General features: G+C 61.6%; 86 protein-coding genes, 2 tRNA genes, 2 pseudogenes and 1 riboswitch (1 of these 91 running past the window's edge). Of the genes and pseudogenes, 60 read left to right on the forward strand and 30 right to left on the reverse strand.

Features of this window, described 5'->3' with window-relative positions; translation table 11 throughout:
* Nucleotides 1-1,005: 1,005 nt before the first annotated feature.
* The 3 genes from B0E42_RS08385 to B0E42_RS08395 all read left to right on the forward strand — a co-directional run bounded on the left by B0E42_RS08385 (nucleotide 1,006) and on the right by B0E42_RS08395 (nucleotide 2,144).
* The gene (locus B0E42_RS08385) at nucleotides 1,006-1,284 is read left to right on the forward strand and encodes a hypothetical protein (protein ID WP_018601315.1); all 279 of its coding nucleotides are present in this window, start codon (nucleotides 1,006-1,008) and stop codon (nucleotides 1,282-1,284) included.
* 165 nt (nucleotides 1,285-1,449) lie between these two features.
* On the forward strand, nucleotides 1,450-1,746 hold the full coding sequence (locus tag B0E42_RS08390) for a type II toxin-antitoxin system HigB family toxin (protein WP_024617966.1): 297 nt from the start codon (nucleotides 1,450-1,452) through the stop codon (nucleotides 1,744-1,746).
* Nucleotides 1,743-2,144 carry a type II toxin-antitoxin system HigA family antitoxin gene (locus B0E42_RS08395; RefSeq protein WP_018601310.1) on the forward strand — a complete coding sequence of 134 codons (402 nt, stop codon included), beginning with the start codon at nucleotides 1,743-1,745 and terminating at the stop codon, nucleotides 2,142-2,144. Before B0E42_RS08390 ends, B0E42_RS08395 begins: the two co-directional genes overlap by 4 nt.
* 62 nt (nucleotides 2,145-2,206) lie before the next feature.
* Here B0E42_RS08395 and B0E42_RS08400 read toward each other — a convergent pair whose 3' ends face one another.
* From B0E42_RS08400 to B0E42_RS08420, 5 genes are all read right to left on the reverse strand, one after another.
* Nucleotides 2,207-2,557: a DUF6124 family protein gene (locus B0E42_RS08400; protein WP_053185286.1), complete on the reverse strand. Its 351-nt coding sequence runs from the start codon at nucleotides 2,555-2,557 to the stop codon at nucleotides 2,207-2,209.
* Nucleotides 2,558-3,079: 522 nt separating this feature from the next.
* Entirely contained in the window at nucleotides 3,080-4,543 is a 1,464-nt protein-coding gene (selO, locus tag B0E42_RS08405) for a protein adenylyltransferase SelO (protein WP_077506211.1), read from the reverse strand.
* 36 nt (nucleotides 4,544-4,579) lie between these two features.
* A complete protein-coding gene (gene mscK, locus B0E42_RS08410) occupies nucleotides 4,580-7,942 on the reverse strand; it encodes a mechanosensitive channel MscK (RefSeq protein WP_018601304.1) in 3,363 nt (1,120 codons plus the stop codon).
* Nucleotides 7,943-7,976: 34 nt separating this feature from the next.
* Nucleotides 7,977-9,719, reverse strand: coding sequence for a potassium/proton antiporter (locus B0E42_RS08415; RefSeq protein ID WP_018601302.1), 1,743 nt, complete (start codon nucleotides 9,717-9,719; stop codon nucleotides 7,977-7,979).
* 282 nt (nucleotides 9,720-10,001) lie between these two features.
* Nucleotides 10,002-11,627: a methyl-accepting chemotaxis protein gene (locus B0E42_RS08420; RefSeq protein WP_077506212.1), complete on the reverse strand. Its 1,626-nt coding sequence runs from the start codon at nucleotides 11,625-11,627 to the stop codon at nucleotides 10,002-10,004.
* A gap of 258 nt (nucleotides 11,628-11,885) precedes the next feature.
* Between B0E42_RS08420 and B0E42_RS08425 the strand changes: the two genes are divergently transcribed.
* Together B0E42_RS08425 and B0E42_RS08430 are read left to right on the forward strand one after the other, a co-directional pair.
* Nucleotides 11,886-12,116: a hypothetical protein gene (locus B0E42_RS08425; RefSeq protein ID WP_018601297.1), complete on the forward strand. Its 231-nt coding sequence runs from the start codon at nucleotides 11,886-11,888 to the stop codon at nucleotides 12,114-12,116.
* Nucleotides 12,113-12,415 (forward strand): cell division protein ZapA, encoded by a 303-nt coding sequence (locus B0E42_RS08430; RefSeq protein WP_018601295.1) that lies wholly within the window; start codon nucleotides 12,113-12,115, stop codon nucleotides 12,413-12,415. Before B0E42_RS08425 ends, B0E42_RS08430 begins: the two co-directional genes overlap by 4 nt.
* Nucleotides 12,416-12,637: 222 nt before the next feature.
* On the opposite strand, the gene B0E42_RS08435 is transcribed toward B0E42_RS08430, so the two are convergent.
* Together B0E42_RS08435 and putA are read right to left on the reverse strand one after the other, a co-directional pair.
* The gene (locus B0E42_RS08435; RefSeq protein ID WP_077506213.1) at nucleotides 12,638-14,440 is read right to left on the reverse strand and encodes an acyl-CoA dehydrogenase; all 1,803 of its coding nucleotides are present in this window, start codon (nucleotides 14,438-14,440) and stop codon (nucleotides 12,638-12,640) included.
* A gap of 286 nt (nucleotides 14,441-14,726) precedes the next feature.
* Nucleotides 14,727-18,680 carry a trifunctional transcriptional regulator/proline dehydrogenase/L-glutamate gamma-semialdehyde dehydrogenase gene (putA, locus tag B0E42_RS08440; RefSeq protein WP_077506214.1) on the reverse strand — a complete coding sequence of 1,318 codons (3,954 nt, stop codon included), beginning with the start codon at nucleotides 18,678-18,680 and terminating at the stop codon, nucleotides 14,727-14,729.
* 463 nt (nucleotides 18,681-19,143) lie between these two features.
* Here putA and putP point away from each other — a divergent pair, with 463 nt between their 5' ends.
* Nucleotides 19,144-20,628 (forward strand): sodium/proline symporter PutP, encoded by a 1,485-nt coding sequence (gene putP / locus B0E42_RS08445; RefSeq protein ID WP_077506215.1) that lies wholly within the window; start codon nucleotides 19,144-19,146, stop codon nucleotides 20,626-20,628.
* An 89-nt stretch (nucleotides 20,629-20,717) separates the two neighbouring features.
* On the opposite strand, the gene B0E42_RS08450 is transcribed toward putP, so the two are convergent.
* Nucleotides 20,718-21,212 carry a DUF2165 family protein gene (locus B0E42_RS08450; RefSeq protein ID WP_077506216.1) on the reverse strand — a complete coding sequence of 165 codons (495 nt, stop codon included), beginning with the start codon at nucleotides 21,210-21,212 and terminating at the stop codon, nucleotides 20,718-20,720.
* Between the two features lie 268 nt (nucleotides 21,213-21,480).
* On the opposite strand from B0E42_RS08450, the gene B0E42_RS08455 reads away from it, so the two are divergent.
* The 3 genes from B0E42_RS08455 (at nucleotide 21,481) to B0E42_RS08465 (ending at nucleotide 25,184) form a co-directional block, all read left to right on the forward strand.
* On the forward strand, nucleotides 21,481-23,535 hold the full coding sequence (locus B0E42_RS08455) for a type VI secretion system tip protein VgrG (protein ID WP_077506217.1): 2,055 nt from the start codon (nucleotides 21,481-21,483) through the stop codon (nucleotides 23,533-23,535).
* The gene (locus tag B0E42_RS08460) at nucleotides 23,532-24,263 is read left to right on the forward strand and encodes a DUF4123 domain-containing protein (RefSeq protein ID WP_168188502.1); all 732 of its coding nucleotides are present in this window, start codon (nucleotides 23,532-23,534) and stop codon (nucleotides 24,261-24,263) included. Before B0E42_RS08455 ends, B0E42_RS08460 begins: the two co-directional genes overlap by 4 nt.
* Before the next feature lie 81 nt (nucleotides 24,264-24,344).
* Entirely contained in the window at nucleotides 24,345-25,184 is an 840-nt protein-coding gene (locus tag B0E42_RS08465; protein WP_077506219.1) for a 23S rRNA (adenine(2030)-N(6))-methyltransferase RlmJ, read from the forward strand.
* Between the two features lie 220 nt (nucleotides 25,185-25,404).
* Here B0E42_RS08465 and msrA read toward each other — a convergent pair whose 3' ends face one another.
* The 5 genes from msrA to aceE all read right to left on the reverse strand — a co-directional run bounded on the left by msrA (nucleotide 25,405) and on the right by aceE (nucleotide 35,126).
* A complete protein-coding gene (msrA, locus tag B0E42_RS08470; RefSeq protein ID WP_018601280.1) occupies nucleotides 25,405-26,052 on the reverse strand; it encodes a peptide-methionine (S)-S-oxide reductase MsrA in 648 nt (215 codons plus the stop codon).
* Nucleotides 26,053-26,137: 85 nt separating this feature from the next.
* Nucleotides 26,138-28,831, reverse strand: coding sequence for a bifunctional diguanylate cyclase/phosphodiesterase (locus B0E42_RS08475; RefSeq protein ID WP_018601278.1), 2,694 nt, complete (start codon nucleotides 28,829-28,831; stop codon nucleotides 26,138-26,140).
* A 182-nt stretch (nucleotides 28,832-29,013) separates the two neighbouring features.
* Entirely contained in the window at nucleotides 29,014-30,405 is a 1,392-nt protein-coding gene (locus B0E42_RS08480; protein ID WP_077506220.1) for an alkaline phosphatase D family protein, read from the reverse strand.
* Between the two features lie 426 nt (nucleotides 30,406-30,831).
* The gene (gene aceF / locus B0E42_RS08485; RefSeq protein ID WP_077506221.1) at nucleotides 30,832-32,469 is read right to left on the reverse strand and encodes a dihydrolipoyllysine-residue acetyltransferase; all 1,638 of its coding nucleotides are present in this window, start codon (nucleotides 32,467-32,469) and stop codon (nucleotides 30,832-30,834) included.
* A gap of 11 nt (nucleotides 32,470-32,480) precedes the next feature.
* Complete coding sequence (gene aceE / locus B0E42_RS08490; RefSeq protein ID WP_053177864.1) at nucleotides 32,481-35,126, reverse strand: pyruvate dehydrogenase (acetyl-transferring), homodimeric type; 2,646 nt, start codon at nucleotides 35,124-35,126, stop codon at nucleotides 32,481-32,483.
* 382 nt (nucleotides 35,127-35,508) lie between these two features.
* Between aceE and glnE the strand changes: the two genes are divergently transcribed.
* The 12 genes from glnE to B0E42_RS08550 all read left to right on the forward strand — a co-directional run bounded on the left by glnE (nucleotide 35,509) and on the right by B0E42_RS08550 (nucleotide 51,480).
* A complete protein-coding gene (glnE, locus tag B0E42_RS08495) occupies nucleotides 35,509-38,460 on the forward strand; it encodes a bifunctional [glutamate--ammonia ligase]-adenylyl-L-tyrosine phosphorylase/[glutamate--ammonia-ligase] adenylyltransferase (RefSeq protein ID WP_077506222.1) in 2,952 nt (983 codons plus the stop codon).
* A gap of 233 nt (nucleotides 38,461-38,693) precedes the next feature.
* The gene (gene waaF / locus B0E42_RS08500; RefSeq protein WP_053177865.1) at nucleotides 38,694-39,728 is read left to right on the forward strand and encodes a lipopolysaccharide heptosyltransferase II; all 1,035 of its coding nucleotides are present in this window, start codon (nucleotides 38,694-38,696) and stop codon (nucleotides 39,726-39,728) included.
* A 1-nt stretch (nucleotide 39,729) separates the two neighbouring features.
* Nucleotides 39,730-40,788, forward strand: coding sequence for a lipopolysaccharide heptosyltransferase I (gene waaC / locus B0E42_RS08505; RefSeq protein ID WP_018614087.1), 1,059 nt, complete (start codon nucleotides 39,730-39,732; stop codon nucleotides 40,786-40,788).
* Nucleotides 40,788-41,912 (forward strand): glycosyltransferase family 4 protein, encoded by a 1,125-nt coding sequence (locus B0E42_RS08510; protein WP_018614089.1) that lies wholly within the window; start codon nucleotides 40,788-40,790, stop codon nucleotides 41,910-41,912. Before waaC ends, B0E42_RS08510 begins: the two co-directional genes overlap by 1 nt.
* Nucleotides 41,909-42,715 carry a lipopolysaccharide core heptose(I) kinase RfaP gene (rfaP, locus tag B0E42_RS08515; protein WP_053177867.1) on the forward strand — a complete coding sequence of 269 codons (807 nt, stop codon included), beginning with the start codon at nucleotides 41,909-41,911 and terminating at the stop codon, nucleotides 42,713-42,715. The genes B0E42_RS08510 and rfaP overlap by 4 nt, the downstream gene beginning before the upstream one ends.
* Nucleotides 42,715-43,449: a lipopolysaccharide kinase InaA family protein gene (locus B0E42_RS08520; protein WP_018614092.1), complete on the forward strand. Its 735-nt coding sequence runs from the start codon at nucleotides 42,715-42,717 to the stop codon at nucleotides 43,447-43,449. The genes rfaP and B0E42_RS08520 overlap by 1 nt, the downstream gene beginning before the upstream one ends.
* Nucleotides 43,450-43,540: 91 nt before the next feature.
* Complete coding sequence (locus B0E42_RS08525) at nucleotides 43,541-44,980, forward strand: lipopolysaccharide kinase InaA family protein (RefSeq protein ID WP_077506223.1); 1,440 nt, start codon at nucleotides 43,541-43,543, stop codon at nucleotides 44,978-44,980.
* A 252-nt stretch (nucleotides 44,981-45,232) separates the two neighbouring features.
* Nucleotides 45,233-46,990 carry a carbamoyltransferase gene (locus tag B0E42_RS08530; RefSeq protein WP_018614096.1) on the forward strand — a complete coding sequence of 586 codons (1,758 nt, stop codon included), beginning with the start codon at nucleotides 45,233-45,235 and terminating at the stop codon, nucleotides 46,988-46,990.
* Nucleotides 46,974-48,104 (forward strand): glycosyltransferase, encoded by a 1,131-nt coding sequence (locus B0E42_RS08535; RefSeq protein WP_018614098.1) that lies wholly within the window; start codon nucleotides 46,974-46,976, stop codon nucleotides 48,102-48,104. The genes B0E42_RS08530 and B0E42_RS08535 overlap by 17 nt, the downstream gene beginning before the upstream one ends.
* 150 nt (nucleotides 48,105-48,254) lie before the next feature.
* Nucleotides 48,255-49,163 carry a DUF6625 family protein gene (locus B0E42_RS08540; RefSeq protein WP_024617991.1) on the forward strand — a complete coding sequence of 303 codons (909 nt, stop codon included), beginning with the start codon at nucleotides 48,255-48,257 and terminating at the stop codon, nucleotides 49,161-49,163.
* A 70-nt stretch (nucleotides 49,164-49,233) separates the two neighbouring features.
* Entirely contained in the window at nucleotides 49,234-50,190 is a 957-nt protein-coding gene (locus B0E42_RS08545) for a glycosyltransferase (RefSeq protein ID WP_018614102.1), read from the forward strand.
* Between the two features lie 186 nt (nucleotides 50,191-50,376).
* The gene (locus B0E42_RS08550; RefSeq protein ID WP_077506224.1) at nucleotides 50,377-51,480 is read left to right on the forward strand and encodes a glycosyltransferase; all 1,104 of its coding nucleotides are present in this window, start codon (nucleotides 50,377-50,379) and stop codon (nucleotides 51,478-51,480) included.
* Here B0E42_RS08550 and B0E42_RS08555 read toward each other — a convergent pair.
* A complete protein-coding gene (locus B0E42_RS08555) occupies nucleotides 51,460-52,071 on the reverse strand; it encodes a toluene tolerance protein (protein ID WP_018614107.1) in 612 nt (203 codons plus the stop codon). The genes B0E42_RS08550 and B0E42_RS08555 overlap by 21 nt on opposite strands.
* Before the next feature lie 107 nt (nucleotides 52,072-52,178).
* Between B0E42_RS08555 and B0E42_RS08560 the strand changes: the two genes are divergently transcribed.
* The 5 genes from B0E42_RS08560 (at nucleotide 52,179) to B0E42_RS08580 (ending at nucleotide 58,374) form a co-directional block, all read left to right on the forward strand.
* A complete protein-coding gene (locus tag B0E42_RS08560; RefSeq protein WP_053177871.1) occupies nucleotides 52,179-53,357 on the forward strand; it encodes an O-antigen ligase in 1,179 nt (392 codons plus the stop codon).
* Between the two features lie 8 nt (nucleotides 53,358-53,365).
* A complete protein-coding gene (msbA, locus tag B0E42_RS08565; RefSeq protein WP_018614111.1) occupies nucleotides 53,366-55,171 on the forward strand; it encodes a lipid A export permease/ATP-binding protein MsbA in 1,806 nt (601 codons plus the stop codon).
* Between the two features lie 50 nt (nucleotides 55,172-55,221).
* Entirely contained in the window at nucleotides 55,222-55,830 is a 609-nt protein-coding gene (cysC, locus tag B0E42_RS08570) for an adenylyl-sulfate kinase (RefSeq protein WP_018614113.1), read from the forward strand.
* Between the two features lie 103 nt (nucleotides 55,831-55,933).
* On the forward strand, nucleotides 55,934-57,355 hold the full coding sequence (gene hldE / locus B0E42_RS08575; RefSeq protein ID WP_077506225.1) for a bifunctional D-glycero-beta-D-manno-heptose-7-phosphate kinase/D-glycero-beta-D-manno-heptose 1-phosphate adenylyltransferase HldE: 1,422 nt from the start codon (nucleotides 55,934-55,936) through the stop codon (nucleotides 57,353-57,355).
* A gap of 212 nt (nucleotides 57,356-57,567) precedes the next feature.
* On the forward strand, nucleotides 57,568-58,374 hold the full coding sequence (locus B0E42_RS08580; RefSeq protein WP_053177874.1) for a hypothetical protein: 807 nt from the start codon (nucleotides 57,568-57,570) through the stop codon (nucleotides 58,372-58,374).
* Nucleotide 58,375: 1 nt separating this feature from the next.
* On the opposite strand, the gene B0E42_RS08585 is transcribed toward B0E42_RS08580, so the two are convergent.
* The 4 genes from B0E42_RS08585 to B0E42_RS08605 form a co-directional block, all read right to left on the reverse strand.
* Nucleotides 58,376-59,341 carry a hypothetical protein gene (locus B0E42_RS08585; protein WP_024617999.1) on the reverse strand — a complete coding sequence of 322 codons (966 nt, stop codon included), beginning with the start codon at nucleotides 59,339-59,341 and terminating at the stop codon, nucleotides 58,376-58,378.
* A 33-nt stretch (nucleotides 59,342-59,374) separates the two neighbouring features.
* Nucleotides 59,375-60,187 (reverse strand): aldo/keto reductase, encoded by an 813-nt coding sequence (locus tag B0E42_RS08590; protein WP_018614122.1) that lies wholly within the window; start codon nucleotides 60,185-60,187, stop codon nucleotides 59,375-59,377.
* On the reverse strand, nucleotides 60,184-61,359 hold the full coding sequence (locus B0E42_RS08595; RefSeq protein ID WP_018614124.1) for an FAD-binding oxidoreductase: 1,176 nt from the start codon (nucleotides 61,357-61,359) through the stop codon (nucleotides 60,184-60,186). The genes B0E42_RS08590 and B0E42_RS08595 overlap by 4 nt, the downstream gene beginning before the upstream one ends.
* Nucleotides 61,360-61,567: 208 nt before the next feature.
* A complete protein-coding gene (locus B0E42_RS08605; protein WP_014336267.1) occupies nucleotides 61,568-61,900 on the reverse strand; it encodes a multidrug efflux SMR transporter in 333 nt (110 codons plus the stop codon).
* Nucleotides 61,901-62,003: 103 nt separating this feature from the next.
* On the opposite strand from B0E42_RS08605, the gene B0E42_RS08610 reads away from it, so the two are divergent.
* Both B0E42_RS08610 and waaA read left to right on the forward strand, forming a co-directional pair.
* The gene (locus B0E42_RS08610) at nucleotides 62,004-62,894 is read left to right on the forward strand and encodes a LysR family transcriptional regulator (protein WP_018614128.1); all 891 of its coding nucleotides are present in this window, start codon (nucleotides 62,004-62,006) and stop codon (nucleotides 62,892-62,894) included.
* A 22-nt stretch (nucleotides 62,895-62,916) separates the two neighbouring features.
* Nucleotides 62,917-64,191 (forward strand): lipid IV(A) 3-deoxy-D-manno-octulosonic acid transferase, encoded by a 1,275-nt coding sequence (waaA, locus tag B0E42_RS08615; protein ID WP_053177875.1) that lies wholly within the window; start codon nucleotides 62,917-62,919, stop codon nucleotides 64,189-64,191.
* Nucleotides 64,192-64,365: 174 nt separating this feature from the next.
* Here the strand turns inward: waaA and B0E42_RS08620 are convergent, their stop codons facing one another.
* Nucleotides 64,366-65,805 (reverse strand): TolC family outer membrane protein, encoded by a 1,440-nt coding sequence (locus B0E42_RS08620; protein ID WP_018614131.1) that lies wholly within the window; start codon nucleotides 65,803-65,805, stop codon nucleotides 64,366-64,368.
* A 156-nt stretch (nucleotides 65,806-65,961) separates the two neighbouring features.
* A riboswitch (TPP riboswitch) is annotated at nucleotides 65,962-66,067 on the forward strand.
* 161 nt (nucleotides 66,068-66,228) lie between these two features.
* Here B0E42_RS08620 and thiC point away from each other — a divergent pair.
* Entirely contained in the window at nucleotides 66,229-68,118 is a 1,890-nt protein-coding gene (gene thiC, locus B0E42_RS08625) for a phosphomethylpyrimidine synthase ThiC (RefSeq protein ID WP_077506227.1), read from the forward strand.
* A gap of 176 nt (nucleotides 68,119-68,294) precedes the next feature.
* On the forward strand, nucleotides 68,295-69,587 hold the full coding sequence (gene cytX, locus B0E42_RS08630) for a putative hydroxymethylpyrimidine transporter CytX (protein WP_053177877.1): 1,293 nt from the start codon (nucleotides 68,295-68,297) through the stop codon (nucleotides 69,585-69,587).
* On the opposite strand, the gene B0E42_RS08635 is transcribed toward cytX, so the two are convergent.
* Nucleotides 69,556-70,302: a DUF3298 domain-containing protein gene (locus B0E42_RS08635; RefSeq protein WP_053177878.1), complete on the reverse strand. Its 747-nt coding sequence runs from the start codon at nucleotides 70,300-70,302 to the stop codon at nucleotides 69,556-69,558. The two genes, cytX and B0E42_RS08635, sit on opposite strands and share 32 nt — an antisense overlap.
* 214 nt (nucleotides 70,303-70,516) lie before the next feature.
* Here B0E42_RS08635 and B0E42_RS08640 point away from each other — a divergent pair, with 214 nt between their 5' ends.
* From B0E42_RS08640 to B0E42_RS08695, 11 genes are all read left to right on the forward strand, one after another.
* Entirely contained in the window at nucleotides 70,517-71,134 is a 618-nt protein-coding gene (locus tag B0E42_RS08640) for an NUDIX domain-containing protein (RefSeq protein ID WP_018614135.1), read from the forward strand.
* The gene (locus B0E42_RS08645; protein ID WP_003186471.1) at nucleotides 71,125-71,577 is read left to right on the forward strand and encodes a DUF1249 domain-containing protein; all 453 of its coding nucleotides are present in this window, start codon (nucleotides 71,125-71,127) and stop codon (nucleotides 71,575-71,577) included. The genes B0E42_RS08640 and B0E42_RS08645 overlap by 10 nt, the downstream gene beginning before the upstream one ends.
* A 98-nt stretch (nucleotides 71,578-71,675) precedes the next feature.
* Nucleotides 71,676-72,491 carry a 3',5'-cyclic-AMP phosphodiesterase gene (gene cpdA / locus B0E42_RS08650; RefSeq protein ID WP_018614137.1) on the forward strand — a complete coding sequence of 272 codons (816 nt, stop codon included), beginning with the start codon at nucleotides 71,676-71,678 and terminating at the stop codon, nucleotides 72,489-72,491.
* Nucleotides 72,492-73,351: 860 nt separating this feature from the next.
* Entirely contained in the window at nucleotides 73,352-73,711 is a 360-nt protein-coding gene (locus tag B0E42_RS08660) for a DUF6124 family protein (RefSeq protein ID WP_018614138.1), read from the forward strand.
* Nucleotides 73,712-74,061: 350 nt separating this feature from the next.
* Entirely contained in the window at nucleotides 74,062-74,670 is a 609-nt protein-coding gene (locus tag B0E42_RS08665) for a YqiA/YcfP family alpha/beta fold hydrolase (protein WP_018614139.1), read from the forward strand.
* 42 nt (nucleotides 74,671-74,712) lie between these two features.
* Nucleotides 74,713-76,617 (forward strand): DNA topoisomerase IV subunit B, encoded by a 1,905-nt coding sequence (gene parE / locus B0E42_RS08670; protein WP_018614140.1) that lies wholly within the window; start codon nucleotides 74,713-74,715, stop codon nucleotides 76,615-76,617.
* Entirely contained in the window at nucleotides 76,617-77,603 is a 987-nt protein-coding gene (locus B0E42_RS08675) for an esterase-like activity of phytase family protein (protein WP_018614141.1), read from the forward strand. The genes parE and B0E42_RS08675 overlap by 1 nt, the downstream gene beginning before the upstream one ends.
* Complete coding sequence (locus B0E42_RS08680) at nucleotides 77,600-78,121, forward strand: TIGR02281 family clan AA aspartic protease (RefSeq protein WP_018614144.1); 522 nt, start codon at nucleotides 77,600-77,602, stop codon at nucleotides 78,119-78,121. Before B0E42_RS08675 ends, B0E42_RS08680 begins: the two co-directional genes overlap by 4 nt.
* 10 nt (nucleotides 78,122-78,131) lie before the next feature.
* The gene (gene parC, locus B0E42_RS08685; protein ID WP_053177882.1) at nucleotides 78,132-80,396 is read left to right on the forward strand and encodes a DNA topoisomerase IV subunit A; all 2,265 of its coding nucleotides are present in this window, start codon (nucleotides 78,132-78,134) and stop codon (nucleotides 80,394-80,396) included.
* 179 nt (nucleotides 80,397-80,575) lie between these two features.
* Complete coding sequence (locus tag B0E42_RS08690) at nucleotides 80,576-81,283, forward strand: membrane integrity-associated transporter subunit PqiC (RefSeq protein WP_053177883.1); 708 nt, start codon at nucleotides 80,576-80,578, stop codon at nucleotides 81,281-81,283.
* A 147-nt stretch (nucleotides 81,284-81,430) separates the two neighbouring features.
* A complete protein-coding gene (locus B0E42_RS08695) occupies nucleotides 81,431-81,838 on the forward strand; it encodes a DUF3224 domain-containing protein (protein WP_053177884.1) in 408 nt (135 codons plus the stop codon).
* Between the two features lie 207 nt (nucleotides 81,839-82,045).
* Here the strand turns inward: B0E42_RS08695 and B0E42_RS08700 are convergent, their stop codons facing one another.
* Nucleotides 82,046-83,560, reverse strand: a complete 1,515-nt coding sequence (locus tag B0E42_RS08700; RefSeq protein WP_018614149.1) for an AhpA/YtjB family protein — start codon at nucleotides 83,558-83,560, stop codon at nucleotides 82,046-82,048.
* Nucleotides 83,561-83,693: 133 nt separating this feature from the next.
* Between B0E42_RS08700 and serB the strand changes: the two genes are divergently transcribed.
* Nucleotides 83,694-84,908, forward strand: coding sequence for a phosphoserine phosphatase SerB (serB, locus tag B0E42_RS08705; RefSeq protein ID WP_003197189.1), 1,215 nt, complete (start codon nucleotides 83,694-83,696; stop codon nucleotides 84,906-84,908).
* Between the two features lie 161 nt (nucleotides 84,909-85,069).
* Here serB and B0E42_RS08710 read toward each other — a convergent pair whose 3' ends face one another.
* The 4 genes from B0E42_RS08710 to B0E42_RS08725 form a co-directional block, all read right to left on the reverse strand.
* Nucleotides 85,070-86,830, reverse strand: a complete 1,761-nt coding sequence (locus B0E42_RS08710) for a molecular chaperone (protein WP_077506240.1) — start codon at nucleotides 86,828-86,830, stop codon at nucleotides 85,070-85,072.
* 239 nt (nucleotides 86,831-87,069) lie between these two features.
* Complete coding sequence (asd, locus tag B0E42_RS08715) at nucleotides 87,070-87,930, reverse strand: archaetidylserine decarboxylase (RefSeq protein ID WP_018614154.1); 861 nt, start codon at nucleotides 87,928-87,930, stop codon at nucleotides 87,070-87,072.
* Nucleotides 87,931-87,949: 19 nt separating this feature from the next.
* On the reverse strand, nucleotides 87,950-88,765 hold the full coding sequence (locus B0E42_RS08720; protein WP_024618865.1) for a rhodanese-like domain-containing protein: 816 nt from the start codon (nucleotides 88,763-88,765) through the stop codon (nucleotides 87,950-87,952).
* Nucleotides 88,766-88,807: 42 nt separating this feature from the next.
* The gene (locus tag B0E42_RS08725) at nucleotides 88,808-90,346 is read right to left on the reverse strand and encodes an HDOD domain-containing protein (RefSeq protein WP_077506228.1); all 1,539 of its coding nucleotides are present in this window, start codon (nucleotides 90,344-90,346) and stop codon (nucleotides 88,808-88,810) included.
* A gap of 165 nt (nucleotides 90,347-90,511) precedes the next feature.
* Between B0E42_RS08725 and motA the strand changes: the two genes are divergently transcribed.
* Together motA and motB are read left to right on the forward strand one after the other, a co-directional pair.
* Complete coding sequence (gene motA / locus B0E42_RS08730) at nucleotides 90,512-91,363, forward strand: flagellar motor stator protein MotA (protein ID WP_018614160.1); 852 nt, start codon at nucleotides 90,512-90,514, stop codon at nucleotides 91,361-91,363.
* A gap of 3 nt (nucleotides 91,364-91,366) precedes the next feature.
* Nucleotides 91,367-92,413, forward strand: coding sequence for a flagellar motor protein MotB (gene motB, locus B0E42_RS08735; RefSeq protein ID WP_018614161.1), 1,047 nt, complete (start codon nucleotides 91,367-91,369; stop codon nucleotides 92,411-92,413).
* A gap of 135 nt (nucleotides 92,414-92,548) precedes the next feature.
* On the opposite strand, the gene rsgA is transcribed toward motB, so the two are convergent.
* Entirely contained in the window at nucleotides 92,549-93,580 is a 1,032-nt protein-coding gene (rsgA, locus tag B0E42_RS08740) for a small ribosomal subunit biogenesis GTPase RsgA (RefSeq protein WP_014336294.1), read from the reverse strand.
* Nucleotides 93,581-93,689: 109 nt separating this feature from the next.
* Here rsgA and orn point away from each other — a divergent pair, with 109 nt between their 5' ends.
* Both orn and B0E42_RS08750 read left to right on the forward strand, forming a co-directional pair.
* Nucleotides 93,690-94,232 (forward strand): oligoribonuclease, encoded by a 543-nt coding sequence (orn, locus tag B0E42_RS08745; RefSeq protein ID WP_024618862.1) that lies wholly within the window; start codon nucleotides 93,690-93,692, stop codon nucleotides 94,230-94,232.
* Between the two features lie 238 nt (nucleotides 94,233-94,470).
* The gene (locus B0E42_RS08750) at nucleotides 94,471-95,085 is read left to right on the forward strand and encodes a trimeric intracellular cation channel family protein (RefSeq protein WP_172681127.1); all 615 of its coding nucleotides are present in this window, start codon (nucleotides 94,471-94,473) and stop codon (nucleotides 95,083-95,085) included.
* Here the strand turns inward: B0E42_RS08750 and queG are convergent.
* Nucleotides 95,067-96,146 (reverse strand): tRNA epoxyqueuosine(34) reductase QueG, encoded by a 1,080-nt coding sequence (queG, locus tag B0E42_RS08755; RefSeq protein ID WP_024618860.1) that lies wholly within the window; start codon nucleotides 96,144-96,146, stop codon nucleotides 95,067-95,069. The two genes, B0E42_RS08750 and queG, sit on opposite strands and share 19 nt — an antisense overlap.
* 63 nt (nucleotides 96,147-96,209) lie before the next feature.
* On the opposite strand from queG, the gene B0E42_RS08760 reads away from it, so the two are divergent.
* The 13 genes and pseudogenes from B0E42_RS08760 to B0E42_RS31715 all read left to right on the forward strand — a co-directional run bounded on the left by B0E42_RS08760 (nucleotide 96,210) and on the right by B0E42_RS31715 (nucleotide 111,218).
* On the forward strand, nucleotides 96,210-97,709 hold the full coding sequence (locus B0E42_RS08760; protein ID WP_077506229.1) for a bifunctional ADP-dependent NAD(P)H-hydrate dehydratase/NAD(P)H-hydrate epimerase: 1,500 nt from the start codon (nucleotides 96,210-96,212) through the stop codon (nucleotides 97,707-97,709).
* On the forward strand, nucleotides 97,697-98,164 hold the full coding sequence (gene tsaE, locus B0E42_RS08765) for a tRNA (adenosine(37)-N6)-threonylcarbamoyltransferase complex ATPase subunit type 1 TsaE (protein WP_014336299.1): 468 nt from the start codon (nucleotides 97,697-97,699) through the stop codon (nucleotides 98,162-98,164). The genes B0E42_RS08760 and tsaE overlap by 13 nt, the downstream gene beginning before the upstream one ends.
* Nucleotides 98,165-98,167: 3 nt before the next feature.
* Nucleotides 98,168-99,598, forward strand: a complete 1,431-nt coding sequence (locus B0E42_RS08770; protein WP_053177889.1) for an N-acetylmuramoyl-L-alanine amidase — start codon at nucleotides 98,168-98,170, stop codon at nucleotides 99,596-99,598.
* Complete coding sequence (gene mutL / locus B0E42_RS08775; protein WP_077506230.1) at nucleotides 99,595-101,508, forward strand: DNA mismatch repair endonuclease MutL; 1,914 nt, start codon at nucleotides 99,595-99,597, stop codon at nucleotides 101,506-101,508. Before B0E42_RS08770 ends, mutL begins: the two co-directional genes overlap by 4 nt.
* Nucleotides 101,508-102,479: a tRNA (adenosine(37)-N6)-dimethylallyltransferase MiaA gene (miaA, locus tag B0E42_RS08780; RefSeq protein WP_077506231.1), complete on the forward strand. Its 972-nt coding sequence runs from the start codon at nucleotides 101,508-101,510 to the stop codon at nucleotides 102,477-102,479. Before mutL ends, miaA begins: the two co-directional genes overlap by 1 nt.
* A gap of 91 nt (nucleotides 102,480-102,570) precedes the next feature.
* Complete coding sequence (gene hfq, locus B0E42_RS08785; RefSeq protein WP_003186419.1) at nucleotides 102,571-102,831, forward strand: RNA chaperone Hfq; 261 nt, start codon at nucleotides 102,571-102,573, stop codon at nucleotides 102,829-102,831.
* A gap of 12 nt (nucleotides 102,832-102,843) precedes the next feature.
* Nucleotides 102,844-104,145 (forward strand): ribosome rescue GTPase HflX, encoded by a 1,302-nt coding sequence (hflX, locus tag B0E42_RS08790; RefSeq protein WP_003197227.1) that lies wholly within the window; start codon nucleotides 102,844-102,846, stop codon nucleotides 104,143-104,145.
* An 85-nt stretch (nucleotides 104,146-104,230) separates the two neighbouring features.
* Nucleotides 104,231-105,403: an FtsH protease activity modulator HflK gene (gene hflK / locus B0E42_RS08795; RefSeq protein WP_018610077.1), complete on the forward strand. Its 1,173-nt coding sequence runs from the start codon at nucleotides 104,231-104,233 to the stop codon at nucleotides 105,401-105,403.
* Nucleotides 105,403-106,272 (forward strand): protease modulator HflC, encoded by an 870-nt coding sequence (gene hflC, locus B0E42_RS08800; RefSeq protein ID WP_018610083.1) that lies wholly within the window; start codon nucleotides 105,403-105,405, stop codon nucleotides 106,270-106,272. Before hflK ends, hflC begins: the two co-directional genes overlap by 1 nt.
* A gap of 325 nt (nucleotides 106,273-106,597) precedes the next feature.
* On the forward strand, nucleotides 106,598-107,785 hold the full coding sequence (locus tag B0E42_RS08805; RefSeq protein WP_018610085.1) for an ATP phosphoribosyltransferase regulatory subunit: 1,188 nt from the start codon (nucleotides 106,598-106,600) through the stop codon (nucleotides 107,783-107,785).
* Nucleotides 107,786-107,839: 54 nt separating this feature from the next.
* Nucleotides 107,840-109,132: an adenylosuccinate synthase gene (locus B0E42_RS08810; RefSeq protein WP_003186407.1), complete on the forward strand. Its 1,293-nt coding sequence runs from the start codon at nucleotides 107,840-107,842 to the stop codon at nucleotides 109,130-109,132.
* A 967-nt stretch (nucleotides 109,133-110,099) separates the two neighbouring features.
* Nucleotides 110,100-110,360 (forward strand): annotated as a pseudogene (locus B0E42_RS31710) (HAMP domain-containing protein); the annotation flags it as partial.
* Nucleotides 110,361-110,468: 108 nt separating this feature from the next.
* Nucleotides 110,469-111,218, forward strand: a complete 750-nt coding sequence (locus tag B0E42_RS31715) for a methyl-accepting chemotaxis protein (protein WP_371915891.1) — start codon at nucleotides 110,469-110,471, stop codon at nucleotides 111,216-111,218.
* 1,152 nt (nucleotides 111,219-112,370) lie between these two features.
* On the opposite strand, the pseudogene B0E42_RS31060 reads toward B0E42_RS31715, so the two are convergent.
* The 3 genes and pseudogenes from B0E42_RS31060 to B0E42_RS08830 form a co-directional block, all read right to left on the reverse strand.
* Nucleotides 112,371-112,588, reverse strand: a pseudogene (locus tag B0E42_RS31060) (iron ABC transporter permease); the annotation flags it as partial.
* 110 nt (nucleotides 112,589-112,698) lie between these two features.
* Nucleotides 112,699-112,785, reverse strand: a tRNA-Leu gene (locus B0E42_RS08825).
* A gap of 176 nt (nucleotides 112,786-112,961) precedes the next feature.
* Nucleotides 112,962-113,048 (reverse strand) — tRNA-Leu (locus B0E42_RS08830).
* Nucleotides 113,049-113,274: 226 nt separating this feature from the next.
* On the opposite strand from B0E42_RS08830, the gene rnr reads away from it, so the two are divergent.
* Nucleotides 113,275-115,343, forward strand: partial view of a ribonuclease R gene (gene rnr, locus B0E42_RS08835; protein ID WP_053177890.1) — the 5' portion only. 568 nt of this gene lie beyond the right edge of the window; only the first 2,069 of its 2,637 coding nucleotides appear in the window; the start codon lies at nucleotides 113,275-113,277; its stop codon lies beyond the right edge, outside the window.

A 115,343-nucleotide genomic window follows, 5' to 3' on the forward strand; every position in this document is an offset into this window, starting at 1 on the left:
ACTCCGGCATTGCTCCGTGGGCCCGCCGCGAAGGGCCATCCATGGCCCAGCGCGGCTATCCCGGCATCCATGCCGGGATGCCCACTCCACAATGCCTGCGTTCGGCCAGCGTGGTTAACGGGGCGCCCGAAATCAACGCCCACCGCGAGGCGGCCTAGTAGCCGACCTGGCTCTCCCGGTCGTACACCCGTCAGACTTGTTTGGGCTGGTCCTGTGGGAGCAAAGCTTGCTCGCGAGGCGGCCTAGTAGCCGACCTGGCTCTCCCGGTCGTACACCCGTCAGACTTGTTTGGGCAGGTCCTGTGGGAGCAAAGCTTGCTCGCGAGGCGGCCTAGTAGCCGACCTGGCTCTCCCGGTCGTACACCCATCAGACTTGTTTGGGCAGGTCCTGTGGGAGCAAAGCTTGCTCGCGAGGCGGCCTAGTAGCCGACCTGGCTCTCCCGGTCGTACACCCATCAGACTTGTTTGGGCTGGTCCTGTGGGAGCAAAGCTTGCTCGCGAGGCGGCCTAGTAGCCGACCTGGCTCTCCCGGTCGTACACCCGTCAGACTTGTTTGGGCTGGTCCTGTGGGAGCAAAGCTTGCTCGCGAGGCGGCCTAGTAGCCGACCTGGCTCTCCCGGTCGTACACCCGTCAGACTTGTTTGGGCAGGTCCTGTGGGAGCAAAGCTTGCTCGCGAGGCGGCCTAGTAGCCGACCTGGCTCTCCCGGTCGTACACCCATCAGACTTGTTTGGGCAGGTCCTGTGGGAGCAAAGCTTGCTCGCGAGGCGGCCTAGTAGCCGACCTGGCTCTCCCGGTCGTACACCCGTCAGACTTGTTTGAGCAGGTCCTGTGGGAGCAAAGCTTGCTCGCGAGGCGGCCTGATAGCCGGCTGGCTCTCCCTCTCGTACTCCAATCCCATTGTGGGGCTTGTACTCAAGGCTGCCATTCATCAGGTGCGCCGCACTGAAAAGGTGTCACGGCCTCAAAAAGACACCACGTACCTGTTTGCAATCCCAGGAGGTCCCATGAGCCATCCTCAAGACCCAGCCACTCCCCAAACAGTGGACAACCCCAACGATGACGGCTTCGTACTCGGCACCGCCGGCCGCGACGAGGACCCCAACGCCGCCCCGTCCTACGCCACCGACCGCCGCCACGACCGGGATGAACTGACCCCTGAAGACGCCCGCGGCATGCCCGGTTACCCGGAGAAAAAAACGCCGGCCAAACCGGTTGGCGAAGAGGGTGCCGAGACGGAACCGGGCATCGAGACGCCTGAGCAGGGGAACGATAAGGTTGGGTGAGCAGGACTCATATCTGCTCACATTTCTTACCGAGACCTAAAGCTTTTGGCGACTAGGCTGGAAACCAGCAAGAACTAACCATTTGTCTAACTGGCGCTATCGCAATTTGCGATGCGCCAGATTTGTGTTTAACTTCCCCATAGCAAAATGCGATAAGGACGTTGCATGCATGTGATCACTGAGAAACGCATTTGGGAGGCCAAGGAGAAATGGCCACATTCAGCGAATGCGTTGGATCAATGGTATCGGCTGATCAAGCGCAATAGCCCGGCTGATTTCGCAGCGATGAAATCCATATTTCCGGCAACCGACAAGGTCGGTCCGCTGCATGTGTTTGACATCGGTGGAAACAAGTTGCGGCTGATTGCGGTGATTCGATACCGAGCGCAGCGTCTGTATATCAAATGCGTGCTTGACCATCGGGAATACGACAGAGGCAGGTGGAAGGAGGAAAAGGGATGAGTGCACTGATCGAACAAGTCGCCGCCCATTGGGAGTTTGTGTCGCCCCTGCTGCGCAAACCCAGGAGCGAAGAGGATTACGACCGGTTGGTCGCAGCGCTCGATGAATTGTTGGAATTGATTGGCGAAGAAGAAGCCCATCCTCTGATGAGCCTGGTGGACATCATCGGTGAATGGATTGAGGCCTGGGATCACCAACATCGGCCAATGCCCAAGGCCAGTGGCGTCGAGACACTTCGCTATCTGATGCGCGAGCATGGGATGAGCCAGAGCGACTTGCCGGGTGTCGGCACCCAGTCGGTGGTGTCGGAGATATTGAGCGGCAAGCGCCAGCTCAATTTAAGGCAGATCCGCTGGCTGGCGGAGCGCTTCGGCGTATCGGTTGAGACCTTTATTTGATGGTTTGGCGCGGCGCACTAACTGTGGCGAGGGAGCAAGCTCCCTCGCCACAGGGGGATGCGCTATGTCGACTGGCGTGGGTCGACGTTGTCCAGTGCCCGGTTCGCCAATAAGCTGCTCAGTTCGATCAACTGCTGAATGCCCAGGGCAATGTGCCGCTTGGGGCCTTCCAAATCGAACGCCAGGTCACTGACCATGGCGTTGGCCGAGGCCAGGTTTTCGCTGAGGTTGGCGAGCAGGGTTTCGGTGTCGACGCCATTGACGACGGTGAACAGTTGGCCTGGATCGGCCTCGGGTTTGCTGGGTTTTGGGTTGAGGTAGTAGTCGAGGACGCGGTCAGCAGTTTCGTCGAATTCTTTTGAGTTTTTATTGGCTGGATCGGTATCGGGCGGATTGGGGGTTGCTTTGAACATGGTGAATCTCCGTGATTGGTTGAGCCACCACGACCTATCGCTAAACAAGTAAAGGTGGCGGCTGTACGCAGGTTAGCGATCCGGGTCACAGAAACCCCGGGTAGACCAGAAGGTCTCCCACGCACAGCCACCATTAAGCGAGTTGCAGACGTAAAAGACTGCAATCGAGACTGGGCATTGTTGCGTCTGTGTTGAGTCGGATCGCTAAACCCGATCGCTGATTTTCAGCGACGGGGAAAACGATAAAGCCCGACCCCAAGGCGCACAAGCCGGCGGATTCTGGCGTAGTTGTAGGCAATGGCGCAAGGCGGCGTAGCCTGCTCCTGAATGGTCCTACATCGAAATAAACGCGGTGATCGTCAAGGGGAGTGGATTGGCTTCATGTGGTGAATTGAAGATCGCCATCGCGAGCAAGCTCGCTCCCACAAGGGGGGCTGTGTGATCGCGATATTTGCGGCAACACCCAACCCCTGTGGGAGATTCTATGTTGCAGGGCAACCCCGAACCTGCGGCGAGGAAGGGTTACGACGAGCAACTGATCTCCAGATGCTTGCCCCACTCCGGCGGGCGTTGTGCGTAGCTGTCCATGCCCGGTTGTTCTTCGAACGGCTTGCTTAGCACCGTGTGCAGGCGGCGGACTTCTTCGTAGTCGCCGGATTCGGCGGCGTCGATGGCTTTCTGCGCCAGGTAGTTGCGCAGCACGTACAGCGGGTTGACGGCGTGCATGCGGGCGCGGCGTTGGTCTTGGTCGACGGGGCCTTCGCGGTTGACGCGGGCGACGTAGAGTTCGCCCCAGGCGTCGAAGCCTTTGAGGTCGACGAAGTCATCGCGCAGGGTGGCGACGGCTTGCTCGGGTGCCTGGTCGCCCAGGCGGCGGAAGAACAGGCTGTAGTCGACGCCGCTGTTCTGCATCAATTGCAGCAGGCGCTCCAGCAGCTTCTGGTCGTCTTCCTCGGCGCTGGTCAGGCCGAGGCGGCGGCGCATCAGGTCCAGGTAATGGGCCTGGTACAGCGGCAAGTACAAGCCAAGGGTTTCACGCAGGGCGTCGACGCTGATGAACGGCGTCAGGGCCTGGGCCAGGGCGCTGAGGTTCCACTGGCCGATGGGCACCTGGTTGCTGAATGAGTAGCGGCCCTGGTCATCGGAGTGGTTGCAGATGAAGTTGGCGTCGAAGTCGTCGAGGAAGGCGAACGGCCCGAAGTCGAAGGTGATGCCCAAGATCGACATGTTGTCGGTGTTCATCACGCCGTGACAGAAGCCGTAGGCCTGCCATTTCGCAATCAGCTCGGCGTTGCGCTCGACGATTTCGCGGAACATCGCCAGGTACGGCTCCGGCTGCTCACGGCACTCGGCAAAATGCAGGTTCAACACATGCTCGGCGAGGGCCGCATGCAGCTCGGGTTTCTTGGTGTAGTAGAAATATTCGAAATGCCCGAAGCGCACATGGCTGGGCGCCAGGCGCAGCACCATGGCGGCGCGCTCCTGCTTTTCGCGCCACACCGGGGTGTCGGAGCCGATCACGCACAAGGCACGGGTGGTGGGGATGCCCAGGGCGTGAAGGGCTTCGGAGGCGAGGAATTCGCGGATCGAGGAGCGCAGCACCGCGCGCCCGTCGCCCATCCGTGAGAATGGCGTCTGGCCGGCGCCCTTGAGGTGCAGGTCCCAGTGCTCGCCGGCCTCGTTGTACACCTCGCCCAGCAGCAACCCACGGCCATCGCCCAATTGCGGGTTGTAGTGACCGAACTGATGCCCGGAATACACCATCGCCCGGGGCTCGGTTTCGGCCCACAACTTGTGGCCGCCAAAGATCTCGGCAAACAGCGGTGCCTGGGCTTGCGCCGGGTCCAGGTCCAGCAGCGCCATGGCCGCCGGGCTGGCGACGACCAGTCGCGGATTGTCGATGGGCTCGGGCAGCACGTGGGTCGATAAGCCGTCGCCCAGTCGGGCGAAACGGTTATCGAAGGTCAAGGTTTCCAGCGTTTTCATGGCCGTCTCCGGCGCGCCGCCCTCAGGCAGCGCGCATCAGTCGAGTGTGTCTTGCGGCGGCTCTGGCACCGGTTTGATGCTGGCTACGGCCGAGGGCACGGGCCCGAGGGTTTTGTGCTCGGGCTCGGCGGGCACCAGCTTGTACTCCTGGCCCTGAAGGTTCTTCAGATAGATTTCCATCTGCCGGAAGGAGATGTTGATGTGCTCCTTCTTGAACTCACGGTTGATGAAGCGGTTGATCTCGTCCAGCACCGGGTTGCGGTCACCGAGGTCGCGTACGTGCATGCGCAGCTCATGGTCCAGGGTACTTTCACCGAAGTTCAGGAAGTACACGATCGGTTCCGGTTCCTTCAGCACGCGCGGGTTGTCACGAGCGGCCTTGAGCAGCAATTCGCGTACCCGGTCCAGGTCCGAGCCGTAGTCCACGCCCAGTTTCAGGGTCACCCGGGTGACGGTGTCGGTCAGCGACCAGTTGATCAGTTGCCCGGTGATGAAGGTCTTGTTCGGGACGATGATGTCCTTGCGGTCGAAGTCGGTGATGGTGGTCGCACGAATGCGGATCTTGCTGACCGTGCCCGACAGGTTGCCGATGGTGATGGTGTCGCCGATGCGCACCGGGCGTTCGAACAGGATCATGATCCCGGAGATGAAGTTGGCGAAGATCTCCTGCATGCCGAAGCCCAGGCCCACCGACAGCGCGGCCACCAGCCATTGCAGTTTGTCCCAGCTCACGCCCAGGGTGGACAGGGTGGTGACGAAACCGAAGCCGGCGATCACATAGGACAGCAGCGTGGTGGTGGCATAGGCACTGCCCTGGGCCAGGTTCAGCTTCGACAGCACGAACACTTCCAGCAGGCCCGGCAGGTTGCGCGCCAGGGCGAAGGTGATGCCGATGATGATCAGCGCGCCGAGCATGTCACCGATGCTGATGGGCACCATGCTCATGTTGACGCCGGTACCGCTGGTGTATTCGTAGAGGGTGATGTTGTCCAGGTAGGAGAACACGCTGATCAGGTCCGACCAGACCCAGTACAGCGCAGCCATGAAACCACCCAGCAGGGCCAGGCGGATCAGGCGCAGGGACTGCTCGTTGACCTTCTCGATGTCCAGGGTCGGTTCCTCGACCACCGCTTCGCCGTCGCCGGCTTCCTTGGCGGCCTGGCGCTTGGTCAGGGCACGCTGGTAGGCCAGGCGCCGCGCTGCCACCGACAGGCCACGGACGAAGGTGGCCTCGATCACCAGCCAGAACATCAGCAGGTACAGGGTGTTGATCAACCGGTCGCTGAGCTTCAGCGCGGTGTAGTAGTAGCCGAAGCACACCGCCACGAACAGCGCGATCGGCAGCGCGGTGAACAGCACCCCGACCGCCTTGCGGAACAGCGACGTGTTCTTGTGGGTCGGGCTGCTCAGCAGCAGACGGCTGAGCAACCACGCCATCAGCGCGTAGCAGGTCAGCACCACCGGCATGCCGAGCACGTCATCGGCCAGGGTCGAGGGTTGCAACTCGGCCACGGCCACCACTGCCACCAACGCCAACACCACCAGCCCGAGCCGGCGGATCCAGCCCTGGAGGAATTCGACCTGGGGTTTCTCCCAGCGGAAATGCAACTCGGCCACGCCGCCCGGCGCCAACACCCGATAGGCGGTGTAGAACACCAGCCAGGCCTGGCCGATCTGCAGCAGCGCCGCCCCGAGGTTGGCGTTCTGGCCGCGGGCGTCGATCTGCAAGGCGTAGCCGCAGAGGGTCAGCGCCAGGGCCACTGGCATCGCCAGGAGGATATTGATCAGGATCGCCTGGGGGGTGTGCCACTGGCTGTCGCGCTTGAAGTGACCGACGTCCTGGTGAACCTTGTTCAGGCGAGCATAGAGATTCTTGCGCCGCCACAGCAGCGCGCCGATCAGCAGCGCCAGGGGCAGGAACAGCAGTGGCCGCTGGGTCAGGCCATCGGCCAGCTCACTGAGGCTCGAAGCCCAGGGCAGCGAGTCGATCTGCTTTTCCAGGCGCACCGGCACCGCACGCATCCATTCGAAATCCAGCGGTTTGTTGCTGGGAATCCAGAACATCTGCTCTTCGAGGGTCGCCCGCAGGTTCTGGGCGGTGCTGAGCAGTTGCTTCTGGTTGAGCTGCAAGGTGATGGATTCGTTGAGTACCGCACTCAACTCGCGGTTCAGGCGTTCCAGCAGGTCGACGCGGGTCAGGGCCAGTTCCAGCAAGGTCTTGCGCAATTGCGGCGTGGCTTGTTCCGATGGCTGGGAGGCCAGCAGGCTGTCGACATAGGCGCTGGGATTGTTCAACAGCTCACGCTGTTGGCTGACTTCGAACTGGTACAGGCGGATGTCAGCGATCTGGTCGGCCAGGTTCTGGTCCAGCTTCAGGCGCGGCAAGGTCTGGCGCTGTTTGTAGAGGATCTTGGAGAGCAGCAGGCTGCCCTTGAGTACGCTGATCTGCTCGTCCAGGGCGGCGTCGGTCTGGGTGACGCTGTCCAGCAGTTGCTTGGTCCGCAAGTTCTGCTGGGTGACCTCGTTGAGGCGGTCGGTGCTTTTGAGCAGGTAGTCGGAGAGCTTCAGGTTGGCCGCGCTTTCGGTCGCCAACAGGCTGCTGCCACCGGCCTTCTGGGCTTCGATGGATTGCTGGGTCACCGTTTCCTGGGACTGGGCCAGGCGCTTCTGGTTGATCAGGTTTTGCAGGTCCTGGATTTCCTGCTCCGTGCGGGCGATTTTTTCCATCAGCAAATCGTGCTGACCGTTGCCCAGGTCCTGCAGTTGGCTGTTGCCGGCCAGCTCCTGGCGACGCAGCGGAATCAGCGCATTGAGCGCCGCCAGCTCGGCGTTGAGCTGGTCGCGCTGCTCGGCGCTCAAGGTCTTGCCGGCGTCTCGGCCGGCCTTGAGGATGGCGTTGATCTGCTGGATGCGGGTCTGGCTGCTGGAAATTTCCGCCTGGGCGCGCTCGGGGCGGGTCTGGGCGGTGATGATCAGGCTGTTGGCATCGGCCAGGGCTTTTTGCAGATCACCCTGCTGGGTGGAGCGATCCGAGAGCATTTGCTCGAGCTGGGGAATCGGCAGGTTGGCATAGCGTTGCGCCACCGGCACCACTGTGGTGCCCTTGAGCCGCGCCAGCTCGCGCTGGTTCTCGATGTTCTGCTTGGGCGCAGTGGCCAGTTGCTGCTTGAGCGTCTGCAGCTTCTGTTCGTAGTCGGCCTTGTTGTTGAGCTGGGTCAGCGTGCCCTGCAAGACGGCCTGCAGGGCTTTCTGGTCGGCTTCCGGCAGTTTGCGGTCGGCGATCTTGTCCAGGCTGGCCTGCACCGAGGTGCTGGCAGGAAGGTCTGCGGCTTGCAGTGTGCAGACGGAGAGACTCAGGCCCAGCAGGGCGATGGCGAAAAAGGAGCGCAGGGTAGGCATAGAGACCGGTCAAGCAAGTGAGAGTGGGAGCAGTTTAGAGGAACAAGCCGGGACCCGGGCGACTTCCTTCGGGGAATCTGACGCCCACTTTGCCGATCTTGTTCCCGTCCATGGCCGCGACGGTCCACAGGGTGTTGTTCCAATCCACCTGGTCGCCGACCACTGGCGCACCGCCGACTTTCTGGGCAATGAAGCGGCCCAGGGACATGTCCGGATCGATGCCTTCCAGCTTCAACCCGTACAGCGCCGCAACCGCGGCCAGCTGGGCGTCTCCTTCAAGTACGAAGTCGCCGAAGAAACGCAAATCCAGGCCCCGTTGCGGCGCTTGGCTGAACAGTTTTCCAAGGGCCGGCAAATCGTGTTCATGGCCGATAACACACAGCAAATCATCGACTTCCAGCACGGTACTACCCGACGGATGGAGCAGTTGCTGGCCCCGAAACAGGGCAGCGATGCGTGTGCCTTCGGGCATTTTCAGGTCCCGCAGGGGCGAGCCGATGCACCATTTTTCCTTGCCCAGGCGATAAATGAACAACTCCCACTCACTGGTGACGTGGACTTCCAGCGCCGCCCGGGAAATCGGCAGCGGCTCGGGCGGGACGGTCACATGCAGTAATTTGGCGACCCATGGCAGGCTCGTGCCCTGCACCAGCAGCGAGACCAGCACGATAAAGAACGCCAGGTTGAAATAGAGCTGGGCGTGGGGCAGCCCGGCCATCAACGGGAACACCGCGAGGATGATCGGCACCGCGCCGCGCAGGCCGACCCAGGAGATAAAAGCTTTTTCGCGACCGTGGAACGCCTTGAACGGCAACAGGCCGACCATGACCGACAGTGGGCGGGCAAACAGGATCATCCACAACGCCAGGCCCAGGGCGGGCAGGGCGATGGGCAGCAGGTCGTGGGGCGTGACCAGCAGCCCCAGCACCAGGAACATCCCGATCTGCGCCAGCCAGGCCATGCCATCGAGCATATGCAAGATACCGTGGCGGCTGCGCACCGGACGGTTGCCGATCACCAGGCCGCACAGGTACACCGCGAGGAAGCCACTGCCGTGCAGGGCGTTGGTCAGGGCGAACACGGCCAGGCCGCCGCTGATGACCAGGATCGGGTACAGGCCGTTGGCCAGATTGATGCGATTGACCAATTGCAGCATCAGCCAGCCACCGCCCAGGCCAATCACCGCGCCGATACCGAACTCGCGCATCAGATGCCCCAGCAGGCTCCAGTGCAGGCCAGTTTCGCCACTGGCGAGCATGCCGATCAGGGTGACGGTGAGGAATACCGCCATGGGGTCGTTGCTGCCGGATTCGATCTCGAGGGTGGCGCTGACCCGTTCGTTCAAGCCCTTGCCGCCCAGCAGCGAAAACACTGCCGCGGCATCGGTCGAGCCGACGATGGCACCGATCAGCAGGCCCTGGATCAGGTTCAGGTTGAACAGCCACGCCGCCGCCAGGCCGGTCAGCCCGGTGGTGATCAACACCCCGACCGTGGCCAGCGACAACGCCGGCCACAGCGCCACGCGAAAGCTCGACACCCGCGTGCGCAAGCCACCGTCCAACAGGATGACTGCCAATGCGAGGTTGCCGACCAGGTAGGCCGTGGCGTAATTGTCGAAAAGAATACCGGCGCCGTCGACACCGGCCACCATGCCCACGGCCAGGATGATCACCAGGATCGGGATGCCCAGGCGGGACGAAAGAGAACTCACCAGGATGCTCGCACCTACCAGCAACGCGCCGATCAAGAACAGGCTGTTGATGGTCGTTGCAGTCAAAGGCGTTACTCCGGGAATACTGAGGGGCGGGCGCAGACTGACCATGCAGTCTGCGTGCCAGCGATTCTAACCTGTTGAAATGTGATGCTGTCAAAAAAGGTTGGGAGGGAGGGAGCTGATCGTTCCCACGCTCCGCGTGGGGATGCCTCGACGGACGCTCCGCTCGTTCCCACGCTCTGCGTGGGAATGCATCTACGGACGCTCCGCGTTCGGCTCTTGGGGACGCGGAGCGTCCCCGGCTGCATTCCCACGCAGAGCGTGGGAACGATCGGCGGTGAGGCGTTAAAGGCTGAACCGCCCAACCATGCTGTTCAAATCCACGGCCAGGCGCGACAGTTCGGCGCTGGCGGCGCTGGTCTGGTTGGCGCCGGTGGCTGACTGCACCGACAGGTCGCGGATGTTCACCAGGTTGCGGTCCACTTCACGGGCGACCTGGGCCTGTTCTTCGGCGGCGCTGGCGATCACCAGGTTGCGTTCGTTGATCTCGACGATGGCGGTGTTGATCGTGTCCAGGGACATGCCGGCACCGCGAGCGATGTTCAGCGTCGACTCCGCGCGTTCGGTGCTGTTGCGCATCGAATCCACGGCGTGTTCGGTGCCGCTCTGGATGCTGCCGATCATGCGCTCGATCTCGCTGGTCGACTGTTGGGTGCGGTGGGCCAGGGCGCGGACTTCGTCGGCGACCACGGCAAAACCACGACCGGCCTCACCAGCACGGGCGGCTTCGATGGCGGCGTTCAGCGCCAGCAGGTTGGTCTGGTCGGCCAGGCCGCGAATAACGTCCAGCACCTTGCCGATGTCGCGGGACTCATTGGCCAGGTTGCCGATCAAGGCGGCAGTGCTTTGCACATCGGCGCTCATGCGTTCGATGGCGCTGACGGTTTCCTGCACCAGATCACGGCCGTCACCTGCGGAGGTGGTGGCGTTTTTCGAGGCTTCGGAGGTGCTCACCGCATTGCGCGCGACTTCTTCCACGGCGCTGGTCATCTCGTTGACCGCGGTGGCGGCCTGCTCGATTTCGTTGTTCTGCTGGGTCAGGCCACGAGCACTTTCGTCGGTGACGGCGTTGAGCTCTTCGGCCGCCGACGCAAGCTGTGTGGCCGATCCTGAGATCCGCTGCAAGGTGTCGCGCAGTTTTTCCTGCATGGTCGACATCGCCCGCAGCAGGCGACCGGCTTCGTCGCTGCCATCGACGACAATCGGGCGGGTCAGGTTGCCCTTGGCGATTTCCTCGGCGGCATCCAGCGCGTTGGCAATCGGCTTGGTGATGCTGTTGGTCAGCAGCCAGGCGAACAGCAGGGTCAGGCCGGTAGCGATGATCAGCAGCGCGACGACCCAGTTGAAGGCCGTTGAGTATTGCTGTGTCGCCCCCTGATTGAAGGCCTCGGCTTGTTGGTTGTTGATGTCTATCAGACGGTCGAGCACAGCGTTGATCGCATCGGAGTTGCTTAACACCTGGGTGTTGATCAGCGTCCGCAGCTCATCAACCTGATTGTTGCGCGACAGGCTTTTCATCTGATCTTCGAGCTGGCGGTACTGCCCCAGCAATTGCCCATACTGGTCGTAGGCGGCCCGTTCTTCCGGGGCGCTGATAAGCTTTTCATAGGCGGCCTGGGCCGTGCGGATCTGCTGGTTGCGCTGCTCGAGCAGGTCCAGTGTTTTCTGCTGGACGTCCGATTCGCGGTTGACCAGCAAGCGATAGGACAGCACGCGCAGGCGCAGGGTCAGTTGGGTGAACTCATTCAGGGCTTTGATGCTGGGTACGCTGTTCTGGGCGATGCTTTCGCCCGAATCACGGATTTTGCTCATCTGGGTCAGGGCAAACACCCCGAGGGCGAGCATCAGGGCGCCGATCAGGGCAAACCCAAGGAATGCCCGAGGCGCGATGTTCATATTACGTAGAGACATGGAAAGTACCGGAAGTAGCCGCGTCCGTGCGGGGCTATGACTGCTGTTCCATGACTTATCGGTCATACGACTAAAGTCTTGAGTGACATGCGTGCTTTTGTCACACAGCAAAGTTGGCGGTGCGACGAAGGGTCGGAACCAGATTCCTCATTCGCAGTCTCTAAAACTCGCCGGAAAAGCCCTGCCACCCCGTAAAGCGTGGCATTGGCGGGGACTTTTCTTTATCGTACGCGCCCCTTGAAATGCCTGGAAATCAATATGTTGGAAACATCCCTCAGCCAACTGGAGCAACTGGTCAACGACCTGGTGCAACAGAACCGTCACCTCACCGGCCTGAACGAAACCCTGGGCGCGGAACTTGCCAAGGCCAAGGATGAAAACGAAAGCCTGCAACTGAGCCTGATGGAACAGGAAGAATTGCATGGCACCACCGCCGCCCGCATCCAGGCCTTGATCGAGCGCGCCAGCGCCGGGCCTGTCAGCGCATGAAGCACGGCGCCGATGGGGTGACAGTCATCTCGATCCTGGGAGAAGACTATTCAATCAAAGCGCCGACCGGGCAGGAACAGGCCCTGTTGGACGCCGCTGCCATGCTCAAGGCCGCACTGGCCGACACGAAAAGGAAATACCCGACGCTGATCGGTGATCGCCTGTTGGTATTGGCTGCCATGAACCTGTGTTCGCAGCAGATGGAAATGCAGAAGCAACATCAAGCGGAACTCGACCGTTACCAAGAGCAAGTCAGCGCCACGGTCGATGTGATTGCCAAGACCATTCAGCAGGCCTGAAACCTATGAAGGCCAAAGGTTGACGGTGATTAAATTGTGGGAGCGGGCTTGCTCGCGAAAGCGGTATTTCAGCCGCAAATGATCTGCCTGATCCACCGCCTTCGCGAGCAAGCCCGCTCCCACAGTTAGATATTGGTGAACACAAGATCTGCGTTCACCCCTTGCCCCCTGTGGGAGCGAGCCTGCTCGCGATTGGATTTCAGCCCCGCTGTATGACCCGACTCAGAACCACTCATCCCGCATCCCCAGGCACGTATCATCCCGCGCCTCAAGAATCGCCAGTTCATGATGACAACCCGGCACTTCCCAGGTCAGGAAGTAGCGCGCCGCTTGCAGCTTGCCTTTATAGAAATCGCTGTCTGCGGCATTCCCCTTGGCCAGGCCTTCCTCGGCACGAATCGCCTGTTCCAGCCAGCGCCAGCCGATCACCATGTGCCCAAACACCTTCAGGTACAGCGCCGAGTTGGCGAGGCTGCTGTTGACCTTGCCTTGGCCCAGATCCGTCAGCAGGCCGAGGGTGACGGTTTGCAGGCGCGCCACCAGCGCTTCCAGCGGCTGGCGTAACGGCGTCAGTGACGCGTGCGCCTGGGCGCGTTCGGTGGTGTCGGCCACCAGCCGGATCAATTGCTTGAGCCCGGCACCGCCGTTCTGCGCCAGTTTGCGCCCCAGTAGGTCCAGGGACTGGATGCCGTGGGTGCCTTCATGGATCGGGTTCAAGCGGTTGTCGCGGTAATACTGCTCCACCGGGTATTCGCGGGTGTAGCCGTGGCCCCCCAGAATCTGGATCGCCAGCTCGTTGGCTTTCAGGCAGAACTCCGAGGGCCAGGATTTGACGATGGGGGTCAGCAGGTCCAGCAACTCATGGGCGCGCCGACGCTCGGCTTCGCTGTCCAGGGTGGTGGTGTCGTCGAACAGCCGTGCTGCGTAGAGGCCCAGGTCAAACGAACCTTCGACGTAGGCCTTCTGGGTCAGCAGCATGCGGCGCACATCGGCGTGCTGGATGATCGCCACGGGGGCGGTGGTCGGGTCCTTGCTGTCGGGCACCCGGCCCTGCGGGCGTTCGCGGGCGTATTCCAGGGAATACAGATAGCCGGCGTAACCGAGCATCACCGCGCCCATGCCGACGCCGATCCGCGCCTCGTTCATCATCTGGAACATGTAGCTCAGGCCGTGGTGCGGTTTGCCTACGAGGTAACCGACACATTCGCCGTTGTCGCCGAAGTTCAGCGCGGTGGAGGTGGTGCCACGCCAGCCCATCTTGTGGAACAGCCCGGCCAATAGCACGTCGTTGCGCTGGCCGAGGCTGCCGTCGTCGTTGACCAGGAACTTGGGCACGATAAACAGCGAAATGCCTTTCACGCCCGGCGGCGCGTCCGGCAATTTCGCCAGGACCATGTGCACGATGTTTTCCGACAACGGATGATCGCCGCCAGAAATGAAGATCTTGTTGCCTTTGAGTCGATAGGTGCCGTCAGATGCAGGCTCCGCGCGCGTACGAATATCCGACAGCGAAGAGCCTGCATGGGGCTCGGTCAGGGCCATGGTGCCGAAGAAACGACCGTCGATCATCGGTTGCAGGAAGCGTTGCTTCTGCTCCTCGCTGCCGAAGCTCTCGATCAGGTTCGCCGCGCCCATGGTCAGGAACGGATAAGAGGTCGAAGCGGCGTTGGCCGACTGGAAGTGCGCGAAGCAGGCCTGGGACAGCAACGTCGGCAGTTGCATGCCGCCCGCCTCGAAGCTGCGTGCGGCGTTGAGAAAGCCCGCCTCGAGGAAGGCGTCCACCGCCGGTTTCACCTCGGGAATCAGAATCGCCTCGCCGTTCTCGTAGCGCGGTTCGTTTTCATCGTTCTTGCGGTTGTGGGGTGCGAAAAGTTTCTCGGCGATGCTGCGGGCCGTACCGATGGCGGCGTCGAAGGTTTCGCGATTGTGCTCGGCAAACCGCTCGCGCTGGGTCAGGCCCTCGGCATCGAGGACTTCATACAGCTCGAAAGCCAGATTGCGGGAACTGAGCAGCGTCTCGGACATGGCGGCTTACCTTTTTTGGGGATGGGCCGAGTCTAGGCGTGGGAATGGAGGCTGAACAGGATGATTGATGGTAGTGATACAGAGGTGCGGGCGACACTAATCCCAATGTGGGAGCGAGCTCTGTGGGATCAGGCTTTGTGGGAGCAAGGCTTGCCCGCGATGAAAACGCCGCGGTCTCTCGAGGACCGCAGCGCCTGGATCGCGAGCAAGCTTTGCTCCCACAAAGCTCGCTCCCACAGGGATTGGATTGCCAGGCACCCCTTGCAGGTGCCTGGTCTACAGCGGGTTAGCCGATAGTCATCAAGCTGGCGTTACCCCCCGCGGCCGCGGTGTTGACGCTCAAGGCCCGCTCGATCACCAGGCGCTCCAGCGCCACGCTGGTTTCGCCCTGGGACAGGCCATGGACCCCGACGATGGCGCCGGCGCGCTTGGCTACCTGCTGGCAAACGCCGCGCAGCTGGTCTGAATCGCCGTGGTGCAGGACCGCGTCGAACAGCACCTCGTCCTTGTTCCAGTCGGCAACCCGTTGGATGCGTGCCTGAATCTCCTTCGGCAAGCGTGCGAACAACGCCTTGCTGGTATCGGTTTCCGGCCACACGGCCGAGCCGCCCACGGCCAGTACGGCCGCCAGTTGCGTCAGCAGGTCGCCTTCCACGTCGGCCAGGCACAACACGTGCTCGCGCGGCAGGATGGCGTAGCTGTTGCGCTCGCCGGTCGGGCCGGTCAGGGTCCGGGTAATACCGCTTTGCGACTGGGCTGCGAATTGCACGCACACGGCACTCAGTTCGGCGAGCTTCTGGCTGTCGGCCCAGGCTTGCAGCGCGGTCAGCGGTTTGCTCATGGCGTCGCGCAAACGCAGGTCCGGCGCGGTGAGGGCATCACCACGGGCGAAGGATTGCTGGATCGCATCGGTAGGACGTGTCGACAGCAGGCGGTACAGGTACAGCGGACCGCCGGCCTTGGGACCGGTGCCCGACAGGCCTTCGCCACCAAACGGTTGTACACCGACCACGGCACCGACAATGTTGCGGTTCACGTAGACGTTGCCCGCATGCACATTGTCGATGACCTTGGCGATGGTCTCGTCGATGCGCGTGTGCACACCCAGGGTCAGGCCGTAGCCGGAAGCGTTGATCTGGTTGATCAACTGATCCAGTTCCTTGCGCTTGTAGCGCACCACGTGCAACACCGGACCGAAGATCTCGCGTTGCAGTTCATCGAAGCTTTCCAGCTCGATCAGGGTCGGCATCACAAAGGTGCCGCGCTTGCACTCGTCGCTGTCGGCGATTGCCATCTGGTACACGGTGCGACCTTTGTCGCGCATGGCCTGGATGTGTTTCTCGATGCCAGCCTTGGCTTCGGCGTCGATCACCGGGCCGATGTCCACGGACAGGCGCTCGGGGTTGCCGAGGCGCGATTCGGCCATGGCACCCTTGAGCATTTCGATGACGCGGTCGGCGGAATCTTCCTGCAGGCACAGGACCCGCAGGGCCGAGCAACGCTGGCCGGCACTGTCGAAGGCCGACGACACCACGTCGATAACCACTTGTTCGGTCAGCGCCGAGGAGTCGACGATCATGGCGTTCTGGCCGCCGGTTTCGGCGATCAGTGGGATCGGACGACCCTGGTTGTCCAGGCGGCCGGCGATGTTGCGTTGCAGCAGGCGGGCGACTTCGGTGGAACCGGTGAACATCACGCCTTTGACCCGCTCGTCACCCACCAGACGGGCACCGACGGTTTCGCCGCGCCCCGGCAGCAGTTGCAGCACGCCTTCCGGAATGCCGGCTTCGAGCATCAGGCGCACCGCCTGGGCAGCCACCAATGGCGTCTGCTCGGCGGGCTTGGCCAGTACCGGGTTGCCGGCGGCCAATGCGGCGGCGACCTGGCCGCTGAAAATTGCCAGCGGGAAGTTCCACGGGCTGATGCAGACCACCGGACCCAGTGGGCGGTGGGCATCGTTGGTGAAATCGTTGCGCGCCTGCACCGCGTAGTAGCGCAGGAAATCCACGGCTTCACGCACTTCGGCGATGGCGTTGGCGAAGGTCTTGCCGGCTTCGCGGGCCAGCAGGCCCATCAGCGGCTGGATCTCGCCTTCCATCAGGTCGGCGGCACGCTCGAGGATCGCGGCGCGCTCGGCTGGCGGCGTTGCCTGCCAGATCGGTGCGGCGTTGAGGGCGCACTGGATGGCGTTGTCGACGTCGGCGACCGTGGCTTCCTGCACATGGCCAACCACGTCGCGGTGATCGGAGGGGTTCAGTACCGCTGCCGGGGTTTCTTCGCTGGCAGCACAGCCGAGCATCGGCACGGCTTTCCAATCGTTATGGGCAGTGGCAAGCAGGGCGCAGGACAGCGACGCCAAACGATGTTCGTTGGCCAGGTCGATGCCGCTGGAGTTGGCGCGGTCGCTGCCATACAGGTCGCGCGGCAGTGGGATGCGCGGGTGCGGCAGGCCGAAACCGCCTTCCAGCGTCGCCATCTGCTCGATGCTGGCCACTGGATCGGCCACCAGCTCCTGAATCGAAATGGACTGGTCAGCGATACGGTTGACGAACGACGTGTTCGCGCCGTTTTCCAGCAGGCGACGTACCAGGTAGGCCAGCAGTGTTTCGTGGGTGCCGACCGGTGCGTACACACGGCACGGACGGTTCAGCTTGCCTTCGGAAACCTTGCCTACAACCTGTTCGTACAGCGGTTCACCCATGCCGTGCAGGCACTGGAATTCGTACTGGCCCGGGTAATAGTTCTGGCCGGCGATGTGGTAGATGGCTGCCAGGGTATGGGCGTTGTGCGTGGCGAACTGCGGGTAGATGACTTCCGGCACCGACAGCAGCTTGCGCGCGCAAGCGATGTAGGACACGTCGGTGTACACCTTGCGGGTATAGACCGGATAGCCTTCCAGGCCTTCGACCTGGGCGCGCTTGATCTCGCTGTCCCAGTACGCGCCTTTGACCAGGCGAATCATCAGGCGGTGGCGGCTGCGGCGGGCCAGGTCGATGACGTAGTCGATCACATACGGGCAGCGCTTCTGGTAGGCCTGGATCACGAAGCCGATGCCGTTCCAGCCGGTCAGTTGCGGCTCGAAGCACAGGCGCTCCAGCAGATCCAGCGACAGTTCGAGGCGGTCGGCTTCCTCGGCGTCGATATTCAGGCCGATGTCGTATTGCTTGGCCAACAGGGTCAGCGACAGCAGGCGCGGGTACAGCTCGTCCATGACGCGCTCGTACTGGGCGCGGCTGTAACGCGGGTGCAGGGCGGACAGCTTGATGGAAATGCCTGGGCCTTCATAAATCCCACGGCCATGGGACGCTTTGCCGATCGAATGGATGGCTTGTTCGTACGAGGCCAGGTACTTCTGCGCATCGTGTTCGGTGAGTGCGGCTTCACCCAGCATGTCGTAGGAATAGCGGAAGCCTTTGGCTTCGAACTTGCTGGCGTTGGCCAGGGCTTCGGCGATGGTTTCGCCGGTGACGAACTGTTCGCCCATCAGGCGCATGGCCATGTCGACGCCCTTGCGGATCATCGGCTCGCCGCTCTTGCCGATGATGCGGCTCAGGGAGGAGGTCAGGCCCGCTTCGTTATGGGTGGCGACCAGCTTGCCGGTCAGCAGCAGGCCCCAGGTGGCGGCGTTGACGAACAGCGACGGGCTGTTGCCCAAGTGTGGCTGCCAGTTGCCGGTGCTGATCTTGTCGCGGATCAGCGCATCACGGGTGCCTTTGTCCGGAATGCGCAGCAGCGCCTCGGCCAGGCACATCAGCGCCACGCCTTCCTGGGACGACAGGGAAAATTCCTGCAGCAAGCCCTGAACGATACCGGCACGGCCGCCGGCACTTTTCTGGTTGCGCAGTTTTTCCGCAATGGAGGCGGCCAACTTGTTGGTGGCTTCGGCCATTTGCGCCGGCAGGCGGGCCTGCTCGATCAGCATCGGTACCACTTCCGGCTCAGGGCGACGGTAAGCGGCGGTGATGGAGGCGCGCAGGACCGATTGCGGCAGGATGCTCTCGGCAAATTCGAGGAAGCATTGGTGAGCATGGTCGACCTGCACATCGCCGGCGTCATCGCTGTCGGTGCGAGGTGAACCGTTCAGCTCGGTCAGGGTTGCACCACCCTCGAGTTTTTCCAGGTAATTGAAAATTGCCTGCTTGATCAGCCAGTGCGGCGTGCGATCAATCGAGGTTGCGGCCGCCTTGAGGCGTTCGCGGGTCGGGTCATCAAGTTTGACCCCAAGGGTGGTGGTAGCCATATTTTTATCCTCATGTTTACCACGTATGGCGTGGCATCAGCTGGCGGCAAGATTAGCTGCGGGATGATTGAGGTGCAACCGGGTGCAACCCTTTTTTTCTCGAAATGACAGGCAGCTCATCCGGAAGCAAATGTTGCCCGGTTGATCCTGTACCGGCTTAGTGCTTTGGCTTCTAGCTGAGTGCTGGGAACTGCACTAAAAGGGAGCAAAAAACACAGAATTTGCGATAAAACCGATCAGGTGCAACTTATTCGAGCGAAACTGGTTGCACCTTATTTGATTTGTTGAATAGCATTCGCGGCCAAGGTGCAACCGGCTTCAACGTCGAGGGGCATCGGCTGATGGCTTTCCTGGGGAAACATCAGTCATAAATTCGCGGGACTGCAAATCGTCGCTATAACGTCCGTGTTGTCGACGCTTTCAACTGCCACCGCACCATAAAAACAAAGCCAGGGCGTAACTCATGAGTGTTAGTAATCCCACCTTGATCACTTTCGTGATCTATATCGCAGCCATGGTCCTGATCGGTCTGATGGCTTACCGCTCCACCAACAACCTTTCCGATTACATCCTGGGCGGTCGCAGCCTGGGCAGCGTGGTCACGGCATTGTCCGCCGGTGCTTCGGACATGAGCGGCTGGTTGTTGATGGGCTTGCCGGGTGCCATCTACATGTCCGGCCTGTCGGAAAGCTGGATCGCCATCGGCCTGATCGTCGGTGCCTACCTCAACTGGCTGTTCGTGGCCGGTCGCCTGCGGGTGCAGACCGAGCACAACGGTGACGCACTGACGCTGCCGGACTACTTCTCCAGCCGTTTCGAAGACAAGAGCGGCCTGCTGCGGATCATCTCGGCGGTGGTCATCCTGGTGTTCTTCACCATCTATTGCGCTTCCGGCATCGTGGCCGGTGCCCGTCTGTTCGAAAGCACCTTCGGCATGTCCTACGAGACCGCGCTGTGGGCCGGTGCTGCAGCGACCATCGCCTACACCTTCGTCGGTGGTTTCCTGGCTGTGAGCTGGACCGACACCGTGCAAGCCACCCTGATGATCTTCGCGCTGATCCTCACGCCGATCATCGTGCTGCTGGCTACCGGTGGTGTGGACACCACGTTCCTGGCTATTGAAGCGAAAGATCCTTCGTCCTTCGACATGCTGAAAAACACCACCTTCATCGGCATCATCTCGCTGATGGGTTGGGGCCTGGGCTACTTCGGCCAACCGCACATCCTGGCGCGCTTCATGGCGGCGGATTCGGTCAAGTCGATCGCCAATGCCCGTCGCATTTCCATGACCTGGATGATCCTGTGCCTGGGCGGCACCGTGGCCGTGGGCTTCTTCGGTATCGCTTACTTCTCGGCGCACCCTGACGTGGCCGGGCCGGTGACCGAGAACCCTGAGCGCGTGTTCATCGAGCTGGCGAAGATCTTGTTCAACCCATGGGTTGCTGGCGTGTTGCTGTCGGCCATCCTGGCGGCGGTGATGAGCACCCTGAGCTGCCAGTTGCTGGTGTGCTCCAGTGCCCTGACCGAAGACTTCTACAAGACCTTCCTGCGCAAGAGCGCTTCCCAGCTGGAACTGGTCTGGGTCGGCCGTGCCATGGTGCTGCTGGTGGCGTTGGTCGCCATCGCCCTGGCTGCCAATCCGGAAAACCGTGTACTGGGCCTGGTGAGCTACGCCTGGGCCGGTTTCGGTGCCGCCTTCGGCCCGGTTGTGTTGATCTCGGTGATCTGGAAAGACATGACCCGCAACGGCGCGCTGGCCGGCATCCTGGTGGGTGCGATTACCGTCATCGTCTGGAAGCACTTCGAGCTGCTGGGCCTGTACGAAATCATCCCTGGCTTCATTTTTGCCAGCCTGGCTATCTACCTGGTCAGCAAGACGGGCTCGCCTACCGCCGGTATGGTGCAGCGCTTCGAAGCAGCCGAGAAAGATTTCCGTCTGAATCAGTAAGACCTTCAGCGCGGCCTCGATGGCTCGCAGGAGGGTTTGCATGAAAAACGGCCCGTCTCCAATGGAGGCGGGCCGTTTTTTCATGGAGCTCAGTCCGGATTGGCGTCAGGCTGGTTGAGAAAGATCAACACCCCCAAAATCGCCATATAGAACCTGAACGCAGCGTCCTGGCCATTCCAGATTTCTGATTGCCACATCAGGAACCATTCGCCGCCGACAACCATGAAGCCAAAGAACCAGACGAAGAAACCCATCGTCAGGCCGGCAACGGCCCAGCGCTTGGCGCGGGCGAAAACAGCGGCCTCGGCTTGGCGTGCCAGCCACAGTTCCAGTGCGCCGTAGCCCAGCAACCCTGCCGTCATCGCTTCGCCGAGAATAATCAGCCAATAGGCCCCGTGCCACATCCACGGTTGATCGATGGCCCGATAGCGGGCGGCATTGTCGGGAAAGGTGGTATCCATCGTCAGTACGTGATGGACGAAATTGAAGTTGGAGCTGTAGTCCGTGACGTTATTGAACACGGTCAGGAAGGCAAATGCGGCAAGCGCCAGGGTCATTGCGATTTTTGCGTAACGTGTCGTCATGCCGTGCATCCTTTGCTTTTTTTGCGACCAGCACACGTTATCACGGCTGTTACGGCGCCGAGATCCGTCGTGTTGCAGGAAACGGCTGATTCATTCGTGGGATGGTTGCGGTTGGCCGTGATGCCACGAATGTCTATCGGAAAATGCATCACGTTTTGCAGCTTTTAGCTTCTTGGATGTAGGGCAAATCTGTTTTTCCTGACCTCCCATGCACTCCCCCTATCGCTCGTGCAGAATCGCCCGCCTCCATTTCGCAGAGGCACATCGGATGTTCCCGCCTGCCAACCAACCGCGTTTCACGCTGACGCTCGACAGCGGGCCGAATGAACTCAAGGTGCTTGAGTTCAAGGGCAAGGAAGCCATCAGCCAGCCCTATCGCTTCGACCTGGAACTGGTCAGCGAACGGTCCGACCTGGCACTGGAAGAGCTCCTGCATCGCCAGGCATTTCTGGGGTTCGAAGATTGGGGCCGTGGCGTACACGGCCAGGTCTATAGCGTGGCCCAGGGGGATTCGGGCAAGCGCCTGACCCGTTACCAGGTCAGCCTGGTGCCCCGCCTGGCCTACCTGCGTCATCGCATCAACCAGCGGATTTTCCAGCACCTGAGCGTGCCCGATATCGTCGCCCGGGTGTTGAAGGAACACGGAATCCTGGCGGATGCCTGCCAGTTCACGCTGGGCGGGCAATACCCCGAGCGTGAATATTGTGTGCAGTATGGCGAAAGCGACCTGGCCTTCATCGAGCGGATTTGCGCCGAAGTCGGTATCCATTATCACTTCAGGCATCGCCCTGAAGGCCATCTGCTGGTGTTCGGTGACGACCAGACGGTGTTTCACCGCCTGCCTGAGTCGACGCTATACCTGCCGGACAGCGGCATGGCCGCCGACGAGCCGGCCATCAAGCGCCTGGCGGTGCGGCTGCAGACCCGTACCACTGCCGTGACGTTGCGCGATTACGACTTCCGCAGGCCCGGTTTGTTACTGCAAACCCAACTCGACAATCGACAGCGCCCGGTGCTCGAGGACTATCATTATCCCGGTGGTTTCTGCGCCCGTGACGACGGCAAGCATCTGACCCGACGCGCCCTTGAGCGCCACGGCGCCGACCACTGCGTGGCAGAAGGCGGCAGCAATGAAAGCGCCCTGGTCAGCGGACATTTCATGCGTATCAAGGAACATCCCCGAGAGCCGTGGAATGATCTCTGGCTCCTGACGCAGGTCGACCATCATGGCCATCAACCGCAGGTGCTGGAAGAAACAGCCGCCGGCCCGGATGAATTCCAGGGCTACAAAAATACCTTTCTTGCCACGCCATGGGACGTGTTCTTTCGGCCACCTTTGCATCACGAAAAGCCCCGCGCCCATGGTTATCAGTCGGCGGTGGTGACCGGGCCGGTGGACAGCGAGATCCATTGCGATGAATTCGGGCGGGTCAAGGTGCAACTGGTCTGGGATCGCGACGGTCAATGCGACGAGCATTCCAGCTGCTGGCTGCGCGTGGCCTCCGGTTGGGCCCATGATCGCTATGGCGCAGTGATGATTCCCCGGGTCGGCATGGAAGTCCTGGTGGGGTTCATCGATGGTGATGTGGACAAGCCGTTGGTGGTGGGGTGCCTGCCCAACGGGGCCAACCCGGTGCCGCTGGACCTGCCTGCGGACAAGACCCGCAGCGTGTTGCGCAGCCAGAGCAGCCCCGGCGGGGCAGGCTACAACGAATTGCGCATCGAGGATCGCAAGGGCGCCGAGGAGATCTACCTGCGGGCCCAGCGCAACTGGACCCAGCATGTGCTGCATGACCAGCGGGTGCAGGTCGATCACGAGCGCAGCATCGTTGTCGCCGGTACGGCACGGCACGAGCTCAAGGCCGATGAGCAGCGCCTGACCCACGGTCAACGCCGGGCAGAAGTGCGGCAGGACGATCATCTGCTGGTGAGCGGCGAGCGGCATATTCGTGTCACCAGCCAGGTCCTGAATGCCAGCCAACAGTTTCATGTCAGCGCCGGCCAGCAGGTAGTCTTGGACGGGGGCACGAGCGTGACCCTTCAGGCCGGCGGCCATTGGATCAACATCGGCGCCGGCGGGATTTCCAGCAGCGTACCCATCGAGGTCGGTGGGGCGCCGATGGCGGTCATGAGTGCGGCATCCGGCTCTCCAGGCAGCGCCGAGAAGCTGGTCGCTGCGGCGGCGCCTGCGCTTTCCCTCGCGCAGATCCTCAGTTTCCAAGGTTCGGCGCCGTTCTGTGAGGAGTGTGAGCGTTGCAGGAATGGCGCCTGTGCAGCGCCGCCGGTCTTTCACAAACCTGTCGATGTCCGGGGGCGTCCATGAACAGCGATCAATCTCCTCGCGCCTGGCTTGTGGAGCACCCCTTGCAGGCCTCCGAGCAACTTTTCGCCATTTTCAGCAATGCCAGTCGCGCCGGGGCGTTGTCGGCCTGGAGGCGTTCGATGACCTCGGCAGCCAGCCCGATCTGGGCCGACACGCCGTACGCCGAGTGGGAAGCGGTCATGCCTTATGTAGGTCTGGTCAGCGCAGACAGTGGGTTTCTTGATTGGATCGCCGCCACCGATTCCGTCGATTGGGGTTGGCTGGCGGTTTCGTGCGTGAGCCAGGAAATCCTTGTCGAACACTTGCGCGGGCTCACGCAGGTGTTGTTGCCCGGTGGCAAGCCGGTCTTCCTGCGTTTTTGGGATGGGCGCTTTGTGCGGCCGATCCTGCAATCGACGGCGGTGGAGGCCGGGCAACTCTTGCCGGTCATCAAGCGCTGTCTGATCAATGGGCAATCCCTTGAGGTCGTGGGAAATGCCCAGCGGCCGACCCAGGCTTTTCCCTGGTGGCAAGTACCCGTCGCACTGTTGGACGCAATGGCCGAGGTTCCGACGGACTGTCTGCTGGACAACGTGCTCACTTGGCTGGGTGAAGAGCATCCGCATGTGTTCGAGCGGGTCGACGGCAGCGTCTTGCGCTGCAAGATTGCCCGCTTTCTTGAGCGATCGGAGCCGGTTGAGGCGCAAAAGGCGCCATTGCAGGCGTATTTGCTGCGAGAGCTGGGCTGAGGCTGGCCTGTCCGCTGGGCTGCGAACCCCTGACGTCCGACGCGCTTCAAGGTAAACTCGTCGCCCTTCGCAGGAGCCGCCATGAATTATCGCCACGCCTTCCACGCCGGCAATCACGCCGACGTGTTCAAACACCTGACCTTGACCCGCCTCATCGCCTTGATGTCGCGCAAGGAGCAGCCCTTTGCCTACCTCGATACCCATGCGGGCATTGGGCTGTACGACCTGCAGGGTGACCAGGCCAACCGTACCGGCGAGTACCTGGAAGGCATTGCGCGGTTGTGGGGCGAGAGCGATCTGCCGCCGTTGACCGCCGATTACATGACGGTGCTGCACGAAATGAACCCGGACGGCCAGTTGCGCTACTACCCGGGCTCGCCGGAGCTGGCGCGGCGCCTGACCCGTTCGCATGACCGTGTGCTGCTCAATGAGAAACACCCTGAAGACGGCGTGTTGCTCAAGGACAACATGAAAGGCGACCGTCGCGTGGCGGTGCACCTGGGTGAGGGCTGGCATGTGCCGCGGGCACTGCTGCCGGTGGCAGAGAAGCGTGCCCTGATGCTGATCGATCCGCCCTTCGAACAGCTGGACGAGATGCAGCGCTGCGCCGCCTCCCTCAAGGAAGCCATTGGCCGGATGCGCCAGACGGTGGCGGCGATCTGGTACCCGGTAAAGGACCAGCGGATGTTGCGCCGCTTCTACCAGGACCTGGCCGGCACGGGCGCGCCGAAGCTGTTGCGGGTGGAACTGCTGGTGCATCCACTGGCGACGCCCAACAGCCTGAACGGCTCCGGCCTGGCGATTGCCAACCCGCCGTGGGGGCTGGAGGAAGAGTTGCGTGAACTGCTGCCGTGGCTGTCGAAAAAGCTGGGGCAGACCCAGGGCGGGTGGCAGATGGATTGGTTGATCGCTGAAAGCTGATGGCTTGATGGCGTCTGGAAGGGCGCCATCGCGAGCAGGCTCGCTCCCACATGAGTTGCGGGGATGTTCGCAGAACTGTAACCGCCACAAATTCTTGTGGGAGCCAAGCTTGCTCGCGATGACGGTGGTTCAGCCGCATTGATGTTGAATGTGCCGCCGCATCGCGGGCAAGCCTTGCTCCCACAAGCTCAGCTTCCACACTGGGTCTGGGGTTTAAAAGTCAGATCGGGCAGGTCACGCCCGTACCGCCAATCCCGCAATAGCCTTCAGGGTTCTTCGCCAGGTACTGCTGGTGGTAAGCCTCGGCGAAGTAGACCGTCGGCGCTTCTTCGATTTCGGTCGTGATGGTGCCTTTGCCGGCCTTGGTCAACTCGGCCTGGAACACTTGCTCGCTGTGTTTGGCCGCCGCCAGTTGAGCCGGGTTGGTGGCATAGATCACTGAACGGTACTGGGTGCCGATGTCATTCCCCTGGCGCATGCCCTGGGTCGGGTTGTGCAGTTCCCAGAACATTTTCAGAAGCTGCTCGTAGCTGACTTTTGCTGGCTCATAGACCACCAGTACCACTTCACTGTGGCCGGTCAGACCCGAACAGACTTCTTCATACGTCGGGTTCGGCGTGAAGCCGCCGGCGTAACCCACCGCTGTACTGACCACGCCTTCGCGCTGCCAGAACTTGCGCTCCGCGCCCCAGAAGCAGCCGAGGCCGAAGATCGCGAAATCCACGTCCATGGCAAACGGGCCCAGCAGGGGCGCGTCGTGGACGAAGTGTTTTTCCGGCACGCTCATCGGCGTTTCACGGCCAGGCAGGGCTTGTTCTTGAGTAGGGAGCACGTTTTTGTTCACCAGGATTTCCGAGCGCAAGACCATTGATCAGTCCTCTCAGTCAGATTGAGTTGAGCGAAATAGACCGTCAGTGTGCCTCAGAAAAGCCGCCGCAAGCTATACGCAGCTGTCAGACCAGCGGCCCGCGCGGGTAGCGCTTGAGCTTTTCGACCAGCTCGGCGCCGGGGATTGGCCGGTCGAACAGATAGCCCTGGCCGACGTCGCAGCGGTGGCGCCGCAGAAACGCCAGTTGCTGGGCGGTTTCGATGCCTTCGGCCACGACCTTGAGTTTCAGGTTATGGGCCATGGCGATCACCGCCGAGGTGATTTCCATGTCGTCCTGGTTGTCCGGGATTTCGTGGATGAAGCTGCGATCGATCTTGATGATGTCGATCGGGAATTTCTTCAGGTAGCTCAAGGACGAATAACCGGTGCCGAAGTCGTCCATGGCCAGGGTCAGCCCCAGGCGCTTGAGCTGGTCGAGCTGCAAGTGGGTGTCTTCGGTGGCTTCCAGCAACAGGCCTTCGGTCAGCTCCAGTTCCAGCAGCCGGGCCGGCAGTTGTTCCTCCTTGAGGATGCTGGCAATGGAGGCGACCAGGTCCGGGTCGGAAAACTGCTTGGGCGACAGGTTGATCGCCACTTGCAGGTTGCCCAGGCCGGCCGCGGTCAGCTGTTTGCTCATGCGGCAAGCCTGGCGGGCGATCCATTTGCCGATGGGGATGATCAGGCCGGTTTCTTCGGCCACGCTGATGAACTGGTCCGGGCGGATCATGCCCTTTTCCGGATGGTTCCAGCGCAGCAGCGCTTCCATGCCCAGCAGGCGGCCGCTGCGCAGGCACAACTTGGGCTGGTAGAACACGTCCAGTTCGTTCTGGGTCAAGGCGCGGCGCAGGTTGTTTTCCACGAACAGCTTGTAGCTGGCCTCGGCATTCAGTGCTTCGGTGAACACCTGGACCTGGTGCTTGCCGTTGGCCTTGGCCTTGTGCAGGGCGAGGCCGGCGTTGCGCATCAGGGTCTGCGGATCGCGGCCGTGCAGCGGTGCGCAGGCCAGGCCCACGGAGCCGGTCACGCTGATCAACTGGTTATCGACGAACATCGGCTTGTCGAGGGTCATCAGCAACTGGCTGGCGATCTGCTGCCCGGCTTCCAGGCTTGTGTCGTCCAGCAGGACCGCGAATTCGTTACTGGCAAATCGCGCCAGGCTGCCGCTGGGGCTCAAGCTGTTGCGCAGGCGCCGGGCCAGGCTGATCAGCAGTTTGTCACCGGTCTGGTGGCCGAGGCTGTCGTTGATGCGCTTGAAGTTGTCGATGTCCACCAGCAGCAGGCTGATGGGCGAATCACTGTCCCGGGCGAAGCGTTCATCGAGGTTGCGAATGAACGCCGGACGGTTGCCCAGGTTGGTCAGGTTGTCGGTGTACGCCAGGCGCTCGATGCGCTGCTGGGCCAGCTTGGTCTGGGTGATGTCTTCGTAGATGCCGATGTAGTGGGTCAGCTCGCGGTTGTCGCCGTAGACCTTGGAAATCGACAACTGGCCCCAGTAGGGCTCCAGGTTCTTGCGCCGACTCTTGAACTCACCCTGCCAACTGTTGCTCTGGGCCAGCGCCGAGGGTGCGTCGAACAGCAGTTCGCTGAGATTCTCCAGGGCCGGCAGTTCCGAGAGGCGTTGGCCGTGGACTTCCTCGGTGGTGTACTGGGTGATCGCGGTGAAGCTCGGGTTGACGTACTCCACCACACCGTCGCAATTGACCAGCAGGAACGCGTTGGCGCTCTGTTCCACGGCGCGCTGGAACAAGTGCAGGGCACTGGTGGCGGTGCGTCGGTTATGGTTGTTGATGACCTGGGCGAACTGGTCCGCGAGCTCGCCGGCAAAGGCGATTTCATCCGATTGCCAGGCGCGGGTGACGCCTACTTGCTCCAGGCACAGCACGCCCACCACCTGGCCGTCGATACGCACGCTGGCGTCGAGAATGGCATTGACGTCACGGGCGCGCAGGCTCTCGGCCATTTCCCGGGTGCGCGGGTCGCGTATTGCATTGTGGGCGTCAATGGCGCGGCAGGTCTGCAGCGCTTCCATGTAGTCGGGAAAGTCGTTGGCGTCGATCACCGCCGGCAGGAAATACGCTTGGGACGCGCGGTTGTAGGCGGAAATCGGAACCAGTTTGCCATCGTCCAGATTCCAGAGGCTGGCGCAGTCGATCTGGTAGATGTCGCAGGCGCTGCGGGTGATGAGTTCGGCGGCTTCGAGCAGGGAGTTGTTGGCGCTGTAGCGTTGACGGGTCAGCAGCAGGATCAAGTCCTGTTGGGCGCGTACCCGGTCCAGGTGCTGGAGTTGCTCTTGCTGGGCGCGCTGGTTCAGTTCCAGGGCGATCTGCAGGCGTGAATTCTGGGTTTCCAGGTCCAGGGCCGGCACGGAGGGTTCGCCTTGCAGCAAATTGTCCACTTCCAGCAGGTAACCGCGCAGCAGATGACGATTGTGTTGCTTATAGGCCTCCCCCGTCTCCAGTACGTTCATCGGGCCCTTGGCGGTGTGGAGCGTGTAGCGAATCTGGTAATGCGCGGCCTGGGCCAATTGTTGCTGGATGGCGTCGTGCAACTGATAGCGTGCTTCGGGCTCCATCAAGCTGGCGTAAGGCGCACTGACCAGCGAGCACAGCTCTACCGCCGGTAGGCCGAAGTATCGCTCGCAGTTGGGATCGAGGAACAACAGCGCCCAGCTTGCTTCATTCAGCCGTTCGAAACGCAGCATACCGAGCCGCGAGGGCACCGGTAACTGCGTCACTACCTCGGCCGCCATACGGCTGGCGGCATCGGGTTGGCTTTTCATGGGGAAACTCGCTTCGAAAATGCTGATCGCGCCGGGCTGACGCCCTCGTTATTACGGATTGGCGCAAGGTTGCATCATTGCGGCACTGGCTGACAAGAGAGATGAAGGCCAAGTGCTATAAACCTTTTATCGGCCGACAAGAGGATTTCTCCAGTCGCCGACCGATCAGAGGGCATGGAAGATCATTGCAGTGGGATATCGACTGCCTGCAAGGGGTTGCCGTCCCGGTCGTGGAAGGTGACTTGAAGGCTCTGCGCCGTGACATACAGGTGGGCGAAGTTGTCCTGACTCACCACTTTGCTGGTCAGTTCATAGCGGTACTCACCACTTTGGGTGCGGGCCATCGGCCTGTGGAAAATAAAATCCGAGGCTTTTGCAAAAGGCAGCAATTTGCTGTTGTAGAACGGCGAGGAAACCACGGTGTTGACCTCGAAATCAGGATCCTCGCTGTGACGCAGGCGGCTGGTCATGGAGCCGTGGACATCGCCCGAGACGAAAACCACGTTTTTGATCCGATGGCGGCGTATGGTTTCCAGCAGGCGCAGGCGTTGTTCCGGGAACGCCTGCCAGGCGTCGCCGTCATCGTGCTTGCTGTCGGGGAAGAACATGACGCTGGTCACGACGAGTTTGACCCGGGCGGTGCTGTTGATAAGCCATTGGAGCAGGGACTGTTCCTGTTCCTCGTCGAGGATGCGCCGATCGTGCGCCGACAGGTTGCGTTGCGTCCGACTGTCGGTGACGAACCATTGGATATCGCCGTGGGTGAAGGTGTACCAGTAGCGGGTTAACGACTTGTGTAATGTTCCGTCGCTCGACAGTTCATGGGCGGGCCCGTGGCTGGCCTGATAAAGCCCATAAGCGCCCATGGCATTGGCGTATAGAACATCGTCGTTACCGGTTTTCCTGGCGGGCCAGTTGTCTTCGATCTCATGGTCGTCAAGGATCATGTAGGTAGGGGTGCCAGACATCAGTTTGCGGATATGCGGCTGGCTAAATACCGATCGGTATCTGAAAAGGATGTTCTGATAGGTTCGGTCCGGTCCGATGACATTCAGGTCATCCAGATAAACCTGATCGCCGGTCATCAATACCGCGCTGATCGGCGGGTCGGCCTGTTCCACGAGGCGATTGATGCCGGCAAAGGTGCGGTCCCCAAGTCCCGGTAGCAACGGGGTGCCGGCGGCGATTCGCAAGTAGCGACAAGAGCCCACGATATAAGCGCGTGGCCCATCGGTTTTGCTGGCCGGGGTGCGTAAGCAGTAGGTGTTCCTGGGCCATTGCAGCGGCAGTTCCTGGACGGTTTCCACGGTATGGGTCGGGCTCAGGGGGCTGAACCAGCCGGCCTGGTATTCGTAGGCGGTGTCGGGTTGAAGGCCTTTCAGCACGATGACATCGGACATGTCGCGGTTGGCCTTCAGTTGGACGAAATGCCCTTTCGACCAGCGTGTATCGCCTTGGCGCCGGTGGCGAATGCCGGCGAATACCCGGTTGTTGTCGTGATCGCCGCGCAGGAATATCCGGGCGTGATCCGTTGTCGTGTGGCCGACAATGGGGCCAACGGTAGGTTTGAACATATTCGAATCCATTCGAAGTTTTAATAGTGGGGTACAAGCATCCAGTTGCCTGGTGGTTTGATGCTAAAGCCCGGCGCGTCATAAATATCGATAGGGAAGGGGGCGCAAGTTGTGGGTAATGACTAACAGGGGGTGTAGTCATTTAAAACTTGCGGGGTAGGAAAATGCCGGGTTGCCTGACAGACCGCCATCGCGAGCAAGCTCGCTCCCACAGGGGGCTTGGTTGGCTTCAAGTTAAGGTGCAGCACCACAAGTCATTGTGGGAGCGAGCCTGCTCGCGATGAGGCCGGCACATCCAACCTCCCTGTACCTGGCCTGAATTCCAGGCAAAAAAAAGCCCCGCCAAATGGGCGGGGTTGAGGTACGAGCGTGGCGCTCGGAAAACAGTGCGCCGAATGGCCCTCCGCAAGGGAGGGCCGCCCGGTGTTACAGCAGGATGGTGCGGATGTCGCCCAGCAGGTCGCTCAGACGCTTGGTGAAGCGTGCAGCGGCGGCGCCGTTGATCACACGGTGATCGTAGGACAGCGACAGTGGCAGCATCAGCTTCGGCTGGAAGGCTTTACCGTCCCAGACAGGCTGGATGGTGGCCTTGGAAACACCCAGGATCGCCACTTCCGGCGCGTTGACGATCGGCGTGAAGCCGGTGCCGCCAATGTGGCCGAGGCTGGAAATGGTGAAGCAGGCGCCTTGCATGTCGTCGGCGGTGAGCTTCTTGTTCCGGGCTTTTTCGGCCAGGGCAGCGGCTTCGGCAGCCAGTTGCAGCAGGCTCTTCTGGTCGACGTTGCGGATGACCGGTACCAGCAGGCCTTCCGGGGTGTCGACGGCAAAGCCGATGTGCACGTATTTCTTGCGGATCACAGCCTTGCCACTCGGGGCCAGGGAGGCGTTGAAGTCCGGCAGTTCCTTGAGCAGGTGTGCACAAGCCTTGAGCAGCAGAGGCAGCACGGTCAGCTTCACGCCGGCCTTTTCCGCCACGGCTTTCTGCGCGACGCGGAAGGCCTCCAGCTCAGTGATATCAGCCTGGTCGAACTGAGTCACGTGGGGAATGTTCAGCCAGCTGCGATGCAGGCTCGACGCGCCGATCTGCATCAGGCGAGTCATGGCCACTTCTTCGGTTTCGCCGAAGCGGCTGAAGTCCACCGCCGGGATCGGCGGAATGCCCGCGCCGCCAGAGGCGCCTTCGGCCGGTGCGTTCTTGGCCTTCTGCATCATGGCCTTGACGTAGGCCTGCACGTCTTCCTTCAGCACGCGACCGTGTGGGCCGCTTGGGCCAACGGCCGACAGCTCGACACCGAATTCACGGGCCAACTGACGCACCGCAGGGCCAGCGTGCACCTTGGCACCGCTTGGCGCAGGCGCGGCGACCGGGGCTGGGGCAGCCTCGGCCTTGGCGGCAGGCGCGGCAGCCGGAGCCGGAGCGGCTTCAGTTTTGGCGGCAGGCGCAGCGGCTTGGGCGGGCGCGGCAGGTGCGGCGGCACCGGCTACTTTCAGCTTGAGGATGAAATCGCCTGTGCCCACTTCATCTTCCAGCTTGACCGCGATGCTTTCCACCACGCCGGCAGCCGGCGATGGGATTTCCATGCTGGCCTTGTCGGATTCCAGGGTGATCAGCGACTGGTCGGCTTCGACGGTGTCGCCCACCTTGACCAGCACTTCGATGATCTTGGCCTTGCCCGACGAACCGATGTCCGGGACATGAATGTCCTGGACCGTGGCAGCGGCAGGCGCCGCGGCCGGGGCGGGAGCTGCCGCAGCAGCCGGTGCAGCGGCAGGCTTTTCAGCCGCCGCCGGGGCAGCAGCCGGTGCAGCCGCTTCAGGTGCCGCAGCGGCGCCTTCGACTTCCAGCTCCAGCAGTTCGTCGCCTTCTTTCAGGCGGTCGCCCAGCTTCACTTTCAAGCTCTTGATGACACCGGCCTTCGGCGCAGGCACTTCCATGCTGGCCTTGTCCGATTCAAGCGTCAGGATGCTCTGGTCGGCTTCGATACGGTCGCCGACCTTCACAAACAGTTCAATTACTTCACCTTCACCGCTGCCGATGTCAGGTACGCGAATGAGTTCGCTCACGAAAATTCTCCTCAGCAGTCCAGTGGGTTGCGTTTTTCTGGATCGATGCCGAACTTGACGATGGCCTCGGCCACCACCTTGGGTTCGATATCGCCACGGTCAGCCAGGGCTTCCAGGGCTGCCAACACAACGAACTTACGGTCGACTTCGAAGAAGTGACGCAGTTTCTTGCGGCTGTCGCTACGGCCGAAACCGTCGGTGCCCAGCACTTTGAATTCCTTGGAAGGAACCCACTGGCGGATCTGCTCGGCGAACAGCTTCATGTAGTCGGTAGAGGCGATGACCGGACCTTTGCGGCCGTTCAGGCATTCTTCGACGTAGCTCAGCTTTGGCTTCTGGCCAGGGTGCAGGCGGTTGCTGCGTTCTACGGCCAGGCCGTCGCGACGCAGTTCGTTGAAGCTGGTGACACTCCAGACGTCGGCGCCGACGTTGAATTCTTCACGCAGGATCTTGGCTGCCTCACGCACTTCGCGCAGGATGGTGCCGGAGCCCATCAACTGGACGTGGTGCGCCGCTTCGCGGGTGTCTTCTTCGAGCAGGTACATGCCCTTGATGATGCCTTCCGGGGCGCCGGCCGGCATGGCTGGCTGCTGGTAGGACTCGTTCATCACGGTGATGTAGTAGAAGACGTCCTGTTGCTCTTCGGTCATCTTCTTCATGCCGTCCTGGATGATCACCGCCAGCTCGTAGCCGTAGGTTGGATCAAAGGTGCGGCAGTTCGGGATGGTGGCAGCCAGGATGTGGCTGTGACCGTCTTCGTGTTGCAGGCCTTCGCCGTTCAGTGTGGTCCGGCCAGCGGTGCCGCCGATCAGGAAGCCACGGGTACGGCTGTCGCCAGCGGCCCAGGCCAGGTCACCGATACGCTGGAAGCCGAACATCGAGTAGAAGATGTAGAACGGCAGCATCGGCTGGTTGTGGCTGGAGTACGAAGTGCCGGCAGCGATGAAGGAGCTCATGGCGCCTGCTTCGTTGATGCCTTCTTCGAGGATCTGGCCCTTCTTGTCTTCCTTGTAGAACATCACCTGGTCTTTATCGACTGGCTCGTAGAGCTGGCCGACGGAGGAGTAGATGCCCAGCTGACGGAACATGCCTTCCATACCGAAGGTACGGGCTTCGTCCGGAATGATCGGAACGATGCGCGGGCCGATTTCCTTGTCCTTGACCAGTTGCGCGAGGATCCGCACGAAGGCCATGGTGGTGGAGATTTCACGGTCGCCCGAGCCGTCGAGGATAGCCTTGAGGGTATCCAGCGATGGGGTTGGCACGCTGAAGCTTTGCGCGCGGCGCTGCGGCACGAAACCGCCCAGTGCAGTGCGGCGTTCGCTCAGGTAGCGGGCTTCGGCGCTGTTTGGCTCTGGCTTGAAGAACGGCAGGTTCTCCAGTTCGTCGTCTTTGACCGGAATGTCGAAACGATCACGGAACAACTTCAAGCTGTCGACATCGACTTTCTTGGTGTTGTGCGCAGTGTTCTTCGCTTCGCCAGCACCGGTGCCATAACCCTTGATGGTCTTGGCCAGGATGACGGTGGGTTGTTCTTTGTGGTTGACCGCTTCGTGGTACGCCGCGTAGACCTTGTACGGGTCGTGGCCGCCACGGTTGAGTTTCCAGATCTCGTCGTCGGACAGGTCTGCAACCATTGCCTTGAGTTCAGGCGTGTTGAAGAAGTGTTCACGCACGAACGCGCCGTCTTTGGCTTTGTAGTTCTGGTACTCGCCGTCGATGACTTCGTCCATGCGACGTTGCAGGATACCGTCGACGTCCTTGGCCAGCAGTGGGTCCCAGAAACGGCCCCAGATGACTTTGGTCACGTTCCACTGGGCACCGCGGAATACGCCTTCGAGCTCCTGGATGATCTTGCCGTTGCCGCGAACCGGGCCGTCGAGGCGCTGCAGGTTGCAGTTGATGACGAAGATCAGGTTGTCGAGCTTCTCGCGGCCGGCCAGGGAGATCGCACCGAGGGATTCCGGCTCGTCGCACTCGCCATCGCCCAGGAAGCACCAGACTTTCTGCTTGCCTTCCGGGATGAAGCCACGGGCTTCCAGGTACTTCATGAAACGTGCCTGGTAGATCGCCTGGATCGGGCCCAGGCCCATGGATACAGTCGGGAACTGCCAGAAGTCGGGCATCAGCCAAGGGTGCGGGTAGGACGACAGGCCCTGACCGTCCACTTCCTGGCGGAAGTTGTTCATCTGCTCTTCGGTGATGCGGCCTTCCATGAACGCACGGGCGTAGACACCTGGGGAGGTGTGGCCCTGGAAGTAGATCAGGTCGCCGCCGTGTTCGTCGGTCGGGGCCTGGAAGAAGTAGTTGAAGCCGATGTCGTACAGGGTTGCGCTGGAGGCGAAGCTGGAGATGTGACCGCCCAGGTCAGAATCTTTCAGGTTCGTACGCATCACCATGGCCATCGCGTTCCAGCGTACCAACGAGCGAATGCGGCGTTCCATGAACAGGTCGCCAGGCATGCGTGCTTCGTGGGTGACGGGGATTGTGTTGCGGTACGGCGTGGTGATGGCGTAAGGCAATTGCGAACCGCTGCGGGTTGCGAGTTCGCCCATACGGGTCATCAGATAGTGAGCACGGTCTTCGCCTTCTTTGTCGAGAACCGATTCCAGGGCGTCCAGCCATTCCTGGGTTTCGACGGGATCGAGGTCTTGCATGGCTTGCTCCAGGGCGGAAAGGCTACCAGAATCGGTTGCCTGAGTTTGCGACTGGCCTTGTGGGCAGACGATATAAATTCTTGGATTGCCGAAGGTTGTTTCGGCGGCGTGTAGTTTTACTACAAATCGTCGGCCGTTTCAGCCTTTCGAATGTATAGACGAGTAGTAAAACTACACATGAGCGGCTTCTGGCCCCTCGTTTCGTTGTGAGAATAATCGTTACTGTTGGTCTTTAGCCAACTCGTACAGGTAAAAACTTGATGCCGGCTGCCAATAAAATCAGATTTTCAGCTATTTATCATCTTTGTTCGACAGTCGATCAGGTAGTGTCTTTTAAAAAAACACTACATCGAGCCTCTCCCGCGCCGATCAAGGATAGACCATGAGCCTGCCCTCGCTTGCCCCAATACCGGAAACGGTACCGGCCATTCTCCAGTCATTGGTCAGTCGTGCCGAGCAGTCGTTCCGTGCGGTGGTCGCCTTGTTCGACGACGACCACGGGCTGTCGGCCTGGACCCCGCAGCGTTGGGAGGCGTTCAACCGTATTGCCGCCGCCAGCGACTTTGTCATCGAACAGAGCGTCCGTGACCCGGTGATGCTGCTGGAGCTGGTGCGCAGCGGCGAACTGGACCGCAGCCTGGCGCCCGGTGAAATGTGCGCGCAGATCGGTGCCGCCGTGCAGGCCGCCGAGACTGAAGAAGAACTGGGCCGCGTCCTGCGCCGCCAGCGCACCCGCCAGCAGGTACGGATCATCTGGCGCGACCTGACCCGCCAGGCCGACCTGGTCCAGACCTGCCGCGACCTCTCGGACATGGCCGACACCTGCATCGACCAGGCCTATCAATGGTTGTACCAGCGCCTCAGCCAGCAATTCGGCGTACCCACCGGACGACGCAGCGGCGAGCCGCAGCAGATGGTCATCCTGGGCATGGGCAAGCTGGGTGCCGTGGAGCTGAACCTGTCGTCGGACATCGACCTGATCTTCGCCTACCCCGAGGGCGGCGAAACCGTGGGCGTCAAGCGACCGCTGGATAACCAGGAATTTTTCATCCGCGTCGGCCAGCGCCTGATCAAGGCCCTGGACCCGATGACCGTCGACGGCTTCGTGTTCCGCGTCGATATGCGCCTGCGTCCTTACGGCTCGGCCGGTGCGCTGGTGCTGAGCTTCAATGCCCTGGAGCAGTATTACCAGGACCAGGGCCGCGACTGGGAGCGCTACGCCATGATCAAGGCGCGCGTGGTGGCGGGTGACCAAGTGGCCGGTGCGCAGTTGCTCGACATGCTGCGCCCGTTCGTCTATCGCCGTTACCTGGATTTTTCCGCCATCGAAGCGCTGCGCACCATGAAGCAACTGATCCAGCAGGAAGTGCGGCGCAAGGGCCTGGCCGACAACATCAAGCTGGGCTCGGGCGGCATTCGCGAGGTGGAGTTCATTGCCCAGGCGTTCCAGCTGATCCATGGCGGTCGCGACCTGAGCTTGCAGCAGCGCCCGCTGCTTAAAGTGCTGGGCACCCTGGAGGGCCAGGGGTACCTGCCGGGCAAGGTGATCGATGAGCTGCGCCAGGGCTATGAGTTCCTGCGTTATACCGAGCATGCGATCCAGGCCATCGCCGACCGCCAGACCCAGATGCTCCCGGATAGTCCGCAGGATCAGGCGCGCATTGCGTTCATGCTGGGTTTTGCCGACTGGTCGGCCTTTCATGAACGATTGATGTACTGGCGCGGGCGTGTGGCCTGGCATTTCGGCCAGGTCATCGCCGACCCGGATGAAGAAGAGGGTGGCGAAAGCGAAGTGGTGGTGGGCGGCGAATGGTTGCCGTTGTGGGAAGACAGCCAGGATGAAGAGGCGGCGTGTCGGCAGTTGGAAGAGGGCGGCTTCGTCGATGCGCCTAAAGCCCTCAAGGCCTTGGCCGCCCTGCGCGGTAGCCCGCAACTGCGCGCCATGCAGCGCCTGGGACGCGAGCGTCTGGATGCCTTCATTCCACGCCTGCTGGCCCAGGCCGTGGAGCATGCCGATCCAGACCTGGTGCTGGAGCGGGTGCTGCCCTTGGTCGAGGCCGTGGCCCGCCGATCGGCCTACCTGGTGCTGTTGACGGAAAACCCCGGTGCCCTGCGTCGTTTGCTGACGTTGTGCGCGGCGAGCCCGTGGATTGCTGAGCAAATCACCCGTTTCCCCTTGCTGCTCGATGAATTGCTCAACGAGGGCCGGCTGTTCAAGCCGCCCTTGGCGCCGGAGTTGGCGGCGGAGTTGCGTGAGCGCCTGACGCGCATCCCCGAGGATGACCTGGAACAACAAATGGAGGCGCTGCGGCATTTCAAGCTGGCGCACCGCCTACGGGTGGCCGCTTCGGAAATCGCCGGCAGCCTGCCGCTGATGAAAGTCAGCGATTACCTGACCTGGCTGGCCGAGGCGATTCTCGAACAAGTGCTGGCCCTGGCCTGGCGCCAGACGACCGCCAAGCACGGCGTGCCATTGCGCACCGATGGCAGCCTGTGTGATCCGGGCTTCATTATTGTCGGTTACGGGAAAGTCGGCGGCCTGGAATTGGGACATGGTTCCGACCTGGACCTGGTGTTCATCCACGATGGTGATCCTCAGGCGGAAACCGACGGCCCGAAACCCATCGACGGCGCGCAGTTCTTCACCCGACTCGGCCAGCGGATCATTCACCTGCTGACCGCCCAGACCAACTCCGGGCAGTTGTACGAAGTGGATATGCGCCTGCGCCCGTCCGGGGCATCGGGGTTGCTGGTCAGCTCCCTCGGGGCGTTTGCCCGTTACCAGGAGAATGAAGCCTGGACCTGGGAGCATCAGGCGCTGGTGCGGGCCCGTGTGCTGGTGGGTAGCCAGGACGTGGGGCAGGCGTTCGAGAAAGTCCGCGCCCAGGTGCTGGGACGCAAGCGGGACTTGCCGACGCTGCGCCAGGAAGTCAGCGAGATGCGCGCCAAGATGCGCGACAACCTTGGCAGCAAGGCCACCGCCGCCGGGACCGCACCGAATGCCTTCGAGGCCACGGCGCCCTTCGACCTCAAGCAGGATGCCGGAGGTATCGTCGATATTGAATTTATGGTGCAATACGCGGCCTTGGCGTGGTCCGAGGAGCACCCGCCGCTGGTGCGCTACACCGATAACATCCGCATCCTGGACGGGTTGCAGGAGGTCGGGCTGATGCCGGCCGAGGACGCCACGCTGTTGCGCGAAGCCTACAAGGCCTACCGCTCCGCCGCTCACCGCCAGGCCTTGCAGAAAGATGCCGGGGTGATCGCAGGCGATCAGTTCGTGGACGAGCGCCAGCAGGTACTGCGGATCTGGCGGGAGCTGGGCCTGAGCTGAAGATTTAAATGTGGGAGCGAGCTGTGTGGGAGCAAGGCTTGCCCGCGATGAAAACGCCGCGGTCTCTTGAGGACCGCAGCGCCTGGATCGCGAGCAAGCTTTGCTCCCACACAGCTCGCTCCCACCGTTGATGGGTGGGGTGTTGTAGATTAGGGCAACAGGCAGCGACCTAAGCCACAGTGATTCTCGAGGCGGGGAGGCGTAGGCCTCCCCGTATCGTTTTTGGAAAGCAAATGAATATTCTGATCGTTGGGCCCAGTTGGGTCGGTGACATGGTGATGGCGCAGACACTGTTCCAGTGCCTGAAACAGCGTCATCCGCAGTGCGAAATCGACGTCCTGGCCCCCGAGTGGAGTCGGCCGATCCTTGAGCGCATGCCCGAGGTACGCAAGGCCTTGAGCTTCCCGCTCGGCCACGGCGCGCTGGAGCTGGCGACCCGTCGGCGCATCGGCAAATCCCTGGCCGGTCAGTACGACCAGGCGATCCTGTTGCCCAATTCGTTGAAGTCGGCGCTGGTGCCGTTTTTCGCCGGCATCCCCAAACGCACCGGTTGGCGTGGCGAGTTTCGCTACGGCCTGCTCAACGACGTGCGCGCCCTGGACAAAGACCGCTATCCGTTGATGATCGAGCGCTTCATGGCCCTGGCCTACGAGCCTGGGACCGAGTTGCCCAAGCCGTATCCACGACCGAGCCTGCAGATCGACCCGGTGACCCGTGAAGCGGCGCTGACCAAGTTCGGCCTGAGCCTGGACCGTCCGGTGCTGGCCCTGTGTCCGGGGGCCGAGTTTGGCGAATCCAAGCGCTGGCCGGCGGAGCATTACGCCCAGGTTGCCGAGACGAAGATTCGCGAAGGCTGGCAGGTCTGGCTGTTCGGCTCGAAAAAAGATCACCCGGTGGGTGAAGACATCCGCTCGCGGTTGATCCCGGGGCTTCGGGAAGAGTCGGTGAACCTCAGTGGCGACACTTCCCTGGCCGAGGCCATCGACCTGCTGTCCTGTGCCGATGCGGTGGTCTCCAACGACTCCGGCCTGATGCACGTGGCCGCGGCCCTGAACCGCCCATTGGTGGCGGTCTACGGTTCCACCTCGCCGGGCTTTACGCCGCCGCTGGCCGACAAGGTCGAAGTCGTGCGCCTGGGTATCGAATGCAGTCCGTGCTTCGACCGCACCTGTCGCTTCGGTCATTACAATTGCCTGCGCCAGCTCATGCCGTCGTCGGTGAACGAGGCCCTTGAGCGTCTGCAGGGCACACCCGTGGAGGTTCGGTAACTTGCGGGTATTGCTGATCAAGACCTCTTCGCTGGGGGATGTTGTCCACACCCTGCCGGCGCTGACCGACGCGGCGCGGGCGATTCCTGGCATCAAGTTCGATTGGGTGGTGGAAGAAGGCTTCGCCGAAATTCCCACCTGGCACCCGGCTGTGGGCAAGGTCATTGCGGTAGCGATCCGTCGCTGGCGCAAGAACCTCTGGCAAACCATCAAGAGTGGCGAATGGCGACGCTTCAAGCAGGGCGTGCGCGCTGAAAAGTACGACCTGGTCATCGACGCCCAAGGCCTGCTGAAAAGCGCCTGGCTGACCCGCTACGTCAAGGCCCCGGTGGCCGGCCTGGATAAAAATTCGGCGCGTGAGCCCCTGGCGGCGCGCTTTTATTCCCGGCGCCTGGCGGTGGCTCGCGGTCAGCATGCGGTCGAGCGCGTACGGCAGCTATTTGCCCTGGCGCTGGGTTATGACTTGCCGCAGACCCAGGGCAGCTATGGTCTCGACATCGACCGATTGGTGGAATTGCCACGCCCCTATCCCTATGTGGTGTTCCTGCACGGCACGACCTGGGAGTCCAAGCACTGGCCCGAACTTTACTGGCGCCAGCTCACCGAGCGCATGGGGCAGTTCGGCGTAGTGGTCAAATTGCCGTGGGGCAACCCCGCCGAGAAGGCCAGGGCCGAACGCATCGCCAGCGGGCTGCGCAACGCCTTGGTGCTGCCGAAACTGAACCTCGGCGGGATGGGCAAGGTGCTTGCCGGCGCCCAGGCCTGCGTGGCGGTGGACACCGGTCTCGGTCACCTGGCCGCGGCCTTGGACGTGCCGACCATTTCGCTGCTCGGCCCCACTAATCCAGTGCTGACCGGCGCCTATGGCAAGGGCCAGATTCACCTTGCCAGTGATTTCCCTTGCGCGCCATGCATGCAGAAACATTGCACTTACCCGCCGACCGCCGAAGATGCCCGGCGGTTTGACCTGAAACGCGAGCAGCCCCTGTGCTTCACGCGTCTGAACCCCGAGCGTGTTGCCAGCCACCTGAGCACGTTATTGGCTGAGGAGCCGCGCTGATGCAATTGGCTTTTGTCCTTTATAAGTACTTCCCCTTTGGTGGCCTGCAGCGTGACTTCATGCGCATCGCCCTGGAGTGCCAGCGACGCGGTCACCAGATCCGTGTCTACACGCTGATCTGGGAAGGTGACGTGCCGCCCGGCTTCGAAGTGTTGGTAGCGCCGGTCAAGGCGCTGTTCAACCATCGCCGCAACGAGAAGCTCAGTGCGTGGATGGAGGCCGACCTGGCCAAGCGCCCGGTGGACCGTTTGATCGGCTTCAACAAGATGCCCGGCCTGGACGTGTACTACGCCGCCGACGGCTGCTTCGAAGACAAGGCGCAGAACCTGCGCAATTCGCTGTACCGGCGCTGGGGCCGCTACCGGCATTTCGCCGAGTACGAGCGGGCAGTGTTCGCCAAGGACGCGAAGACCGATGTGCTGATGATCTCCGAAGTCCAGCAGCCACTGTTCATCAAGCATTACGGCACGCCGCTGGAGCGCTTTCACCTGCTGCCACCGGGCATCGCCCAGGACCGCCGTCGGCCTGCCGACGCCGACGAGATCCGCGCGGCGTTCCGGGCCGAATTCGAGCTGGCCGAGGACGACCTGCTGCTGGTGCAGATCGGTTCCGGGTTCAAGACCAAGGGCGTGGATCGCAGCCTCAAGGCCCTGGCCGCGCTGCCAACCGAATTGCGAAAACGCACCCGGCTGTTTGTAATCGGCCAGGACGACCCCAAGGTATTCCAACTACAGAGCGCCGCACTGGGGCTCGGTGACAATGTGCGGTTCCTCAAGGGCCGCAGCGACATCCCGCGCTTCCTGCTGGGTGCCGACCTGTTGATCCATCCGGCATACAACGAGAACACCGGCACGGTACTGCTCGAAGCGCTGGTGGCCGGGTTGCCGGTGCTGGTCAGCGCGGTGTGTGGGTACGCCCATTACATCGCCGAGGCCGACAGTGGCCTGGTGCTGGACGAGCCGTTCGAACAAGCACAGCTCACCGAGTACCTGGTGCGCATGTTGAACGATGCCGAGGCCCGGGCGACCTGGAGCCGCAACGGTCTGGCCTTCGCGGAGACGGCCGACCTCTACAGCATGCCGCAGCACGCGGCCGATGTGATATTGGCGGAGCAAGCACAATGAAGTTGATGCTGGCCGAACCGTTCAAGAGCCTTTGGGCCGGGCGCGATGCGTTCGCCGAAGTCGAGGCGCTCAAGGGCGAGGTCTATCGTGAACTGGAAGCCCGGCGCACCTTGCGCACGGAGGTGGACGGTCGCGGTTTTTTCGTGAAGATCCACCGCGGCATTGGTTGGGGCGAGATCTTCAAGAACCTGCTGACCGCCAAGCTGCCGGTACTGGGCGCGGGTCAGGAGTGGAAGGCAATCCAGCGTTTGCAGGAAGTCGGGGTGCCGACCATGACCGCCGTTGCGTATGGCGAGAAAGGCAGCAATCCGGCCGATCAGCATTCGTTCATCGTCACCGAAGAACTGGCGCCGACCGTCAGTCTCGAAGATTTCAGCATGGACTGGGTCAAGCAGCCTCCAGAGCCCAAGCTCAAGCGGGCGCTGATCGCCGAAGTGGCGCGCATGACCGGCATGATGCACCGCGCCGGAGTCAATCATCGTGACTGCTACATCTGCCACTTCCTGCTGCACACCGATAAGCCGGTGACGGCTGAAGATTTCAAGCTTTCGGTGATTGACTTGCACCGTGCGCAGGTCCGCGAAACCATCCCCAATCGCTGGCGTAACAAAGACTTGGCTGCACTGTATTTTTCGATAATGGACATTGGTCTGACTCGCCGCGACAAGTTGCGTTTTCTCAAGGGCTATTTCCAGCAGCCGCTGCGCCGGACGCTGGTCGAAGAGGCTTCACTGCTGACCTGGCTCGAAGGCAAGGCCAACAGGCTATATGCACGCAAACTGCGCTACGGGGGCGCGCTCTGATGTCGGGTTGGGTACTGGAACCTTCCTACGCTGGGCTGACAAAAGATTTTGGCAGCCTCGATGCGGTGTTTGCTCTCCAGGGGGAGCGCCTGACTCGCGACCCGCTGTCGGAGGTGATCCGGGTACAGCGCGACGGCGTGAATTATTACGTCAAGCGCTACACCGGGGCCGGCAAGGGCTTGCGGCGTTACTTGGGCAAGCCACGGGTCAAGTCCGAATGGCAGAACCTCAAACGCTTCGCCAAGTGGGGCATTCCCACGGCCGAAATTGTCGCCTGGGGGCTGGAGCGTCACGGAGCAGTCTACGCCCGTGGTGCGATGATCACGCGAGAGCTGCCTAATACCGAGGATCTCTCGGTCTTGGCCGACCGTCATGATCCAAGGCTGGCGGATCGTGCCTGGGTCGATGGTGTGAGCCGTCAGCTGGCGGCCCACACCCGAACCATGCACGATCATCGTTTCACCCATAACGATCTAAAGTGGCGCAACCTGCTGATCGACGACCAGTCACGGCTGTTCCTGATCGACTGTCCCAATGGCGATTTCTGGCATGGCTTCTGGCTCAAGTACCGCATCACCAAGGATTTGGCATGCCTCGATAAAGTGGCCAAGTATCATTTGTCGGCCACTCAGCGTCTGCGCTTTTACCTGCAATATTGCCAGCGCGACCGGCTCGATGCGGGCGACAAAAAACGCATCCGTCACGTGGTGAGGTTTTTCGAGGGGCGGGAATGACTTGTTTCTCGGTCGCTGAACGCCGGCCACTGCCGGAGCACCCATGGATGACTCGCCCAGGCGCTCAACGCAGCCATAAGGAGGTCCGCTGATGAATTTGTCCGAACTGAAAAACGCCGGACGCAGCCCGAGCCTGCCGCTGAGTCTGGCGTTGGCGGACGCGGCGGGTCCGGCGCAACTGCAATTGCTTTCACTGTTGAGGGTATTGCCAGGGCAGCGCTACGTCGGTGCCGGCGTCTGGCGTGGCCGGCCGGTGCTGGCCAAGCTGCTGGTGGGCAGTAAGGCGCCCCGGCATTTCCAGCGAGAGCTGCAAGGCGTTCGCCTGCTGGCGGAGCAGGGGCTGACGACGCCGCTGCTGCTGGCCGATGGCCTGAAGGAAGGCGAAGGCGGCTGGCTGCTGTTCGAGCTGCTGGAAGACGCCGAGAGCCTGGGGGACGCCTGGAAGCAGGTCGAGCACTTGCCATTGCTGGCCGATGACCAAACGGCGGTATTGGCCGAAGCCTTGGGGGCCATCGCGCAACTGCATGGCAAAGGCCTGTGGCAGGAAGACCTGCACCTGGACAATCTGTTGCGCCATGACGGCAAGCTCTATTTGATCGACGGTGCCGGCATCCGCGCCGAAACGCCGGGTCAACCACTGTCGCGGCACAAAGTGCTCGAAAACCTTGGTGTGTTTTTCGCCCAATTGCCCAAATCCCTCAAGCCGTTCAATGAAGAGTTGTTGGTGCATTACCTGCTGGGTAACGCCGAGCACGCACTGCCCATGGAAGCGTTGCAAAAACAGATCGACAAAGTACAGGCCTGGCGTCTGAAGGACTTTCTGGAAAAGGTCGGGCGCGAGTGCAGCTTGTTCAGCGTGAAGCGCGGGCCGTTCGGCCTGCAGGCGATCCGCCGTGATGAAGAGGCGGCCATGGCGCCCGTGCTGGAGCAGGCCGATGCCTTGCTTGCCCAGGGCCATCTGTACAAGGACGGTGGGTCGGCGAGTGTAGGTAAAGTCGAAGTGTGCGGGCGCACCCTGCTGATCAAGCGCTATAACATAAAAAGCTTCGCCCACTGGCTCAAGCGCTTCTGGCGCCCGAGTCGTGCCTGGCATGCCTGGCGCGAGGGGCATCGCCTGGCGTTCCTCGGCATCGCCACCCCCAAGCCGCTGGCGTTGTTTGAAAAGCGTTTTCTGTGGTTGCGCCTCGGCGCTTACCTGGTAACCGAGCATCTGTCGGGTCCCGACGTCATCGAGCGCTTCGCCCCTTACGTGGAAAATGGCGACGCTCCTGAGGCTGAATTGCTGGCGCTGGACCGGCTGTTCGTCGACCTGATACGAGAGCGCATTAGCCACGGCGACTTCAAGGGCCACAACCTGCTCTGGCAGAACGACCGCTGGGTGCTGATCGACCTGGATTCCATGTGCCAACACCGCACCCACGCCTGCTTCGCCCCGGCCTACGCCCGGGATCGGGCGCGGTTCATGCGCAATTGGCCGCAGGACAGTGCGCTGTATCGGGTGATTGATCAGCGGTTGCCCAAAAGTTTTTGAATGATGCCCGATAGCTGCTTCGGTACGTCTCCTGTGCAGGCGCTGCCGAAGACTGCGATCTTTGTTTGACCACTTGAGGGTCAAGGGAAGGATCAACATCAAAAGATCGCAGCCTTCGGCAGCTCCTACGAGGCTTGCCAGCGCTTTTAAGTTATAATCCCGCCCTTTAGCTGCCCCGCCCCCTTGGCGCGCGGCACATCCATTTTCCGCGGCGCTTGTCGCCCGTATGCAGACATTAAGAGGCTAGACCCTGTGGCATTGACGATTCTTGGCCTGTCCGGCGCCCTTAGCCATGATCCTTCCGCTGCGTTGTACATTGACGGCAAGCTGATCGCGGCGGCCGAGGAAGAGCGCTTCGTACGCGATAAACATGCAAAGAACCGCATGCCCTACGAGTCGGCGAAGTTCTGCCTGGAGCAGGCCGGCATCAAGCCTTCCGACGTCGATGTGGTGGCGATCCCCTTCGCTCCGATCAGCCTGTTCGGCGAGGCGCGCTGGCACTACGCCAAGCGTTACTGGTACGCCCCGGACCGCGCCCTTGACGCGATCCTGATGGGCAATCGTCGTTACAAGCGCTATCGCCGCAAGATCGTCTGGTGCCTGGAACAACTGGGCTTCGATCCGAAAAAGATCAAGATCGAGCCGGTCGAGCACCACCTGGCCCACGCCTCCAGCGCCTATCACTGCTCGGGCTTCCAGGAAAAAACCGCGATCCTGGGCATCGACGGCAAGGGTGAATACGCCACGACCTTCTTCGGCTACGGCGAAAACGGCAAGATCCACAAGATCAAGGAATTCTTCGACCCGGACTCCCTGGGGGGGCTGTACGGTGCGATCACCGAGTTCCTCGGTTTTGAAATGCTCGACGGTGAGTTCAAGGTCATGGGCATGGCGCCCTATGGCGATGCCACCAAGTACGATTTCTCGCGCCTGGCCTCGTTCGAAAACGGCGAACTGGTGATCAACACCGACTACGCCAACGTGATCGGCCTGCGCCGCTATAAAGAGAAGGGCAAGGGCTTCTACTTCTCGCCGAAGCTGATCGAATGGCTCGGCCCGAAACGCGAAGGCGACATCGCCGACGAGCCTTACATCCACTACGCGGCGAGTATGCAGGCGCTGTTCGAGAAGCTTGCGCTGCAAATGATCGACCACTACCTGGGCGACGTGCTCAAGGAAACCGGCAAGCTGGCGTTCGCCGGTGGCTGCGCGTTGAACGTCAAGCTTAACCAGAAGATCATCGCCCGCGACGACGTCAAGGAGCTGTTCGTGCAACCGGCTTCCGGTGACGCCGGTACTGCGGTAGGTGCGGCGGCTTATGTGTCCCACGCCCGTGGCGTGCCGGTAGAGAAGATGGAACACGTCTACCTCGGCCCGGCCTACAGCAACGAAGACGTGATCGCTGCGTGCGCCCGTCATCCGAGCAAGCCTGTGTGGCGCAAGATCGACAACACCCCCGAGCGCATCGCCAAGATCATGGTCGACGGCAACCCGGTGGCCTGGTTCCAGGGGCGCATGGAGTTTGGCCCGCGCGCCTTGGGCGGTCGTTCGATCATCGGTTGCCCAAGCGCCAGCGGCGTGGCCGATCGGATCAACGAGCAGATCAAGTTCCGCGAGCGCTGGAGGCCTTTCTGCCCATCGATGCTCGACACCGTTGCGCCGCAGATGATCAAGGTCGACCACCCGGCGCCGTTCATGACCTTCACCTTCGAAGTGGCCGAAGAGTGGAAAACCCGCGTGCCGGAAGTTGTCCATGAAGACGGCACGTCCCGGGCCCAGGTGCTCAAGCGCGAATACAACCCGCGCTACTACGACATGATGAAGGCCCTGGAAGTCCTGACCGGCAACGGCGTGTCGCTGAACACTTCGCTCAACCGTCGTGGCGAACCGATGATCTGCTCGCCGACCGACGCGCTGAACATGTTCTTTGGCTCCGACCTGCAGTACCTGATCATGGAAGATATTCTGGTGGTCAAAGACGGCGTAGATGCTTATGACACGCTCGGCTGAGCGACATGTGCTGCAGTTCTGCCACGGCTATGATGGGCCGTTCCTGGACTGCGCCCGTCAATACGCCAGTCTGTTCGTGGGCACCGGGTATCGTGTGACCACGGTATTCCTGACTGGCATGGCCGATGCTGAAGTCGCCGCCGGTTGCGCCTCGGACGAGGTGCTGTTCATGGAGTACAGCTCCAGCGAAATCAGAAGCTTGAAGTTGGGTGCCATTGCCGATCTGCGCAAGATCGTCGCCTCGCGCAACTTCAGTTTTTGTATCGCCCATCGTTTCAAGCCGGTCTACATCGCTCTGCTCGGTACTCGCTTGCCGGTAATAGGCGTGCACCATGCCTTTGGTGATTACCAGCGGCGTACGCGCCGGCTGTTCGCCCATGTCTTTCGCAAGCGTCTGGGCTTGCTCGCGGTCTCCGACGCGGTGCGTGACGACATCCGCCATTGCTTGCCAAAATGGCCGGCCAGTCGAATCCAGACCCTCTACAACCGCATTGATCCCGATGCTTTGCAAGCCCACCAGGTCCCCAGGGACGAAGCGCGGAACACCCTCGGACTCGAAGTAAACGCCTGGATTGTTGGTAATGTTGGCCGCCTGCATCCGGACAAGGATCAGGCAACGCTGCTTCGAGGTTTTGCCGCCGCGCTGCCCTACTTGCCGGCCAATAGCCAGTTGGCGATCCTGGGGAAGGGGCGGCTGGAACGTAACCTCAAGGAGCTCTCCCTGGAGCTGGGCGTCGCCGATCGTGTGTTGTTTCTAGGTCAGGTGCCTGACGCGCGCCGTTATTTTCGCGCCTTTGATGCCTTTGTCCTGAGCTCGGATCATGAGCCGTTCGGCATGGTGTTGCTCGAGGCCATGGCTGCGGGCGTTCCGTTGCTGGCTACAGCGTGCGGCGGCGCGGAGGAAGTGGTAGAGGGAGTCGGTATACTGTTTCCGCTCGGCGACGCCGAACATATGGCCCAAGGGCTACAACACCTGGCGGCGATGGATGATCTGCAACGTCGCCAGTGTGCCGAACTGATGCTTGAGCGCTTGCATGAACGTTTTTCGGATTACGCTGTGCGCAAGGCATTTTGGCGTTTGCCTCAAGTCCTTGAGTTGGCACCGAGGAACTGATATCTACCCGATTTCGAGGCGGGTGCGAGAGGCTGTTTTTTTCGCCCGGCACTCAGGCGTCACGCGCGTTCCCGGCTGTTATTATCTGCCGAGCACAACAGCACCTAAAGGGGGTCTTATGTCCTTCTCGTTAGTGAATGTGAGTTTATTGTGATCAATCCTTGCCCGCGTATTCTTTTTGTCATTCCCTATTTTGGACGCTGGCCGTTCTGGATGCCGTTGTTTCTGGAAACCTGTCGACGTAACGCTGATATTGATTGGTTGTTGTTCAGTGATTGTGGTGTGCCGGAAAATCTGCCGCCCAATGTGACCGTCGAAACCATTACCTTCGAGGCCTATTGCCGGTTGGTTTCCCAGCGACTGGGCATCGACTTCAGGCCAGCACAGGCCTACAAGCTGTGTGATATCAAACCTGCCCTTGGCTATATTCATGTCGACCGTCTCGAAGGTTATGATTTTTGGGCTTATGGCGACATCGACTTGTTGTACGGCAATCTTCGTGAGTACTTCACAGCTGAACGCCTGGCCGCTCATGATCTCTTCTCAACTCATGAGCGACGTGTTGCTGGTCACTTGTGCTTGATGCGCAACACCGCACGCACACGTGAAGTCTTCAAGCTGATCAAGAACTGGAAAGAACGCTTCGCCGATGATCAGCATCATGCGCTGGACGAAGGGGCGTTCAGCCGTATTTTCTTGTGGCGAAAGAATTTTCCCCGACCTCTGTTTACCCTGGTGGGTAAATTCAATCCGTGGCGTCGACGCAGCGAATTCACCGAAGCGTTCAGCACGCCGGGCGGCTGTATAAAGTGGCATGACGGTACGAAGAACTTCCCCCAGCGCTGGTACTGGCGCAACGGCCGCCTGACCAATGACCGGGATGGAGATCGTACGTTTCCGTACTTTCATTTCATAACCTGGAAGCACAATGAGTGGCCGGCCTTGCCCATGCCAGACCCTGCATGGCTACAACAATTGGCGGCATCGCCTGCCTGGGAAATCGACGCGAAGGGTTTCCACCCGGGAACGTTATTAGTGAGCGCTACTGCGGTCCGATGACCATGCTGACTGGGCGCACCGGTTCGGCTTCGGGGTGTTTATCAAGTCGTTCAGTGCCGCAAGGAAAACGATGAAAGTTCTGTTTTTGGTGCAGAAAGAACAGCGGGCCATCCTGGACCGACTCTACGAAGGCGTGGCCGCTCATTGCGAATGCGACTTGCGCTGGCTCGACAGCAAGGAACAACGCAACCTGCGGGGGTACTTCCGCCGCCATGTAGACGTATCACGTTATGATCGGATCGTATTTTTCCTGCGCTTCAAGCAGGAAATTCGTCAGGCCGGCTTCATCCGCACGATCCCCAACCTGGTGATCCTCGAGCACGACGCCTATCAGAATTACATTCCCTGCAAATACACGGGCAAGTTCAGTGCGCATTACCGTCGGCTGCCTTGGGCGCGGGTGATCAGTTCCGGCTTCATGGTTGCCGAACGTTTGCGTGGTGAAGGTTTCGATGCGGTTTTCGTGCCCAAGGGCTACGATCGATCGTTATTGCAGAATCAGGGCCGTGAGCGGGATATCGAGTTGGCCTTCGTCGGAAGCGTCAAAAGCGCTGCCTATAGCGCTCGCAAGCAGCTGTTGGACGAACTGGCGCGTGTTGAACCTCTGGTTGTGACCCGCACCCAGTCCGGCGAAGAGTACTGTGACACCTTGAACCGTGTCCGCTTTTTCGTCAGCGCCGATGTAGGCATGGGCGAATTCATGATCAAGAATTTCGAGGCCATGGCTTGCGGCTGCGTGCTGTTGGCGTTCGATCAGGGTGCTGAGGAAGCACGTGCGCTGGGCTTGCAAGATATGCATAACGTTGTGCTATATCGGGATATCCCGCACCTCCAGGAAAAACTTTCAAGGCTGCGTGCCGATCCAGAACTGGCGCACAGTATCGCTCGTAACGGCGAAAGTCTTGCGCTGGAACAGTTTGGTTTTGCGCGTATTGGGGAAAAAATAGTGGAGGCATTGGAGCCACCGCTGCGGCTGCGTGAGCCGTTGAGTTTGCTTGAGAAGTGGCGTCAGAAGCTGGGTATATGAAAGAAACGAGAGGCCGTCCGAGTGCCGGACGGTATTTGACTAAACGGTGTTTCGGTGTGGTTTTCGGAGCGTGAGCAAATCATGCTCGTACTCATCCTCTTGCTCGGAGCCGGTGTTGGTTGGCTTTTCAACGATTGAGTATCTCGAAGCGTGAATCCCGGTCCGAGTTAGAAGGATTGCTGCTCAATGAGCATTGTTAATGTTATGTGGGCAGGCGGTTTACCATTTGCTTCGGTCCATAAGGTCCACTGTCAGATAATTTCACAGATTGATTCTGCGTTGCCCGTCAAGACGTGGCTCCTGCAAGGCTCGGCATCCGCTTGTCAGGAAAACATGGGCCCGGCGCGGGAATGGAACCTGGCTTCAGCCCGGCTCAAGGGCCGGCACTTCTGGCGTTTGCTCAAGCCCTGGATGCATAGCCGTTTTCGCCGGGCTTTGCTCGATGACGAAGCCCGAGTGGTGCTCCTCGACGGTATTGGTGTGGTTCGTACGCTGTTACCCGTTCTGAAGTCGTTGCCGCATGTTCGGGTGGTGGTTGTTTTCCACGGCGCGACACGGTTCAACGCCAAGAGCAAGCAGCTATTGCGCGACTTTCCTTCCTCCCGCCTGGTGTTGGCGGCAGTCTCCGAGACACTGGCAGCCTCGCTTCAGGACGAGTTGGGTATCCAGGTCACCGCCTTGCGCAGTGCTTTCGATCCCGTCGCATTCCAATCCCGTCTTGTCACTCGCGAAGAGGCGCGTGCCCGGTTGGGGTTGCCTCAGGCAGGGGTTCGAATATTCGGTGCGATAGGGCGGCTGGTGGAAAAAAAAGGCTTCTCCAGTCTTTTGGATGCTTTTGCCGTTGCGGCTTTGGATCAGCCTGACTGGCGCTTGGTGATAGTCGGCGAAGGGCCTGCTCGCCGGGCACTGGAAGCGCGAGTCGCCCAACCGGATTTGGCCGGTAAGGTGATGCTGGCTGGGCATCAAGAGGATGTCGTTAAGCTGTACAAAGCGTTCGATTGGGTGATGATCCCCTCTTTTGAAGAGGGGCTTGGCCTCATTCTTCAAGAAGCAGTCCTGTCCGGTATTCCGGTACTCGCCAGTGATCTGGCCGTGTTTCGGGAGCAGTTGGCCGATGTCGGCTGGTATGTACCTGCTGGCGAAACAATCGCGTGGAGCGAGGCAATTATCAGAGCCTCGCTGGCTCAGACCGATGCGGTGTCGGCGGCGCAATACCAGGCATTGGCACCGGACGAGGCGTGGGTGAGCTTCTGCCGGACCGCCCAGGGGTTAATCTCGGGTGGGAAATAAAGCGTCTTCCAGCGCCTGCATCGGAAAGCTTTCGTTCAGGTTCTCTCGGGTAATATAGCGAGCGAAATGCTGTAGATTGCGGCGTGCCAGGTAACGTGGCAGTGGTGAGCGCAGGAAGCGCATGTCAGCCACATCAATCAATCCCAATCTGTTTTCAGGTGTGACGACAATGTTGCCCAGATGCAACGAGCGGAAATAAATGCCGCTGGTGTGCAATTGGCGGATGAGCTCGACCAGCGCAGGAAGGATAGGCTGCCAGCTGAATCGCTCCTGATTCGATAGTTGGCGCAAAGTTTTTCCGGGGAGTGGTCGATACAGTACTGCAGTTATTCCAGGCTTTTCCAATTTGAAGAACGCTTGAACGTGAAGTGTCGGTACGTCGAGCTCCCGCAGACGGGCCGCATTTTCAATGAATCGCCGTGAATAAGGCTTTAGAAGAGCCGAAGAAATGAGCCGTTTGCGGCGAAACAGCTTAAGGATATTTCCATCCCGTAGCAGATAGACTTTTGGGCCGTAGCTATCGGTTTCCAGAATACTGGCGCCTTCAATCAATTGATTCAAAGCGCCTTCGGAAAGCCGTGAGGACTGCATCATAGAAAAACCTTGTGGAAAGAACGGGTGCCATGACGGGTCATGATGCCCAAAAGTTTTTGTTTTCACTATGCCAGTTTGGTTGGAATGCCGTTTAGGAGCGATAGATGCAGGGGTCACGTTGGGTTCAGGGGTGGATGGCATTTGGTTTGTTATGGTTTTTGCTCGCTATCGCGCTGGCGCCGACCAATAAAATCTATCAACAAGGGCTGGTTGTCTTTTTATGGTTGCCGGCGATCCTGTTTGCTTGGCCTGCCCGCAATCGCTTGCTGGAGCTGTGGCGGGCACAACGCTTTATTTATCTGGCCTTGTTGGCGCTGGCGGTCTGGGCATTGATTACCCTGTCCTGGGCCGAAGCCTCCGAGCCCGTCCGCGAAATAAAACGCTTGTTCTACATCATGGTGTTCCTGCTGTTTTTCGCGATCTTTGCCGATGGTCGTCCGGAGCGTGTGATCCGTTTTATGCAATGGGGTGGCCTGGGGCTCGCACTGATCGCCTTGTTAAGCCTTGTCAGATATTACGGTATCGAGGGGCATCAATGGACGGCGCGCCTGGAAGGGCTGGGCAAGTTGGCCCATCCGATTCTTGGAGCATACGTGGCGGGACTGGCGGCAATCTGGATGTTGCACTGGATGCCGCGCCAAACAGGGCTGCAAATCCTTTGGGGAGTGGCCTTGGCAATGTTAGGGATGTTTGTCGTGACGAGCCAAAGTCGCGGCGCGGCGTTGGCCTTGTTGCTCAGCGTACTGGCCATGCCGCTTTACTGCCGGGACCAGCGTACCCGCGTCATCTCCGCCACGGTTTTGGTGCTGGCGATGCTGACCTTTTGGCTGCTGGAACCCCTGGTGATGGCTCGTGGTGCTTCTTATCGCCCTGAAATCTTCATGTCGAGCCTGCAAATGATTGCCGAGCGTCCATGGGGGGGTATTGGTTTGGCAGGTGATTATCGGGTCCCTGTTGGCGGTAGATTATTCGATCACGCTCATAATCTGTTCACCCACATTGCCATTCAGCTGGGCTTGCCAGGCTTGTTGCTATGGTGTCTCGTCTGGTTCGCTGTGCTGCGTGAGGCTTGGCGTACCAAAGATACCCTGCTGGGCCAAGGCGTATTAGGCATGTGGATATTCTCGCTTCTGGCGATGCAGTTCGACGCTGCGAGCCTGACGGGAACCCCGCGTGCCGAATGGTTTATCAGTTGGTTGCCGATTGGCCTGGCCAGCGTTTTGACCTGGGCGCGGCCAAACCCGGTGGCTGTGATAAAATCCCGCGCTCTTCCTAACCAGTGAGCTCGACGATGAGTGACGCACCGCCTAAAGCGGAACAGGATTCCAGCCTGAAGATCTATCTACGGTTGCTGGGATACGTCAGACCTTACATAGGCATTTTTTCGCTGAGTATCGTGGGCTTCGTGATATTCGCGTCCACCCAGCCCATGCTGGCCGGAATTCTCAAGTATTTCGTCGACGGCTTGAGCAATCCCGATGCGGTACTTTTCCCCAATGTGCCGTACCTGCAGGACTTGAAACTGCTGATGGCCGTGCCGTTGTTGATCATCCTGATCGCTGCCTGGCAGGGCCTGGGGTCGTTCCTGGGGAACTACTACTTGGCCAGGGTCTCGCTGGGCTTGGTGCATGATTTGCGCGTCGAGCTGTTCAACAAGCTGCTGGTGCTGCCCAACCGATACTTCGATACCCATAACTCAGGGCATCTTATTTCTCGGATCACCTTCAACGTGACCATGGTCACCGGTGCGGCCACCGACGCCATCAAGGTCGTGATTCGCGAAGGTCTCACCGTGGTGTTTCTCTTCACGTACCTGGTATGGATGAACTGGAAGCTGACGCTTGTCATGTTGGCGATCCTGCCGCTCATCGCGGTGATGGTCAGCAGTACCAGCAAGAAATTCCGCAAGCAGAGCAAAAAGATTCAAGTGGCCATGGGCGACGTGACCCACGTAGCCTCCGAAACCATCCAGGGCTACCGCGTCGTGCGCAGCTTTGGCGGTGAGGCGTATGAAGAGAAACGCTTTGCCAGTGCCAGCCAGAGCAATACGGATAAGCAATTGCGCATGACTCGCACGAGCGCGGTCTATACGCCGATGTTGCAATTGGTCATCTATACCGCCATGGCGGCCTTGATGTTCCTCGTGTTGTTCTTGCGCGGCGAAGCGACGGCGGGCGACCTGGTGGCCTATATCACCGCGGCGGGTTTGCTGCCCAAGCCGATTCGGCAGCTCTCCGAAGTCAGCTCTACGATCCAGAGAGGGGTGGCGGGCGCGGAAAGCATCTTCGAACAGTTGGATGTCGAACCCGAAGTCGACACCGGCACGGTAGAGCAAGAGCGCGTCAGCGGCCGTCTCGATGTGCGCAACCTGAGCTTTACCTACCCAGGTGCCGATCGAGAGGTGCTCAAGGACATCAGTTTCACAGCAGCGCCTGGGCAGATGATTGCCCTGGTAGGGCGTTCGGGCAGTGGCAAATCGACGCTCGCCAGTCTCATCCCACGTTTTTATCACCACGAAGTCGGCCAGATTCTACTCGACGACGTGGAAATTGAAGATTATCGACTGCGCAACTTGCGTCGCCATGTCGCCCAGGTGACCCAGCACGTCACGTTGTTCAATGACACAGTGGCCAACAACATCGCCTATGGCGACCTGGCCGGTGCGCCGCGGGCCGATATCGAAAAAGCCGCCCGAGACGCCTACGCGATGGATTTCATCGAGCAACTGCCCCAAGGCCTGGATACCGAGGTGGGCGAAAATGGCGTGCTGTTGTCCGGTGGCCAGCGTCAGCGACTGGCCATTGCCCGGGCGTTGTTGAAAAACGCCCCACTGCTGATTCTCGATGAGGCGACTTCAGCGCTGGACACCGAGTCCGAGCGGCATATCCAGTCCGCGCTGGACCAAGTCATGAAAGGCCGCACGACCTTGGTCATCGCTCATCGCCTGTCCACGATCGAAAAAGCCGACCTGATCCTGGTCATGGACCAGGGGCGTATCGTGGAGCGCGGCAGCCATGGCGAACTTCTCGCGCAAAACGGCTATTACGCGCGTCTTCACGCCATGGGGCTGGATGCCCCGGCCCAGGACATCGCCTGAATACGAGCCGAAGGCTATGCTCTGCTGCACACGACAATGGAATGCACGATATGCACGAGGCATCAAAGGGAGCAACGCAGCAATCGCAGATGCGCTCTGATGCGCTATCACTTTCCCCCGCGAGTCGGGCAGCCATAAAGAATCAGCGGCCTCGCTGTATCTGGTTGACCGGGCTTTCGGGGGCGGGCAAGTCGACGCTAGCCAATGCCTTGGAAGTCCGGCTCCACGAGCAAGGGCTACACACGGCCCTGCTGGATGGCGACAACTTGCGCAAGGGGTTGTGCAGTGACTTGGGGATGGACGCCGGGGCCCGAAGAGAGAACGTCCGGCGAATAGCCGAAGTGGCACGTTTGATGGTCGAAGCCGGGCTCATCGTCATTGTCGCGGCAATCTCTCCCTTTCGCGCCGACCGGGACGCCGCCCGGCGGTTTTTTGCCAAGGGCGCTTTCGTGGAAGTTTATGTCAGCACGCCTTTCGACGTCTGTGCCCAGCGCGATCCCAAAGGCTTGTACCGAGAAGCGCTCGCCGGACGAATCAAGGATTTCACCGGACTCGACAGCCCTTACGAGCCGCCGCTTGCAGCCGAATGCGAAATCGATACTAGCGAGGTGGGGCTGGCCCAGGCCTGTGAGCACATGATTGCGTTGGCGCAAAAATAATAATGAAGGTTGCGGATAATGCTTCGTGTTACAGCCATGGAAGAGCCTTCCTCAACCCTGTGCTAATATCGCGCCCCTGTTCATTTTGTATGTGGGATGCTCCATGAAGTTGTCCATGCCGCGATTCGATCAAGCCCCTGTATTGGTGGTCGGCGATGTCATGCTCGACCGCTACTGGCATGGCGGTACCTCACGGATTTCCCCTGAGGCCCCGGTACCGGTGGTCAAGGTCGAGCACATCGAGGATCGCCCCGGTGGTGCCGCCAACGTTGCCCTGAACATCGCCGCCCTCGGCGCGCCGGCCTCCCTGGTGGGCGTGACTGGCGACGATGAGGCTGCCGACAGCCTGACCAACAGCCTCAAGGGCGCGGGCGTACGGGCGATATTCCAGCGCATCGCGCACCAGCCGACCATCGTCAAGCTGCGGGTCATGAGCCGTCACCAGCAACTGCTGCGCATCGACTTCGAAGAACCTTTCGCCACCGATCCCTTGGCCCTCGGTGCCGAGGTCGATAGCCTGCTCGAAGGCATCAAGGTCCTGGTGTTGTCGGACTACGGCAAAGGTGCGTTGAAAAACCACCAGGCGCTGATCCAGGCCGCCCGTGCCCGTGGCATTCCGGTCCTGGCCGATCCCAAGGGCAAGGACTTTTCCATCTACCGTGGCGCGAGCCTGATCACCCCGAACCTCAGCGAATTCGAAACCATCGTCGGCGGTTGCGTCGATGAGCACGAGCTGGTGAGTAAAGGCGCCCAGCTGATGCATGACCTGGATCTCGGGGCGCTGCTGGTGACCCGCGGTGAACACGGCATGACCCTGCTGCGTCCTGATCATCCGGCCTTGCACCTGCCGGCCCGTGCCCGTGAAGTGTTCGACGTGACGGGTGCCGGTGACACGGTGATTTCCACCCTGGCTGCAGCGATTGCCGCTGGCGAAGAGCTGCCCCATGCGGTCGCCCTGGCGAACCTGGCGGCGGGCATTGTCGTCGGCAAGCTGGGTACTGCTGCGATCAGTGCGCCGGAGCTGCGTCGCGCCATTCAGCGCGAAGAGGGTTCCGAGCGCGGTGTGCTGGGGCTGGAGCAACTGTTGCTGGCCGTCGACGACGCGCGTGCCCACAACGAAAGAATCGTCTTCACCAATGGGTGCTTCGACATCCTCCATGCCGGCCATGTGACCTACCTCGAGCAGGCCAGGGCCCAGGGTGATCGCCTGATCGTCGCGGTCAATGACGACGCATCGGTGAGCCGCCTCAAAGGGCCGGGCCGGCCGATCAACAGCGTTGATCGACGCATGGCGGTCCTGGCCGGCCTTGGCGCGGTGGATTGGGTCATCAGTTTCAGCGAGGGCACGCCGGAAAACCTGCTTCGCCAGGTCAAGCCGGATGTGCTGGTCAAGGGCGGCGATTATGGCGTCGACCAAGTCGTGGGCGCCGATATCGTTGCGGCCTATGGCGGCGCGGTGAAAGTGCTGGGACTGGTGGAAAACAGCTCGACGACAGCCATCGTCGAGAAGATTCGTGGCCGGTGATGTCTTCACTCGATGGTTTTGGGAGGGTGCGGTATGGCACGCGCCTTTCCGTCGCCTGGCCCGCTCGTGAGCATTGCTTAGTCCCGTTTGGCAGTAACCCGCTTACGAGCGTCATGTTGTCGGTAGTGAACGTACAGTCGCGTTGAAGAGGTCCGGCAACCTGGCGTGATATCGCTGGGGCGAATTGTTTTATTACGGTAGGGGCGGGACGCGTGTTGAAAATTGCGCTGGCATTTTTTGGTATCCCGAGGAATTCGGAAGTCTGTTTCCCGTCCATTGAAAAAAACGTTCTTGCACAAATCCCTGCCGGGAGCGAAGTGCAGTGCTTTTACCACTTGTACAAAATCGATGAAGTTCACAATCCGCGTTCCGGTGAACAGGGCAAACTGAGTGCGGACAACTATTCACCCTTCACCACAATGACCGGTCGACTCGATTCCATTGAGGGGGTTCTGGAGCGCTGGGACTTCGAGAGGGTCAAGGCGCTTGGTGATGCATGGGGGGATCAGCATATGTCCCTCAGAAACCTTATCTATCAGCTCAACTCCCTGAACAGTGTCACGGCTATGATGGAGCCATTTGATCCAGACTTCGTCGTGTTCGTTCGCCCCGACATTTTCTTTCACACGACGCTTCCCAGCTATGTGTTTGCTCGTCCCGAAGCTCGCAGGTTGAATGCCTATATTCCGGACTGGCAATGGTGGAACGGTTTGAACGACCGATTTGCGATCTGCGGGCGTGACGCCTACCGTGCCTATGGCTCGCGTATCGAGCGTATTTTCGATTTCTGCGAGGTAACCGGCAGGAAGCTGCATTCCGAACGGTTACTCAAATTTGCGCTGCAGCAGGCGCATATCAAAGTCTTCACCCTGCCGACCACGGCATCTCGCGTACGGATTAATGGCAATTTCGCTGAAGAGTCGTTCTCTTCCAAGCGCGGCATGGGCAAACGCGAGAATCGTTATTTTCGTCTCTTCGCGCGGTGGCGGACCTACCTCGATAGGCGCTCCTCCACCTGACCTACTTGTGTAGCGTCCCACGAACCATGCGCATCAAGCCCATGGCTTTCTTGTGCAAGCCTTTGAGGCCTTGGCGATGTGGGGCCGGAGCCTTCAGGCCCTGTTTGACAAGCCAATCTTTCCAGCGGATGCGTTCGTCGCGCACCACCCAGCCCTCTTGGCTGGCGAAACTCTCCGCCAGGTACAGCCCCCGGGTGCTGGCTGGGTACAACTGATCCTTTTTCAGGGTGTACAGCTCGGGCAAGGGCTGCCCATCCTGCAGCGGCATCAGGTACAGGTCGGGCCGCTTGCGGTCCAGGCGCGCCACCAACAGGTCACCTTCCAGTCGCTCATCGACGTGAAACAAACTCAGGGACTTGGCTTCCTTGGGCACATCCAGGCGCAAGTCATAGATCAGTTGCAGCGATGCCGTCGGCAGGTGCACGTAGGCCCGTGGTCGCTCGATCAGTTGCAGGTTGGCGCTGCGCACCGGGCGTGCCGAGCCCGACAGTGGCGTCAGCCGGAACGGCAAGGCTTCGCGGTAATGCAGGGCCGTGGCGTAGGGGGCTGGCAGCCAGGTGTCGTTGAAGCGCCCGCCAAGCCAGCCTTCTGGGGTTTCCAGCAGGCATTCCTCGGCAATTTCGCTGATGGCGGTGAGCAGCGGCAGGTTCAGTTCGTGGGCCGGGACGTAGCCGGATATCAGCTTGAGCACCACATCGCCGCGATCCTGTCGACGCTGGCGCACTAGCACCCAATAATCGCGGTTCTGCCAATGCAGGGTCAGGCGCACCGAGACGCCCAGGTTCGCCAACTCCAGGGAAAAGCGCTCGGCATCGGCCACCGCGACAGGACGGCGACGCTGCAAGGTCTGGGCGAAATTCAGCGGCATCCCGACGCTCTGGTAAGTCAGGCCTTCGGGGGTCGCTTCGACGAACAGGGGCAGGGTCTTGAAGTTACTCGGGTTCTTTCTGATGAGCGTACGCGGCATGTCGGCTCCTTCCTTCAGGCCGCGTGGGCGGCGTCAGTGTTTACGCAGGACCGTGGCGACGGTCGCGACGTTATGGGCGAGGTGCAGCGGATTGATGGTGCCGACAATAGCACTGGCGACCCCAGGATGCTCAAACAACAGTTCGAAGCTGGCGCGAACCGGGTCTACCCCGGGGCTCAGGCAGACGTGGCCGCTGGCCAGGGCCTTTTTCACCAGGATCGCTTTGCCGTGTTCGCTGGCGTAGTCAATGACAGCCTTTTCGTTTCGTTCGTTCAGATTGTAGGTGACCATCGCGCAATCGCCTTGCTCCAAGGCCTTCAAGCCGCCGTCGACGGTCTTGCCGGAAAAACCGAAGCCGCCGATCTTGCCCTCGCGCTTGAGCGCCGCCAGGGTCGGGTAGACCTCGCTGTCGTTGAGGATCGCCAGGTCGTTGCCATCCGAATGCACCAGGACCAGGTCGATATAGTCGGTTTCCAGGCGCTTGAGGCTGCGCTCCACCGAAAATCGGGTATGGGCGGCACTGAAGTCATGGCGTGACTGGCCGTCGCTGAACTCTTCGCCGACCTTGCTGACAATCACCCAGTCCTGGCGTTGGCCGCGCAGCAGCGGGCCGAGGCGCTCTTCGCTGCGACCATAGGCCGGCGCGGTGTCGATCAGGTTGATACCCAGGTCGCGCGCCAGTTTGAGCAACATGCGCGCTTCGTCGTCATCGGGGATCCGAAAGCCGTTGGGGTATTTGACGCCTTGGTCGCGACCGAGCTTGACGGTGCCCAGGCCCAGGGGGGAGACGCGCGGGCCGTCATGGCCCAGGGGGCGATAGAGGTCATGCAGGGTCGGTTGGCTCATGGCAGCAGTTGCTCCCAGGCAGGCACGCCCATCGGCGGCTTCGGCAGGTCCGGCAGTGGGGCCGGGTGGCTTGGCTGGATGCCATCGCGTTGCAGGACATTGACCACCCGATCAGCGAAGTCCGGGGCCAGGGCCAGTTTGGTTGGCCAACCCACCAGCAGTCGATCCTGCTCGGCGAGGAAGGCGTTGTCCGGACGGGTCAGGCCCGACTGCAACGGTTCGGCGCGGTCAACCCGCAGCGTGGCCCATTGCGCGGTGCTCAGGTCAACCCAAGGCAACAATTGGCCGAGTTCTTTCTGGGCGGCGGCGATCTGCGCGGCAGGCTCGCGGGTCACGCCATCGCCTTCGGCCAGATCACCACCCACGTACCAGACCCATTGGCCATCGGCCGCCGGATGAGTGGTCACGGTGACGCGCGGCTTCGGTCCACCGCCCAGGCAATGGGCGTAGAGCGGCTTGAGGCTGGGGCCCTTGACCAGGACCATGTGCAGCGGCCGGCGCTGCATGGCTGGCTGGTCCAGGCCCAAGGCGTTGAGCAGGTCGGCGGTGCCGCCCCCGGCGCTGAGGACAATGCGTTGCGCGCGAATCTCGCGGCCATCGACCTTGAGTCCGATCAGCTCGCCCCCTTCGCGCAGCGGTTCGATGTGTTGCCCGGCCAACAAGCTGTCGCCGGCCAGTTCCGCCAGGCGCGCGATCACGCTCGGCACGTCCACCACCAGCTCGGCCAGGCGATAGACCTTGCCCTTGAAGCGCTTGTCTTGCAGGGCCGGCGGCAACTGGTCGCCCTTGACCTGATCGACCCGCCCGCGCACGGCCTTGCTGGCAAAGAAACTGGTGAGGTTGCCGGCCAGGGTGCCGGGGGACCAGAGGTAATGGGCATCGGACAGCATGCGCACGCCGGACAGGTCCAGCTCACCTTCACCTTTCAGGGCTTCGCGCCAGCGACGCGGCATGTCGGCGATGGCTTCCGAGGCACCGGTCAGGGCGCCGTGCAGGGCGTACTTGGCGCCACCATGGATAATGCCCTGGGATTTGACACTCTGCCCGCCGCCGAGGCTGGCGCTTTCCACCAGCACGGTCGAAAAACCCTGGCGACGCAGGCGTGCATTCAGCCAGAGACCGGCGACGCCTGCGCCGACAATCAGAATGTCGGTGGAAATAACGGATGACATGAGCGACCTCAGTGTTCAAGACGAGGGCGCAGTATACAGACTCGATGCAGAGGGAATTTGTTGGCGGTCAACCTGTGGGAGCAAAGCTTGCTCGCGATACGGGCGCCTCGGTTCCAGAGAGACCGCGTCGTTTTCATCGAGGGCAAGTCTTGCTCCCACAGATTCCCCCTTGCCGAACATGTGTTTTCAGTCCTTTTAATCCGTGTTTTCAGTGGCCAGCAGTCTTGGAAAACAGCTGGATCACCACCACCCCCAACACAATCAACGCCATCCCCAGCATCGCCGGCACGTCCAGTTTCTGCCCATAGATGAACAGCGCCGCCACGCTGACCATCACAATCCCCAGCCCGGCCCAGACCGCATAGGCCACGCCCACCGGTACGGTGCGCACCACCAGCGTCAGCATCCAGAACGCGGTGCCGTAGCCGACGACGACCAGCAGCAAAGGCAGAGGTGTGCTCAGGCCCTTGATCGCTTTCATCGAAACGGTGGCGATGACTTCGGCGCAGATGGCGATGGCCAGGTAGTAGTAGGCGTTCATGGGCGGTTCCTCTTCGACGGTTGCGTCTTTCGATGGGGCCATTCTAGAGATGGCTCAGATGCGGTAAAGTCATTACCTATCTGTAATCAAGATAGGTTGAGCCATGAACGTGCAGTGGAACCTGGAGCAATTGCGGCTGTTTGTCGGGGTCGCCGAGAAACGTTCGTTTTCGGCCGTGGCCCGGGATCAGCGCAAGGCCCAATCGGCCATCAGCAGCGCGATTGCCTTGCTGGAGGACGACTTGGGGGTGAGCCTGTTCGAGCGCAGCAGCGGCCGGCAGCCCAGGCTCACCGACGCGGGAGAAGCCTTGCTTGAAGAGGCCCGGGAAGTGCTGCGTCAGTGCGAGCGCCTCAATGGCCGGGCCCTGGCCCTGATGCGCGGGCAGGAAGCGTCGCTGCGCCTGGCCCAGGACGAAGCCATGCCTTATCAACCGGTCATCGACAGCCTGGCGGCCCTGGCCGAGCAATTCCCCACCCTCGAAGTGCAACTGGCCAGCGCCGCCCAAGGCGATGTGGCGCGCAAACTGGTGGAGCGCCGCGCCGACCTCGGCTTGCTGTTCTATCACGACCAGATTCCCGAGGCGCTGGAGCGCCGGGTGCTGGGCAGCGTCGAGATGGTCACGGTGTGTGGCAGGGGGCACCCGCTGGCGAACCATGACTATGTGACCTGCCGGGAAATGGCCCGGCACCGCCAGTTGTTGATGGCCACCCAGTCCAGTGTCTATCCCGGCAGTGAGCAGGCCAGCCCGCAAGTTTGGCGGGCTGACAGTTTCTATGTACTGGCCGAATGGCTGAGGAGTGGCCTGGGCTGGGCCTGGCTGCCTCGGCATGTGGTGCAATACCCGGCGTACCTGGGCGACATGGTCGAGCTCAGCAGCGAATGGACCCCGCCGGCCCTGGTGGTGGAACTGGTCTGGCGCCGCGACGAACCCCTGGGTCCGGCCGCCCGTTGGCTGGCGGAACGTTTTGCCGTGCAGTTGCAGGCGATTGGCTGAAAAACCGATAAACTCCGCCGCCATGAACAGAACTCTCTATAGCGCGTTGTTTTACTTGGGGCTGCCACTGGTAGCGATTCGGCTGTGGTTGCGGGCCCGCAAGGCGCCGGCTTATGCCCGGCGCATCGGCGAGCGGTTTTCCTGGGGGCTGCCGGTCATGGTGCCGGGGGGCATCTGGGTCCACTCGGTGTCGGTGGGCGAGAGCATCGCCGCCGCGCCGATGATCCGCGCCTTGCTGCAACGTTATCCACAGCTGCCGATCACCGTCACCTGCATGACGCCCACCGGTTCGGAGCGGATCCGCGCGTTGTTCTCCGGCGAGCCGCGCATCCAGCATTGCTATCTGCCTTACGACTTGCCCTGCGCCGCCAAGCGTTTTCTCGACCGGGTTCGCCCGTCCCTGGCGGTGATCATGGAAACCGAGCTGTGGCCCAACCACATTCACCAGTGTGCCAAGCGTGGTATTCCCGTTGCTTTGGCTAACGCGCGGCTGTCGGAGCGTTCGGCACGGGGCTATGGGCGTTTTCCCAAGCTCACCCGGCCGATGCTCGCCGAGATGAGCCTGTTCGCCGTGCAGACCGAAGCCGAAGCCGAGCGTTTTCGCCAGCTGGGCGCCCGGGCGGAAACCGTCGAGGTCACCGGCTCGATCAAGTTCGACCTGACCATCGACCCGCAACTGCTCGAAGACGCCAGTGCCTTGCGTCGCCAGTGGCAGGCTACCGAGCGCCCGGTGTGGATCGCCGCCAGTACCCATGAGGGCGAGGACGAAGTGGTGTTGGCCGCCCACCGTCGGTTGCTCGACAGCTACCCCGATGCGTTGCTGATTCTGGTGCCGCGTCATCCTGAGCGTTTCGACTCCGTGCACCAGTTGTGTGAAAACGAAGGCCTGGTCACGGTGCGGCGCTCCAGTGGGCAAGCGGTCACCGCCCAGACGTCGGTGTTGCTCGGCGATACCATGGGCGAACTGCTGTTTCTCTACGCGTTGGCCGACAGTGCGTTTGTCGGTGGCAGCCTGGTGCCCAACGGTGGACACAACCTGCTCGAGCCGGCGGCGCTGGCGAAACCGGTGCTCAGCGGGCCGCACTTGTTCAACTTCCTCGAAATCGCCGCGCAACTGCGCGCTGCCGGTGCGCTAACGGAAGTGGACGATGCCGAAAGCCTGGCCCTGGCAGTGCAGCGCCTGTTCGAACTGCCCCGCGATGCCCAGCGCATGGCCGAGGCGGGGCTTGCGGTGATGCGCACCAATCAGGGCGCGTTGCAGCGCTTGCTGGAGGGGTTGGGGCGGTTGCTCGGCTGAGTCTCTAGGGAGGCGAGGGAAGGTTTTTCCACAACCTCCTGTGGGAGCAAAGCTTGCTCGCGATACAAGCGCCTCGGTTCCAGAGAGACCGCGCTGTATTCATCGCGGGCAAGCCTTGCTCCCACACCAGCTTTGCTCCCACAGGGGGGCTGGACAAGCCTTCCCTCGGTGAGGTTATTGCGCCGGCCGCGAGCGCAATTGCTCCGCTGCTGCCTGGGCCAGGTCCGGCGGCAGGAAGTCGCGGTCGGGGTTGTAGTCGGGCTTGAGGTAGCGTGACAGGTCTTGCAGGTCCGCCGGGCTCAACGTCCCGGCCGCCTGCTTGAGGCGCAGGTTGTCGAGAATGTAGTCGTAGCGGGCGTTGTTGTAGTTGCGCACCGAGGTGTACAGCTGACGCTGGGCATCGAGCACATCGACGATGTTGCGAGTGCCCACCTGGTAGCCGATTTCCGTGGCTTCCACCGCGCTCTGGTTGGAGATGATCGACTGGCGCCGGGCCTGGACCTGCTCCACGTCGGTGTTTACCGCGCGGTGCAGGTTACGGGTGTTTTCCACCACCTGCCGGCGCAGGCCTTCGCGTTGCTGTTCGGTCTGGGTGAGCTGCGAGTAGGACTCGCGCACCTGGGAGCTGGTCAGCCCGCCGCTGTAGATCGGGATGCTCAGTTGCAGGCCGATGGTGCGTTGCTCGGCATCGCCGCCATAACGCTGACCGGTGGGGCTCGGGTTGGTGAAGCCGAGGCCGTCGTTGTCGCCTTTTCTATACTGGGCTATCGCGTCGAGGGTCGGTGCATGGCCAGCCTTGCGTTGGCGCAGGGTGTCCTCGGCGGCATCGACGGCGTAGTTGCTGGCCAGCAGGTTCAGGTTCTGCTTGGCCGCCGTGTCGACCCAGGCTTTGGCATCGTTCGGCGTCGGCGGCAGGATCGGCAAGGTGTGGACGATGCCCTGGAGCGCGTTGTACTGGCGGTTGGTCAGGGTGATCAAGGCTTCGAAGGCGTCTTCGACCTGGCGCTGGGCGAGGATCCGGTTGGCCCGTGCTGTGTCGTAGCTGGCCTGGGATTGCAGCACGTCGGTCTTGTCCGACAGGCCTACGTCGAAGCGTTCGTTGGACTGGTCGAGCTGGCGCTTGAACGCGGCTTCCTCGGCCTTGGTCGAGGCCAGGTTGTCCTGGCTGCGCAGCACGTTGAAGTAGCTCTCGGCGCTTTGCAGGATCATGTTCTGTTCAGTGGCTGACAGTTGCAGCGACGCTTGTTCGTCGACGGACTTTGCCGCCTGGAGCTGGAACCAGCGGTCGGCGCGGAAAATCGGCTGGGACAGTGTCGCCTGGTAAACCGTGGAACTGCGGTTGGCGGTCATCGCCGGCTGGTCAAGCTCGGTACGCGTGTTGTTCAGATCGGCGCCGGCCGAAAGGTTGGGCAACAACCCGGCGCGAGCCTGGGGCACCACTTCCTTCTGGGCGCCATACTGGGCGCGGGCAGCGGCCAGGTCGGCGTTGTTGTCCACCGCTTCCTGATACACGCTCACCAGATCGGTTTTGGTGGTCAAGGGCGCTTCGGCGGCCCAGGCCATTGCGTTGGACGCACAAGACACGGCCAGGGCCAGTGAAAGTTTGCGCAGCATGAGGCTATCCCTAGTTCGCAAATGAGTGCGCATAAGTGGCGCGCGGCGTAGCGAGTGTAGTTGCGCCCGGGCGTGGCAACAATCCTGTATATGCGCCATTCATCACGCCTTTTGCCCTGGCGATGGCGTTCTCTCGTGGTTGTGTCTAGACTGGCCGGGTTCTTGTCGGGGTGCCTTGCTATGAGGCTGAGATCGAATAATTTCGGATCCCGTTGAACCTGATCAGGTTAGCGCCTGCGTAGGGAACAAGATTTCTCGTCACCCGGCGAGTCCTCTTGTGCTTCGTCCGGGATGTCGTTCGACCATTGAACGCACTCGAGCAGCAAGCACAGCGTCCGCATTTTCGTGCAGGGGCGCGTCCATTCGTTACAGGTTCGCTCCGACAAAAATCCACTGCCTGGATGTGTGTCTGGAGAGCCCGTGATGACGACAAAATCAAAAAACGCGATCAACCTCAGTGATTCGGCCAAGGTCGATGAGCAATCGGTTCAGCCCTTTACCCGCTCGCAAAAAATCTATGTCCAGGGCAGCCGCCCGGATATCCGCGTGCCCATGCGCGAAATCAGCCTCGATGTAACCCCGACCGACTTCGGCGGCGAAATCAACGCGCCGGTCGTGGTGTATGACACCTCGGGCCCGTACACCGACCCGAACGTGATTATCGACGTGCGCCAGGGCCTGGCCGACGTGCGCTCGCCGTGGATCGAGGCCCGTGGCGACACCGAGCGTCTTGCCGGCCTGAGCTCCAACTTCGGCCAGGAACGCCTGGCTGATCCCGAGCTGACCAAGCTGCGCTTTGCTCACGTGAACAACCCACGTCGCGCCAAGCCGGGTGCCAACGTCAGCCAGATGCACTACGCGCGCAAAGGCATCATCACTGCCGAGATGGAATACGTTGCCATCCGCGAAAACATGAAGCTGGAAGTCGCCCGCGCCGCCGGCCTGCTGGACCAGCAACACGCCGGCCACAGCTTCGGCGCCAGCGTGCCGAAAGTCATCACCGCGGAATTCGTGCGTGACGAAATCGCCCGTGGTCGCGCGATCATCCCGGCCAACATCAACCACACCGAACTGGAACCGATGATCATCGGCCGTAACTTCCTGGTGAAGATCAACGGCAACATCGGCAACAGTGCGCTGGGTTCGTCCATCGAAGAAGAAGTGGCGAAGCTGACCTGGGGCATCCGCTGGGGTTCGGACACGGTCATGGACCTGTCCACCGGCAAGCACATCCATGAAACCCGCGAGTGGATCATCCGCAACTCGCCAGTGCCGATCGGCACCGTGCCGATCTACCAGGCCCTGGAAAAAGTCGGCGGCGTGGCTGAAGACCTGACCTGGGAGCTGTTCCGCGACACGCTGATCGAACAGGCCGAGCAGGGCGTCGACTACTTCACCATCCACGCCGGCGTGTTGCTGCGCTATGTGCCGATGACCGCCAAGCGCGTCACCGGTATCGTCAGCCGTGGCGGTTCGATCATGGCCAAGTGGTGCCTGGCGCACCACAAAGAGAACTTCCTCTACACCCACTTCGAAGACATCTGCGAAATCATGAAGGCCTACGACGTCAGCTTCTCGCTGGGCGATGGCCTGCGTCCGGGCTCGATTGCCGACGCCAACGACGAAGCGCAGTTCGGTGAGCTGGAAACCCTCGGCGAGCTGACCAAGATCGCCTGGAAGCACGACGTGCAATGCATGATCGAAGGCCCCGGCCACGTGCCGATGCAACTGATCAAAGAGAACATGGACAAGCAGCTCGAGTGCTGCGACGAGGCGCCGTTCTACACCCTCGGCCCACTGACCACCGACATCGCGCCGGGCTACGACCACATCACCTCCGGCATCGGTGCGGCGATGATCGGCTGGTTCGGTTGCGCCATGCTCTGCTACGTCACGCCGAAGGAACACCTCGGCTTGCCGAACAAGGATGACGTGAAGACCGGGATCATCACCTACAAGATCGCCGCGCACGCCGCCGACCTTGCCAAGGGCCACCCGGGCGCGCAGATCCGTGACAACGCCTTGAGCAAGGCGCGTTTCGAGTTCCGTTGGGAAGACCAGTTCAACCTCGGCCTGGACCCGGACACCGCTCGCTCGTACCACGACGAAACCCTGCCGAAGGACTCGGCCAAGGTGGCGCATTTCTGCTCGATGTGCGGGCCGAAATTCTGCTCGATGAAAATCACCCAGGAAGTGCGCGAGTACGCGGCCAACCAGCGCATTGAAGCGGTGGATGTCGATGTCGCCCAGGGCTTGGCGGAGCAGGCTGAGCGGTTCAAGAAGGAAGGTAGTCAGCTTTACAAGAAAGTCTGATTTGGGCTGAGCTGAGGGTGGCGGTGTCCTCACTGCCGCCTTCGCGAGCAGGCTCGCTCCCACAGTGGATCTCGGTCGTTCACAAATCTTGTGTCCACCGCAAATCCCCTGTGGGAGCGAGCCTGCTCGCGATTGCGATCATCAGAACAACAAATATCCCTCTGAGACAACGACCCTTGAACATCCAACCCAGCACCTACTCCCCAGACACCGCCGTCCCCCTGGACAAACGCGTCTTCGGCGCCCGCGATCTGTTTTCCCTGTGGTTCTCCCTGGGCATCGGCCTGATGGTCTTGCAGGTCGGTGCCTTGCTCGCGCCGGGCCTGGGTCTCAGTGGTTCGTTGCTGGCGATTTTCTTCGGCACGCTGGTGGGCGTTCTGCTGCTGGCCGCCGTCGGGGTGATCGGCAGTGACACCGGCCTGTCGGCCATGGCCGCCCTCAAGCTCAGCCTCGGCGGCAAGGGCGCGAGCGTGCCGGCGGTGTTGAATCTGCTGCAGTTGATCGGCTGGGGCTCGTTCGAAATCATCGTCATGCGTGATGCCGCCAGCCTGCTCGGTGCCCGAGCCTTCAGCGAAGGCAGCCTGGGCGCCAACCCACTGCTGTGGACGCTGTTCTTCGGCGCCCTGGCGACACTGCTCGCCGTGAGCGGGCCGCTGACGTTCGTGCGCAAGGTCCTGCGCAAGTGGGGCATCTGGTTGCTATTGGCGGCTTGCATCTGGTTGACCTGGAACCTGTTCGCCAAGGCTGATCTGGTTGCGCTGTGGGCCGAGGCAGGCGATGGTTCTATGCCGTTGGCGGTGGGGTTTGACATCGCCATTGCGATGCCGCTGTCGTGGTTGCCGCTGATTGCCGACTATTCGCGTTTCGGCAAGCGCGCCAAGAACGTCTTCGGCGGCACTGCCGTGGGCTTCTTCATCGGTAACGTCTGGCTGATGAGCCTGGGCGTGGCCTACACCCTGGCGTTCGCGCCGAGCGGCGAAGTCAACGCGTTGCTACTGGCCTTGGCTGGCGCCGGGCTGGGCATTCCGCTGCTGCTGATTCTGTTGGACGAGTCGGAAAACGCCTTCGCCGACATTCACTCGGCGGCGGTGTCGACGGGCATGCTGTCGGGGTTGAAAGTCGAGCACCTGGCCTTGGCGATTGGCGTCATCTGCACCTTGATCGCCTGCTTCGCACCGTTGGCGCAATACCAGAACTTCCTGCTGCTGATCGGCTCGGTGTTCGCACCGCTGTTCGGCGTGGTGCTGGTGGACCACTTCATCCTGCGCAAACGCAGCAGCCAAGGGGTGTCAGCCGCGTTGCGCTGGCCGGCCCTGTTGGCCTGGTTGGGTGGGGTGAGCACTTATCACTTGCTGGCCAACTTCTATCCGGACATCGGCGCAACCCTGCCGTCGCTGATTCTGGCAGGGTTGCTGCAACTGTTACTGGGCCGGGCTTTCAGCTACGGCCGGGGAACAGCTCGGGCTTGAGGATGCCGTTGAGGCGTGGGTAAGCGATCTTCAGTTCGATGTGGCCCAGGGCGTACGGCGCGATGGTGCTCACTTCGTACTTGAGGATCACCCCGCCGTAGGTCAGCGCCACGTGTGGGGTTTTCTGGAAGGACCACTGTTTCAGGAATTCGGGTTCCTGATCCAGCTTGGTGCTGATCAGCCAACTGTTGTGGGCGACCTGGGCGGCTTTCCAGAACGCTTCTTCCTGGCCCGGCAGCAGCATGTCCGACAGCGTCAGCACCTTGTGTTGCTGGCGCGAATAGTTGATGAAGCCGCGACCCGGCGTGCCGTGGGCGCCGCCGGTGTCCAGGTAGCTGGACAATTCGATGATCACCAGGCCGTCATGTTGCTCACGTACCTTGGCCTGCAAATAGCTGCTGTTGCGGGGGGCGGCGTTGCGCAGGAACTGCTCGCGATAGGCGGCAAGCGTCGGCGCCGCCTGGGCGTCCGGGGTGGTGCGGGTCATTTGCAGCAGGCGCTTTTCAACGATGCCGTCCAGGGCTGGCTCGGTGGGAAAGTGCAGGGTATCGATGTTCACCAACGGGCAGTCGGCACTGGCGCAACCTTGTTGCAGTTGTTCCGACGCGTCGCGGGTGGTTTCCAGCGGTGCGCGGTAATTGGGTTGGAACAGGCTTTGGCAAGCGCCCAGGGTCAGGGCAATGGCGGCCACGGAGGCAGTTTTGAAAAGCGACATGGGCGTCCTTCATGGAACAGGGAAAGGCGAAAAGTTACCCGCTTCGACTGCCAGCAGGACAATCAGTTCGCCACTAAGCTCATTAGAGTTCTTTCACCTTCTGCCGTCCATCCCGATGAGTGGAAAGGGGCTGCATCAAAGGGTACGGGCGCGTTAGGATGGCGCGAAGCCGAGGTTGGAACCTCGTATTGATCGACTGCACACGAGGATTGTCATGACCGATTTCGCCAACGCCACACCGAACACCGTGGACATCGTCAAGCGTGAAACCTGCTTCAAGGGTTTCTATAAGCTCGACCGCCTTGTCTTGCGCCACGAGTTGTTTGCCGGTGGTATGAGCCGTGAGATCAGCCGTGAGTTGTTCGTGCGTCATGACGCCGTGTGCGTATTGCCCTACGACCCGCAGCGCGATGAAGTGGTGTTGATCGAGCAGTTTCGCGTGGGCGCCATCGGCAAGACCACCAACCCCTGGCTGGTGGAACTGGTGGCTGGCCTGATCGACAAGGACGAGCAACCGGAAGAAGTTGCTCATCGCGAAGCGCAGGAGGAAGCTGGGCTTGTGTTCGCTGCGCTTTGGCCGATGACCAAATATTTTCCATCGCCGGGCGGCAGCAATGAATTCGTACATTTGTACCTGGGGCGTTGCGACAGCACGGGGGCAGGCGGCCTGCATGGCCTTCTGGAGGAAGCCGAGGACATTCGGGTGAAGGTCTGGGCCTACGAAGATGCCTTGCAAGCTGTGCGCGACGGGCGTATCTGCAACGCGGCCAGCATCATTGCCTTGCAATGGCTGGCCTTGAATCGCGATGAAGTGAGGGGGCTATGGTCCTGAACAAGCTGCGCGACCGCTATCGCGTCGATCTGGTGGGGTTGCAGGCCGCCTGCGAGGCCAATTACGCTCGCCTGATGCGCTTGTTGCCGGACATGCGCAACGACCCGGCGCCTCGGCGCATCGCCGTGACCCACGGCGACCAGATGCTGGGCGTGCTGGCCCTGGAAGTGCTGCAGACCTGTCCCTACACCACCACGTTGCAAGTGCGTCAGGAGCACAGCCTGCCTTGGTTGCCGGTGCCGCAACTGGAGGTCCAGGTCTATCACGATGCGCGCATGGCCGAAGTTGTCAGTGCCGAACATGCACGACGCTTTCGTGGCATCTATCCTTACCCCAATGCCTCGATGCACCAGCCGGATGAAAAAGCCCAGTTGAACCTGTTCCTGGGCGAGTGGCTGAGTCATTGCCTGGCGCTGGGCCACGAGTTCGAAGTCGTTCGGTAGTTGTGAACCGGTTCCGGTTCGCGGGTTTCCCCTTTCGATCGTCCCCAGCATAATTGCGGCTTCATGCAACGGCGTGACTGCGCCTGGGAGAGAGCGATTTGCCGAGCGTATCCAGCTTGACCACTGCCGATGCGGCGTTGCTGGTCCAACTGTCTGACAGCCATTTGTTCGCCGAGGCCGATGCCTCGTTGCTGGGCATGAATACCCGTGACAGTTTGCGGGCGGTCATTGATTTGGTGCTCAAGCAGCAGCCGGACATTGACCTGATGCTCGCCACCGGGGACCTGTCCCAGGACGGTACGCTGGAGTCCTACGAGGCGTTTCGGCAATTGACTGCGCGAATCGATGCGCCGGCGCGGTGGATTCCCGGTAACCATGATGAGCCGCAGGTGATGCTCAAGGCGACGGTCAAGAGCAGGTTGCTCGATCCGGTGGTGGACATTGGCAATTGGCGCGTGACGATGCTCGATTCTGCCGTGCCTGGTTCGGTGCCGGGTTTTTTGGCCGAGGAGCAGTTGATTCTGTTGGCCAATGCCTTGAGTGAGGCGCCGGAGCGGCATCACTTGGTGTGCCTGCATCATCATCCTGTTTCGATTGGGTGTGTGTGGATGGAGCCGATTGGGTTGCGTAATCCTGAGGCGTTGTTTGCGGTGTTGGATCGGTTTCCCCAGGTGCGGGCGGTGTTGTGGGGGCATGTGCATCAGGAGGTTGATCGGGTGCGCGAGGGGGTTCGTTTGTTGGCTTCACCTTCGACCTGTATTCAGTTTGAGCCTGGGAGTGAGGATTTTGCGGTGGGCTCGCAGGCGCCTGGGTATCGGTGGTTGCGGTTGTTGCCGGATGGGCGATTGGAGACGGGGGTTGAGCGAGTGGTTGGGTTTGCGTTTACCCCCGACTATGGCTCCAACGGGTACTGAGGACGAGGCGGCCTGACAGCTGGCCTGTCTCTCCCGGTTGTACATCTTTCAGATCTGTGGGAGCAAAGCTTGCTCGCGATGGCGGCCTGACTGAGTACATATCCATTGCTGCGGTAACGGCCGCTTAGGGTTCCGCCCTGACGGCGGGTCACTTTTGAAAAGCCCGGAAGCCGGCCCAGTCGAAAGTAACCAAAGCGCTCATGCCCCACCACTCGGTGCCTCGCTCCGGCATTGCTCCGTGGGCCCGCCGCGAAGGGCCATCCATGGCCCAGCGCGGCTATCCCGGCATCCATGCCGGGATGCCCACTGCGCAATGCCTGCGTTCGGCCATCGTGGTTAACGGGGCGCCGAGATCAACGTCCACCGCGAGGCGGCCTAGTAGCCGACCTGGTTCTCACGGTCGTACACCCATCAGACTTGTTTGAGCAGGACCTGTGGGAGCAAAGCTTGCTCGCGAGGCGGCCTGATAGCCGACCTGATTCTCCGGTCATACCCCGATCCAATTGTGGGAGCGGGCTTGCTCGCGAAGACGGCGCTACATTCAGCATGGATGCAAGCAGACCCACCGCCATCGCGAGCAAGCTTTGCTCCCACAGAGATCGGCGGTGGACGCTGATCTTATAAACGACCAAAAACCTGTGTGGGAGCGAGCTTGCTCGCGATGGCGGCTGACAGCCGACCAGGGTTTGTGGGAATGGTCGGACATCCTTCCTGGTTCAAGCAGATTTTTCCGACGAGCTCTGGCGGTTGCTGGGTGGGAAGGGCTGTCGCTAACCTTTTCCCGTCGCTGAAAGTTCAGCGGCCGGGCCTGGAAACCCGAAAGTAGGAGGGCGTTATTTCAATCCTAGTGGAGCGCCAACATGTCTGAAGATAACTCTGGGCCAACAAAAAAAGATTCCATTTCTCCCGAAGCCAGCCAGATTCCCCCGATACTCGATGAAGCCGCCAAGCGAGCCATCGACCATTATCTTGATCCCAAACCTCAAGCCAAAAAGAAAAAGCCCTCAGGTCAACTGTTCACCGTCGTGGACGGCGTCGACACCGAAAGCCTGCTGGCCAACCTCAGCGAAACCCTGGCCTCAGCCGATGCCATGGTCAGCGACCTTGCCTTCGACCTGAAAGGCTCGCGACGCCATGTTGCCCTTGGCATTCAGCAACTGATCGAGCTGGGCGCTTTATTGGCGAATCGGATGCTGGACAACGTCAACACACAACCCTGACCACACCGCGAGCAGAGGCGAGAAGGCTCCCACAGAGGGAGTGGTGGTGGGTGCGGGATCAATGCCCACCGCCGATCCCTGTGGGAGCTGAGCTTGCTCGCGATAGCGGTGGGTCTGCTTGCATTAATGCTGAATGTGCCTTCGTCTTCGCGAGCAAGCCCGCTCCCACAATCGGATCGGAGTACGACCGGAGAACCAGGCCAGCTGTCAGGCCGCCTCGCGAGCAAGCTTTGCTCCCACAGGTGCTGTGATCGACGATTCATAGGAGGCAACAACACGGTCAAATCCCCCCCAATCACCGCAATCTCCCTGTAAACTCCGGCTTTTGCCCAGCACCCAGGGAGTCGGCAATGTCGGGTTCGATCCTTTATATCCATGGCCTCAACAGCGCCCCGGCGTCGACCAAGGCCAGCCAGTTGACGCAAGTGATGACGCGCCTGGGCCTGAGCGACCAGTTGCAGGTGCCCGCCTTGCATCACCACCCCCGCCAGGCCATCGGTCAGTTGGAACAGGCGATTACAGAACTGGGGCGCCCGCTGCTGGTCGGCAGCTCGCTCGGCGGCTACTATGCCACTCACTTGGCCGAGCGCCACGGGCTCAAGGCCCTGCTGGTCAACCCTGCCGTCAGCCCGCATCGGCTGTTCGACGGCTACCTGGGCACGCAGAAGAATTTGTACACCGACGAAACCTGGGAATTGACCCACGACCACGTCACGGCCTTGGCCGAACTGCAAGTCCCGGCGCCCCGGGATCCGCAGCGGTTTCAGGTATGGTTGCAAACCGGTGACGAAACGCTGGATTATCGCCACGCCCAGCAGTATTACCGCGCCTGTGCCTTGCGCATCCAGGCCGGCGGCGACCACAGTTTCCAAGGGTTTGCCCAGCAGTTGCCGGCGCTGTTGAGTTTTGCCGGCATTGGCGCCGATTTGTACCAGGCGATCGACTTCACGTCGCTGTGAGCCCATCGCCCCTTTTTCATTGAACACTGACGACGAGACCCCATGGCCACTCCCAGCGCTAGCTCTTATAACGCAGACGCCATCGAAGTCCTCTCGGGCCTCGACCCGGTGCGCAAGCGCCCCGGCATGTACACCGACACCAGTCGGCCGAACCACCTCGCCCAGGAAGTCATCGACAACAGTGTCGACGAAGCCTTGGCCGGGCACGCCCGTTCGGTGCAGGTCATCCTGCACGCCGATCACTCGCTGGAAGTCAGCGACGATGGCCGCGGCATGCCGGTGGACATTCACCCCGAAGAGGGTGTGTCGGGCGTCGAGCTGATTCTCACCAAGCTCCACGCCGGCGGCAAGTTTTCCAACAAGAACTACCAATTTTCCGGCGGTCTGCACGGGGTGGGTATTTCCGTGGTCAACGCCTTGTCGACCCAGGTGCGGGTGCGGGTCAAGCGTGATGGCAACGAATACCAGATGACCTTCGCCGACGGCTACAAGGCCACCGAGCTGGAAGTGGTCGGCACCGTCGGCAAGCGCAACACCGGGACCAGCGTGTATTTCGCCCCGGACCCGAAGTATTTCGACTCACCGAAGTTTTCCGTCAGCCGCCTCAAGCACGTGCTCAAGGCCAAGGCTGTGTTGTGCCCGGGGCTGCTGGTCAGTTTCGAGGACAAGGCCACCGGCGAGAAAGTCGAATGGCATTACGAAGATGGCCTGCGCTCCTACCTGGTGGACGCGGTCAACGGTTTCGAGCGCCTGCCCGACGAGCCGTTCTGCGGCAGCCTGGCCGGTAACAAGGAAGCGGTGGACTGGGCGCTGTTGTGGCTGCCCGAAGGCGGCGAAAGCGTTCAGGAAAGCTACGTCAACCTGATCCCCACGGCCCAGGGCGGTACCCACGTCAACGGCTTGCGCCAGGGTTTGCTCGACGCGATGCGCGAATTCTGCGAGTTCCGCAACTTGCTGCCCCGTGGCGTGAAGCTGGCGCCGGAAGACGTCTGGGAACGCATCGCCTTCGTGCTGTCGATGAAGATGCAGGAACCGCAATTTTCCGGCCAGACCAAGGAACGCCTGTCGTCCCGCGAAGCGGCGGCGTTTGTCTCCGGGGTGGTCAAGGACGCGTTCAGCCTGTGGCTCAACGCTAACCCGGAAACCGGTTTGGCCCTGGCAGAGCTGGCAATCAATAACGCCGGCCGCCGTCTCAAGGCCAGCAAGAAAGTCGAGCGCAAGCGCATCACCCAGGGGCCGGCATTGCCGGGCAAGCTCGCCGATTGTGCCGGGCAGGATCCGATGCGTTCCGAGCTGTTCCTGGTGGAAGGTGACTCCGCCGGCGGCTCGGCCAAGCAGGCGCGGGACAAGGAGTTCCAGGCGATCCTGCCGCTGCGGGGCAAGATCCTCAATACCTGGGAAGTGGACGGCAGCGAAGTGCTGGCCAGCCAGGAAGTGCATAACATCGCGGTGGCCATCGGTGTCGATCCGGGCGCCGCCGACATGAGCCAGCTGCGCTACGGCAAGATCTGCATCCTCGCCGACGCCGACTCCGACGGCCTGCACATCGCCACGTTGCTCTGTGCCTTGTTCGTTCAGCATTTCCGCCCGCTGGTGGATGCCGGCCACGTCTATGTGGCGATGCCGCCGCTGTACCGCATCGACCTGGGCAAGGAGATCTACTACGCCCTGGACGAAGCCGAGCGCGACGGCATTCTCGATCGCCTGGTGGCCGAGAAAAAACGCGGCAAGCCGCAGGTCACCCGATTCAAGGGCCTGGGCGAGATGAACCCGCCGCAGTTGCGTGAAACCACCATGGACCCAAACACGCGCCGCTTGGTGCAGTTGACCCTGGATGATTTCGAAGCGACGTCGGAAATGATGGACATGCTGCTGGCGAAGAAACGCGCGGGTGACCGCAAATCCTGGCTTGAATCCAAAGGGAACCTGGCCGAGGTGCTGGCCTGATGCGCAACGGTTTCGCCCTGGCATTGTTGCTGTGGGCGGGGGTTGTGGCCGCAGGGCCTGCACCGGAACTGAAGCTGCTGTCCGAGCATGCCGTTGATGGCATGCGCGGCGGCAATTTGTCGGGGCTGGCGCTGTGCGGCAGCGACATGTGGACGGTGTCCGATCGCGACGATGACCGGATCTACCGCCTCACGCCCGTCGATGCGCCGGTCTGGCAAGCCGAAGTGGTTGAAATCGAGGTGCCGAAGGTGCCGGACAGCGGGTTGCCTTGGGGCTTGAAATCCCGAACCTGGGCGGCGTCGTTCCTGCGCGGTGGCGAGCTGGATTTTGAAGGCATCAGTTGCGACAGCGCCGGTAATCGTTATGTGGTCAGTGAGTCCCATGCCGCGGTGTTGCAGGTGCCGACGGAGGGGCCGGCGTCCTGGTTGAAAATCGCACCAACAATGATCCGCCAGGCCCGCGCCAGTGGCATGTTGCTGCATTTCAATGCGTTGTTCGAAGGCTTGGCGGTCAACCCGGCCGGTGACCAACTGTGGTTGGCGACCGAGCGCGAGCGTCGCGGCCTGCTGCTGATCAAGCGCCAGCAAACGGTGTGGGACTGCGAGGGCAACTGCGTGTTGCTGAGCGAAGCGGGGCTGGAGATGCAGCCGGCGCAGTTTCCCAAGGCCAAGGCGGTTTCGCGGGATTTCGCTGATCTGTCATTGTTCAATGGCAAGCTGTTTACCCTGGAACGCAACGCCTTTGAGATCTGTCGGCGTGACCCCCAGACCGCCCAAGTGGAACGGTGCTGGTCGTTTGCCGTCGAGGCATTGCAGGACAATCGCCGTTACCCACAGCCCTACGGGCTGGCCGAAGCGCTGGTGGTGAACGCTGAGGGCGCCTGGGTCGGCCTGGACAACAACGACGGTGCCCGCGCCGACGGCGAAACTCGGCCGATCGTCTGGCATTTTGCTGCGCCCGACGGTGGCTGGAGCGCCGCGCCATGAGCCAGCAACTGCCCGGCAAGCGCGCCGGCCGGGTGCTGATGATCCTGGCTTGGTGTGCGGCGCTGTTTCTGGCGACGCGTTTTTTTGCCCAATGGGAGCAGCGTCAGCAAAATCCCAATACCCAGGTGTATTCGCAAAAAGGCGAAGGTTTTATCGAGGTGAAGTTGGTCGGCAATACGCAGGGGCATTTTGTCGCCAGCGGCCAGATCAACGGCCAGCCGGTGGAGTTCATGCTCGACACCGGCGCCACCGACGTGGCGATTCCGGTGGAGTTGGCCGAGCGCCTCAAACTGGAAAAAGGTTTCGGCGTGACGTTGAGTACCGCCAACGGTTTGAGTGAGGGCTATCGCACCCGCATCGACCGGCTGCAATTGGGTGACATCGTCTTGCGCGATGTCCGTGCCCTGGTGGCGCCAGGCCTGGGTGGCACGCAAGTGCTGCTGGGCATGAGCGCCCTGAACAAACTTGAATTTACCCAGCGCGACGGCACCATGCTGCTGCGCCAGACAACGAACTGATGAGGCCCGCATGAGCGACATTCTTGCAGACAGCTTAGACGGCGTAGAACGCCGATCGCTGGCTGACTTCACCGAAAATGCCTACCTCAATTACTCCATGTACGTGATCATGGACCGCGCCTTGCCGCACATCGGCGACGGTTTGAAGCCGGTTCAGCGGCGGATCATCTATGCCATGAGTGAGCTGGGGCTGGACGCGGATTCCAAGCACAAGAAATCGGCGCGTACCGTCGGTGACGTGCTCGGTAAGTTCCACCCCCACGGCGACTCGGCCTGTTATGAAGCCATGGTGCTGATGGCTCAACCGTTCAGCTATCGCTACACGCTGGTGGACGGCCAGGGCAACTGGGGTGCGCCGGATGATCCCAAGTCTTTCGCGGCCATGCGTTACACCGAGGCGCGGTTGTCGCGCTATTCCGAGGTGCTGCTCAGCGAGTTGGGCCAGGGCACTGCGGACTGGGGGCCGAACTTCGACGGCACCCTCGACGAACCCCTGGTTTTGCCGGCGCGTTTGCCGAATATTCTCCTCAATGGCACCACCGGCATTGCCGTGGGCATGGCCACTGACGTGCCGCCCCACAACCTGCGGGAAGTGGCCACGGCGTGCGTGCGTCTGCTGGATGAGCCGAAAGCCACGGTGGAGCAGCTCTGTGAACACATCCAGGGCCCGGACTATCCGACCGAGGCGGAAATCATCACGCCGCGTGCCGACCTGCTGAAAATCTACGAGACCGGTCGTGGTTCGGTGCGCATGCGCGCCGTGTACCACATAGAAGACGGCGACATCATTGTCACGGCGCTGCCGCATCAGGTCTCCGGGGCCAAGGTGTTGGAGCAAATTGCCGCAATGATGCAGGCAAAACCGTCGAAAGCGCCGCAAGTGGCTGACTTGCGCGACGAATCCGACCACGAAAACCCGTGCCGCATCGTGATTATCCCGGTCAACAGCCGGGTCGACCACGACGCGCTGATGCAGCACCTGTTCGCCAGCACCGACCTGGAGTCCAGCTACCGGGTCAACATCAACATCATTGGCCTGGACGGCAAGCCGCAGTTGAAAAACCTGCGGGCATTGCTGGTGGAATGGCTCGAGTTCCGGGTCAAGACCGTGCGCCGGCGCCTGCAATTCCGCCTGGACAAGGTCGAGCGTCGCCTGCACCTGTTGGACGGCTTGCTGATTGCCTACCTCAACCTGGATGAAGTGATCCACATCATCCGCACCGAGGAGCACCCCAAGGCCAGCCTGATCGCCCGTTTTGCCCTGAGTGAAATCCAGGCCGACTACATCCTCGACACCCGCCTGCGGCAGTTGGCGCGGTTGGAAGAGATGAAGCTGCGCGCCGAGCAGGATGAACTGCTCAAAGAGCAGGCCAAGCTGCAAGCCCTGCTGGGCAGCGAAGCCAAGCTCAAGAAGCTGGTACGCACCGAACTGCTCAAGGACGCCGAAACCTACGGCGACGACCGTCGCTCGCCGATCGTCGAGCGTGCTGAAGCCAAGGCGCTGACCGAACACGACCTGTTGCCGAACGAGAAAGTCACCGTCGTGCTGTCAGAAAAAGGGTGGGTGCGCTCCGCCAAGGGGCATGATATTGACGCGACGGGGCTTTCCTACAAGGCCGGGGACGGCTTCAAGGCCTTGGCGGCCGGGCGTTCCAACCAGTTTGCGGTGTTCGTCGACTCCACCGGGCGCAGCTATTCGGTGCCAGCCCACACCCTGCCGTCGGCTCGTGGCCAGGGCGAACCGCTGACCGGTCGTTTAACGCCGCCGCCGGGTGCAACTTTTGAATGCGTGCTGATGCCAGATGATGATGGACTGTACGTAATTGCATCGGACGCGGGTTACGGGTTCGTGGTCAAGGGCGAGGACCTGCAAGCCAAGAACAAGGCGGGCAAGGCGTTGTTGAGCCTGCCGAACAACGCCAAGGTGATTGCGCCGCGGCCGGTGGCCGATCGAGAGAGCAACTGGCTGGCGTCGGTTACCACCGAAGGCCGGTTGCTGGTGTTCAAGATCAGCGACCTGCCACAGCTGGGTAAAGGCAAGGGCAACAAGATTATTGGTATTTCCGGCGAACGGGTCGCCAGTCGTGAGGAATATGTCACGGATATTGCAGTGTTGCCGGAAGGCGCCACGCTTGTGCTACAGGCAGGCAAGCGCACGCTTTCGTTGAAGGCGGACGATCTTGAGCATTACAAGGGTGAACGCGGTCGGCGGGGCAACAAGCTTCCAAGGGGGTTTCAGCGAGTCGATGCGCTGCTCGTCGAAAACCTCAATTAGGCGTAGTAGAGGGCTCGGTCTGCGATTAAATGCCGCAGATCGATACTTTCGCGCTGGAGTCGGCGCGCATATTCACGGATGATAGGCCCTTTCAAGCGCCGGCGTGGCCGAGCGTTCTTCATAATGACCGAGTATTTTTTCACTGTGGCAAGCCTTGTGGCTGCCACCTGGACGGAACGATGACTGCTCTGCGCCTTCCTATTTTGTGGCTCGCCGGCCTGCTTGGCCTGGCGGGCTGCAGCATGAACCAGCCGGTGTCGCTGTACCAACTGGACAGCGGAACCCCGACCCAGCCTGCGCAAAGCACAGGCATGGCAGTATTGCTGGGGCCGGTCCTGATCGCCGACTACCTGCAACGCGAAACCTTGTTGCAACGCCAACCGGACGGCAGCCTGCAGGCCGCCACGGATGGTCGTTGGGCTGGCAGCCTGTCTTCTGACATCGATCAGTTGCTGCTGCGCCAGGTCGCCGGGCATCTGGACAGCCAGCGTGTAGTGCTCGCACCTGCGACCCAAGGCTTCGCCCCGGATGTACAGGTGCTGCTGTCGATTACCCGCCTGGACTCGGGTAAAGCCCAACCGGCAGTGCTCGATGCCCAATGGCGATTGATCGACCGTCGTGGCAAGGTGCGTGAGAACCGCATCGTTCATCTGCAAGAGCAACATGCTGGCACCACGGCGGCACAGGTCCAGGCCCAGGGCGTGCTCCTGCAACGCCTGGCCGAACAGTTGTCCGTGTCGCTCAAGCCTTTGGCCAACCAGCCTCCTGTTGCGGCTGAAGTCCCGCGCAAGGCTGCTCCTGCCCCCGCCAAGCCGGTAGAAAAGGAAAAGGACAAGATTCCCATGGCCTTGCCGATTCGCACGGACATGGAAGTGTTCAGGTTCTGACGCCAGGACTGGATTACAAGACAAAGCCCGCATTAAGTGCGGGCTTTGTCGTTTCCTGGGTTCTTATTCCTGGGGAATGTCAGGCAAGATGAGGGCCCGGCGCATCAGGCCTTCCCCCAATAAATGACAAGGACGAGTTAAATTCCCATGAAAACAACTGTCAGTTGCACGTTTCAGATCACGGGCTGGGACGAGAAGCCGTCTCAAATGCTTGAAGACGCTCCAAAAATCTCGCATGCCAACATCACGCAGTCCTATTCCGGCGCTATCGAGGGCACCAGTAGCGTCGAATACCTGATGTCCTATAGTGCTGACGGCACAGCGTGCTTTGTGGGTTTTGAGCGGGTTTGTGCGGTGGTGGCAGGTAAGCGCGGAACATTTGTTGCCCAGCATTCGGGGTCGTTTTCCGAAGGCAAGGCGCGCAGTACCTGGAGTGTCGTAGAGGGCGCCGGCACTGGGGATCTGGTCAATTTGAGTGGGACTGGCAGCTACGTGGCGGGTCATGGTGAGCCGGCGCAAGTGTCATTTGAGTATTCGTTTGAGCCTGAGCGCTAAGGTGTGTCGGGTGGACGCGACTCTGTAGTCTGGTTTTTCGCGGTCTGTCCTGACGCCATCGCGAGCAAGCTCGCTCCCACATTGGGCCTGTGGTTTGCAGAGATCCCCTGTGGGAGCGAGCTTGCTCGCGATGACGGCGCTGAGGGCAACAAAAAAGCCCGCAGACAATCACTCGTCTGCGGGCTTCGTCATTTCAAGTCCTGAGACTCAGGCCTGGCGTTCATGCATCCGTGCCAGTTGCCGCTCCAGCATCGATGGATAAGGCTCCATCAAGCGCTCCACGCAGCACGCGCCTTCGGGGCTGGCGATGGGGCGGATGCGGGCGCGCTGGCGGATCAGGGCGTCGTCGTTGATCTTGCGCTCCACCAGCAGCAGGTTGCGGCTGTGTTGCGACAGCGCCAGGGCGTCCTGGGCGGTTTCGGTCAGCAGCAGGTCGATCTGGCTCAGGCCGAACAAGCCATCGCCCAGGGTCAGGCCCAATTGCAGTTGCAGGGTGATGCCGCTGTCGGCGACTTCGATCTGCAACTGGTGGCCCAAGGCGCGCAGCAACTCACCGCAGCAAATGGCGTTGGTCAGGTAGTCGTCACCGCTGTCTTCGGTGTGGAACAGCATCAGCGTGCTGCCATCGTTCAGGGTGTGCAGTTCGCCCTGATAGAGCGATGCGGCCTGGTCGAGGCAGTCGCGGTAGCGCTCGAGCAACTCCTTCAGGCGCGCCTGGGGCAGGCGGCGCAGTTGATCCTGGGCGCCCAGTTGCACGGCCAGTACGGCGCTGTGCTGGGGCAGGTTCGAGGCGACTGGCCTGGCGACCGGTTGAGGGGCTCCATCGACTGATTCGTCCCGCAGGTCGGCGAACGCGTCGTCGTCTTCCTCGTCCTCTACCGTGCGTACCACGTGGCGTGGCGCCGGTTTGGAGGCAGGCACTGGCTGGCTTTCATCGAAGCCCGGGTCGCGCAGGTTGCGCACTTCGAAGCCCGGCTCGGCATCGTCGTCCGCGTAGTCGATGTCTTCGGGTTCCGGCACCGGCTCAGGTTCCGGCGCGAAGCTGGCGTGCAGTTGCCGGGCCAGGTCGCCGATTTCGTCCTGGCGCTGGGTGGCCGGCGTGTGCTCGTCGATGTCCCGCAGCCAGACACGCAATTGCAGCAGCGGCGTAGAGATGTGTCGCCCCAGGCGCAGGCTCAAGGCCAGTGCCAGCGCCAGCAGTATCGCGCTGAGGATGCCCATGCTTTGCAGGCTGATGGTCATTGGTTGTTGGAACTGGTCCATGTCCAGGCTGATGCGCAGCTGCCCGGCGGTCACGTCCTGGAAGGTGATCTTGCTCTGGTACATGCCGCCGGACTCGCTCAGCAGGCCCGGCTTGGGACGCTGTCCGGCCTCGGCGAGGATGCGGTTGTCCACGCTGTAGATGGCGGCGTGGGCCACCAGTTTGTTCTTGGTCAGGTTGTTGAGCAGCACATTGAGGCTGAGGATGTCGTTGGACACCAGCAGCTCGGTGGCGGACGTGGCGGTCTGGGTGGTCAGGCTTTCACCCAGGGCATCGGCCTGCTCGTGCATGGCCTGCTTGAATTGCAAACCCATCACGCAGGCATAGATGACCAGGGCCAGGGCGACCAGGATCACGTTATGGCTGGCAATGCGCAATGCAATCGGCACACGACGGTGACGCAGTGCACGGAAGATCAGCAGGAAGAAGTTGTCGGTTTTGACTGGCGTGGGCCGGTTCACTGAGCTCGGCTCTTTGTCCGTGAAATTGACGCGCAGTATAGCGATAGCCCCATGACCGGCAAAGCACTGGCGGTGCCCGATGGTCACTGAATGTGGGTAGAATGCGGTTTTTTTCCACCTGCGGGGGTGCGCCTTGCGCGAAATCGTCCTGATAAACATCACTGGCAGCGACCGTCCGGGTCTGACTGCGGCCATTACCGGCGTTCTGGCCCAGGGTGGTGTGAACATTCTCGACATCGGTCAGGCGGTGATCCACGACACGCTGTCGTTCGGTATCCTGGTTGAAATTCCGGACGCCGAACAAGGCAAGTCCGTGCTCAAGGACATCCTGTTCACCGCCTACAAGCTCGACCAACAGGTCCGCTTCACTCCGGTGTCCGAGGACGATTACCGGCATTGGGTGGCTGGCCAGGGCAAGAAACGCCACATCGTGACCTTGTTGACCCGCAAGGTCACCGCCGAACAGTTGCAGCGCGTCAGCTCGATCACTGCCAAATATGACCTGAACATCGATCACATCGACCGACTGTCCGGGCGCATGCCGCTGGACACCCCGGACGACAAGGGCAAGGGCTGCATCGAGTTTTCGGTGCGCGGTGAACCGGCCGATCCCCAGGCGTTGCGTGCCGAGTTCCTCAGCGTGGCCCAGGAACTGAATGTCGACATCGCCTTCCAGGAAGATTCGCTGTTCCGCCGTAACCGCCGCCTGGCGGTGTTCGACATGGACTCGACGCTGATCGAAGCCGAAGTCATCGACGAACTGGCCAAGGCGGCCGGCGTGGGCGACAAGGTCTCGGCCATCACCGAGCGAGCCATGGCTGGCGAGTTGGATTTCCGCGCCAGCTTCAAGGAGCGCCTGGCACTGCTCAAGGGGCTGGACGTCAGCGTGCTGGATTCCATTGGCGCTTCCCTGCGCCTGACCGAAGGCGCCGAGACGCTGTTCGCCGAACTCAAGCGCCTGGGCTACAAGACTGCCATCCTGTCCGGCGGCTTCACCTACTTCGCCAAGCAGTTGCAGGCCAAGCTCGGCATCGACTACGTGTTCGCCAACGAACTGGAAGTAGTGGATGGCAAGGTGACTGGCGTGGCCGTCGAGCCGATCGTCGATGCCCAGCGCAAGGCGGACCTGCTGCGTGAACTGGCTGAAAAAGAAGGCCTGCGCCTGGAGCAGACCATCGCCGTGGGCGACGGTGCCAACGACTTGCCGATGCTGGCGATAGCGGGCCTGGGCGTGGCGTTCCGCGCCAAGCCGCTGGTCAAGCAGTCGGCCAGGCAGGCGATTTCAACCTTGGGGCTGGATGGGGTGTTGTACCTGTTGGGCTTCAGGGATCGTGACGGGCAGCTCTGAGTCTGTCGCAATCTTTGTGGCGAGGGGATCTAGCTGTGGGAGCAAGGCTTGCCCGCGATAAACGATAACGCGGTCTATAAAAAAACCGCGGTGCCCGCATCGCGAGCAAGCTTTGCTCCCACAGAGAATTCTCTCTTCACAAAGGGTTACGCGTTGGCTGTCTAGAGCGACTTCCACAACGAATCAAAATTCCCCTCTTGGTCGCCGCCATCCCCAGTCTCGGCTGAGTCTTCCGGGTGATAGGAAAACTGGTTGAAGCTGTGGGTACTGGTGACCCGGCGGTCCAGGCCGGCGCGGCGTTCCTGGCCGTTGGTATTGATCAGCACATGCTGGCCCTCCTGGAAAGGCAGGCGTGGGGCGATCATGGTCGGGGGCAGGTCAATGGCACTGATCTCGGGCAGCAACAGCCCGCGCAGGTAGTGACCGTGCTCATTTTTTTCCCGGACCAGTTGCAGCCCGCAAGGCTGGGCGTGCGGTGCCACCAGCTCGATGCCCATTTGCATGGCGCCGTTGCGCACTTGCCGGATCCAGCGCACCACGGCAACGCTCCAGGCCTGGTCGCTGGTGTCCCGGATGCCGATCATTTCCCCGGCTTGTAGTTGTTCCGGCACTTCCTTGGGCCAGCCGAGGCAATAGCCGCCAGGGCTGTGGTTGATGATTGGCAGGTCGTAGGTGGGGAAGTGATGCTGGTTGTCGGAGCTGGTGCCATCGTCATCGGCCGGGTTGACCGGGTACTCGATTTCTTCATAGGGCAGCAGGTCGCTGTCGCCGGCGGGGGCGGCGTCGAAGGCTTGGCCCCAGGTGTCGTTTGTCTTGCTCGGCGAGGCTTCGAAGCGGGCCTTGCGGGTGGTGGGGCTTTTCAGTATTTCGTTGAAAGAGCGCTCGCCGCCGAGGTAGTAGTGCAGGGCACTCATGCCCACGCACAGCGTCAGCGTGCCGTTGCCCTCGGTGCGCTGGAAACTGCGTTCGGCTGCTTCGCCCCAGGCTGCATGCAGGTGATGCAGGGTGTCGATGCTCATGCCACTCGGTACTGGCAGACTGTGCTCGGCAGGTTGTTCCAGGTGAGTGGCGATTACGCGCACCAGGGGCTGTGGATCGAACCCCTGCAAGGTCGGCTGCTGTTCGGCGCGGAACTTGGAACGATAGCGTGGCCCGACATCCAGCTCCGGAGCGACCGCGAACAGGCTGGTAGCGCTGGTGGCGGGGTCCAGCTTGACCCACTGGCTCCAGGATTCGAGCACTTCGGTCAGTCGTCCGATCTGGCTCTGGCGCAATTGATTGCTGCGTGAAGCGCCCAGCAACAAGGCGACGACATAGGTTTGCTCGGCGTTCAATTGATGAACCTGGCTGGCCAGTTCGTCACTCACGCTCAAGTGCTGCAAGCGGTGCAGGCAGGCGATCCGGTACAACTGATGCAAATCGAGCCACAATCCCTCGGGCACTGGGCTGTACAGCTGGCTCGCACGCAGCAGCGGGCCGTTGAGGGCATGCAGCGCCCGTTGCAGCGCGGTGCTCAGCAGGCGGGCACGGTCCTTGGTGTATTTCGACGCGATACGCGCCACGATCTGTTTGTAGCCCATCGCCAGCTGGGTTTGCAGGGCCTGGCACAAATTGACGATCTTGCGCGAGCGATCATCCAGCACGATGGCCTGTTGCAGGAAGTGGCGCTCCAGGTGCTTGCAGACGTAATACACCTCGGGCCGCAGCAGCTCGAGCAGTTGCAGGCGATTGTCGCTGGGCGTGAGCAGTTGGTTGAGTTCACCAAGGGCTTGGTACAACAGGCGGGCGGTTTCGCCGATGTTGGCCTTGGGCAGGTTGGCGATCCAGCGTTTGAGGTCCTTTGGCGTAGCATCGCAGAATGACAGGCGTGATTGTGTCGGGGTCAGGACGCGCAATAGCTGGAGAGGGCTGGTCTCATTCATGCCGTGTACGGGCTCCGGCGGGAAATAAACGTGATGTTCCAACTCTAGCAGCTGACAGGCCGGCGCGTTGCCCTGAATGTGCTGTGGGAGCAAAGCTTGCTCGCGATGCAGGCGCCGCGGTTTCTTTTGGACCGCGTCATCGTTCATCGCGGGCAAGCCTTGCTCCCACAGGCCTTGCTCTCACAATCCTACTCCCGCAGGCCTGCCTCTACAGGCCTGCTTCAAGGGGCGGGTGTGAATCAGGCTTTCGGCAATGCCAGGCCCTGGCCCATCTGTACTGGCGAACCGGCAACCAGGCCTTCGGCCCATTTCACCTGGTCCGGCCCGAACAGCACGATGGCCGTCGAACCCAGCTTGAAGCGACCCAGTTCGGCGCCTTTTTCCAGATGAATCGGCGCGCGGGCGGCTTCGTCATAACGGAAGGTTTTCAGCTCGCGTTTGGGCGGTGTCACCAGCCCGGCCCAGACGGTTTCGATGGACGCCACGATCATCGCGCCCACCAGCACCACGGCCATCGGCCCGCGTTCGGTGTCAAAAATGCACGCCACGCGCTCGTTACGGGCAAACAGCTCCGGGACGTTTTCGGCGGTGGTCTGGTTGACCGAGAAAATCCGCCCGGGGATGTAGACCATCTCCCGCAGGGTGCCGGCCAGAGGCATGTGCACGCGGTGATAGTCCTTGGGGGACAGGTAGATGGTGGCGAAATCGCCGCCCATGAACGGTGCCGCATTGGCCGCATCACCGCCGAGCAATTCCAGCACGCTGAAACTGTGGCCCTTGGCCTGGAAGACCCGGCCGTGCTCGATCGGGCCCAGCTGGCTGACGGCACCGTCGGCGGGGCTGAGGATCGCGCCCGGGGTTTCGTCCAGTGGGCGCGCGCCGTCTTTCAGGGCGCGGGTGAAGAAGGCGTTGAAGTGCTCGTAGGCAGTCAGGTCTTCCACCAGGGCCAGGGACATGTCCACTTGGTAGCGCTTGGCAAACCATGCGGTGAAGGCGTTCTTGAACCAGCGCACGCGGCATTCGGCAATGCAGCCGGCCAGCCGCGACAGCAGGTGGTGGGGCAGCAGGTATTGAGTGAGGATGAACAAACGGTTTTTCATTAACTGTCCTTAAGAACCTTTAAAGCTCGATGGGGGTGTCGGGGTGGTTGCCCCATTCGCCCCAGGAACCGGCATAGCCTTTGACCCGTGGATAACCGAGCGCCTTGGCCACCAGGTAGGTGAAGCCGGAGCGGTGGTGAGTCTGGCAGTGGGTGATGATTTCTTTGTCAGGCGTGATGCCCAATTGTTCGAGGATTTGCGGCATGTCCTTGCGGATGCGCAGGTTGCGCGCCGGGTCCATGCCGGCAGTCCATTCGAAATTGACCGCGCCGGGAATGTGCCCGCCTCGGGCTGCGACGACTTTCTCGCCGGAGTATTCCAGCGGGCCGCGAGCGTCCCAGATCGCCAGGTCGGCAGCACCGAGACGGCTTTGCAGGTACTCACGGGTGGCGGTGGGCGCTTCGTGCAGTGTCAGGCTGACCGGGCCTGCGACGGGCGCAGGCACTTCGACGGACACCGGCAGGCCTTCGTCCAGCCACGACAGCAAACCACCGTCGAGGTAGTGGTAGTTCGAGTGGCCGATCACGTCCAGCAGCCAGATAAACCGCCCGGCCCAGCCGCCGCCTTCATCGTCATAGACCACGTAGACCGCATCCGGGTTGTGCCCGAGCTCGCCGAACAGGGTTTCCAGGTCGGCTTTGGCCGGCAGCAGGCCCGGCGCCGGCGGTTGGCCGAGCTGGGTACGCTTGGGGTCGACGAAACGTGCGCCGGGGATATGGCCGGTGCTGTAGCGGGCGGCGCTGGTCAGGTCCACCAGAATCAGTTCGCGGGCGTCGAGGCGCGGCAGCAGTTCGCTCGGCTCGATCACCAACGGCAAGCCAGAGAAGTCAGGCATGTGAGGTCTCCAGGGGCGCAAAGGGAAAAGATTGTAGCAAGTTCAGCGGCCGCGGTTGGTAAAGGTATGCAGGGCCCTTTCGATGCATTGCACGGTTTTGCTGAAGGCTTGCACGGTGACGTCCGAGAACGGCCCGCCGCCCTGGTCCACCGCCACTAGCATGATCACTCGGCCATTGCAGGTCAGGGAGCGCAGCAGCAGGTGCTCCCCCCGGAACAGGCTGCGCAGGCCCGGTGGCAGCAGCGCCGAAAACTGCGCGTTGTTGTCCGGGTTCAGGCGAACCTGGGCCTGCTGGGCCAGCAACCGCTGCAAGATTTTGCTCTGGCTGATGGTAAAGCTCATGGCCGCGGCTTCTTTGGGCAGGCCGGCGATCTGGTGTACGCGCACGCTGGTCTGGGTGCGGTCGGCCATCAGGATCATCACCCGGCGCATGCCGCAGGCCAGCAACACGTCCCGTGCCGAGGTGGTCAGGTGCATGGCATTGCTGAAGGGGCTCGGTTCCACCAGCAGTGCGGAACATTGCTTGCGCCACTGGCTCAGGTCTTCGGCGCTGGGTGGGGGAGGAGGTAGCAAGCCGGGGTGGATGCGACGGCTGCCCCAGGGCCAGAGCAACGCCACGGCCGGATGCCAGAGGTCCGGCATGGCGTCATGACGGGCGCTGGTGACGGCTTGTTGGTGCAGCTGTTGCTGGACCTCATCGATCGGCATCTGCAGATACAAACTGGTGAGGTATTGCCAGCGGGCAGTGTGGGGGCTGTCCCAGGCGTGTTGCGCTGAAAGTGCCAGGCCGTTGGCCAGCAACACGGTATTGGCCGGTTGATTGAGCCAGCGCCGCAGGGTCGGGTCATCGTCCAGGCGATTCTGCTGGCGCAGCGGGTGCTCGCTGTCCCGGGCGATGCGCAGGACCTGCACCAGCTCGCGGCGTTCATTGAGCAGCAGGCGATAACCTTGCGCAATCCAGATGGGCAAGCGCCACGTCTCCACCAGCGCCAGGCAGATTTCCAGCAGGCTGACGCCGAACAGCTCGCGCTCTACCTTGCGCGCGGGCTCGCCTTTGTGGGCGACCCGCAACTCCCACTCCCCGAGCAATCGCGGATGAGTCAGGGCCAGGGGCCAGAGTGGCGACAGGAACAACAGGCTGCCCCAGTGTATGTCTTGCCACAGTCGCGCCAGGCGGCTGGCAAAAAAACCATTGGCCTGTTGCGTGGCGTGCTGGCTGATCAATTGCAGCTGGCGCAAGGCGATGGGGATTTCGTGCCCCGGCAATGACGGCAGGCGGGCGAGCAGTTCCTCGGTGCGCTTGAGGCCGAGGCGGTTGATCGCCACTTCGAGGTTTTCCGCAGGTTCTGCAAGGCTGCCATGGGTGTGATGGTTGGCTTCGCGGATGACGCTCAGGGCCAGGGCGGGGCTGTCCTGCATCAGGTCGGCGATGTCGCGCAATGAGCGGCGGCTGTCGGCGATGGCCTTGCAGACCAGGTCATGGCTGGCCTGGGGCACCGGCAGATGCACGCCGTTGAGCAGCTTTACCCAGCCTTCGAGGGTGCTCGGTCGAGGCGTTGGAACCTTGGTTTCGTTAGTCATGGCTGGACGTGATCATCGTATGAATTCTCTACGCCCGGAACGGGGCAAATTGGCTTTTCGCCAGAACAGCCTATAGTCTGGCGCAGTTTTGCCGATAAGTAGAAGAAGAGATTTTTCAGCTTCCGAATATGACCTTGAACCCGACTAAGTAAGTACTTTCTATCTATGGCTAAAATTATCGGCATCATTGTCGTGTTCGCGAGCGTGCTCGGCGGATACGTACTCTCCCATGGCAAGATTGCTGCGCTGATCCAGCCTTTCGAGGTGTTGATCATCGGTGGTGCGGCCCTTGGCGCATTTTTGCAGGCCAACCCCGGCTACATGACGATGCATGTGCTCAAGAAGTCCTTGAGCATGTTCGGTTCGCGTTTCAGCCACACCTTCTATCTGGAGGTGCTGGGGCTGATCTACGAGATCCTCAACAAGAGCCGCCGCGAAGGCATGATGGCGATCGAAGGCGACATCGAAGACGCCGCCGCCAGCCCGATTTTCGCCAAGTACCCCTCGGTGCTGAAGGACGCCCGCATGACGGCGTTCATCTGTGATTACCTGCGCATCATGTCGTCCGGCAACATGGCGCCCCATGAACTCGAAGGCCTGTTCGACATGGAGCTGTACAGCCTCAAGGAAGACCTGGAGCACCCGTCCCACGCCGTCACCGGCATCGCCGACGCCATGCCTGGTTTCGGTATCGTCGCGGCGGTATTGGGCATTGTGGTAACCATGGCTTCCCTGGGCGATGGCGACCAGAAGTCCATCGGCCTGCACGTCGGTGCGGCACTGGTGGGTACCTTCTTCGGTATTTTGGCCGCGTACGGTTTCTTTGGCCCGTTGGCCACTTCCCTGGCCCATGACGCCAAGGAAGAACTCAATGTCTATGAGGCCATCAAGGCTTCCCTGGTGGCCTCGGCCTCGGGCATGCCGCCCTCGCTGGCGGTGGAGTTCGGTCGCAAGGTCCTGTACCCGGCGCACCGTCCAAGCTTTGCCGAGCTGGAACAAGCGGTTCGCGGTCGCTAAGTTATGGAAAATAACCAGCCGATCATCATCAAGCGCGTCAAGCGCATAGCCGCTGGGCATCACGGGGGCGCCTGGAAAATCGCCTTCGCCGACTTCGCGACGGCGATGATGGCGTTCTTCCTGGTGCTGTGGCTGCTGTCCACGGCAACCCCGGAACAGAAGATCGCCATCGCCGGTTACTTCAAGGACCCGGTGGGTTTTACTGAAAGCGGCACGCCGTACATCATCGACCTGGGCGGCTCACCGACCCTGGCGCCGGACACGACCCTCAACCCTGAAGTCAAATCCCAGCCTCAGCCCGACAAGGTGACGACGGATACCGAGCAAGTCGAAGGCATGGCCGAGCAGATTGAGCGCGAGCGCCTGGAGTTGCTGCTGCAGGAATTGCAGAACAAGGTCGAAGAGAATCCTGAACTGCAGAAGTTCAAGGATCAGATTCTGTTCGAGATCACGCCGAACGGCTTGCGCATCCAGATCATGGACGCCGAGAACCGGCCGATGTTCGACTCTGGCAGCGCGCGCCTGAAGCCTTATTTCGAAGACATCCTGCTGGCCATGGCCGACACCATCAAGGCGGTGCCGAACAAGATCAGCATCAGCGGTCACACCGATGCCAAGCCTTACGTGGGCAAAGGCGATTTCGGTAACTGGGAGTTGTCGGCCAACCGCGCCAACGCGGCCCGTCGCGCCCTGGTGGCCGGTAGTTACCCGGATGAGCAGGTGGCACGGGTGGTCGGTTATGCGTCTTCGGCGTTGTTCGACCGCAAGGATCCGTTCAACCCGGTCAACCGGCGTATCGATATCGTGGTGTTGACCAAGAAGGCCCAGCAGGCCATCGAAGGTTCGCAGACTGACGATCCGGCGCCCGATCCGGCCCAGGGCGAGGGCGCGCCGGGGGAAGCTCCTGCTTCGCCCGTCACACCTGGCGCGGCGGTCGATCCGAACGCGTTGCCGGCGGACCAGCAACCCGTACCGGCCCATGAACTGCGCGAGCGCCTGAACCTGTTCGACGACGCGGCGCCGAAGCCGGCCGAACCGCCGGCGCAGTGACCTAAGAGCCGATACAGACCGTGGGAGCAAGGCTTGCCCGCGATGAAGGCGATGCGGTCTTTCAAAGACCGAGGCGCCTATTTCGCGAGCAAGCTTTGCTCCCACAGATCCTCTCGACTCACATTCCTTTTAGAATCAGTAACTGCTTTCCGGCAGGCTGGCGATGATCGAGCGGTAGCTGTTCATCCGTTGCTGATGCACGCGGCCTTCTTCCAGGGCCTTGAGCAAGGCGCAACCAGGCTCGCGGTCGTGCTTGCAGTCGCGGAAGCGGCAGGTGCCGATCAGCTCGTTGAACTCGATGAACCCTGCTTCCACATCGGCCCGGCTGACGTGGCCCAGGCCGAACTCGCGGATACCCGGCGAGTCGATCAATTCACCGCCGCCAGGGAAGTGGAACAGCCGCGCCGTGGTGGTGGTGTGAGTGCCTTGGCCGGACAGCTCGGACAACGGCCCGACGCGTGTCTCGACTTCCGGCAGCAGGCTGTTGACCAGCGACGACTTGCCGACGCCGGACTGGCCGACGAACACGCTGATGCGCCCGTCCAGTTGCTGTTGCAATTGTTCCATGCCGTTGCCGTGATGGGCCGAGACTTCCAGCACCGGGTAACCCAAATCCCGATAGACCGACAGCAGGGCGTTCAGCGCCGGGGCGTTGTGCTCGTCGATCAGGTCGAATTTGTTGAGCAGCAACAACGGACGGATGCCGGCGTGTTCGGCGGCCACCAGGTAGCGGTCGATCAGGTTGGCGTGGGGCTCGGGCAACGGGGCGAACACGATGACGATCATGTCGACGTTGGCGGCCACGGGCTTGAGCTGGCCTCGGCTGTCCGGACGGCACAGCTCGGTGTGGCGTGGCAATTGCGCGACGATCACGCCGATGCCCTGGTTGCCGGCACGCCAGACCACCTGGTCGCCCGTCACCAGCGCTGGCAGGTTGGCGCGCAGGTGGCAGCGGAACACCTGGCCGGCCAGTTCGCCTTCCCGGGCCTCGACCTCGACCTGCACACCGAAGTGGGCAATTACCAGGCCGGTCTGTTCAGGGCCCAAGTCGCCACCCTCCAGGGCTTCGACGGCACTGGATTCGCGTTTGGCGGCACGAGCTGCGCGCTCGCCCTGGATCTTTTCGATGCGCCAGTTTTGACGACGATTGAGTTGGCGTTTGGCCATGGGTGTTCCGTATGAAGAAATGCAGCGAATAGGGTAAAACGGCCGCGAGTTTAGCACGCCCAAAGGCCGGCCTAGGCTAAACTGCGTGGCTACGCCGAGGAGCTTCCCTATGCAAAACCCGCAGAACCTGATCTGGATCGACCTGGAAATGACCGGTCTGAACCCTGATACCGACGTCATCATCGAAATGGCCACCATCGTCACCGACAGCGACCTCAACACCCTGGCCGAAGGCCCGGTGATCGCGATCCATCACAGCGACGAGATCCTCGCCGGCATGGACGAGTGGAACACTCGCCAGCACGGCGGCTCGGGCCTGACCCAGCGGGTGCGCGAGAGCAAGATCAGCATGGCCGAGGCCGAGGCCCAGACCCTCGCCTTCCTGGAGCAATGGGTGCCCAAGGGCAAGTCGCCGATCTGCGGCAACAGCATCTGCCAGGACCGTCGCTTCCTGTACACCCACATGAAATCCCTGGAAAGCTACTTCCACTACCGCAACCTGGATGTCTCCACCCTCAAGGAACTGGCCGCGCGCTGGGCGCCAGAAGTGCGCGACAGCTTTCAGAAAGGCGGCAGCCACCTGGCCCTGGACGACATCCGCGAGTCCATTGCCGAGTTGCAGCATTACCGTAAGCACTTCATCAAGTTCTGATTGAAGCGCACGGCGCTCTTGTGGCGAGGGGAGCTCTGGGAACAAGACTTGTGGGAGCAAAGCTTGCTCGCGAAACAGGCGACTCGGTTTCTGAAGGACCGCATCGCCATCATCGCGGGCAAGCCTTGCTCCCACAGATATCCTGACCACAGATTCATTGTTTGGCATGGTTGATAGCTGCCCTCTTTTGGTGCCTGCCCAAACTGGCTAGACTGCGCGCCTTCCCGTAAGGACCGCCATCATGTTGCTGATGCTCTATCTGATCGCCATCACCGCTGAAGCCATGACTGGCGCCTTGTCTGCCGGGCGTCGGGGCATGGACTGGTTCGGCGTGGTGCTGATCGCCTGTGTCACGGCGCTGGGTGGCGGTTCGGTGCGTGACGTGCTGCTCGGTCATTACCCGCTCACGTGGGTCAAGCACCCGGAATACCTGGTGCTGACCACGGCGGCGGCGATGCTGACGGTGTTCCTGGCGCGCTGGATGCGTCATTTGCGCTCGTTGTTCCTGGTGCTCGACGCCGTGGGGTTGGTGGCGTTCACCCTGATCGGCTGCATGACGGCCCTGGAAATGGGCCATGGCATGCTGGTGGCGTCGGTCAGCGGGGTCATCACCGGGGTGTTCGGCGGTATCCTGCGGGACATCTTCTGCAACGATATTCCGCTGATCTTTCGTCGCGAACTCTATGCCAGCGTCTCGTTTGCTGCGGCGTGGTGCTATCTGCTCTGTGTCTACCTGCAATTGCCGAACGAACAGGCGATCCTCATCACCTTGTTCGGCGGTTTCCTGCTGCGGCTTTTGGCGATTCGCTTTCGCTGGGAAATGCCGAAGTTTGTCTACAACGACGAGGTTTGACGCTCGGCATGTTGACGCAGGGCCCACTCCACGTGCTCGCGCACCAGCTCTGACGGATAGTTGCGCCGTGCCTCCAGCGCTTGCAGCACGGGGATCGTTGACGGCGCATTACCCAGGCCCACCGCCAGGTTGCGCAGCCAGCGCTCGTAACCGGCACGGCGCAGCGGTGAACCTTCGGTGCTGCTGAGAAATTTGTCCTCGTCCCACATGAACAGCTCGGCCAGCCCGGCATTGTCCAGGTTGTGCCGCGGCTTGAAGTCGCTTTCCCCGGACGGTCGGGCGAAGCGGTTCCATGGACAGACGATCTGGCAGTCATCGCAGCCGAACACTCGGTTGCCGATCAACGGCCGCAGCTCCTCGGGGATGGCGCTTTTCAGCTCGATGGTCAGGTAGGAAATGCAGCGGCGGGCATCGAGTACGTAGGGCCCGACGAAGGCATTCGTAGGACAGATGTCCAGGCACGCGGTGCATTTTCCGCAATGTTCGCTGGCGTGGGGCGGGTCCACCGGCAGCGGCAGGTCGACAAACAGCTCGCTCAGGAAGAAATAGCTGCCGGCCTTGCGGTTCAACACCAGGGTGTTTTTACCGATCCAGCCCAGGCCGGCCTGTTCGGCGATGGCTTTTTCCAGGACCGGCGCGCTGTCGACGAAGGCGCGATAACCGAAGGGGCCGATGACCGCCTGAATTTTTTCTGCCAATTGCTGCACACGTTTACGGATCAATTTGTGGTAATCGCGGCCCAATGCATAGCGCGAGACGTAGGCTTTCTCCGGTTGGCCGAGCATTTGCGCCATGTGCGTATCGCCCGACAGGTAGTCCATGCGCAGGGACACCACCCGCAGCGTACCTGGCACCAGTTCCTCGGGGTGCGAGCGTTTGCTGCCGTGGGCGCCCATGTAGTCCATTTCGCCGTGGTAGCCGGCATCGAGCCAGCGTTGCAGGTGTTGCTCATGCTCGGCAAGGTCCAGGCCGCTGATGCCGACCTGCTGGAAGCCCAGCTCACGGCCCCACTCCTTGATGGATTGGGCGAGGGCGGGGAGGTCTGTGGGAATGGCAGGCATGAGGCGAGAGAAACCAGAGCTGAGATGCGTATAATTCTGCCAGACATCGGAGCCCGAAGACGCATGCCGCACACTAAAGATGATTTTCCCGACGCGCTGTACAGCGCTGCGCAGGTCCGGGCCCTCGACGCACAACTGATCGCGGCCGGCACCGCCGGTTTCGAATTGATGCAGCGCGCCGCCCGCGCCACCTGGCGAGCGATGGTTCGGCGCTGGCCTGACGCCCGCGAGCTGACGGTGCTGGCCGGTCATGGCAACAATGCTGGCGATGGCTACCTGGTCGCGACCCTGGCCCGGCGCGCCGGCTGGTCGGTGCGGGTGCTGACCGTGGGCGAACCCCGGCGATTGCAGGGCGACGCCGCCATTGCCCACGCCGAGGCTGTAGCGGTGGGCGTGCCAATGGAACCGTGGTCGGATGCAGCCGAGTTGCGTGGCGTGTTGCTGGATGCGTTGCTCGGCACGGGGCTGAGTGGCGATGTGCGCGAGCCTTATGTGCAAGCGATCGATACGATCAATGTCAGCGGCCTGCCGGTCGCGGCGGTGGATATCCCCTCGGGGTTGTGCGCCGACACGGGGCGGGTGCTGGGCACGGCGGTAGCGGCCGACCTGACCGTGACCTTCATTGGTCTGAAACTGGGCCTGTTTACCGGCGAAGCGGCGGACCGGGTCGGTGAGCTGGTATTCAACGACCTGCACGCCGATCCAGATATTGTTGAAGCGGCACCGGCCAGTGCCCGATTGCTCTCACCCCATAATCTGCCACGTCTGACGCCTCGCGCGGCCACTGCCCACAAAGGCAAGTTCGGTCTCGTGCTGTTGATCGGTGGCGACCGGGGCTTTGGCGGCGCCATCCAGATGAGCGCCGAAAGTGCCCTGCGCTGCGGTGCGGGCATGGTTTCGCTGGCGACCCGCAGCGAGCATGTATCCGCCGCGCTGACGCGTTTGCCGGAAGTCATGGTGCAGGGCACCCATTCGGCGAACCAGTTGATGGGCTTGCTCCACCAGGCCAGCGTGCTGGTGGTCGGTCCAGGCCTGGGCCAGGCCGCCTGGGGGCGTAGCCTGTTGTCGGCGGCGGCCAACGCGTCACTGCCGCAGGTGTGGGATGCCGATGCGCTGAACCTGCTGAGCAACGGCGATGTCCGTCTGCCTGAGCAGTGTGTCATCACCCCGCACCCGGGCGAGGCTGCGCGATTGTTGGAGATGTCCACAGCCCAGGTGCAGGCCGATCGCCCAGCGGCGGCCCATGCATTGAGCCAGAAATACACCGCCACGGTGATCCTCAAGGGCGCCGGCAGCCTGATTGCCAGCCCGGACGGTCGCCTGGCGGTTTGCAGCCAGGGCCATCCGGCCATGGCCACGGCGGGCCTGGGGGATGTGCTGGCCGGCGTGGTCGGCGCCTTGCTGGCCCTGGGCATGGAGGGGTTCGAGGCCGCGTGCCTGGCGGTCTGGCTGCATGCCAATGCCGGTGCCCAGGCCGGTCGCTCGGGCCGGGGATTGGCAGCGACCGATCTGATCCCGGCCATTCGTCAGTTGTTGGAGGAGCATTCACCGTGTCTGAAGTAACCCTGTACGTGGCGGACGAACAAGCCATGACACAATTTGGCGCCCGCATCGCGCAGGTCACCGCCGGCCACGGCCTGATTTTTCTCGAAGGCGATCTCGGCGCGGGGAAAACCACCCTGTCGCGTGGCATCATTCGCGGCCTCGGGCACGTCGGCTCCGTCAAGAGCCCCACGTTCACCCTGGTCGAGCCCTATGAGATTGGCGACATTCGCGCCTTCCATTTCGACCTGTATCGACTGGTGGATCCTGAAGAGCTGGAGTTCCTCGGTATCCGCGATTATTTCGAAGATGACGCCTTGTGCCTGATCGAATGGCCCCAGAAGGGTGCAGGCTTTTTGCCAAAGCCCGACCTGACCATTACCATTGGCGCGCAGAACGGCGGGCGTTCGTTGAAACTGACGCCGCAAGGCTCGCGTGGCGAGTCGTGGTGTGCCGCTTTGGCATTGGAAAACTAATTGATGATGGGGTTTGGTATGCGCTTTCGCGCGGTGGTTGCTGTCGTAGGACTGTTGCTTACGGCACTGGCCGTCGATGCTGTGGCCGAGACAAAGGTCAACAGCGTTCGCCTCTGGCGGGCGCCGGACAACACACGGCTGGTGTTTGACCTGACGGGCCCGGTGCAGCACAGCGTATTCACCCTGACCGCCCCGGATCGCCTGGTGATCGACATCAATGGGGCGTCCCTGGGCGCGCCGTTGAACGTAGCGACCGCCAACACGCCGATTACCGCGATGCGCTCGGCCCAGCGTACGCCGACCGACCTGCGGGTGGTCATCGACCTGAAAAAAGCCGTGACCCCGAAAAGCTTCACCCTGGCCCCCAACGCCCAGTACGGCAACCGGCTGGTGGTGGACCTGTTCGACAACCCGGCCGATGCGGCGCCACCTGCGCCGCCGCCGACCAATGTCGCCACGCTGCCAGCGGTGCCGGTGGCCCCGCCCGAGCCGGCCCTCAAGCTGCCACCGGCCCCGGCCGGCAAGCGCGACATCATCGTGGTGATCGACGCCGGTCACGGCGGTGAAGACCCGGGCGCCTCGGGCTCGCGCGGGCAGCGTGAAAAAGACGTGGTGCTGTCCATCGCCCGTGAATTGCAGCGCCAGGTCAACGGCATGAAAGGCTTTCGCGCCGAACTGACCCGTACCGGCGACTACTTCATCCCCTTGCGCGGGCGTACCGAAATCGCTCGCAAGAAAGGCGCCGACCTGTTCGTCTCCATCCACGCCGACGCCGCGCCTTCGGCGGCGGCGTTCGGGGCCTCGGTGTTTGCCCTGTCCGACCGCGGTGCCACGTCCGAGACCGCCCGTTGGCTGGCCGACAGTGAAAACCGTTCCGACCTGATCGGCGGTGCCGGCAACGTCAGCCTTGATGACAAGGACCGGATGCTCGCTGGCGTATTGCTCGATTTGTCGATGACCGCCTCGTTGACCTCCAGCCTGAACGTCGGCCAGAAAGTCCTGAGCAACATCGGTCGCGTCACGCCGCTGCACAAGCAGCGCGTCGAGCAGGCCGGGTTCATGGTGCTCAAATCGCCGGATATCCCGTCGATCCTGGTGGAAACCGGCTTCATCTCCAACGCCAACGAGGCGTCCAAGCTGTCGTCCTCCAGTCATCAACAGGCCCTGGCCCGTTCCATCAGCAGCGGCGTGCGGCAGTTCTTCCAGCAGAACCCACCGCCAGGCACCTACATTGCCTGGCTGCGCGACTCCGGCAAGATCGCCCAGGGCCCAAGGGACCATCGGGTCAATCCCGGCGAAACCCTGGCGATGATCGCCGTGCGTTACCAGGTGTCCCCCGCGACCTTGCGCAGCGCCAACAACCTCAAGAGCGATGAGCTCAAGATCGGCCAGACCCTGACCATTCCCGGCAATGACGTGGCGGTCCAGCAATGAGTGACGAAGTGATCGGCAGCAACGCTCGCATCGAACTGCTCAGCCCCCGGCTGGCGAACCAGATCGCCGCCGGTGAAGTGGTCGAGCGCCCGGCGTCGGTCATCAAGGAGTTGCTGGAAAACAGCCTTGATTCCGGAGCCAAGCGCATCGATGTGGATGTCGAGCAGGGCGGCGTCAAGCTGCTGCGGGTGCGCGATGACGGTGGCGGTATTTCTTCCGACGACCTGCCGCTGGCCCTGGCACGTCACGCCACCAGCAAGATCCGCGACCTGGAAGACCTCGAGCGGGTCATGAGCCTGGGGTTTCGGGGCGAAGCGCTGGCGTCCATCAGTTCGGTGTCGCGCCTGACCCTCACCTCCCGCACTCGCGACGCCGAGCAGGCCTGGCAGGTCGAGACCGAGGGCCGGGACATGGCCTCTCGCGTGCAGCCCGCGGCCCATCCGGTGGGCACCTCGGTGGAAGTGCGCGACTTGTTCTTCAATACCCCGGCCCGGCGCAAGTTTCTCAAGGCCGAGAAGACTGAATTCGATCACCTGCAAGAAGTCATCAAGCGCCTGGCCCTGGCGCGTTTTGACGTGGCCTTCCATTTGCGCCACAACGGCAAGACCATCCTCAGCCTGCACGAGGCCCACGATGATGCGGCCCGCGCCCGGCGTGTCGGCGCGGTGTGCGGCGCGGGTTTCCTGGAGCAGGCCTTGCCCATCGAGGTGGAGCGCAATGGCCTGCACCTGTGGGGTTGGGTCGGCTTGCCGACGTTTTCCCGCAGCCAGGCGGACTTGCAGTATTTCTACGTGAACGGTCGTGCAGTGCGCGACAAACTGGTGGCCCACGCGGTGCGCCAGGCGTATCGCGATGTGCTGTTCAATGGCCGGCATCCGACCTTCGTGCTGTTTTTCGAAGTCGATCCGGCCGTGGTCGACGTCAACGTGCACCCGACCAAGCATGAGGTGCGTTTCCGCGACGGGCGCATGGTTCACGATTTCCTCTACGGCACCTTGCACCGTGCCTTGGGCGATGTGCGTCCGGAAGATCAACTGGCGGCACCAGCGGCGGTGGGCGGCATGGTCCGGCCAACGGGGTTGGACGCTGGCGAATTCGGGCCCCAGGGTGAAATGCGCCTGGCGGCCAATGCCCTGCTGGAGCAACCCCAGCCTCAGCCGAGCTACAGCACGGCCGGCAGCGGTGCCGGCAGCGGCTATCAATATCAATACAGCCCGCGCCCGCAATCCAACGTGCCGGCAGGCGAGGCCCAGGCGGCCTATCGCGAGTTCTTCAAACCCTTGCCGGAAGCCGGAGCGGCGGCGATGCCCGACGGCCAGGGCGATATCCCGCCGCTGGGCTATGCCCTGGCGCAACTCAAAGGCATTTATATCCTCTCGGAAAATGCCCAGGGCCTGGTCCTGGTGGACATGCACGCCGCCCATGAGCGGATCATGTACGAGCGGCTGAAAATCGCCATGGCCAGCGAAGGCTTGAGCGGCCAGCCGTTGTTGGTGCCCGAGTCCCTGGCCGTCAGCCAGCGCGAAGCCGATTGCGCCGAGGAGCATGTGGCCTGGTTCCAGCGCCTGGGCTTCGAATTGCAGCGCCTGGGCCCGGAAACCCTGGCGATCCGCCAGATTCCGGCCCTGTTGAAACAGGCCGAGGCCAATCGCCTGGTCAGCGACGTGCTAGCGGACTTGATGGAGTACGGCACCAGCGACCGCATCCAGGCGCACCTGAACGAACTACTCGGCACCATGGCCTGCCACGGCGCGATCCGCGCCAACCGGCGCCTGGCCCTGCCGGAAATGAACGGCCTGCTGCGGGACATGGAAAACACCGAACGCAGCGGCCAATGCAACCATGGCCGGCCGACCTGGACCCAACTGGGTCTGGACGACCTGGACAAACTGTTCCTGCGCGGTCGTTGATGAGCCAGTTACCCCCCGCGATTTTCCTGATGGGACCGACCGCTGCCGGCAAGACCGACCTGGCCATCGAATTGACCAAAGTCCTGCCCTGCGAGTTGATCAGCGTCGATTCGGCCCTGGTCTACCGGGGCATGGACATCGGCACCGCCAAGCCGTCGAAAGAACTGCTGGCCGAATTTCCCCATCGCCTGATCGACATCCTCGACCCGGCCGAGGCTTATTCGGCGGCCGATTTCCGTCGTGACGCGCTCCAGGCCATGGCCGAGATCACCGCGCGGGGCAAGATCCCGCTGCTGGTGGGCGGCACGATGCTGTATTACAAGGCTTTGGTCGACGGGCTGGCGGACATGCCGGCGGCCGATCCCGAGGTGCGCGCGCAGATCGAAGAAGAGGCCGCGCGCCTTGGCTGGCAAGCCCTGCACGAGCAGTTGGCAATCATCGATCCGGAATCGGCGACGCGTATTCACCCCAATGACCCGCAGCGACTCAGTCGGGCCCTGGAGGTTTATCGGGTCAGCGGCCAGAGCATGACCGCCCTGCGCCAGCGACAATCTGCGCAAAGTACTGAAGCAGCCGCTTCGGGACTGCAACAATTGCCCTATACTGTCGCGAATCTGGCCATCGCTCCGGCGAACCGGCAAGTGCTGCATCGGCGAATTGAACAAAGATTCACATTAATGTTGGAACAGGGGTTCATAGACGAGGTCGTAGCCCTGCGTGAGCGAAGTGACCTGCATGCCGGGTTGCCGTCTATACGTGCGGTAGGTTATCGACAAGTCTGGGATTACCTGGACGGCAAGCTGACGTCAGCCGAGATGCAGGAGCGTGGGATCATAGCCACGCGCCAATTGGCGAAACGCCAGTTCACCTGGCTGCGCAGCTGGACTGACTTGCATTGGCTCGACAGTCTCGATTGCGACAATCTGCCACGCGCCTTGAAATACCTTGGGACCATCTCCATATTGAGCTGAGTCCTTGCAATTGCCGTCTATCCTTGGGGGTGTGACGGCCCAAGCCATCTGATTCCGATTTTTATTATTGATCCTTAAAGGAGTGCGGCACATGTCAAAAGGGCATTCGCTACAAGACCCTTACTTGAACACTTTACGTAAAGAGAAAGTTGGGGTGTCCATCTATCTGGTCAACGGGATCAAACTGCAAGGCACGATCGAGTCTTTCGACCAGTTCGTCATCCTTCTGAAAAACACCGTCAGCCAAATGGTCTACAAGCACGCGATCTCGACAGTCGTGCCAGTTCGTCCAATTCGTCTGCCTAGCGCAACCGAATCCGAAGGCGGTGACGCTGAACCGGGTAACGCCTGATAGGAGCCTCCTTTGTTCTTTGAGCGCCACGGTGGTGGTGAACGGGCCATTCTCGTTCACTTGGATGGACAGGACCCTGAGGCGCGCGAAGATCCGCAGGAGTTTCAGGAATTGGCACTTTCGGCCGGCGCCGAGACCGTCGCGTTTTTCAACGTGCCGCGTCATCGGCCAACCGCCAAGTTCCTGATCGGCAGTGGCAAGGTCGAGGAGTTGCGCGACCTGGTCAAGGCCGAACAGGTCGATCTGGTGATTTTCAATCACATCCTCACGCCCAGTCAGGAGCGCAACCTCGAACGTGTCTTCGAGTGTCGCGTGATCGACCGTACGGGGCTGATCCTCGATATTTTCGCCCAACGTGCCCGCACCCATGAAGGCAAGCTCCAGGTCGAACTGGCCCAGCTTGAACACATGAGTACGCGCCTGGTTCGCGGCTGGACTCACCTTGAGCGGCAAAAAGGCGGTATTGGCCTGCGCGGCCCGGGTGAAACCCAGCTGGAAACCGACCGGCGCCTGTTGCGGGTGCGCCTGCGCCAGATCAAGGGGCGGCTGGAAAAGGTCCGCAGCCAGCGCGAGCAGTCGCGACGCGGCCGCAAACGGGCAGATATCCCGACGGTTTCACTGGTGGGTTATACCAACGCCGGCAAATCGACCCTGTTCAATAACGTCACCCAATCCGACGTCTACGCCGCCGACCAGTTGTTTGCCACGCTCGACCCGACCCTGCGCCGGCTCGACCTGGACGACCTCGGGCCGATCGTGCTGGCCGACACCGTGGGCTTCATTCGTCATTTGCCGCACAAGCTGGTCGAGGCTTTTCGGGCTACGCTCGAAGAGTCGAGCAACTCCGACCTGCTGCTGCACGTGATCGATGCCGCCGAGCCGGACCGGATGCTGCAGATCGAGCAGGTGATGGTGGTGCTGGGCGAGATCGGAGCCCAGGACTTGCCGATCCTCGAGGTATACAACAAACTCGATTTGCTCGAAGGCGTGGAGCCGCAGATCCAGCGCGATGCCGATGGCAAGCCGCAAAGGGTCTGGCTGTCGGCCCGTGATGGCACCGGCCTGGACCTGCTCAAGCAGGCCGTGGCCGAGCTGTTGGGCAACGATCTGTTTGTCGGCACCCTGAAGTTGCCGCAACGTTTCGCCCGGCTGCGAGCCCAGTTCTTTGAGTTGGGGGCCGTGCAAAAAGAAGAACACGACGACGAAGGCGTCTGCCTGCTGGCTGTTCGCCTGCCTCGGGCGGAGCTCAATCGGCTGGTCAGTCGCGAAGGGCTGCAACCGATGGAATTCATCGAGCAACACACTTTGCAATAAAAGCCTGAGAAAGCTGTGTCAGGCATTCTGTAGCATTGGTCGGCGCGCCGTGGGTGCGTCTTTGCTTTATCAGATGGAGAGCGCTATGGCTTGGAATGAGCCGGGTGGCAACTCGAATAATCAGGATCCTTGGGGTGGCAAACGTCGTAACAACGGCGACCGCAAGGGGCCGCCAGATCTCGACGAGGCCTTCCGAAAGCTGCAGGAAAGCCTGAACGGTTTGTTCGGTGGTGGTAAAAAACGCGGTGACGAGGGTGGCGGTCGTCCGGGCAAGGGCGGCGGTTTTGGCCTGCTCGGCATCGGTCTGGTCGTGCTGGCGGCTGTCTGGCTGTACAGCGCGGTCTATGTCGTGGACGAGCAGGAGCAGGCCGTGGTGCTGCGCTTCGGCAAGTACTACGAGACGGTTGGCCCGGGCTTGAACATCTATTTCCCGCCGATCGACCAGAAGTACATGGAGAACGTCACGCGTGAGCGGGCGTACACCAAGCAGGGCCAGATGCTGACCGAAGACGAGAACATCGTCGAAGTGCCGCTGACCGTGCAATACAAGATCACCAACCTGCAGGACTTCGTGTTGAACGTCGACCAGCCGGAAATCAGCCTGCAGCACGCGACCGAAAGTGCCTTGCGCCATGTGGTGGGTTCCACCGCCATGGACCAGGTGCTGACTGAAGGTCGTGAACTGATGGCCAGCGAAATCAAGGAGCGCCTGCAGCGGTTCCTCGATACCTATCGCACCGGTATCACCGTCACCCAGGTCAACGTCCAGAGCGCGGCAGCCCCGCGTGAGGTCCAGGAAGCCTTCGACGACGTGATCCGTGCCCGTGAAGACGAGCAGCGTTCGCGCAACCAGGCCGAGACCTATGCCAACGGCGTCGTGCCGGAAGCCCGTGGTCAGGCCCAGCGCATCATCGAGGATGCCAACGGTTACCGTGATGAAGTGGTCTCCCGTGCCAAGGGTGAGGCTGATCGTTTCACCAAGCTGGTGGCCGAGTATCGCAAGGCCCCTGAAGTGACCCGCCAACGTCTGTACCTGGACACCATGCAGGAAGTCTTCAGCAACACCAGCAAGGTCCTCGTGACCGGCAACAAGAACGGCCAGAGCAATCTGCTGTACCTGCCGCTGGACAAGATGGTCGAGAGCGGTCGCAACACCAGCACGCCACCGACCAGCTCGGCGGCGGCCAGCAATGAGGCCGGCACCCGTGCGGCGGCGGACCTGCAACAACAGCAAGCACGTACCAGGGAGAGTCGCTGATGAGCAATAAATCGCTGATCGCCCTTATTGTCGGTGTCGTCGTGGCGATCGCTGCCTGGAACTGCTTCTACATCGTGGCTCAGACCGAGCGCGCGGTGTTGCTGCAATTCGGTCGCGTGGTCCAGGCTGATGTCCAGCCAGGGCTGCATGTGAAGGTGCCGTACGTCAACAAGGTGCGCAAGTTCGACGCTCGCCTGATGACGCTGGATGCGCCGACGCAACGCTTCCTGACGCTGGAAAAGAAAGCCGTGATGGTGGATGCCTATGCCAAGTGGCGTGTGAAGGATGCCGAGCGCTTCTACACCGCGACCTCTGGTCTGAAGCAGATCGCCGACGAGCGTCTGTCCCGTCGTCTGGAATCGGGCCTGCGTGACCAGTTCGGTAAGCGCACGCTGCATGAAGTGGTTTCCGGTGAGCGTGATGCGCTCATGGCCGACATCACCCGTTCGCTGAATGCGATGGCGGAAAAAGAGCTGGGTATCGAAGTGGTCGATGTCCGGGTCAAGGCCATCGACCTGCCGAAGGAAGTGAACCGCAGCGTGTTCGAGCGCATGAGCACCGAGCGTGAGCGTGAAGCCCGCGAGCACCGCGCCAAGGGTAACGAGCTGGCCGAAGGCATCCGTGCCGACGCCGATCGCCAACGCCGCGTGCTGCTGGCCGAAGCCTATCGTGAATCGGAAGAGGTCCGTGGTGATGGTGATGCCCAGGCCGCTTCGATCTACTCCAAGGCCTACGGTCAGGATCAGGAGTTCTACGCGTTCTACCGTAGCCTGCGTGCCTACCGTGAAAGCTTCGCGAACAAATCCGACGTCCTGGTCCTGGACCCAAGCAGCGACTTCTTCCACTACCTGGAAAAGTCCAAGCCTTGATGCGACGTTGACCTGAGACACTCCGCCCGGCGGCTAAAGCGTCGGGCGGGGTGATCCTTTGGGAAAACGTGTGTATGATGCGGCAGCCGGGAAATTCCCGGCTTTTTTGCGTCTGCACGTTCGATTGCGGTTTATAGGTGCAGGCGTCGGGTTGAACGACCCGACAGGTTTTTCGAGGGAAGTGCCGGGCGAGGCCGATTGTGGGCCATTCGTCACGTCGCTCTTGCGCGTTTTTTGCCCAGGATGCGCGCCTGGCGCAGGCATTTTCTGCTTCACTCAAGGCCAGCCCGAAAGCTGGCCGCCCGGACCATAGGGGAATGGCGTAATGGCAACGGTAGACCGCTGGCTGCTGCCAGATGGCATCGAAGAAGTACTGCCACCGGAAGCTGCGCGTATCGAAGTAGCGCGTCGTCAGGTGTTGGATCTGTTCCAGAGTTGGGGTTACGAGTTCGTCGTCACCCCGCATATCGAGTACCTGGAATCCCTGCTCACCGGCGCGGGCCAGGACCTGGACCTGCGCACCTTCAAGGTTATCGACCCGCAGTCGGGGCGGCAGATGGGCTTTCGGGCCGACATCACGCCGCAAGTGGCGCGCATCGATGCCCACACCCTGCGCCGTGAAGGTCCGAGCCGCCTGTGCTACGCCGGCAGTGTGCTGCATGCCCAGCCGCGTGCCTTGTCGTCTTCGCGCAGCCCGATCCAGCTGGGCGCCGAGTTGTATGGCGACGCCAGTCCGAGCAGCGACGTAGAAGTCATCAGCCTGATGTTGGCCATGCTGCAACTGGCTGACGTGCCGGATGTCCATATGGACCTGGGGCATGTTGGCATCTATCGCGGCCTGGCCCGTGCGGCCGGTTTGTCCGGCGAAGTGGAGCAACAGCTGTTCGATGCCCTGCAACGCAAGGCTATCGACGAGGTCATCAGCCTGACCGAGGGCCTGCCGGCCGATCTGTCGGGCATGCTGCGGGCGCTGGTGGACCTGTGTGGCGGACGTGAAGTATTGGCCGCTGCCCGTGAGCGTCTGGCCCGCGCGCCGGCGCCTGTGTTGGCGGCGCTGGACGACTTGTTGGCGATTGCCGAGCGTCTGTCGGTGCGCTTCCCTGAGTTGCCGCTGTATTTCGACTTGGGTGAGTTGCGCGGCTATCACTACCACACGGGCGTCGTGTTCGCTGTGTTCGTACCGGGCGTGGGTCAATCCATCGCCCAGGGCGGCCGTTATGACGACATCGGTGCCGACTTTGGTCGTGCCCGTCCGGCGACCGGTTTCTCTACCGATTTGAAAACCCTGGTGACCCTGGGGCGTGCTGAAGTCGAGCTACCGTCTGGCGGTATCTGGATGCCTGACAGTACGGATGCGGCACTCTGGCAAGCAGTCTGCCAGTTGCGCAGTGAGGGTCAGCGTGTCGTCCAGGCTTTGCCTGGGCAACCTTTGGCCGCCGCCCGTGAAGCGGACTGCGACCGGCAATTGATTCAGCAGAACGGGCTTTGGCAAGTATTGCCGCTGGCTTCTTGAGTTTTCCTGCCGGCTGCGGCCGGCACCAAGTTTGCGCGAATGAGGACAAGTGTTATGGGTAAGAATGTCGTAGTCCTGGGCACCCAGTGGGGTGATGAGGGCAAAGGCAAGATCGTTGATCTGCTGACCGAACATGCTGCCGCCGTAGTGCGCTACCAGGGTGGCCACAACGCAGGTCACACCTTGGTGATCGACGGTGAAAAAACCGTCCTGCACCTGATTCCGTCGGGCGTGCTGCGCGAAGGCGTACAGTGCCTGATCGGCAACGGTGTGGTGGTTGCTCCCGACGCCTTGCTGCGGGAAATCATCAAGCTGGAAGAAAAAGGCGTACCGGTGCGCGAGCGCCTGCGTATCAGCCCGTCCTGCCCGCTGATCCTGTCCTATCACGTCGCGCTGGACCAGGCCCGTGAAAAGGCCCGTGGCGAGCTGAAGATCGGCACCACCGGTCGCGGCATCGGCCCGGCCTACGAAGACAAGGTGGCTCGTCGTGGCCTGCGCATCGGTGACCTGTTCCACCGTGAGCGTTTCGCCGCCAAGCTGGGCGAGTTGCTGGACTACCACAACTTCGTCCTGGTCAATTACTACAAAGAACCGGCCATCGACTTCCAGAAAACCCTGGACGAGTGCATGGAGTACGCCGAGCTGCTCAAGCCGATGATGCTCGACGTCACTGCTGAGCTGCACGAGCTGCGTCGCGCTGGCAAGGACATCATGTTCGAAGGTGCCCAGGGTTCGCTGCTGGACATCGACCACGGCACCTACCCGTACGTCACCAGCTCCAACACCACCGCCGGCGGCATCGCCACCGGTTCGGGTTTCGGTCCGATGTACCTGGACTACATCCTGGGTATCACCAAGGCCTACACCACTCGCGTGGGTTCGGGTCCATTCCCGACTGAGCTGTTCGACGACGTTGGCGCCTTCCTGGCCAAGCGCGGCCACGAGTTCGGTGCTACCACCGGCCGTGCCCGTCGTTGTGGCTGGTTCGATGCTGTCATCCTGCGTCGCGCCATCGACGTCAACAGCATCTCGGGCCTGTGCCTGACCAAGCTGGACGTGCTGGACGGCCTGGAAACCATCAACATCTGCGTGGGCTACAAAAATCAGGACGGCGCCGTCATCGACGCACCGACCGACGCCGACAGCTACATCGGCCTGGAGCCGGTGTACGAGCAGATGCCAGGCTGGACCGAATCGACCGTGGGTGCCAAGACCCTGGAAGAGCTGCCAGTGGCGGCCCGCAACTACATCAAGCGCGTCGAAGAGTTGGTCGGTGCGCCGATCGACATTATTTCGACGGGGCCGGACCGCAACGAAACCATCGTTCTGCGTCACCCGTTTGCCTGATAAGTCGTTGATGTAAAACACAAAGGCCCCTCGTTTGGGGCCTTTGTCGTCTCTGCCGGTCGAACGGCACGACCTTTGCTATGCATCGTTAATAATAAGTACTTCTTTGAAGTGCCATCAATTTAATGGCGTTTAGTAGAGGGATTCCCCTGTGTCGGCCGTTCTCTCACTGTTACAAAGCCGTCTGTTGCGGCCTGTGTTCGTTACCCTGGGTATCGCCCTTTTGGTGCAAGTGCTCGTGGCCGTCGCGCTGACTCGAAGCACGGTCACCGCGCTGGAGGCCGAGCTAGGGGCTCGGCTGGGGGTTGATAGTCAGAAATTGTCTGGCGAGCTTGAGCAGGCTGGGCGCGAGGTCACCTCAAGCCTGGACAGTTTGTCTGCCAGCACTCGTCAGCGCCTCACCGTCGGGTTGTCGACGCGCCTGAAGGACGAACAGGCGCAGTTGCGCACGACACTCGAGCAATCGCTCAAGGACTCCGCCAACGATATGGCGCAACTCCTGGCCTCGGTCGCGCCCCGCGCCATGTGGGACAGCGACATACCGACCCTTTCCGAATTCGCCCGTCGGGCCCAGCGCAATCCCAATGTGCTGTTCGTTATCTATGATGACGCCAATGGTGAGCACCTGACCCGCTACCTGAACCGGGAAAACCCGATCAACAAGGCGCTGCTGGAAAAAGGCAAGGGCGAGCGGGCGTTGGACAAAGTGCTGGATGCGGCGAAGAGCGACCCGTCGGTGTATTACCTCGAAGCCTCGATCAGCCCCAACGGCGTAGAGATTGGCAAAGTGTTGATGGGCGTTTCCACGGCTTCCGTTGAAGCCGACCTGAAAGCGTTGGACCAGCGCTTCTCGGCCTTGATCGCCAGCAGCGACCAGTTGGTCGGTGACAGCCTCAAGGGGGCGGCGGCCGACAGCGCCACGGCCATGCGCGGTCGTCTGGAGTCGGCCCAGGCCACCGCCACACAGATGCAGACCAACACCGCCAGCACCGTGCAGGAAGCGGCAGGCACCTTGCGCTGGCGCATCGGCCTGGGGCTGGCGCTGGTGGGCTTTGGTGTGCTGGCCCTGCTGGCCGTGGTGCTGGGGCGTCGGGTGGTCAATCGCTTGAAGTTGCTGATCGCGGCCATGAACGACCTGGCGGCAGGCGAGGGTGATCTGACCAAGCGCGTGCAAATCAACAGCAAGGACGAAATCGGCGACATGGCGTCAGCGGTCAATCGCTTTGTGGATAAGTTGCAACCCATCGTGCGCGAGGCGGGCGATGTGGCCCAGCGTACCGGTGTGGAAATCGGTGCGATGACCTTGCGCAACTCCGGTGCCGATGCGGCGGCCGGGATGCAGCGTGATGAAGTGGCCGAGAGTCTGCGGGCGCTGTCGCAAATGGCGGATGAAGCTCAATCGGAAAGCCAGGCGATGCAGGCGGCCTTGCAGCAGGTGGTGGAGATCCGCCAGGCCACCGATGAAAACACCCGCACTTCGGCCAAGGTCGGCAGCTTGATCGAGGCGTTGGCCGGGCAGGTAGACACTGGGGCGAAAGTGATCGAGCGGCTGGCGCAGCAGAGCGAACAGATCGAAGTGGTGCTGACGGTGATCCACGGCATCGCCGAGCAGACTAACTTGTTGGCTTTGAACGCGGCCATCGAAGCGGCGCGGGCCGGGGAAACCGGGCGCGGGTTTGCCGTGGTGGCGGATGAGGTGCGGGCGTTGGCGAGCAAGACCCAAAGCTCAACGGGCGATATCCAGGCGCATATCGTGGCCTTGCAGCAGGGCGCTCGCGAGGCGGTAGCCGCTATCGGCCAGGCCGGGCGCCAGGCCAGTGAGGGCTTGTTGGTGCTGCGAGACAGTGCGCGGTTGCAGCAGTCGGTTCAGGCGTCTGTCGAACAGGTGCATGCGGCCATTGGCCTGGCGACTCAGGCCGCGGCCCATCAGGCCCAGGGCGCGCAAGCGGTGCGTGGGCGGGTGGAAACCATCCATGCCCAGGCCGAGAAGGCGGCCCAGGCCGTGGTGGAGACCACGGTCAGCGGTAAGGTCCTGGATGGGTTGGCGGCGCAGTTGAAGGCGAGTCTGGGGCAGTTCCGGGCCTGATCGGGTGACGGGTACCCTTGTGAGCGAGCTTGCTCGCGATGGCGGCTTGACTGAGTACATATCCATTGCTGTGGTAACGGCCGCTTAGGGTTCCGCTCTTACAGCGGCTCACTTTTGAGAAGCGCAAAAGTAAGCAAAACGCTTTATGCCCCACCACTCGGTGCCTCGCCTAGGCTCGGCATGCCCTCACTCCGGCATTGCTCCGTGGGCCCGCCGCGAAGGGCCATCCGTGGCCCAGCGCGGCTAACCCGGCATCCATGCCGGGATGCCCACTCCACAATACCTGCGTTCGGCCATCGTGGTTAACGGGGCGCCGAGATCAACGTCCACCGCGAGGCGGCCTAGTAGCCGACCTGGCTCTCACGGTCGTACACCCATCAGACTTGTTTGAGCAGGACCTGTGGGAGCAAAGCTTGCTCGCGAGGCGGCCTGACAGCCGACCTGATTCTCCGGTCATGCCCCGATCCAATTGTGGGAGCGGGCTTGCCCACGAAGGCGGCCTAACAGCCAACCTGGTTCTCCCAGTCGTACACCTCATCAGATCTGTGGGAGCAAAGCTTGCTCGCGAGGCGCCCTGATAGCCGACCTAGCTCTCCAGTCATACTCCGATCCAATTGTGGGAGCGGGCCTGCCCGCGAAGGCGGCCTAACAGCCAACCTGGTTCTCCCAGTCGTACACCACATCAGATCTGTGGGAGCAAAGCTTGCTCGCGAGGCGGCCTGATAGCCGACCTAGCTCTCCAGTCATACTCCGATCCAATTGTGGGAGCGGGCCTGCCCGCGAAGGCGGCCTAACAGCCAACCTGGTTCTCCCAGTCGTACACCTCATCAGATCTGTGGGAGCAAAGCTTGCTCGCGAGGCGGCCTGATAGCCGACCTAGCTCTCCAGTCATACTCCGATCCAATTGTGGGAGCGGGCCTGCCCGCGAAGGCGGCCTAACAGCCAACCTGGTTCTCCCAGTCGTACACCTCATCAGATCTGTGGGAGCAAAGCTTGCTCGCGAGGCGGCCTGATAGCCGACCTAGCTCTCCAGTCATACTCCGATCCAATTGTGGGAGCGGGCTCGCCCGCGAAGGCGGCCTAACAGCCAACCAGTCTCTCCGGTCGTGCCCCGATCCAATTGTGGGAGCGAGCCTGCTCGCGATGGCGGTCTCAGCGGCTCAGGTACATCCGCGTCGTCAGCAAATAAACCGGCAACCCCGATACCAGAATCAACAGCGCCGCATAAGGCGCCGGCGCCGCGAACTCCACATTCGAGGTATGGGCCCAAACGGCGTTGCCAACGTATTGAGCCCGGTCGGCCTCAGCAGCGTGGGGGTCAGTTCCTTCATTGCATCCAGGAACACCAGCGCATAGGCGGGCGCCACAGCAAGCTCCCTCGCCACAGGGGGAGGTGTTCCAGTTTTAGGCGTGCAGAAACGCAAAAACCCGCTTTCGCGGGTTTCTGTGAGGTTCAAGGCTGTAACCTTGAAGCTTGAATTGGTGCCCAGAAGAAGACTCGAACTTCCACGACCTTGCGGTCACCAGCACCTGAAGCTGGCGTGTCTACCAATTTCACCATCTGGGCAGCATCTTCAGCGTTGCCGCTGTTGATGTGGCGCACTATACGGAGCGCATTTTGATCTGTAAACCCCTGTTTTTGTTTTAGTAATTGCCAAACGCAATTGCAGGGGGCAAAAATGCAAAAACCCGCTTTCGCGGGTTTTTTTTGAGCCAGCAGGCCATTGACCTGTTGCTCGAAATTGGTGCCCAGAAGAAGACTCGAACTTCCACGACCTTGCGGTCACCAGCACCTGAAGCTGGCGTGTCTACCAATTTCACCATCTGGGCAATATCGACATCGTGTGTACGTCGTCGATGGCGCGCACTATACGGAGCGTCTTTTTAACTGTAAACCCCTCCTGAGAAAAAAACCGCTAAATTTCACGAGCGGCGCTTTTCCGGGCTTCCAAGGCAGGCCAAATGACTTTAGAAAAGCGATCGGATGCTTGAAATTTCCCGTTTCATTAAGCCTATGCCAAACTAACCCGCATATAGACAAGGTGAAAACTCTCTAATGGCCGATTGGCAGTCCCTCGATCCCGAGGCCGCTCGTGAAGCGGAAAAATATGAAAACCCTATTCCTAGCCGCGAACTGATCCTGGCGCATCTCGCCGATCGGGGTTCGCCTGCTAGCCGCGAGCAGTTGGTCGAAGAGTTCGGTCTGACCACCGAGGACCAACTCGAAGCCCTGCGCCGCCGTCTGCGCGCCATGGAGCGCGACGCTCAACTGATCTACACCCGGCGCGGGACCTATGCGCCGGTGGACAAGCTCGACCTGATCCTGGGCCGCATCGCCGGTCACCGTGACGGCTTCGGTTTCCTGATCCCGGACGACGGCAGCGACGACCTGTTCATGAGCCCGGGGCAAATGCGCCTGGTGTTCGATGGCGACCGGGCCCTGGCACGCGTGTCCGGCCTGGACCGTCGTGGTCGCCGTGAAGGCGTGATCGTCGAAGTAGTGTCCCGTGCCCACGAATCCATCGTCGGCCGTTACTTCGAAGAAGGCGGTATCGGTTTTGTTGTGCCGGATAACCCGAAGGTCCAGCAGGAAGTGCTGATTACCCCGGGCCGTAATGGCGCCGCCAAGGTAGGTCAGTTCGTCGAGGTGAAAATCACCCACTGGCCAACTGCGCGCTTCCAGCCGCAGGGCGATATCGTTGAAGTGGTCGGCAACTACATGGCGCCGGGCATGGAGATCGACGTTGCGCTGCGCACCTACGACATTCCTCACGTCTGGCCCGAGGCTGTGCTCAAGGAAGCCGCCAAGCTCAAGCCGGAAGTTGAAGAGAAAGATAAAGAAAAACGCATCGACCTGCGCCATCTGCCGTTCGTCACTATCGACGGCGAAGACGCCCGCGACTTCGACGATGCGGTCTACTGCGAAGCCAAGCCTGGCAAGCTGCGCCTGTTCTCCGGCGGCTGGAAGTTGTTCGTCGCGATTGCTGACGTGTCCAGCTACGTGAAGATCGGTTCGGCCCTGGATAACGAAGCCCAGGTGCGCGGCAACTCCGTGTATTTCCCTGAGCGCGTGATCCCGATGCTGCCTGAGCAGCTGTCCAACGGCCTGTGCTCGCTGAACCCGAAAGTCGACCGTTTGGCCATGGTGTGCGAGATGACCATCTCCAAAACCGGCGAAATGACCGACTACCAGTTCTACGAAGCGGTGATCCACTCCCAGGCGCGCCTGACCTACAACAAGGTCAGCACCATCCTGGAAACGCCGAAGAGCAGTGAAGCCAAGGCCCTGCGTACCGAATACGCTGGCGTGGTGCCGCACCTCAAGCAGCTGTACTCGCTGTACAAGGTGTTGCTGGGGGCCCGTCACGTGCGTGGCGCGATCGATTTCGAGACCCAGGAAACCCGGATTGTCTTCGGTTCCGAGCGCAAGATCGCCGCAATCACCCCGACCACCCGTAACGATGCGCACAAGCTGATCGAAGAGTGCATGCTGGCAGCCAACGTGGCCACCGCGGAATTCCTCAAGAAACACGAGATTCCTGCGTTGTACCGCGTGCACGACGGCCCGCCGCCGGAGCGTCTGGAAAAACTGCGTGCTTTCCTCGGCGAGCTCGGTCTGTCCCTGCACAAAGGCAAGGACGGCCCGACGCCGAAGGACTATCAGGCACTGCTGGCCAGCATCAAGGACCGTCCGGATTACCATGTGATCCAGACCGTGATGCTGCGCTCCCTGAGCCAAGCGGTGTACAGCGCCGACAACCAGGGCCACTTTGGCCTGAATTACGAGGCGTACACCCACTTCACCTCGCCGATTCGCCGTTACCCGGACTTGCTCACGCACCGCGCGATCCGGAGCGTGATCCATTCCAAGCAGAACACCCCGCACGTCAAGCGCGCCGGTGCCATGACCATTCCGAAGGCGCGAATCTATCCTTACGACGAAGCGGCCCTGGAACAGTTGGGCGAGCAGTGCTCCATGAGCGAGCGCCGCGCCGACGAAGCCACCCGCGACGTGGTGAACTGGCTCAAGTGCGAGTTCATGAAAGACCGCGTGGGCGAGTCGTTCCCAGGCGTGATCACGGCTGTGACCGGCTTTGGTTTGTTTGTCGAACTGACCGACATCTA

Source organism: Pseudomonas sp. A25(2017), assembly GCF_002001065.1.
Taxonomy (GTDB): Bacteria; Pseudomonadota; Gammaproteobacteria; order Pseudomonadales; family Pseudomonadaceae; genus Aquipseudomonas; species Aquipseudomonas kilonensis.

Bases quoted from the DNA above. Each gene is read 5' to 3' on its own strand.
- B0E42_RS08510 (WP_018614089.1), top strand. From the start codon at position 40,788: ATGCAATTGGCTTTTGTCCTTTATAAGTACTTCCCCTTTGGTGGCCTG.
- B0E42_RS08465 (WP_077506219.1), top strand. From the start codon at position 24,345: ATGAATTATCGCCACGCCTTCCACGCCGGCAATCACGCCGACGTGTTC.
- putA (WP_077506214.1), bottom strand. From the start codon at position 18,680: ATGGCTACCACCACCCTTGGGGTCAAACTTGATGACCCGACCCGCGAA.
- B0E42_RS08425 (WP_018601297.1), top strand. From the start codon at position 11,886: ATGTTGGAAACATCCCTCAGCCAACTGGAGCAACTGGTCAACGACCTG.
- motA (WP_018614160.1), top strand. From the start codon at position 90,512: ATGGCTAAAATTATCGGCATCATTGTCGTGTTCGCGAGCGTGCTCGGC.
- hldE (WP_077506225.1), top strand. From the start codon at position 55,934: ATGAAGTTGTCCATGCCGCGATTCGATCAAGCCCCTGTATTGGTGGTC.
- thiC (WP_077506227.1), top strand. From the start codon at position 66,229: ATGACGACAAAATCAAAAAACGCGATCAACCTCAGTGATTCGGCCAAG.
- B0E42_RS08420 (WP_077506212.1), bottom strand. From the start codon at position 11,627: ATGTCTCTACGTAATATGAACATCGCGCCTCGGGCATTCCTTGGGTTT.
- B0E42_RS08675 (WP_018614141.1), top strand. From the start codon at position 76,617: ATGCGCAACGGTTTCGCCCTGGCATTGTTGCTGTGGGCGGGGGTTGTG.
- parC (WP_053177882.1), top strand. From the start codon at position 78,132: ATGAGCGACATTCTTGCAGACAGCTTAGACGGCGTAGAACGCCGATCG.
- B0E42_RS08690 (WP_053177883.1), top strand. From the start codon at position 80,576: ATGACTGCTCTGCGCCTTCCTATTTTGTGGCTCGCCGGCCTGCTTGGC.
- B0E42_RS08480 (WP_077506220.1), bottom strand. From the start codon at position 30,405: ATGTTCAAACCTACCGTTGGCCCCATTGTCGGCCACACGACAACGGAT.
- B0E42_RS08450 (WP_077506216.1), bottom strand. From the start codon at position 21,212: ATGACGACACGTTACGCAAAAATCGCAATGACCCTGGCGCTTGCCGCA.
- B0E42_RS08665 (WP_018614139.1), top strand. From the start codon at position 74,062: ATGTCGGGTTCGATCCTTTATATCCATGGCCTCAACAGCGCCCCGGCG.
- rsgA (WP_014336294.1), bottom strand. From the start codon at position 93,580: ATGGCCAAACGCCAACTCAATCGTCGTCAAAACTGGCGCATCGAAAAG.
- B0E42_RS08635 (WP_053177878.1), bottom strand. From the start codon at position 70,302: ATGTCGCTTTTCAAAACTGCCTCCGTGGCCGCCATTGCCCTGACCCTG.
- B0E42_RS08545 (WP_018614102.1), top strand. From the start codon at position 49,234: ATGAAAGTTCTGTTTTTGGTGCAGAAAGAACAGCGGGCCATCCTGGAC.
- B0E42_RS08455 (WP_077506217.1), top strand. From the start codon at position 21,481: ATGTTCCCGCCTGCCAACCAACCGCGTTTCACGCTGACGCTCGACAGC.
- B0E42_RS08460 (WP_168188502.1), top strand. From the start codon at position 23,532: ATGAACAGCGATCAATCTCCTCGCGCCTGGCTTGTGGAGCACCCCTTG.
- B0E42_RS08720 (WP_024618865.1), bottom strand. From the start codon at position 88,765: ATGCCTGACTTCTCTGGCTTGCCGTTGGTGATCGAGCCGAGCGAACTG.
- B0E42_RS08390 (WP_024617966.1), top strand. From the start codon at position 1,450: ATGCATGTGATCACTGAGAAACGCATTTGGGAGGCCAAGGAGAAATGG.
- B0E42_RS08435 (WP_077506213.1), bottom strand. From the start codon at position 14,440: ATGTCCGAGACGCTGCTCAGTTCCCGCAATCTGGCTTTCGAGCTGTAT.
- B0E42_RS08810 (WP_003186407.1), top strand. From the start codon at position 107,840: ATGGGTAAGAATGTCGTAGTCCTGGGCACCCAGTGGGGTGATGAGGGC.
- hflC (WP_018610083.1), top strand. From the start codon at position 105,403: ATGAGCAATAAATCGCTGATCGCCCTTATTGTCGGTGTCGTCGTGGCG.
- msbA (WP_018614111.1), top strand. From the start codon at position 53,366: ATGAGTGACGCACCGCCTAAAGCGGAACAGGATTCCAGCCTGAAGATC.
- B0E42_RS08385 (WP_018601315.1), top strand. From the start codon at position 1,006: ATGAGCCATCCTCAAGACCCAGCCACTCCCCAAACAGTGGACAACCCC.
- B0E42_RS08680 (WP_018614144.1), top strand. From the start codon at position 77,600: ATGAGCCAGCAACTGCCCGGCAAGCGCGCCGGCCGGGTGCTGATGATC.
- msrA (WP_018601280.1), bottom strand. From the start codon at position 26,052: ATGGTCTTGCGCTCGGAAATCCTGGTGAACAAAAACGTGCTCCCTACT.
- B0E42_RS08760 (WP_077506229.1), top strand. From the start codon at position 96,210: ATGCCGCACACTAAAGATGATTTTCCCGACGCGCTGTACAGCGCTGCG.
- motB (WP_018614161.1), top strand. From the start codon at position 91,367: ATGGAAAATAACCAGCCGATCATCATCAAGCGCGTCAAGCGCATAGCC.
- B0E42_RS08550 (WP_077506224.1), top strand. From the start codon at position 50,377: ATGAGCATTGTTAATGTTATGTGGGCAGGCGGTTTACCATTTGCTTCG.
- B0E42_RS08555 (WP_018614107.1), bottom strand. From the start codon at position 52,071: ATGCAGTCCTCACGGCTTTCCGAAGGCGCTTTGAATCAATTGATTGAA.
- B0E42_RS08645 (WP_003186471.1), top strand. From the start codon at position 71,125: ATGGTCCTGAACAAGCTGCGCGACCGCTATCGCGTCGATCTGGTGGGG.
- hflK (WP_018610077.1), top strand. From the start codon at position 104,231: ATGGCTTGGAATGAGCCGGGTGGCAACTCGAATAATCAGGATCCTTGG.
- B0E42_RS08590 (WP_018614122.1), bottom strand. From the start codon at position 60,187: ATGAGCCAACCGACCCTGCATGACCTCTATCGCCCCCTGGGCCATGAC.
- B0E42_RS08560 (WP_053177871.1), top strand. From the start codon at position 52,179: ATGCAGGGGTCACGTTGGGTTCAGGGGTGGATGGCATTTGGTTTGTTA.
- parE (WP_018614140.1), top strand. From the start codon at position 74,713: ATGGCCACTCCCAGCGCTAGCTCTTATAACGCAGACGCCATCGAAGTC.
- B0E42_RS08805 (WP_018610085.1), top strand. From the start codon at position 106,598: ATGGCAACGGTAGACCGCTGGCTGCTGCCAGATGGCATCGAAGAAGTA.
- B0E42_RS08725 (WP_077506228.1), bottom strand. From the start codon at position 90,346: ATGACTAACGAAACCAAGGTTCCAACGCCTCGACCGAGCACCCTCGAA.
- B0E42_RS08605 (WP_014336267.1), bottom strand. From the start codon at position 61,900: ATGAACGCCTACTACTACCTGGCCATCGCCATCTGCGCCGAAGTCATC.
- B0E42_RS08595 (WP_018614124.1), bottom strand. From the start codon at position 61,359: ATGTCATCCGTTATTTCCACCGACATTCTGATTGTCGGCGCAGGCGTC.
- B0E42_RS08430 (WP_018601295.1), top strand. From the start codon at position 12,113: ATGAAGCACGGCGCCGATGGGGTGACAGTCATCTCGATCCTGGGAGAA.
- B0E42_RS08620 (WP_018614131.1), bottom strand. From the start codon at position 65,805: ATGCTGCGCAAACTTTCACTGGCCCTGGCCGTGTCTTGTGCGTCCAAC.
- B0E42_RS08525 (WP_077506223.1), top strand. From the start codon at position 43,541: ATGAATTTGTCCGAACTGAAAAACGCCGGACGCAGCCCGAGCCTGCCG.
- cysC (WP_018614113.1), top strand. From the start codon at position 55,222: ATGCACGAGGCATCAAAGGGAGCAACGCAGCAATCGCAGATGCGCTCT.
- waaA (WP_053177875.1), top strand. From the start codon at position 62,917: ATGAACAGAACTCTCTATAGCGCGTTGTTTTACTTGGGGCTGCCACTG.
- aceE (WP_053177864.1), bottom strand. From the start codon at position 35,126: ATGCAAGACCTCGATCCCGTCGAAACCCAGGAATGGCTGGACGCCCTG.
- B0E42_RS08585 (WP_024617999.1), bottom strand. From the start codon at position 59,341: ATGCCGCGTACGCTCATCAGAAAGAACCCGAGTAACTTCAAGACCCTG.
- B0E42_RS08535 (WP_018614098.1), top strand. From the start codon at position 46,974: ATGACACGCTCGGCTGAGCGACATGTGCTGCAGTTCTGCCACGGCTAT.
- B0E42_RS08610 (WP_018614128.1), top strand. From the start codon at position 62,004: ATGAACGTGCAGTGGAACCTGGAGCAATTGCGGCTGTTTGTCGGGGTC.
- B0E42_RS08475 (WP_018601278.1), bottom strand. From the start codon at position 28,831: ATGAAAAGCCAACCCGATGCCGCCAGCCGTATGGCGGCCGAGGTAGTG.
- B0E42_RS08520 (WP_018614092.1), top strand. From the start codon at position 42,715: ATGTCGGGTTGGGTACTGGAACCTTCCTACGCTGGGCTGACAAAAGAT.
- B0E42_RS31715 (WP_371915891.1), top strand. From the start codon at position 110,469: ATGCAGCGTGATGAAGTGGCCGAGAGTCTGCGGGCGCTGTCGCAAATG.
- B0E42_RS08710 (WP_077506240.1), bottom strand. From the start codon at position 86,830: ATGAATGAGACCAGCCCTCTCCAGCTATTGCGCGTCCTGACCCCGACA.
- B0E42_RS08770 (WP_053177889.1), top strand. From the start codon at position 98,168: ATGATGGGGTTTGGTATGCGCTTTCGCGCGGTGGTTGCTGTCGTAGGA.
- waaF (WP_053177865.1), top strand. From the start codon at position 38,694: ATGAATATTCTGATCGTTGGGCCCAGTTGGGTCGGTGACATGGTGATG.
- B0E42_RS08400 (WP_053185286.1), bottom strand. From the start codon at position 2,557: ATGTTCAAAGCAACCCCCAATCCGCCCGATACCGATCCAGCCAATAAA.
- orn (WP_024618862.1), top strand. From the start codon at position 93,690: ATGCAAAACCCGCAGAACCTGATCTGGATCGACCTGGAAATGACCGGT.
- hfq (WP_003186419.1), top strand. From the start codon at position 102,571: ATGTCAAAAGGGCATTCGCTACAAGACCCTTACTTGAACACTTTACGT.
- miaA (WP_077506231.1), top strand. From the start codon at position 101,508: ATGAGCCAGTTACCCCCCGCGATTTTCCTGATGGGACCGACCGCTGCC.
- asd (WP_018614154.1), bottom strand. From the start codon at position 87,930: ATGAAAAACCGTTTGTTCATCCTCACTCAATACCTGCTGCCCCACCAC.
- B0E42_RS08660 (WP_018614138.1), top strand. From the start codon at position 73,352: ATGTCTGAAGATAACTCTGGGCCAACAAAAAAAGATTCCATTTCTCCC.
- selO (WP_077506211.1), bottom strand. From the start codon at position 4,543: ATGAAAACGCTGGAAACCTTGACCTTCGATAACCGTTTCGCCCGACTG.
- glnE (WP_077506222.1), top strand. From the start codon at position 35,509: ATGAGCCTGCCCTCGCTTGCCCCAATACCGGAAACGGTACCGGCCATT.
- rfaP (WP_053177867.1), top strand. From the start codon at position 41,909: ATGAAGTTGATGCTGGCCGAACCGTTCAAGAGCCTTTGGGCCGGGCGC.
- queG (WP_024618860.1), bottom strand. From the start codon at position 96,146: ATGCCTGCCATTCCCACAGACCTCCCCGCCCTCGCCCAATCCATCAAG.
- B0E42_RS08695 (WP_053177884.1), top strand. From the start codon at position 81,431: ATGAAAACAACTGTCAGTTGCACGTTTCAGATCACGGGCTGGGACGAG.
- B0E42_RS08640 (WP_018614135.1), top strand. From the start codon at position 70,517: ATGACCGATTTCGCCAACGCCACACCGAACACCGTGGACATCGTCAAG.
- B0E42_RS08395 (WP_018601310.1), top strand. From the start codon at position 1,743: ATGAGTGCACTGATCGAACAAGTCGCCGCCCATTGGGAGTTTGTGTCG.
- mscK (WP_018601304.1), bottom strand. From the start codon at position 7,942: ATGCCTACCCTGCGCTCCTTTTTCGCCATCGCCCTGCTGGGCCTGAGT.
- putP (WP_077506215.1), top strand. From the start codon at position 19,144: ATGAGTGTTAGTAATCCCACCTTGATCACTTTCGTGATCTATATCGCA.
- mutL (WP_077506230.1), top strand. From the start codon at position 99,595: ATGAGTGACGAAGTGATCGGCAGCAACGCTCGCATCGAACTGCTCAGC.